This window comes from Streptomyces sp. NPDC014891 (assembly GCF_043081085.1).
Classification (GTDB): Bacteria; Actinomycetota; Actinomycetes; order Streptomycetales; family Streptomycetaceae; genus Streptomyces.
In genome coordinates this window covers 613,005-728,347 of the sequence record NZ_JBIBWF010000003.1, presented here as the reverse complement: position 1 = coordinate 728,347, position 115,343 = coordinate 613,005, and the positions used below count along the sequence as shown (strand labels likewise).

Below are 115,343 nucleotides of genomic sequence, written 5' to 3'. Positions count from 1 at the left end.
ACTCACCTTCCTGACCGGCGCCAGCCTCTTCACGGCCGGCCTCGCGACCTTCCTCCAGACGCTCGGGGTCTGGAAGATCGGCGCCCGGCTCCCCTTCGTCAACGGCGTCACCTTCGCCGGCGTCGCGCCGATGCTCGCCATCGTCGACACCACCGACGACAAGGCCGACGCGCTGCCCGTGATCTTCGGCGCGATCATCGTCGCCGGACTCCTCGGCTTCCTCGCCGCCCCCTGGTTCTCACGGCTCGTGCGGTTCTTCCCGCCGGTCGTCACCGGCACCGTCATCACCCTCATAGGCGTGTCCCTCCTCCCGGTCGCCTTCGGCTGGGCCCAGGGACCCAACCCCGCGGCCGACGACTACGGTTCGACCACGTTCCTCTCGCTCGCCGCCATCACGCTCGTCGTCGTCCTGCTGCTCCGCCGCTTCACCCGCGGCTTCGTCAAGCAGATCGCGGTCCTCCTGGGCCTCGTCATCGGCACCGTCATCGCCATCCCGTTCGGCGTCACCGACTTCTCCCCGGTCACCGAGGCCGACATCGTCGGCTTCCCGACGCCGTTCCACTTCGGCGGCCCGCAGTTCGCCCTCGCCGCGATCATCTCGATGTGCGTGGTCATGCTGGTCTCCATGACCGAGTCGACCGCCGACATGCTCGCCCTCGGCGAGATCGTCGAACGGCCCGCCGACGAGAAGACCATCGCGGCCGGACTGCGCGCCGACACCCTCGGCTCCGCGCTCAGCCCCCTCTTCAACGGCTTCATGTGCAGCGCCTTCGCGCAGAACATCGGCCTGGTCGCCATGACCCGGATCCGCAGCCGCTTCGTCGTCGCCGCCGGTGGCGGCTTCCTCGTCCTGATGGGCCTCTCGCCGGTCGCCGCCTCGCTGATCTCGGTCGTCCCCCGGCCGGTCCTCGGCGGCGCGGGCGTCGTCCTCTTCGGCTCGGTCGCCGCGAGCGGCATCCAGACCCTGGTCAAGGCGGGCCTGGAGAAGGACAACAACGTCCTGATCGTGGCCGTCTCGCTGGCCGTCGGCATCATCCCGATCACCGCGCCGGAGTTCTACCACGCCTTCCCGGAGACCGCGAAGATCATCCTGGACTCGGGCATCTCGACCGGCTGCGTCGCGGCCGTCCTGCTCAACGTGGTCTTCAACCACCTCGGCAAGGGCCGGGACGACGACGAGGTCACCGCGCCCATGGAGCCCGGCGAGGAGATCTCCGGGAGCCGCGACGCGAAGGCGGCGCACGTCCACTGAACCCGCCCGACGCCCCACCGGACGCCCCGGCCCCCGCGCACCCCGCGGGGCCCGGGGCGGCCGTGCCGTGCGCCGAGCCGGCCCGGGGCCGCCGCTCGACGCCGTCCCGCCGCACCCCGCCGGACCGGCCCGCGGCCGACGGCGGAGCCGAGCCGGGGAGCCCTCCGCGTGGCCCGGCGGGCGGCCGGATCGTCCTGATCAACCCCAACACCTCCGCCGCCACGACCGCGATGATGACCGCGATCGCCCGACGCGCCCTGGGAAGCGGACGGTCCGTCCGCGGTGTCACCGCCGACCGGGGCCCGGGCATGCTCACCGACCCCGCCGCCCTGCGGGCCGCCGCGCCCGGCGTCCTCGCCGCCGGCCTCCGCGCCGCGGCCCGCGGCGACTGCGCGGCCCTCGTCGTCGGAGCCTTCGGCGACCCCGGCCTGGCCGCACTGCGGGCGGCGACCGACCTGCCCGTGGTGGGCCTGGGCGAGGCGGCCCTCCGGGAGGCGGCGGCCGGCGGGACCCCGTTCGGCGTGGCCACCACGACTCCGCTCCTGGCCGAGGCCGTCGCGGCCCGGGTGACGGAGCTGGGACTCGCCGACCGGTACACCGGCATCCGGCTCACGACGGGCGACCCCGAGCGGCTCTCCGCCGACCCGCGGGCGCTCCTCGACGCGCTGGAACGCGCGGTGCGCGCCTGCGCCGAACGGGACGGGGCGCGCGCCGTCGTCATCGGCGGCGGCCCACTGGGCGACGCGGCGGAGGCGCTGATCGCCCGGTGCGCGGTCGACGTCGTCGCCCCGATCCCCGCGGCCTGCCGGACGCTGACACGCCTCCTCGACGGCTGACGGCGCCGCCGACCGGCCCCCGGCCGACTCCCGTCCGACCGGCACGGGGCCGTCTGGCCCCTGGCCGATAGACCTCCGCCCGACGGAAACAGGCTCGCCCTGCACCGGCTGCACGGACCCCCGTCCGACGGACCCTCGCCCGCCCGGCACCGGCCCGACGGACCCCGGTCCGACGGACATCGGCGCGCCCGGCACCCGCCCGCCCGGCACCGGCCACACCCGGCCCCGCCCGCCCGGCACCCGCCCGTCGAACCCCCGCCCGGCCGTGCCCCGCCCCCGCTCACCGCTCCACCGCGATCCTGCGCCGGCACTCCGGGGCCAGGGCCGGGTAGGCGGAGGCGATCGCCTCGTACAGGCGCCGCCGCAGGAGACGCTCGGCCTCGCCGCGCCCGGTCTCCCCGTACAGGCCGTCGAGCAGCGCCTCGTACCGTCCGAGGGCGTGCCGGAGGTAGCTCACCTGCCATCGCGCGAGCGCCCCGGCTGCCGCCCCCTCCCGGGGCGCCGTCCCGGGGCTCCGCGCCGCCAGGAGCCGCCGGTGCCGGACCGCCCGCCGCTCCAGTTCGGGGCCGGGGAGCCGGGGCACTTCGATCGGCTCCGCCCGGACCGCGGCGAGCACGGCGGCCCTGCGCCGCTCGGCGTACACCGCGGCGGCCGAGGAGCGGGCCGGTGAGAGCGCCGTGCCGGCGAACTCGGGCGTCCGCTCCACCGTCTCGACCCGGGCCAGCAGGTAGAGCCGCAGGGGCGCGGGGGACCAGCGGCGCGGGTCGCGCCCCTGTACGTCGGGCGTGCCGAGCAGGTCCCGCACCATCGTGTCGGTCCAGCCCCGTCGGCGTACCCCGGCGTGGCTCACATAGGTCGTACGGTCCGTCATGATTCCCCCAGATCTGATTACGGAGAGTGATGTTCTCAGTGAAGCGCACCCCACTGACAACGCCCCCTTGCCCTGCTCGGCCCGACTGTGCGATATAGGTCTGGACCTTTCCGACGGACGGAGGCCGGCCCGTGCAACGCCCGCTCACCGCATGCCTGTTGACTGCTCTCACGCTGACGCTCGCGCTCGCCGGCTGCTCCGGCCCGACGGCCCCCGAGGCCAAGGACACCAGAGCCCCCACCGTCCCCTCCGGCGTCACCGCGACCGCCGGCAGCGCGAGCACCGTGCACGTCATGTGGAGCGCCGCCACCGACGACCGGGCCGTCACCGGCTACGCCGTCTACCGCGAGGGCCGCAAGGTGAAGGACCTCCCCGCCACCACCCTGATGACCGACGTGGTCGGGCTCGCCCCCGCCACCCCCCACCGCTTCACCGTCCGCGCCCGGGACGCCGCCGGCAACGTCTCACCCCCCAGCCCCACCGTCACCGCCACCACCCTCCGCGCCGCCGCCGAGGACCGCACGCCCCCCACCGCGCCCGGCGCGCTCCGCGCCACCGCCGACGGCGGCCGCGCCGCCACCCTCCGCTGGTCCGCGTCCGCGGACGACACCGCGGTCACCGCGTACGACGTCTACCAGGCCGACGTCCGCATCCACACCGTGCCCGGCGACGCCACCACCGCCCGGGTCACCGGCCTGCGCCCGGGCACCGCCTACGCGTTCACCGTCCGCGCCCGCGACGCCGCCGAGAACTCCTCCCCGGACAGCGCCCCCGCCGACCTCACCACCGCCGCCGCCCCGGGCGCGCCCGCGAACACCGCGCCCACCGGGCTCACCGCGACCGCGGCGAAGGGCGAGATCACCGTCACCTGGACCCCGCCGGACACCGGCGCCCCGGTGACCCACCACGAACTCCACCTCAACGGCCGGTTCGCCACCACCATCATCTGGGGCGGTGAACCGCCCCCCGGCCGCGCCACCTACACCTTCCCCGTCCAGGACCCGCCGGGCACCCGCTACACCGTCACCCTCCGCGCCCGGCTCCCTGACGGCACCTGGGGCGACTTCTCCGCCTCCCGGACGGTCGTGGTCCGCTGACGCCCCGACGCCCGCGTCCTCCGTCCGATTCGTCCCCCGCCGAACTACCCTGGGAGGCGTGGCCGAGACCGTTCTCACCAACACCGGGCTCGACGGCTTCCTCGACGGAGCACCCGAGCGCCGCGACCCCGTCTTCGTGCGTGCCGCCGAGGCGGTGCTCGGACTCCTCGCCCTCCGCGGGGCCGACCGGGAGACGGGCGTGCCGGAGCCGACGCCCGGGCTCGTCCGCCGACTCCTCGTCGAGGACCTGCCCGCGTTCGTGTACGCGCCGCCCGGAGCGCTCGCCGCCTACCCCGCCGTGGTCGGGCGGCTCGCCGCCCGCTTCGACGGGGGCCGGGGCGAGCGGGTCGCCGAGGCCGTCCGCGAGGCCACCGGGGACTTCGAGCGGGCGATGACCGACCCCGGGAACCTGACCTGGCACCGCTGGTACGCCTCGCTCCTGCGCGCCTGCGGTGCCGACCTCGCCGACCCCGAGGACGTACGCCGCCGCCTCGCCGCCCTCGACGGGGCGCCGCTGCCCGACGGGGTGCACCGCGCCGACCTGATGGGGCGCACCGCCCTCGCCGACGTCCTGCTCGCCGAGGCCCTCACGCGCGCGTACGTCCGGGACGCCGAGGCGCCGCCCGCCGCCGGGCCCCTGCTAGTCGACCACGACGTCGCGACCGGCGTCGGGCACGTCGCCGCCGCCCTGCGGGACCGGTGGACCGCCGCCGGGCTCTCCGAGCAGCTCGCCGGGCCGTACGCGCGGTTCGCCCCCGGCCCCGACGCCTTCCCCCACCTCGTGCTGGCCGACGCCCTCCTGGACGAGCACCTCGACCACTACGGGGACATCGCCGTCCCCGTGCCCCCGCCGCCCGCGGTCGACCCGGGGCCGTTCGAGGCGGACGCGGACACCCTCATCACCGCCGTCGAGGAGCTGTCCGAGGAGGAGTTCGAGCCCTACGGGGGCGAGGCCCCGCACCTGCTGTACGTGGCCTACCGGCGCGGCTGCTCGGCCGAGTCCGTCGCCCGCAAGGCCGCCGAGTACGAGGACTGGGCCGTCGACCCGGCCGTGGAGGACCTGCCGGTGGCCGTCCCGGCGGCCCCGCCGGAGGAGGACGCGGGCGGTTCGCCCGGGCCCGCGCACGCGGTGCCGCCCGTCCCCGAACTCGCGCGGCTGCTCGGCACGGCCGACCTGACGGAGGCCGACCGGGCCCGACTGGAGGGCCCCGCCCGGGACCTCGCCACCGTCCTCGACCGGCTCGCCGCCACGGGGCTGGTCTTCCGCACCGGCGACGCCTTCGGCCTCACCCCGCGCGGCGCCGGCGTCGTCCGCTACCTCCTCGGGGTCCGCGGGATCGCCGCCCCCGACGCCGCCGAGGCCCGCGCGTGGTCCGCGCCCGAGGCGGTGGCCGCCGCGGTGGGCTGGCCCACCTGCGTGGCCGCGCGGGTGCTCGCCGACTGGCTCCACGCGCGCGGGAACTCCGCCGACGCCTGGTCCCGGCTGCTCGGCGCCCTCGGGACCGTCCACGCCGGCACGCCCGACGCCGCCGCCACCCGCGGGCTCTTCACCGTCCTCGACACCGCGGCGGCCCCCTCCGAGGCGCTGCACGGAGCCGTCCGCGACCCGGTGGTCGGCGCGTACGCCCATCAGGCGCTGCGTGCGCGGGGGGAGGCCTCCGACCTGATCCAGGTGGGCATCTCGGCACGCGCGCTGTTCGTGCTCGACGCCCTCCCCGCCAAGAAGGGCCCCCTGGAGTCCCGTCGGGCCGCGTTCGACACGGCGGCCGCCGCCTGGCCGGGCGGCTCGGCCGCCCTCGTACGGGCCATGCGGGCGGCGGACCGGCACGAGGCCGAGCGGGCGCTGGGCCCGCTGGGCCTGGCGCCGTAGGGAGTGTCCTGTCGATCAACGGGAACGGGGACAGGGCCCCGCCGCCGGTGCTGTGCGACACCGGGGCGGGGCCCTGTCCGAACGCTGTCCGACCGCTGTGCGGGCCGTCGGGGCAGCCGTACTGCTCCGAGTCAGCCGACCAGCTGCTCGTACGCGGGGAGCGTCAGGAAGTCCGCGTAGTCCGCGTCGAGGGAGACGCGGAGGAGGAGGTCGTGGGCCTGCTGCCACTTGCCGGCCGCGAAGGCCTCCTCGCCGATCTCCTCGCGGATCGCGGCCAGTTCCTCGGCGGCGACCTTGCGGGCCAGCTCCGGAGTGGCCTTCTGGCCGTCCTCGAAGACCACGCCGGCGTTGATCCACTGCCAGATCTGCGAGCGGGAGATCTCGGCGGTGGCCGCGTCCTCCATGAGGTTGAAGATGGCGACGGCGCCGAGGCCGCGCAGCCACGCCTCGATGTAGCGGGTGCCGACCTGGACGGCGCTCACGAGGCCGTCGTAGGTGGGCCTGGCGTCCAGCGAGTCGATCGCGATGAGGTCGCCGGCCGCGACGGAGACGTCCTCGCGGAGGCGGTCCTTCTGGTTCGGCTTCTCGCCGAGGACGGCGTCGAAGGAGGCCATCGCGATCGGGACCAGGTCGGGGTGGGCGACCCAGGAGCCGTCGAAGCCGTCGCCGGCCTCGCGGTCCTTGTCGGCCTTGACCTTCTCGAACGCCACCTTGTTGACCTCGGCGTCCTTGCGGGACGGGATGAAGGCCGCCATGCCGCCGATGGCGTGCGCGCCGCGCTTGTGGCAGGTCTGCACGAGGAGTTCGGTGTAGGCGCGCATGAACGGGGCCGTCATCGTGACCGCGTTGCGGTCCGGAAGGACGAACTTGGCGCCGCCGTCACGGAAGTTCTTGACGATGGAGAACAGGTAGTCCCAGCGACCCGCGTTCAACCCGGCGGCGTGGTCGCGGAGTTCGTAGAGGATCTCCTCCATCTCGTACGCGGCCGTGATGGTCTCGATGAGGACCGTGGCGCGGACGGTGCCCTGCGGGATGCCGACGTAGTCCTGGGCGAAGACGAAGATCTCGTTCCAGAGGCGGGCCTCCAGGTGCGACTCGGTCTTCGGCAGGTAGAAGTACGGGCCCTTGCCGAGGTCGATCAGGCGCTGCGCGTTGTGGAAGAAGTACAGGCCGAAGTCGACGAGCGCGCCCGGCACGGGGCGGCCGTCGAAGGCGAGGTGACGCTCCTCCAGGTGCCAGCCGCGGGGCCGCATGACGACCGTGGCCAGCTCGTCGGCCGGCTTGAGGGCGTACGACTTGCCCGAGCGCGGGTCCGTGAAGTCGATCTTCCGGCTGTACGCGTCGATCAGGTTGAGCTGGCCGAGGACCACGTTCTCCCAGGTCGGCGCGGAGGCGTCCTCGAAGTCGGCGAGCCAGACCTTCGCGCCCGAGTTCAGCGCGTTGATCGTCATCTTGCGGTCGGTCGGGCCGGTGATCTCGACACGGCGGTCGTTCAGGGCCGCCGGGGCCGGCGCGACCTTCCAGGAGTCGTCGGCGCGGACCGCCGCGGTCTCCGGCAGGAAGTCGAGGGTGGACGTGCGGGCGATCTCGGCGCGGCGCTCCGCCCGGCGGGCGAGGAGCTCGTCCCGGCGCGGGGTGAACCGCCGGTGCAGTTCGGCGACGAAGGCCAGGGCGGCCTCGGTGAGCACCTCCTCCTGACGCGGCAGGGGCTCGGCATCGACGACGGCCAGGGGGGACGGCGCTGGTGCGGACATGAACTGTCACTTCCTTCAGCGGACTTCACGGGCGGTGCCAGACGGCCGCCGGGCGTCGCGGGACGGCACGCAGTGCCGCTGGCGCCGAGATACGGCCGCAAGCGCCTTCTGAACGGACAGGCGCTTCTGAACAGTGGATACTAGTTTCCTCATGGTGGAAGTTCAATGGTTTGTTGATGTCGAGATTCTCCGGATCGACAGACCATGGCTCCGGGTGCCACGCCGTTCACTCCAAGTGCCCCAGATCCTCCTCCGTATCGATGTCGTAGGGCTCGGCCACATCCGAACAGTCCACGGAGGTGATCGCATCCCGGTGGGCCGCCAGATAGTCCCGCGCGCCCCGGTCGCCCACCGCGAGCTCGGCGATCCCCGCCCAGTGCGCGGCGCCGAAGAGCACCGGATGCCCCCGCTCCCCGTCGTACGAGGCCGCCGCCAGCGACTCCCGCCCCTCGTACGCCGCCCGGACCCGGGCCACCGCCTCCGCCCCGATCCCCGGCTGGTCCACCAGCAGGACGAGCGCCGCGTCGACCCCCCGCGGATCGGAGGCCAGCGAGGCGAGCCCCGCGCGCAGCGAGGAGCCCATGCCCTCACCCCACCCGGGGTTGTCCACGAGCACGCACCCGGGCAGCTCCGCCCGCTCCCGTACGACCCCGGCCGACGCCCCCAGTACCACGTGCACCACCTCGCACCCGGCCGCTCGCAGCACCCCCACGGCGTACTCGACCAGGGGCCGGCCCCGATGGGTGAGCAGCGCCTTGGGTCGCCCCCCGAGCCGCCGTCCGCCGCCGGCGGCGAGCAGCAGCCCGGCGACGCGGGGCGGGTGGACATCTGTTCGGACGAACGTTGTCTTCATGAGGACTGCATACCTCATCAGGCGGAATCACACGGTCGCCTGAATTACCCGGGCGAAGGGTGGCGCGGCGGGGTGGCGAAGGAGTTAACTGACCCGCAACTCACGGCGCCCGACCACCGCCCGGGGTCGGCTCCGAGCGCTGCTCGGGGTGTCCGGAGGAGGGCGTTCTGCGCACAGTGCCGTGCGAGGGGGAGAACCGTGTTGCGAAGCGTGGGGCAGAGGCGAGTGACCGGCGAGGGCGTGGACCCCAGGGTGGCCGAACTGCGGTCCGCGGTGTCCCGGCTCCGACGCGAGCTGGCCGCCCACCGGGTCGAGTTCGCCGACCGCGGCATCGCCGAGGACGAACTCGCCGCCCTCGACGCGATGGCCCTCAGCGGGGCCCCCGAATTACGCCGGCTCCGCCGCTCGCTGCTGCTCGTCGCGGGATCCGTCGGCTCCGTCAGCGCACTCGCGGACGGGCTCGCCGGGGTCCGCCGCGCGGTCGAGCTCTTCGGACCGCCCGCGCCCCCGGCACCCCGCCCTCCGCTCGACTGACCCGCCGGACCGGATCCGGCGCCGGACGCCGCCGGGGAGGCCCTGGGGGTCGTCTTGTCGATCAGCCCCCGCGAGCCCGGCCTGATCGGCAAGACACCCCCTAGCGTCTGATCAGGCGGCGGGCCGTCGCCGCCGCCACCGCCGCCGTCCGCGAGTCCACGCCCAGCTTCGCGAAGACGTGCACCAGGTGCGACTTCACCGTCGCCTGGCTGAGGAACAGCACCTTGCTGATCTGCTGGTTCGACAGGCCCTCGCCCACCAGCTGCAACACCTCCAGCTCGCGCTTGGTCAGCGCCTCCGCCGGGGTCCGCATCCGGTCCATCAGACGGTGCGCCACCGTCGGCGCCAGGGCCGACTGCCCCGCCGCCGCCGTGCGGACCGCCGCCGCCAGCTCCTCCGGCGGCGCGTCCTTCAGCAGATAGCCCGAGGCGCCCGCCTCCACCGCCGCGAGGATGTCCGCGTCCGTGTCGTACGTCGTCAGGACCAGCACCTTCGGTCCGCCGGGCGCCGCCGTGATCGCCGCCGTCGCCTCCGAGCCGTGCATCCGCGCCCCGAACTGCAGGTCCATCAGGACCACGTCCACACCCCCCGCCCCGGCCAGCTCCACCGCGCGCTCGGCCGTGGCCGCCTCCGCCACGACGGCGAAGTCCGGCTCCGTGTCCAGGACCGCGCGCAGGCCCGCCCGTACGACCGGATGGTCGTCGGCCAACAGCAGGCGGATCGTCATGCGCTTCACACTCCAGCGGGGAGGGGGAGGGAGACGGCCACGGCCGTGCCCTGACCGGGGGCGGACTCGACGGTGAACGTGCCGCCCAGCGACTCCGCGCGCGAGCGCATCGCGGGAAGTCCGAAACCGCCGTCGGAGGACGGCCGGACCGCGGCGGGGTCGAAGCCCCCGCCGTCGTCGACCACGTCCAGGGTCACCGAGGCGTCCATGAACGACAGCGTGATCTCCGCCCGCGACGCGCCCGCGTGCCGCACCGTGTTCGCGAGCGCGGACTGCGCGATGCGGAGCAGCGCCACCTCGTAGGGGGTCGGCAGCCCGGCCGGCGTACCGCTGACGGAGAAGCGCACCCGCGGCCCGGCCCCGGGCTCGCACAGCCGCTCCAGGGCCGCCGCCAGGGAGCCGTGCTCCAGGTCCGGCGGGGCCAGCGCCCGGACGAAGCGCCGGGCCTCCGCCAGATTGCCCTGGGCCTCCCGCCGGGCCCGCTCGATGTGGCCCGCGGCGGGGGAGTCCGGCGGCAGCGCCCGCTCGGCCGCCCGGAGCAGCAGCTGGATCGAGGACAGGCCCTGCGCGAGCGTGTCGTGGATCTCGCGGGCGAGCCGTTCCCGCTCCGCGAGCGTCCCCGCGTGTCGCTCCGCCGCCGCCAGCTCGGCGCGCGTCTCGATCAGCTCCTCGATCAGCCTGCGCCGCCGCTCGCTCTCCCGGTAGAGGGCCTCGTAGCCCAGGACCGTCGCCACCGCGACCGCCGCGCCGAGCAGCGGCCCGATGAAGACGCCCGGGTTGAGCGCGGCGCCGTGCCCGACGTACGAGAGGATCGCCGCCACCGCCGTCAGCGCGACCACCGGCAGCGACCAGCGGGCCGGCAGCAGGTGCAGCTGGAGGAAGTACAGCGGGAACGCCAGCCACAGGGCCTCCGGCGTCACGTACAGCATCGCGAGCCACGACGCGCCCAGCACGGCCAGCCACACCGCGGCGGCCCGCTGCGACTCCCGTACGGACGGCAGGAGGGAACCGGCCGCGTACACCGTGCCCGTCACCACCGCGAGCACCGTCCCGGCGGCCGAGTGGGCCCGTACGGCGGCGAGCGCGAGCAGGCCCGCCATCAGCAGGTGCAGACAGAGGCGGAGCGCCCGCAGGACGGGGGTGAGGGACCGCCGGGCGGGGTGGGGGGAGGAACCCAGGCCGGGGTGGGGGGAGGAACCCAGGCCGGGGTGGGGGGAGGGACGCGCATCCATGTCCCCTCCAGCGTAGACAGCGGCGGGCGATCCGGACTCAACCGAAAGTTTGATCGCGGAGCCATCTGTGGCGCGATGCCCGGGAAGCACCTCCCGCACCACTCTGGTCGGCATGTTCGTGGCATGGAGAGACCTCGGATTCGCCAAGGGGCGATTCGCCCTCATGGGCACGGTGATCGTGCTGATCACCCTGCTCGTGGGACTGCTGTCAGGGCTGACGGCCGGACTCGCGCGGGAGAACATCTCGGCGATCACCGGCCTGCCCGCCGACCGGCTGGCCTTCGCGGCGCCGCCGTCGGGCCGGTCCGCCTCCTTCACCGACTCGACGGTGGCGGAGGGGCAGTGGCGGGCCTGGGCCGGGCGGCCCGGGGTGACGGCGGCCTCGCCGCTCGGCATTCGCACGCTCAACGGCGCGGCCGGCGAGCGGACGGCGGCCGTGTCGGCCTTCGGCGCCGAGCCGGAGAGCGGGCTCGCCCCGGTGGCGCCCGCCCCGGGCAAGGCCGTGCTCTCCGAGTCGGCGGCCGAGGAGCTGGGCGTCCATGTCGGCGACACCGTCCGCCTCGGGCCTGTGGAACTGGCGGTCGAGGCAGTCGCCGGCGACGCCTCGTACAGCCACACCCCGGTGGTGTGGACGACCCTCGGCGACTGGCAGCGGCTCGGCCGGACCGGCACCGCCGACGAGGACCAGGCGACCGTCATCGCGCTCCGCGGCGGCGGGGAGACCGACTGGGCCGCCGGCGACGCGGCCGTCGGCACCGAGGCGCGGACCGTCGACGGGGCCCTCACCGCCATAGGGTCCTACCAGGCCGAGAACGGCTCCCTCCAGCTGATGCGGGGCTTCCTCTTCGCCATCTCGGCGCTCGTCATAGGAGCCTTCTTCACCGTCTGGACCATCCAGCGCAGCGGTGACATCGCCGTCCTGAAGGCGCTCGGCGCCTCCACCCCGTACCTCTTGGGGGACGCCCTCGGCCAGGCGGTGCTGATGCTCACGGCGGGCACCCTCCTCGGCACGGGCCTCGCGGTCGGCATCGGGGCGCTGGTCGGCGGCGGGACCGTGCCGTTCGTCCTCGAACCGCCGACCGTCCTCGGGCCGGCCGCCGTGATGGTGGTGCTCGGCGTGGTCGGGGCCGCCCTGTCCATCCGGCGGATCACCGCCGTCGATCCCCTCACCGCGCTCGGGAGTGCCCGATGAGTCTCGTCCTCGAAGCCGTCACCCTCACCTACCCCGACGGCGACGGGCGGCTGACCGCGCTCGACGCGGTCTCCCTCGACGTCCCCGCGGGCTCCCTCACCGCCGTCGTCGGACCCTCCGGCTCCGGCAAGTCCAGCCTGCTCGCCGTCGCGGCCACCCTGGTCACGCCGGACCGCGGGCGGGTCGTCGTCGACGGCAGGGAGACGGGGGAGCTGGACGCGGCCGGGCGGGCGGCGCTGCGGAGGGAGCGGATCGGGATCGTGTTCCAGCAGCCGAACCTGCTGCCGTCGCTCACGGCGGCGGAACAGCTCCAGGTCATGGCGCACGTCTCGGGGCGGCCGGCGCGGTCGGCCCGCGGCCGGGCCCTGGAACTCCTCGACGCGGTGGGCCTCGCGGACCTGGCCGGGCGCCGGCCGCACCAGCTGTCCGGCGGGCAGCGGCAGCGGGTCAACATCGCGCGGGCCCTGATGAACGAACCGGCCGTCCTCCTCGTCGACGAGCCGACGAGCGCGCTGGACCACGAACGGGGAGCCGCGGTGATCGAGCTGCTGGCGGGGCTGACGGTGGGGAGGGGGACGGCGACGGTGCTGGTGACGCATGACAGGGGGCATGCGGGGCGGGCGGACCGGGTGGTGGAGGCCAGGGACGGCCGGCTGTCGGCCCCGATCCCCGCCTGACCCTCCCCGTCGGCGCGAGCCGCGCCGGGTGGCGGCGTGCGCCGGGGCGTGGGGGTCCCCCGGGCGGAGTCCGGGACCCCCACGCCCCGGCGGGACGACCGCCCCCGCGGGGCTACGCTCCGCCGTTGCCCGTCGTGTTCGCCAGCGCCGACGACAGTTCCCGCGCCACCTCCTGGAGGATCGGCACGATCTTCTCCGTCGCCGCCTCCGTCACGCGGCCCGCCGGGCCCGAGATCGAGATCGCGGCCGCCGTGGGGGAGTCGGGGACCGGGACCGCGAGGCAGCGGACTCCTATCTCCTGCTCGTTGTCGTCGACCGCGTACCCCGTCTCGCGGACCGCGACGAGCGCGTCGAGGAAGCCCTCCGGGGTCGTGATCGTCTTCTCCGTGGCCGCCGGCATGCCGGTGCGGGCCAGCAGCGCGCGGACCTCCTCGGCCGGGGTGTGGGCCAGCAGTGCCTTGCCGACACCGGTCGAGTGCGGCAGCACCCGCCGGCCGACCTCGGTGAACATCCGCATCGAGTGCTTGGACGGCACCTGCGCCACGTACACGATCTCGTCGCCGTCGAGCAGCGCCATGTTCGCGGTCTCGCCGGTCTCCTCGACGAGCCGCGCCAGGTACGGGCGCGCCCAGGTGCCGAGGAGGCGGGAGGCGGACTCGCCGAGCCGGATGAGCCGGGGGCCGAGCGCGTACCGCCGGTTCGGCTGCTGGCGCACGTACCCGCAGGCGACCAGGGTGCGCATCAGGCGGTGGATGGTGGGGAGCGGGAGTCCGCTGCTGGCGGAGAGCTCGCTCAGCCCGACCTCGCCCCCGGCGTCGGCCATCCGCTCCAGGAGGTCGAAGGCACGCTCAAGGGACTGGACGCCCCCGCTCGCGGCGGGCTTGGCGGCGTCGGTGGTGCTGGCGCTGGACGTCGGCACGTCAACGGTCCTTTCGGGGCAGGCGGGCAAGGCAGCAGCCTACCGGCCCATCGGCCGGGGTACATGGTCCTGGTGTCGGCGTCCGCGCCGGTCAGGACGTGTTTGTCCGGTGTCGGAGACGGCCTGGAGCCGTCCGGGTCGCCCCCGGGCTGTACGGAGCTACGTTCTACTGTACGGAATTTGCATTTCACTTGGTGGAAACATCCAAGTGGACCACAGCGCCGCCCGGCATCCTCGCCGATGCTGGAAGTGTGCCCTTGACGACATGTCGTCCGGAAGTGAAGACTCCTTCAACAGTTCGTTGAATTTCTTCGTGAAGCACTGGAAGAGGGGTACGGGTGGACGTCAACCTGGTCCTGCGCTCGACGCGTGTCATCACCCCCGAGGGGACACGCCCGGCGTCGATCGCCGTCTCCGGAGGGACGATCGCGGCCGTGCTGCCGTACGACGCCGAGGTACCCGCCGGTGCCCGGCTCGAGGACGTCGGCGACGACGTCGTGCTGCCCGGACTCGTCGACACCCACGTGCACGTGAACGACCCCGGCCGCACCGAGTGGGAGGGCTTCTGGACCGCCACCCGCGCGGCCGCCGCCGGCGGCATCACCACCCTCCTCGACATGCCGCTCAACTCGCTGCCGCCCACCACCACCGTGGAGAACCTGCGCGTCAAGCAGGAGGTCGCCCGCGCCAAGGCCCACGTCGACGTCGGCTTCTGGGGCGGCGCCCTGCCCGACAACGTCAAGGACCTGCGCCCGCTGCACGACGCCGGCGTCTTCGGCTTCAAGTGCTTCCTGTCGCCCTCGGGAGTGGAGGAGTTCCCCGAGCTCGACCAGGAGCAGCTGGCGACCTCGCTCGCGGAGATCTCCGGCTTCGACGGCCTGATGATCGTCCACGCCGAGGACCCCCACCACCTCGCCGCCGCGCCCCAGCGCTCCGGCGGCGCGTACGCCGACTTCCTCGCCTCGCGCCCCCGCGACGCCGAGAACACGGCGATCGAGAACCTGATCAACCAGGCCCGCCGGCTCAACGCCCGCGTCCACGTCCTGCACCTCTCCTCCTCCGACGCGCTGCCGGTCCTCGCCGCCGCCAAGGCCGAGGGCGTCAAGGTCACCGTCGAGTCCTGCCCGCACTTCCTCACGCTCACCGCCGAGGAGATCCCGGACGGGGCCACCGAGTTCAAGTGCTGCCCGCCCATCCGCGAGGCGGTCAACCAGGACGCGCTCTGGCAGGGGCTCGCGGACGGCACCATCGACTGCATCGTCTCCGACCACTCCCCGTCCACCACCGACCTCAAGACGCCCGACTTCGCGTCCGCCTGGGGCGGCATCTCCTCCCTCCAGCTCGGCCTGCCCGCCATCTGGACCGAGGCCCGCCGCCGCGGCTTCGACCTCACCGACGTCGTCCGCTGGATGTCCGAGGGCCCGGCCCGCCTCGCCGGCCTCACCCGCAAGGGCGCCATCGAGGCCGGTCGCGACGCCGACTTCGCCGTGCTCGACCCCGAGGCGACCTTCACCGTCGACCCGGCCGAGCTCCAGCACCGCAACCGGATCACCGCCTACGCGGGCAAGACCCTCAACGGCGTCGTCACCTCCACCTGGCTCCGCGGCGAGCGCATCGCCGACCACGGCACCCTCGCCGAGCCCTCCGGCCGCCTCCTCGAAAGGAACAACTGACCCGTGAGCACCGGCATACCCTCCTTCACCGGCGACGCCAGCCCCTACGGCGGCGGCGACCCGTACGCCGACTACCGGACGGCCGACTTCCCCTTCACCCAGTACGCCGACCTCGCCGACCGCCGCCTCGGCGCGGGCGTCATCGCCGCCAACGACGAGTTCTTCGCCGAGCGCGAGAACCTGCTCAAGCCCGAAGCGGCCGAGTTCGACCCCGAGCACTTCGGCCACAAGGGCAAGATCATGGACGGCTGGGAGACCCGCCGCCGCCGCGGCGTCTCCGCCCTGCAGCCGCACCCCACCGAGGACGACCACGACTGGGCCCTCGTACGGCTCGGCGCGCCCGGCGTCGTCCGCGGCATCGTCCTCGACACCGCCCACTTCCGCGGCAACTACCCGCAGGCCGTCTCCGTCGAGGCCGCCTCCGTCCCCGGCTCGCCCTCGCCCGAGGAGCTCCTCGCCGACGACGTCAAGTGGACGGTGCTCGTCCCGCGCACCGCCGTCGGCGGCCACGCGGCCAACGGCTTCGCCGTCGACGTCGAGCAGCGCTTCACCCACCTCCGCGTCAACCAGCACCCCGACGGCGGCATCGCCCGCCTCCGCGTGTACGGCGAAGTGGCCCCCGACCCCCAGTGGCTCGGCGTGCTCGGCACCTTCGACCTCGCCGCCCTGGAGAACGGCGGCCAGGTCGAGGACGCCTCCGACCGCTTCTACTCCCCGGCCACCAACACCATCCAGCCCGGCCGCTCCCGCAAGATGGACGACGGCTGGGAGACCCGCCGCCGCCGCGACAAGGGCAACGACTGGATCCGCTACCAGCTCGTCGCCGAGTCCGAGATCCGCGCCGTCGAGATCGACACCGCCTACCTCAAGGGCAACAGCGCCGGCTGGGCCGCGCTCTCCGTCGCCGCCGAAGGCTCGGAGGAATGGACCGAGATCCTGCCCCGGACCCGCCTCCAGCCCGACACCAACCACCGGTTCGTGCTCGACACCCCGGCGGTCGGCTCCCGCGTCCGGATCGACATCTACCCGGACGGCGGCATCTCCCGCCTCCGCCTCTTCGGCTCCCTCACGGACGCCGGCACGGCCCGACTCACCGCCCGCCACCAGGAACTGGGCGGCTGACCGGACCCACACACGGGAAGGCCGGGGCGCGCCCCCGGCCCTCCCGCCACGAACTGGGCGGGTAACGACACCCCGCCCGGCCCGCGAGGGCGCACCGGCCCGACAGCACCGGTGCGCCCTCGCGTACCCCTTTCTTTGAGGGCTCGGTTCGCCTCCGGGCGCCCGGAGCCGGGCTCACGGCCCCGACCGTGCTCGGCCCCCTCGTTCCTCGGGGGCCTGCGCGCGCTCGGGGTCGTTCCCCCGGCGGCGCCCTTCGGCTCACTCGCCGGTCCTACAGGTGAGCCCCCCCCGCCTCCGGGCGCCCGGAGCCGGGCTCACGACCCCGACCGTGCTCGGCCCCCTCGTTACTCGGGGGCCTGCGCGCGCTCGGGGTCGTTCCCCCGGCGGCGCCCTTCGGCTCACTCGCCGGTCCTACAGGTGAGCCCCCCCGCCTCCGGGCGCCCGGAGGCGGGCTCACTCGCCGGTCCTACAGGTGAGCCCCGCGCCTCCGGGCGCCCGGTGCCGGGCTCACGGCCCGCGCGGCCGCCGTCACGCCGCGTGCCCGCCGTCCACCGTGAACTCCGCGCCCGTCACGTACCGGCCCTCCGGGCCCGCCAGGAACGCCACCGTCGCGGCCACCTCCTCCGCCGTGCCGAACCTGCCCAGGGCCGTCAGGGCCGCCTGGTCCGCCGCGTACGGGCCGTCCGCCGGGTTCATGTCCGTGTCGATGGGGCCCGGGTGCACCAGGTTCGCCGTGATGCCGCGGCCGCCGAGTTCCCGCGCCAGACCCTTCGTCAGGCCGATCAGCGCCGTCTTGCTCAGCGCGTACAGCACCCCGCCGGGGCCCGGCACCCGCTGGGCCATGCAGCTGCCGACGGTGATGATCCGGCCGCCGTCCCCAAGGTGCCCGGCCGCCGCCTGCGCGGCCAGGAACGCCGCCCGCACGTTCACGGCGAGGACCCGGTCCACGTCCGTGAGGGCCAGGGACTCCAGCGGTCCGAGGACACCGACCCCGGCGTTGTTCACCAGCACGTCGAGCCGGCCCAGGGCGTCCGCCGCCCAGCTCACCGCGCCCGCCGCGTCCCCCGGATCGGCCGCGTCCGCCCGCAGCGGCAGCGCCCTCCGCCCGGTCGCCTCGATGCGCGCGGCCACCTCCTTGGCGCGCACCTCGTCCCGGACATAGGTGAAGGCGACGTCGGCGCCCTCCTCCGCGAGCCGCACGGCCGTGGCCGCGCCGATCCCGCGGCTGCCGCCCGTCACCAGGACCGCCGTGCCGTTCATCGTGGACATCCCGATTCCTCCGTAGCAAGAAGCCATAAGTGGTTGCGGGTTCAATGAAAGTCGTCCGGGCTCCGGGAGGCTGGCGGGAATCGGACGGCGACCCCGGCGCCGGGCGCGGGCCCCGAGCCGGCCCGGAAAGGTGTAGCCACCACCGGCCCCTCCCGGTACGGTGATCGCTCCACGTGCGAGCCGTCGAAGTCTCCACCCCACCTCAAGAGTTGGAGATGCGGCCGCCATGTCAGCTTCGTCGACCGCCGCCCCGCTGTCCCTCGGCGCCCCCCGCCCGGCCTGGCTCACCGACCTGCCCGTCCTGCTCGTCGCCGTCGTCTGGGGCGCCAGCTACCTCGCGGCCAAGGGCATCACCACCACCCACACCGTGATCGCGGTCCTCGTGCTGCGGTTCGCCGTGGTGCTGCCCGTCCTCGTCGTCGCCGGCTGGACCAGGCTCCGGGCCCTGAGCGCCGCCCAGTGGCGCGGCGCCGGAGCGCTCGGACTGATCCTCGGCGGGATCTTCCTCCTGGAGACCTACGGCGTCGTCCACACCTCCGCCACCAACGCGGGCCTGATCATCAGCCTCACCATGGTCTTCACCCCGCTCGCCGAGGCCGCCGCGACCCGGGTCCGGCCGCCCCGCGCCTTCCTGGGCGCCGCCGCGCTCTCCGTCCTCGGCGTGGTCCTCCTCACCCAGGGCGGCGGCTTCACCACCCCCTCCCTCGGCGACCTGCTCATGCTGCTCGCCGCCCTCGCCCGGACGGTCCACGTCCTGGCGATGTCCCGCATCAGGGCGGTCCGTTCGGCCGACTCGCTCTCCCTGACCACCGTGCAGCTCGGCTCCGCCGTCGCCGTCTTCGCCGTCATCGCGGCCTTCCCCGGCACCGGCGCCACCCCCTGGGCGGTGGCCCTGGACTTCGGCCCGCGCGAGTGGGCCGGACTGCTCTTCCTCTCCGTCTTCTGCACGCTCTTCGCCTTCTTCGTGCAGATGTGGGCCGTCCGCCGGACCTCCCCGTCCCGGGTCAGCCTCCTCCTCGGCACGGAACCCCTCTGGGCCGCCGCCGCGGGCATCGCCCTCGCCGGCGACCGTCCCGGCCTCCTCGGCCTCGCCGGGGCGATCCTCGTGCTGGCGGGCACCGGTTGGGGCCGCCGGGCCGCCGACCGCCACGCCGGGTAGGTTGTCCGACCATGCGTTCACTGGTCTACGACAACGAGTTCCGCGCCAAGGCCCGCCGCACCCAGGGCTGGGGCCTCGGGCTCTTCACCCTCGCCGCCCTGTGCTGGGTCTGGCTCGGCGTCATGCTCCTCACCCCGTACGAGGACGCCGACGGCGGCGGCAGCCCCTGCCCCGCCCTGCTCACCAGCGAGTACGTCCACGACAAGGAGTGCGTGGAGAGCCGGGACTGGCCCGGCACCCTCGCCCTCCTCGGGATGTCCGTCCCCTTCGCCGTGGTCGGCGGAGCCCTCTACACCAGCGGCTCCGTCTCCCACCGGATGGCCGAGCACCTCGCCGAGGTGACCCGGCTCGACGCGGCGAGCACCCCGCGGGTCTGACCTCCCGGGCGTACGCCGCTCAGGACTTCGCCACCCGGTCCGACACGATCATGAGCACCAGGCCCAGCACGGCGATCACGATGTTGGCGAACAGCTCACGGCCCTCCAGGAACCACACGTTCTCCGTGAGGAACCGCGTCACGCCGAGGAGTCGGAACCAGCCGTCCGTCAGCTCGCGCACCACCCCGGCCACACCGAAGAGAGCGAGCAGGAAACCGGCGACCTCGAGAAACCTTTTCATAAGGTGATCATGGCGCTGGCGGGCGACCGGCCGCGTCCGCCTCCGGGTCACGGGCCCCACGACCGAAGTATCGACCTCCGCGACTTCGGTAGCGGCCCGGCCGCCGCTGCCCCGCCCGGCGCCTCCCGCTGCGTACATTGCCGCTATGAACCGCACGGACCGGCAGCGCTGGCTGCTCCCCTCCCACCTGGCCGGACCCGGTGGGAACGAGGAGGGCAGGCCCCGCCGTACCGTCCGCGACTGGATCGTGGACACCTCGATCTTCCTGCTCGCGGCCCTCGTCGGCCTGATCGCCGCCGACACCAGCGCGCAGTACACCAGCGGGGCCGTCACCATCGTCGACCAGCTCCTGGGCGCCGCGGGCTGCTGCGCGCTCTGGCTGCGCCGCCGCTGGCCCGCCGGGCTCGCGCTCGGCCTCTCGGTGCTCAACCTCGTGGCCCCGGTCGCGGCCGGCGCCCTCCTCGCGAGCCTCTTCAGCGTCGCCGTGCGCAGACCCTTCCGCGAGGTCGCCGCGATCGGCACGCTCGCCGTCGTCACCTCCACCGTGCAGGCCTTCATCCGGCCCGACCCCACCACCAACACCGGGCTCTCCATCGCCCTCGGCTTCACCCTCATCCTCCTCGTCACCGCCTGGGGCATGCTCGTCCGCTCCCGCCGCCAGCTCGTCGAGGCCCTCCGGGAGCGCGCCCGCCGCGCCGAGGCCGAGGCCGAGCTGCGCGCCGCCCAGGCCCAGCGGCTCGCCCGCGAGGCCATCGCCCGAGAGATGCACGACGTCCTCGCCCACCGCCTCACCCTGCTGAGCGTGCACGCCGGAGCCCTGGAGTTCCGCCCCGACGCCCCGCCCGAGCAGGTCGCCCGCGCCGCCGGCGTCATCCGCGACAGCGCCCACGAGGCCCTCCAGGACCTCCGCGAGATCATCGGCGTGCTCCGGGCCCCCGGCGAGAACGGCGACGGCGGCGACCGGCCGCAACCCACCCTCGCCACCCTCGACGCGCTGATCGACGAGTCCCGCGAGGCCGGCGCGGACGTCGTCCTCGACACCACCGTCGGCGAACCGTCCACCGTGCCCGCCGCCACCGGCCGCACGGTCTACCGCATCGCGCAGGAGGGCCTCACCAACGCCCGCAAGCACGCCCCGGGGACCACCGTCACCGTCACCGTCCGCGGCCGCCCCGGCGAGGGACTCACCGTCGACGTCCACAACCCGGCCCCCGACGGCCCCGTCCCGCCCGTCCCCGGCTCCGGCCAGGGACTGATCGGACTCACCGAACGCGCCGTGCTCGCCGGCGGCCGGATGGAGCACGGACCCGCCCCCGACGGCGGATTCTCGCTGCACGCCTGGCTACCGTGGCCCGCATGACCATCCGGCTGCTCATCGTCGACGACGACCCCCTGGTCCGCGCGGGCCTCACTCTGATGCTCGGCGGCGCCGAGGACCTCCAGATCGTCGGCGAGGGCGCCGACGGCCGCGAGGTCCCCGAACTCGTCGCCCGGTACGCCCCCGACGTCGTCCTCATGGACATCCGCATGCCGCATGTGGACGGGCTCACCGCCACCGAACGGCTCCGCGCCGAGCCCGGCGCACCCCAGGTCGTCGTCCTCACCACCTTCCACGCCGACGAGCAGGTGCTGCGCGCCCTGCGGGCCGGCGCGGCCGGGTTCGTCCTCAAGGACACGCCGCCCGCCGAGATCCTCGCCGCCGTCCGCCGGGTCGCCGCCGGGGACCCGGTGCTGTCCCCGGCGGTCACCCGCCAGCTCATGACCCATGTCGCGGGCCGGCCCGAGCGGTCCCCGCGCGAGGCGGCCGCCGGCCGACTCGCCGAACTCGCCGACCGCGAGCGGGAGGTGGCCGTCGCCGTCGGGCGCGGCCTCGCCAACGCGGAGATCGCCGCCGAGCTCTACATGAGCGTGCCCACGGTCAAGACCCACGTCTCGCGCGTCCTCGCCAAGCTGGGCCTCAACAACCGCGTCCAGATCGCGCTCCTCGTCCACGACGCCGGCCTGCTCGACGACGACGGCCGGAAGTGATCGTTTCGAGCCGGTCCCGTTCGGATACCCTGCGTCGATGTCCGTCATCGAACTGGGGGAGTACGGCGCGGACTTCACCGCGGATCCGTACCCCTTCTACGCACGACTCCGGGAAGCCGGCCCCGTCCACGAGGTCCGGATGCCCGACGGCTTCCGGTTCTGGCTGGTCGTCGGCCACGAGGAGGGGCGTGCCGCTCTCGCCGACCCCCGGCTCGCCAAGTCCCCGTCCGTGATCGGCGTACGGCCGCCTGAGGAGGACGTCATCGGCGTCCACCTCCTCGCGGCCGACGCTCCCGACCACACCCGGCTGCGCCGCCTGGTCACGGGCGAGTTCACCGGCCGCCGGGTGGAGAACCTGCGGCCCAGGATCGAGCGGCTCACCGCCGACCTGGTCGACGCGATGGAGCCGGCCGGCCGCGCCGACCTCGTCGACGCCTTCGCCTACCCGCTGCCGGTCACCGTCATCTGCGAGCTCCTCGGGGTCCCCACGAAGGACCGCGACACCTTCCGCCGCTGGTCCACTGAGCTGGTCAGCCCCACCGGCGAGGAGGACTTCTCGCGCAGCATGGTGGACTTCGGCGCCTACCTCGACGAGCTGATCGAGGACAAGCGGGCCGCCGGCCCCTCCGACGACCTGCTCTCCGGCCTGATCGCCTCCCGGGCCGAGGACGGCGACCGGCTCTCCGGACCCGAACTCCGCGCCATGGCCTACCTGCTGCTCATCGCGGGCCACGAGACGACCGTCAACCTGATCGCCAACACCGTCCGCAACCTGCTGACCCATCCCGACCAGCTCGCCGCGCTGCGCGCCGACCCGGGTCTGCTCGACGGCGCGATCGAGGAGTCCCTGCGGTACGACGGGCCGGTCGAGACCAGCACCTTCCGGTTCAGCCGGGAACCCGTCGCCCTCGGCGGCACCGAGATCCCGGCCGGCCGGCACGTGCTGGTCGCCATCGGAGCGCTCGACCGCGACCCGGCCCGCTTCCCCGCACCCGACCGCTTCGACGTCCGCCGCGACACGCGGGGCCACCTCGCCTTCGGGCACGGCGTCCACTACTGCCTCGGCGCCCCGCTCGCCCGCCTGGAGGGCCGCATCGCGCTCCGGACCCTCCTCGACCGCTTTCCGAAGCTGGAACTCGACCCCGACGGCGAGGCCTGGGAGTGGCTCCCCGGCCTCCTGATGCGCGGCACCCGTCACCTCCCGGTCCGCTGGTGACCCCCCACCTCGCCGCCCGACGCCGACCGCCGGGTCCCGGGCCCCGCCGCATGCCGCGGGGCCCGGGGGCGGCCCTCACCTCTCCCGGCCCGCACCTCCCCCCTCGGTGAGGGCCCGCCCTCCCGGCCGGGGACCCGTCAGGCGCGGGGCTCGCAGGGGGTGCAGCAGGCGGGTGCCGGTTCGACGCACACGGTGACCGCGTCGGTGTTGTCGGACGGGTCGGGGTCCTTCTCGGCGGCGGTGACGGTGGCCGTGTTGGTGACGCTGCCCGGCCGGGTGGCCTTGGCCCGCACGGTGAGGGCGGCGCGCGCGCCGGCGGCCAGCGCGCCGACGGACCACCGGCCGGTCTCCGGGTCGTAGCCGCCCGCGTCGGTGTCGGCGGACAGGAGGACGAGACCGTCGGGAAGGCGGTCGGCCACCGTGACGCCGGAGGCCGGGCTGGGACCGGAGTTGTGGACGGCCAGGCGGTACGTCACGGTCTGGCCGACCGTCACGGTGGTCGCGTCGGCCGCCTTGGTCACGGCCAGATCGGCGGCGGGCCTCACCTCGGTCACCGCCTCGTCGGAGGTCGACGTCAGCGGCTCCGGCGTGGAGCCGAGCCGGTTCTCGTACGCGGCGACGGCGGTGTTGGTCACCCGGGTGCCCGCCGTCTCCAGACCGAGGGTGACCCGGTACTCGACGGTGGTGCCCCCGGGCAGGGCGGCGGTGTTGGCCAGACTCCCGCCCTGGGTGGCGGAGGCTCCGGTGCCGAGCCGGAAGACCACCGTGTCGCTCGCGGCGTCGTACGCCGCCTCGTCGTCACCCGCCGGATCGGACTTCACGCCCGCGTTCGGGCCGTCGATGATCCGGAGCGAGCCGGGAACGTACGTCGTCCCCGGAGGCAGTACGTCGGTCAGGGTGAGCCGTTCGGCGGCTCCGCCCCCCTCGTTCCTGGCGGTGATCCGGTAGGTGACGACATCGCCGACGTCCAACGGGCCGGCCGGGACGGCGGTCTTGGTGAGCACCACGTGGGGAGCGGTGCCGAAGAACACCCCGTCGAGGAAGTTACCGACTCCCCGGTTGCCGCCGGCCGCCGAGACGGACCGGAAGGCGAACCGGGTGACGGTCTGCCCGGCCGGGACGGTGTAGGTGCCGGTGTAGTACCCCCACGCGGTGTTGCCGTCGGTGATGGAGCGCTGCTCCACCGTGTTGCCCGGAGCACCGATGTCCAGGGCCATCGTGTCCTGTCCCTGCCGGCCGCGGTGGTACAGCCGCCAGTACAGCTTGGTGCCCGGGGTGGTGGGCAGGTCCTGGTAGAGGGTGGAGACCTGGTTGGCGTTGAGTTCGGCGAACTGCTCGCCCTCCGCGGAGGGCACGCCGTTGAAGCCGGAGTGCCACAGCTCGACCATGTGGTCCGTGGCGGTGGTGAGCCAGCCCGGGACGTGCCGCGGAGCCTGGGTCTGCGAGGCGTCCGGGAGGAACGCCATGTCGGTCACGGACGGCTGCTCGAAGCTTCCGTTGACGAGGGCGACACGGAGGGGGACGGAAGGAGGTGTGCTCATGGTGACGTCTCCGATCGGTCGACGGTGCGCGGGGGCCCCTCGGCCCGGACACGGGCCGAGGGGTGGGAACGCCCCGTAGCTCACCGCCCCCGCACCGCCGGGTACAGCGGGGCCCGAGGCCTCCCGGCCAGCACCGGCGGCCGGGTTTACCCGCGGCGGACACCGCGTGTGACGGTGCTCCCGCCCGTCGCCGCCTCCCTCCGGCGATCCCACCGGCCACCCGTGGACCACGGCGCACGCGGGTATCTCCCGCGCTGACCGGATGACATGGCACTCTGGCGTTCACGCGCCACCGGAACGAGTGAACCGGTGATCGCCGAGTTGACGCTTGGCGGCAGTCGGGCCGCGTCGACCGGCGGTCCCCGGTGCCTCGCACGACCGTGGACCCGACCGCGACCGGCCGCTCGACCGCCCCGGCGGTCCGGCGGTCCGGCGACGGGAAGGGCAGCCCTAGGGGGTGTCCGCCACGCGCCCTAGCCGATGTCCGCCACCCGCACCGGGCGCCGCTCCCGCCGCGACCGCTCGCAGGCCTCCGCGATCCGGAGCGCCGCCAGGGCCTCCCGGCCGTCGCAGGGATTGGGCGCCTCGCCGCGTACCAGGCGCACGAAGGCGTCCAGCTCCGCCTCGTACGCGGGGGCGAACCGCTCCAGGAAGCCGGACCACGGCTTCCCCGGCGGAGCCGGCGCCCAGGGCTCCACCGAGGTGAGCGGGGTCCGGTCGTCCAGGCCGACCGCGATCTGGTCCAGATCGCCCGCCAGCTCCATGCGGACGTCGTACCCGGCGCCGTTGCAGCGGGTCGCCGTCGCCGTCACGAGGGCGCCGTCGTCCAGCGTGAGCAGCGCGGCGGCCGTCGACACGTCGCCGGCCTCCCGGAACATCGCGGGCCCGCCGTCCGACCCCGTCGCGTACACCTCCACGACCTCCCGCCCGGTCACCCAGCGCACGACGTCGAAGTCGTGCACCAGGCAGTCCCGGAAGAGACCGCCGGAGAGGGGCAGGTACGCGGCCGGCGGCGGCGCCGGATCGGAGGTCGCCGCCCGTACGGTGTGCAGCCGGCCGAGCCGCCCCGAGCGGACCGCCTCGCGCGCCGCCCGGTACCCGGCGTCGAAGCGCCGCATGAAGCCGATCTGGAGCTCCGTGCCCGCCGCGGACACCGCCGCCAGCGCGGTCGCCGTCCCCGGCACGTCCAGGGCGATCGGCTTCTCGCAGAAGGCCGGCAGCCCCGCGCCCGCCGCGCGGGCGATCAGCTCCGCGTGCGCGGCCGTCGCCGAGGCGATCACCACGGCGTCCAGGGCGTGGGCGAACAGCGAGGGGACGTCGGGCGCGGCCTCCGCCCCCAGCGCGCCCGCGACCCCGGCCGCCCGCGAGGCGTCCGCGTCCGCCACGACCAGCGACCCGACCTCCGGGTGGCGGGCCAGCACACCCGCGTGGAAGCTCCCGATCCGGCCCGTACCGATGAGTCCGATGCGCATGGCCCCACCGTGGAGCCGTCCGCCCCCGGTGTCAAGGATTTGTCAGGACAACCGGACGTCACGACTTCCCGTCATCCACGCACCGGGCTACGCTCCCCCCGTGTCCAAGCAGTCCGGCTCCTCCCTGCCCCCGCTCTCCGTGGACCGCAGCAGCCCGGTCCCGCTGTACTTCCAGCTGGCCCAGCAGCTGGAGAGCGCCGTGGAGAACGGCACGCTGACCCCGGGCACCCTCCTCGGCAACGAGATCGACCTCGCCACCCGCCTCGGCCTCTCCCGCCCCACCGTCCGCCAGGCCATCCAGACCCTCGTCGACAAGGGCCTCCTGGTCCGCCGCCGGGGCGTCGGCACCCAGGTCGTGCACAGCACGGTCCGCCGCCCGCTGGAGCTCAGCAGCCTCTACGACGACCTCGACGCCGCCGGGCAGCTCCCCGCCACCCGGGTCCTGGTCAACCGCGTCGAGCCCGCCACCGGCCCGGTCGCCGCCGCCCTCCGGCTCCCCGAGGGCAGCGAGGTCGTCTACCTCGAACGGCTCCGCACCGCCCACGGCGAGCCCATGGCGTACCTGCGCAACCACCTGCCCGCCGAACTCCTCGGCCCCGGCGGACCGGACACCGCGCGCTTGGAGGCCACCGGCCTCTACCGGCTGCTCCGCTCCGCCGCGCTCACCCTGCACAGCGCCCGCCAGGCCGTCGGCGCCCGCGCCGCGACCGTCGCCGAGGCCGCCCTGCTGGACGAGCGGGAGGGCGCCCCGCTGCTCACGATGGAACGCGTCACCTTCGACGACACCGGCCGCGCCGTCGAGTACGGCTCCCACCTCTACCGGGCCGACCGCTACACCTTCGAGTTCCAGCTGATGGTCCGTCCGTAGGCCGTACCCCACCGGCGGACGGGCCGGACACCCGCCCCCTGGCGAACGCCACGACCCGCATGACCGATACTGCAATGCACGCCTGCAATGCACGCAAAGGACACAAAGGAGGGCACGGCCTCGTGACCAGGCTTCGGACAGGAGGGGTACGCGCCGCAGTCGGCGCCGTGCTCGCGCTCGCGCTCACCGGGGCGCTCGCCGGGTGCAGCAGCACCGGCGGAAAGCGCGCGGAGGACGCCCGCAAGGCCGCCGAGGCCCAGGGCAGGGCGGTCGTGGACACCCCCCGCTGGACCTTCGCCATGGTGACCCACTCGGGCGACGGCGACACCTTCTGGGACATCGTCCAGAAGGGCGCCAAGCAGGCCGCCGCCAAGGACAACATCAACTTCCTGTACGCCCACAGCGACGAGGCCCAGCAGCAGGCCCAGCTGATCGACTCGTACGTCGCCAAGGGCGTCGACGGCCTGATCGTCACGCTCGCGAAGCCCGACGCCATGAAGGGCGCCGTCGAGAAGGCCGTCAAGGCGGGCATCCCGGTCATCACCGTCAACTCGGGCGCCGAGCAGTCCAAGGCCTACGGAGCCCTCACCCACATCGGCCAGGACGAGACCGTCGCCGGCGAGGCCGTCGGCGAGGAACTCGACAAGCGCGGCAGGAAGAAGGCTCTCTGCGTCCTGCACGAGCAGGGCAACGTCGGACACGAGCAGCGCTGCGCCGGAACGAAGAAGACCTTCGACGGCGAACTGGTCAACCTCTACGTCGACGGCACCAACATGCCGGACGTCAAGGCCTCCATCGAGGCCAAGCTCCAGTCGGACAAGGACGTGGACGCCGTCGTGACGCTCGGCGCCCCCTTCGCCGACGCCGCCGTCCAGGCCGCCAAGAGCGCCGGGAGCAAGGCCGAGATCGACACCTTCGACCTCAACGCCAAGGTCGCCGCCTCCCTCGAGGCCGGCACCCTCGGCTTCGCCGTCGACCAGCAGCCCTACCTCCAGGGCTACGAGGCCGTCGACCTCCTCTGGCTGTACCGCTACAACGCCAACGTCCTCGGCGGCGGCAAGCCGGTCCTCACCGGCCCGCAGGTGATCACGAAGGACGACGCGGCGAAGCTCGTCGAGTACGCCGAGCGGGGCACCCGATGAGCTCCACCGCACCACCGTCGGACGGACTCGACCACGTCGACGAGAGACTGCTGCGCACCACCCCGCTGAAGAAGCTGCTCGCCCGCCCCGAGCTCGGCTCGGTCGTCGGCGCGATCGCCGTCTTCGTCTTCTTCTCCCTCACCGCCGACAGCTTCCTGAACCCGTCCAGCCTCGGCACGGTGCTCTACGCGGCCTCCACCCTCGGCATCATGGCGGTGCCCGTCGCGCTGCTCATGATCGGCGGCGAGTTCGACCTGTCCGCCGGCGTCCTGGTGACCAGCTCGGCCCTCGTCTCGTCGATGTTCAGCTACCAGATGACGGCGAACGTCTGGGTCGGCGTCGGCGTCTCGCTGCTCGTCACCCTGGCCATCGGCGTCTTCAACGGCGTCATGCTGACCCGTACGAAGCTGCCCAGCTTCATCATCACGCTCGGCACCTTCCTCATGCTGACCGGCCTGAACCTCGGCCTCACCAAGCTCATCAGCGGCACCGTCTCCACCAAGAGCATCGCCGACATGGAGGGCTTCCCCTCCGCCCGCGCGCTCTTCGCCTCGCAGCTGACCATCGGCGGCGTCGAGTTCAAGGTCACCATCCTCTGGTGGTTCGGCCTCGTCGCGCTCGCCACCTGGATCCTGCTCCGGACCCGCTTCGGCAACTGGATCTTCGCGGTCGGCGGCAGCGCCGACGCCGCCCGCGCGGTCGGCGTCCCGGTCCACCGGACGAAGATCGGCCTCTACATGGGCGTGGCGCTCTGCGCCTGGATCTCCGGCCAGCACCTGCTCTTCTCCTTCGACGTCGTCCAGTCGGGCGAGGGCGTGGGCAACGAGCTGATCTTCATCATCGCGGCCGTCATCGGCGGCTGCCTGATCACCGGCGGCTACGGCTCCGCCATCGGCTCCGCGATCGGCGCCCTCATCTTCGGCATGACGAGCAAGGGCATCGTGTACGCCGAGTGGAACCCGGACTGGTTCAAGTTCTTCCTGGGAGCGATGCTCCTCCTGGCGACCCTGCTCAACGCCTGGATCCGCAAGCGCGTGGAGGCCACCAAGTGACGGAGACGACCGCGCCCCTCGTCGAGCTCGACGACGTCAGCAAGTACTACGGCAACATCCGCGCCCTCGAAGGGGTCTCCCTGGAGGTCCGCGCCGGCGAGATCTCCTGCGTCCTCGGCGACAACGGCGCCGGCAAGTCCACCCTCATCAAGATCGTCGCCGGCCTCCACCGGCACGACACCGGGACCTTCCGCATCGAGGGCGAGGAGGTCACCCTCGCCAACCCGCGCGACGCCCTCGACCGGGGCATCGCCACGGTCTACCAGGACCTCGCCGTCGTCCCGCTCATGCCGGTCTGGCGGAACTTCTTCCTCGGCTCCGAGCCCACGAAGGGCTCCGGCCCCTTCCGGCGGCTCGACGTCGGCCTGATGCGGACCACCACCCGCGAGGCGCTGCTCCGCATGGGCATCGACCTGCGCGACGTGGACCAGCCCATCGGCACCCTCTCCGGCGGCGAGCGGCAGTGCGTGGCCATCGCCCGGGCCGTCCACTTCGGCGCGAAGGTCCTCGTCCTCGACGAGCCGACCGCCGCCCTGGGCGTCAAGCAGTCCGGCGTCGTCCTGAAGTACGTCGCGGCCGCCCGCGACCAGGGCCTCGGCGTGGTCCTCATCACCCACAACCCGCACCACGCGTACCTCGTCGGCGACCGGTTCGTCCTGCTCAAGCGGGGCGTGATGGCCGGCAGCCACAGCAAGGGCTCCATCACGCTCGACGAGTTGACCCGCCAGATGGCCGGCGGCACCGAGCTGGAGGACCTGCGGCACGAGCTGGAGCGGCCGTCCGCGACGTGACGGACCCCCGCGGCCCGCGCCCGGGGTAACGGCCCCTTGACACCGCACCTGGCAGAATCGGAGCCGATGAGTACCTACCGTGACCTCGCCCACCGGGGATCGGCCCGGGGCACCGTGCTGCGGACCGTCGGCTCCCGGGAGCGGCGCTCCCACCTGACGGCGCCGCGGGTGCCGACCGTCGGCATCGACATCGGCGGTACGAAGGTGATGGCCGGCGTCGTCGACGCCGACGGCAACATCCTGGAGAAGCTCCGCACGGAGACCCCGGACAAGTCCAAGAGCGCCAAGGTCGTCGAGGACACCATCGTCGAGCTGGTCCTGGACCTCTCCGACCGGCACGACGTGCACGCGGTCGGCATCGGCGCGGCCGGCTGGGTCGACGCCGACCGGGCCACGGTGCTCTTCGCCCCGCACCTCGCCTGGCGCAACGAACCCCTCAGGGACGCCCTCCAGAGCCGCCTCGCCGTTCCCGTCATGGTGGACAACGACGCCAACACCGCGGCCTGGGCCGAGTGGCGCTTCGGCGCCGGACGCGGCGAGGACCACCTCGTCATGATCACCCTCGGCACCGGCATCGGCGGCGCCATCCTGGAGGACGGCCAGGTCAAGCGCGGCAGGTTCGGGGTGGCCGGCGAGTTCGGCCACATGCAGGTCGTCCCCGGCGGCCACCGCTGCCCCTGCGGCAACCGCGGCTGCTGGGAGCAGTACAGCTCCGGCAACGCGCTGGTCCGCGAGGCCCGCGAGCTGGCCGCCGCCGACTCCCCGGTGGCGTACGGGATCATCGAACGGGTCAAGGGGAACGTCCCCGAGATCACCGGACCGCTCATCACCGAGCTCGCCCGCGAGGGCGACGCCATGTGCGTGGAGCTGTTCCAGGACATCGGGCAGTGGCTCGGCGTCGGCATCGCCAACCTCGCCGCCGCCCTCGACCCCTCCTGCTTCGTCATCGGCGGCGGCGTCTCGGCCGCCGACGACCTGCTCATCGGCCCCGCCAGGGACTCCTTCCGCCGCCACCTCACCGGCCGCGGCTACCGCCCCGAGGCCCGCATCACCCGCGCCCAGCTCGGCCCCGAGGCGGGGATGGTCGGCGCCGCCGACCTCGCCCGCCTCGTCGCCCGCCGCTTCCGCCGCGCCAACCGGCGCCGGGTGGAGCGGTACGAACGGTACGAGCGCTACGCCCAGGCCCTGCGCAGCGGGACCTCGGGCCGGGCCGCCCGTACCCCCGAGGATCCGCCTTCATGACCCTGCCCCACCAGTCCACCCCGCCGCGCGACCCCGGGGGCAAGCTCCCCGAGGACCACCGGCACATGATCCGCCGCCGCTGGCTGACCGCCGTCATCATCGTCCTGCTCGTCGGCATCCCGGCCGGCTACCTCGTCATCTCCGCGGGCCAGAGCCGCGACAGCGGCCGCGACAAGGAGCGCGAGTCGTCCGCGGCGGGCCTCCAGGACAACTGGCCCTCGCTCATGAAGCGCCGGATCTTCGAGGTGCCGATCCCGGCGGGGGCGTGGGACGTCGCGTACTACGAGACGAGCAACTGGAAGACCAGCCGGCTGTACGTGCAGTTCTCGACCACCGCCGCCGGTCTGGACGCCTTCCTGGCCGAGTCCGGCACGAGCCGCGCGGCCCTCACCCCGGGCCGCATCACGGTCGGCGACCGCGACGCCGACATCGTGGGCTGGCGCTTCGCCGAGGGCATGAGCTGGGCGGGCACGACGGTACGGCGCGAGGAGCCGCGCCCGGCGACGGACCTGACGGTCGACCTGACGGAACCGGCGTTCCCCCGGGTGTACGCGGTCTCGACGACGAGTCCCTGAGCGGCGCCGGGGCCGCGGGGGAGGGCCCGCGCCGGTGCGAACGCCCGGACCGCGGGGCCGGGCGTCCGCTTCCCCCGTGCCCGTGCGGCCCGTGGGGTCAGGCGTTCTTCTCCATGCCCGGGCGCAGGCGGGCGAGCAGGTCGTAGAGGGTCGCGCTCTCGGTGGCGTCGAGGGTGTCGAGTGCGCCGCTCGTCGCCTGCATCTCCTCGCGCACGCGGCGGATGACGTCCCGGCCCTCGTCGGTCGCCACCACGTTCTTGACGCGGCGGTCGGAGGGGTCGGGCTCGCGGCGGACCAGGGCGCGGGCCTCCAGGCGGTCGACGATGCCGGTGACGTTGGAGGCGTCGCAGACCAGCAGGGTGGCCAGGGCGCGCATCGGCAGCGGGCCGTCGAGCTGCGCGAGGACCTTCGCCTGGGTGGAGGTCAGACCGTGGTGCGCCGCGGCGGACGCGAAGTCGCGCCACTGGGCCGTGCCGATGGCGGCGAGCAGCTCCATGAGCTGGAGTCTGGTGGGCCGGGAGGTCGTCGCGCTCATGGGTCGAGGGTACTCAGAACACTTGACATTATCAATTGTTTACTTGACCACCTCAAGCATTCCGGTCTACCGTCGCGAAGTACTTGACGACATCAAACATCGATGATCTGAAGCTCCCGCGCCACCGGAAAAGGCCCCTCCCTGCCATGAGCCACGCCCCCACACCGCCCGCCGCCGACCCACGGCGCGAGACGGTCGTCGTCTTCGCCCTGAGCCTCGCCGCCATGGTCGTCTCGATGATGCAGACCCTGCCGGTCCCGATCCTCGGCCTCATCCGCACCGACCTCGGCACCTCGACCGCCGACGTCAGCTGGGTCACCACCGCCACGCTGCTCTCCGCCGCGGTGTTCACCCCGCTGCTCGGCCGCTTCGGCGACCAGCACGGCAAGAAGCCCACCCTCGTCGCCGTCCTCGGCGTCATGGTCGCCGGCTCGGTCGTCGCCGCCCTCGCGACCTCGCTGCCCCTGCTGATCCTCGGCCGCGTCCTCCAGGGCGCCGCCACCGCGATCTTCCCGCTCGCCCTCTCCGTCCTGCGCGAGGAGGTCAGGCCGCAGCGGCTGCCCGGCGCCATGGCACTGGTCAGCGGCACCCTCGCCTTCGGCAGCGGCCTCGCCCTCGTCGCCACCGGCCTGCTCACCTCGGGCGCCGACGCCGACTACCGCAGCGCCTTCTGGATGGCGACCGGCTTCGCGGCACTCGCCCTCGTCGCCGTCGCCCTCCTCGTCCCCGCGACCCGCCACAAGACCGGCGGCCGGACCGACCTCCTCGGCGCCCTCACGCTCGGCATCACCCTGCTGCTGCTCCTGCTGCCCGTGTCGCAGGGCCACGAGTGGGGCTGGGCCTCGGCCCGGACGCTCGGCAGCTTCGCCGGCGCCGCCGTCATGGCCGCCGTCTGGGTCCTCGTGGAGCGCAAGGTCCGCGAACCCCTCGTCGACATGAGGATGTTCGTCCACCGCCCGGTCCTCATGGCCAACCTGGCCGGCGTCCTCGTCGGCTTCGGCATGTTCGCGAACTTCCTGGGCGTCTCGTACCTGGTCCAGATGCCCCAGGCCCTCACCGGCTACGGCTTCGACGCGTCCATCCTCCGCGCCTCCGTCCAGTTCCTGCTGCCCGGGGCGATCGTCTCGCTGCTCGCCTCCCCGATCGGCGGCCGGCTGGTCCGGCACCGCGGCCCCCGCGCCGCCCTCGCGCTGGCCGCGGGCCTCGGCGCCGTCGGCTTCGCCTGGCTCGCCCTCGACCACGGCCACACGCTCTCCGTCATCGGCGCGGGAATCGTCGTCGGGGCGGCCGTCAGCTTCGGATACGCCGCCATGCCGGCCGTCATCATGTCGAGCGTCCCGCACCACCAGAGCGGCATCGCGAACGGCATCAACTCCATCTCCCGCTCCACCGGCAGTGCCATCGGCAGCGCCGTCGTCACGACGATCCTCGCCTCGCAGACCGTCGCCCACCTCCCGGCCGGAGTCCCGCCGCTGCCCGCCGAGTCGGGCTTCACCCTGACCTTCTGGATCGGCGCCGCGGCGTTCGCCCTGGTCGCTGCGATCGCGGGCCCCGGCCTGCGCGCCCGGGCCGCCGGGCCGGCGCCCGTCTCCGCCGGGGAGGCGCGGGGTCCGGCCACCGCGGCCGCCCCCGCCGCCCCCGCCGCCCCCGAGAAGGCGGCGGCGTCCTAGCGGGCCCGAGGGCCGCCGACACCCTCCGTGTAGGCGGCCTCACCCGGAGTCGCTCCGGCGAATCTTCACAGCGTGCGAGTGGAGGGGATCCTTCCCCTTGCCTCGTCCATCGGCCTTCCGGCCCCCCGCCCGTCGATTGAAGGGCGTATGTCCCCTTGCGTTCCCGGGGGTCGCCGGAGGGCCGATTTCTGTTACTCGATCCTGCGGAGAAGCTGTGACGATCCCCGGGCGATCCGTCGCGCAGATCGAAACGCACTCCGTTCCGGTGACGAATCCGTGTGCCACGACCCGTCAACTCGGTTGGCCGGAAAACCCGTTCGCGTGCTTACATCTGCACATCGCGGCCGCCGTGTGAACGGTGCCTGATTCCGGCCGCGACAAAGAAATTCACACGAATTGAAGGGTGCGCCTCCATGCGTAACGACATCGAGACCCGTGAGATCGCCGACGCCGAGCTGGACGCCGTCTCCGGCGGCCTCGCCATCTCCGGTGGCCTCGCCGGCGCCGTGGTCGGCGACGTCAGCACCGTGCTCGGCACCGTGACCTCGCTCCAGACCGTCCAGGGCGTGCAGGCCCTGCCGGGCGTCGTCACCGGTCTCGCCGGTGTCAACGTCGGTGTCGCCGGCCTCTGAGCGACATCTTCGTGAACCCCGGAACGATTTCCCGTTCCGGGGTTCACGGCTGCCTTTCCCGACCCTCGCGGTCGGGGAATCCACCGGGAATTCGGCAGGCCCGTGAAGAATGCGTTCGGAGGAAGGTTCCGTGCAGTTCCGTCAGAAGGCGCTTTCCAAGCTGCAATCGCCCGAAGAACTCGACCTGCCGGTGCGGTTGGCCCGCCCGCAGGGGCGACTCGCCCTGGCCGTCACCGTCGTCGTCATGGCCGCCGCGACCTTCTGGGCCTTCACCGGATCCGTACACGCGAAGCTGAACGCGCCCGGCGTCCTCACCCGGGCCGAGGGCAGCTACCTCCTGCAGAGCCCCTTCGCGGGACAGATCACCGCCGTGCGCGCCGAGGAGGGCCGGACCGTCGCCGCCGGCGCGCCGCTGCTCACCGTCCGGACGCCGCAGGGCGACCGGGACGTCCGCGCGATCGACGGAGGACGGGTCACCAGCCTCCTCGTCAAGACCGGACTTGTCGTCACCACCGGCGCCGACGTCGCGACCGTGGAGCGCGTGAAGGACCCGGACGACCCGCTGGTCGCCATGCTCTACGTACCGGGCGGCAGCGGCGCGACGATCCCCGTCGGCGCCCAGGTCGACCTCGGCGTCCCCTCCGCGCCCCGGCAGCGCTACGGCGTGCTCCGCGGACGCGTCGAGGCGGTCGGCCGCGTCCCCCAGACACCCGCCCAGATCAGCGGATTCCTCGGCGACCGGTCCCTCGCCGAGGAGTTCGCCCGGGACGGCGACCCCGTCGCGGTCCTCGTCCAGCTGGAACGCTCGACCGCGACCCGCTCCGGCTACCGGTGGTCCAAGGCCGACGGCCCCCCGTACGCCGTCGACTCCACGACCCCCGTCACCGCGACCGTCCACCTCGCCGCAGAGCGGCCCGTCGATTGGCTGCTCCCGTGACCGCGCCCGCCGACACGAGCCGGACCCCGCGCCCCGGGCCCGGCGCGCGCCGGCGCCACCGCCCCGCACCCCGCGGCGGCGACCGCCGCCGCGCCGCGCCGTCCGGCCGGAGCCCCCGGCGCCGGCCCGTCCCCAAGGGCCGCACGCCCCGCCCCGTGCGCACCCCCACCGTGCTCCAGATGGAGGCGGTGGAGTGCGGCGCCGCCGCGCTCGCCATGGTGCTCGGCCACCACGGCAGGTTCGTCGCCCTGGAAGAGCTCCGCATCGCCTGCGGCGTCTCCCGCGACGGATCCCGCGCCAGCAACATCCTGAAAGCCGCCCGCGGTTACGGCCTCACGGCCAAGGGCATGCAGATGGACCTGGCGGCCCTCGCCGCAGTGGGGCCGCCGGCCGTCCTCTTCTGGGAGTTCAACCACTACGTCGTCTACGAGGGCATCGGCCGCCGCCTCGGCCGCCGCGGCGTCCACATCAACGACCCCGCCAAGGGCCGCCGCTTCGTACCCATGGACGAGTTCGACACCAGCTTCACCGGCGTCGTCCTCACCTTCGAGCCCGGCGAGGGCTTCCGCCGCACCGGCCGGAAGCCCGGCGTCATGCGCGCGATGCCGGCCCGGCTGCGCGGCACCTCGGGCACCCTGCTCGCCGCCGTGCTGGCCAGCCTCCTCCTGGTCGTCGTCGGCGCGGCGATCCCCGCGCTGAGCCGTACGTACATCGACATGTTCCTGATCGGAGAGCAGACGTCGCTCCTCGGCGTGCTCTTCGCGTCGACGGCTGCGGCCCTGCTGCTCACGGCGGTGCTCACCCACCTCCAACAGGCGAACCTGCTGCGCGGCCGCGTCATCTCCTCCACCCTCGGCAGCGCCCGCTTCCTGCGCCACCTGCTCCGCCTCCCCGTCTCCTTCTTCTCCCAGCGCAACCCGGCCGACCTGGTCCAGCGCCTCCAGTCGAACGACGCGGTCGCCGAGACCCTCGCTCGCGACCTCGCCGCCGCCGGCGTGGACGCCGTGGTCGTCGTCCTCTACGCGGTGCTGCTCTGGACGTACGACCCGCAGCTGACGCTCGTCGGCATCGGCGTCGCGCTGCTGAACGTCCTGGCCATGCGGATCGTGGTCCACGTGCGCGCCACCGACACCCAGAAGCTCCGCGCCGAGAGCGCCCGGCTGACCAACACCGCGTACAGCGGACTGCAGCTCATCGAGACGATGAAGGCCACCGGCGGCGAGGACGGCTTCTTCCGCCGCTGGGCCGGTCAGCACGCCGTCACCCTCGACGTGCAGCAGCGGCTCGGCGTCCCCAGCATGTGGCTGGCGATCGTGGCGCCGACGCTCGCCGCGCTCAACAGCGCGCTGATCCTGATGATCGGCGGCCTGCGCGCGGTGGAGGGCCACCTCTCGGTCGGCCTGCTCGTCGCCTTCCAGGCCCTCGTGACCAGCTTCACCACACCGATCACACGGCTCAACGGCGTCGCGGGCCGCATCCAGGACTTCGCCGCCGACGTCGCCCGCCTCAAGGACGTCGAGAACTTCCCCGTCGACCCGCTGTACTCGCGGCGCGAGCCGCCCGCCGCCACCCGCCGGCTGACCGGCCACGTGACGCTGGACGGCATCACCTTCGGCTACAGCCCCCTCGACGCCCCGCTCCTCAAGGACTTCTCGCTCGCCGTCGGCCCCGGCCGGCAGGTCGCGCTCGTCGGCGGCTCCGGCAGCGGCAAGTCCACGGTCTCCCGGCTGGTCTCCGGTCTGTACGCACCCTGGGAGGGCGCCATCCGCATCGACGGCATGCGACTGGAGGACATCCCCCGCGGCGCGCTCGCCGCCTCCGTCTCCTTCGTCGACCAGGACGTCTTCCTCTTCGAGGGGACCGTCCGCGACAACATCGCCCTGTGGGACCCCTCCATCCCGGACGAGGCCGTCGTCGACGCCCTCCGGGACGCCGCCGTGTACGAGGTGATCGCCCGCCGGCCAGGCGGCATCCACAGCCGGGTCGAGCAGGACGGCCGCAACTTCTCCGGCGGTCAGCGCCAACGCCTGGAGATCGCGCGGGCGCTGGTCCGGCGCCCCAGCGTCATGGTCCTCGACGAGGTGACCAGCGCCCTGGACGCGGCGACCGAGCGGCTCGTCATCGACAACCTGCGGCGCCGGGGCTGCGCCTGCGTGGTCATCGCCCACCGGCTGAGCACCGTCCGCGACAGCGACGAGATCGTCGTCCTGGAGCGGGGCACCGTCGTCGAGCGCGGCCGCCACGAGGACCTGCTCGCCGCGGGAGGCGCGTACGCCCGACTGGTCAAGGAGCACTGAGGTGACCTCCCCCCACCCCGCACCCGTCGCCGCCGACCCGGTCGTCGCCGCCCTCGGCGGGCTCGGCACCCCCGTCGACTGCGCACAGCTGCGCAGCCTCTCCCTGGAGGGGCCCCTCGTCCTCTGGCTCGTCGTCGAGGGCGGACTCGACCTGTTCGCCGTCGACGCGGCGCAGGAGGGCCACTGGCACTTCCTCGGCCGCCTGGCCCCGGGCGCGCTGCTGCTCGGCCCCGCCGAGGGCCCCGGCCACACCCTGATCGGCCGTCCGCTCCAGGGCTGCCTGCTGCGCCGCATCGAACTGCGCCGCCTGGCCCCGCACGGGCCGGGCGAGGCCGGTTACGGCGCGTACGGCCAGGACGTCCACGGCGGCGAGCCGTACGGCTACGGGCCGGACGCCTCCGCGTACGGCGGCGGGTTCGCGGGGGTGGGGTACGGGCCGGGCGCCCATGGCGTCGCCGGGGCGCCGCTGAGTCCGCTGGAGAACGCCTTCGCGCTCGGCGTCGGGCGCGGACTGCGCGTCCTCTACCAGGCGCCGCTGGAGAGCCGCGCCACCACCGGCCCGGGCACGGCCGACGACGACGTGCTGTGGATGCAGATCGCCCCCGGCAGCGTGCAGTACGGCGCCGTGTACGAGGGGTACGACACCGCGGCCGCGCTCCTCGTCGACGGGGAGATGTGGCAGGGCATGGTCGACCAGCAGTACCGCCTGCTGTACGCCCTGGACGACTGGATCGAGCAGGTCGAGCGTGCCCACGAGGACCGGACGGCGGCCGGCATCGAGGCCGGCGAGGCCGCCCGTACGCAGGCCGACCGGGCTCTGCTCGCCTCGATCGGCCGCCCCGGCGGACGGCCCCGCGGGGTCGCGGCGCGCGGTGGGGGCGACGACGCGGCCTTCGCCGTGTGCCGGCTGGTCGCGCGCGAGGCGGGCGTCTCCCTGACGGAACCGGCCGGGACCGCGGCCGGCGCGGGCCGTGGCGACCCCGTCGAGCGCCTCGCGCTCGCCTCCCGGATCCGCACCCGGACCGTCCGGCTCCAGGGCCGCTGGTGGCGCGAGGACAGCGGGCCGCTGGTGGGCCGCCGGGAGGAGGACGGCGCGCCGGTCGCGCTGCTGTGGCGGCGCGGCGGGTACGTGGCCGTCGACCCGGCGACGGGGCGGCGCGAGCGGATCGGCGCCGCCCACGAGGGCGCGTTCGAACCCGGCGCCGTCATGTTCTACCGCCCGCTGCCGGAGGGACGGCCGGGAGTGCTGCGGCTGGTCCGCTTCGGGCTGCGGGGGACCGGCCGGGACCTGCGCGGCCTGTTCCTGGGCGGTCTGGTGGCGGTCGGGCTCGGGGCGCTCGTCCCCCTGGCCACCGGCCGGGTCCTCGGCGCGTACGTCCTGCAGGCCGAGAGCGGACTCATCGTGCAGACCGCGTGCGCGCTCATCGCGACCGCCCTCGTCTCGGCCGCCTTCATGCTGCTGCAGAACATGGCGATCCTGCGGGTGGAGGGCCGGGTCGAGGCGACCCTCCAGCCGGCCGTCTGGGACCGGCTGCTGCGGCTGCCGGTGACCTTCTTCGCAGGCGGTTCCACCGGGGAGCTGGCGAGCGCGGCGATGGGCGTCAGCGCCATCCGCAGCGTGCTCTCCGGCATCGGCTCGGTCTGCCTGCAGGCGAGCACCGTGGGGGCGGTCAACCTCGTCCTGCTCCTCTTCTACAGCGTGCCCCTCGCCCTGGTCGCGCTCGCGATGCTGCTGGTCGTCGCCGGCCTCTTCCTGGGGCTCGGACTCTGGCAGCTGCGCTACCAGCGGCGGCTGCTCGCGCTCGGCAACAAGCTCAACAACCAGGCGTTCCAGACCCTGCGGGGACTGCCCAAGCTGCGCGTGGCCGCGGCCGAGAGCTTCGCCTACGCCGCCTGGGCGCGGGAGTTCGCCCGCACCCGGGAGCTCCAGCAGCGCATCGGCCGGATCAAGAACGCCGTCACCGTGCTCAACGCGGTCTGCCCGCCGCTGTGCATGCTGGTGATGTTCATGCTCCTCGCGGGACCGGCGCGGGGCAGCATGTCCGCCGCCGAGTTCCTCACCTTCAGCACCGCCGTGACGATCCTGCTGTCCTCGGTCACCCAGCTGACCGGCGCGTTGATCTCGGCCGCCGCCGTGCAGCCGATGTTCGAGCAGCTGGGCCCCGTCTTCCGGGAGCCGCCCGAGGTGCGCGGCTCCAGCACGCAGCCGGGCGAGCTGAGCGGGGCGATCGAGGCGAAGAACGTCTCCTACCGGTACACCGAGGACGGGCCGCTGGTCCTGGACGACGTGTCGGTACGGGTGCGGCCCGGTGAGTTCGTCGCCATCGTCGGGGCCAGCGGCTGCGGCAAGTCGACCCTGCTGCGCCTGCTCATCGGCTTCGACCGGCCGGTGGAGGGCGGTGTGCTCTACGACGGCCAGGACCTGGCGGCGCTCGACCGGGCGGCGGTGCGCCGCCAGTGCGGCGTCGTCCTGCAGAACGCGCAGCCGCTCTCCGGCTCGATCCTCGACTGCGTCCGGGGGGCGGAGCCGTACACCGCGGAGGAGGCCTGGGAGGCGGTCGCGATGGCGGGGCTCGCCGAGGACGTCAAGGCGATGCCGATGGGCCTGCACACCATGCTGTCCGACGGCGGGGGGACCGTGTCCGGCGGTCAGCGACAGCGGCTGATGATCGCGCAGGCCCTCATCCGCAAGCCGCGGATCCTCTTCCTGGACGAGGCCACCAGCGCCCTGGACAACGAGGCCCAGCGGGTCGTCATCGAGTCCACCCGGGCCCTGCGCGCCACCCGCGTCGTGATCGCCCACCGGCTCTCCACGGTCATGGACGCCGACCGGGTGGTGGTGATGGAGGAGGGCCGGGTGGCGCAGCAGGGCCCGCCCGCCGAACTGCTCGCCGACGCGGGCGGCGCCTTCCACGCCCTCGTACGCCGCCAGCTCGGCTGACCGGCCTCCGCCCTCGCCGGGGGCGCGCCCGGACCGGGCACGTCCCCGGAATCCGGGCCTCCCCCGGGCAAAAGCCGGAATGCCTCGACGGAAGCCCTTTCGATCGGGGAAGCTGTCTCCAACAGGCCTTCAAATAGGCGTAGTTGAGCAGTTTCCGTATCATTCCGGGGGAGAAGATGACAAGACTCGCGCAGAGATGGTTCGCCCGCACCGCAGGCGTCGCGGCCGCCACGTTACTGATGGCGGGCGGTACGGCCGGCGCCACCTTCGCGGCGGAGACCGACACCGCCACCACGTCCATCAAGGCGTACGACCCCAGCGTCAACAGCACGGCCAACTTCGCGGTGATCGCGACCACGCACCCCGACACCGTGGGCTGCAACGGCTACAACGTGACCGGGACGGGCACCGCCGCCGGCAAGCCCACCACCGGCGGGACGTGGACGCAGGACGAGGTGGTGTGTACCGCGACCATCCCCGGCAAGTACGACATCAAGGGGACGGCGACCATCACGGAGGCCGACGGGGACAAGCTCACCCTGACCTACCAGCTCACCGCGCCGCTGACCGCGGACACCCTGGTCTACCCGACCGGCACGTTCACGATCACCGGGGGGACCGGCAACTACGCCTTCGCGACCGGCAGCGGCAAGATGAACGCCCGGGTCAACCTCCTGGACCACGACCACGTCACCTCCAAGATCATGGGAGAGATCCTGTTCACGGGCTGATCCCGGCCTGATCGAGCAGCGGCGTGCGCCGGCGGGTCGCCCCGGGGCACGCCGTCGGAGCCGGTCCCGCCTCGGGGCCGGCTCCGTCCTTCTGACGGCCCGACCCCCGCTGGGAGGAACGCCCGCCGGCCTGCGTGTCGTTGGCGCCGGGCGGCGAGGTCGACGGAGCGGGACTCCGGGGGAGTCGAGGGTGTCGAGGCGGTGAACGGCGGGGCGGCTCCCGGGCGGTGAGCGGCGGGGCGGCGCCCCGGAGGGCCCGGCACCGGAACCGCGCCCGCGGGACGTCGCCCCCCGGCCCGTCGGCCTCAGGCCCCCAGCCGGTCCGCCGTCTCCGCCAGCAGCTCCCGCTGCCCGTCGGCGTCGAGACCGAGCTCCCGTACCAGCCGGAGCGTCAGCACCAGCCTGGCCTGGAGGGCCGCCTCGGGGTCCGGGAGCCCGCCGGCGGGCTCCTCGTCCCCGTCGAGGCCGGCGGCCAGCAGCGCCTCCAGGAACGCCGGGTCGAAGTCCTCCGCCCCCGCGTCCAGCGAGCCGAGGACCTCGGCGACGTACCCGTTGATCTCCCGGGGCTCCGCACCGTGCGGGAAGCGCCGCCGGGCCGCCGTCCCGAAGGCGACGCCGACGGCCCGGCCGTACGCGGGACCGGCGGGATCGAGCGCGGCCGACTTCTGGGCGAACCCGATGAAGTCGAAGGCCAGCAGCGCGCCCAGCACGTCGAGTTCGGTGGAGGTGGCACGGGTCATGAGGGCAGGCCTTCGGTCGTGGGCGGAGTGGTCGTGGCGTCCTCGCCGCGGGCGCCGGCGGTGATCGCCCCCGCGATGTGCTCGGCGTCCCGGCCGACGAAGCCGATCAGCGCCGAACCGCGGGTGCGCATCCGGTACAGCCCCAGGTAGTAGCTGCCGGGGACCGCACCCACGCCCTCGGTGTGCCGCGGCTGCCCCTCGTCGTCGAGCATGTCCGGGTCGAGCCAGCTCCAGTCGGTGCGGAAGCCGGTCGCCCAGATCACCGTCGACGGCTTGACGCGCTCGCCGTCCGCGGTCAGCAGCTCGGCGCCGTCGGCCGCGGTGATCCGCCCGACCGTACGGATCGATCCCGCCGCGACGAGCCCGGGCACCCGGTCGCCGACCACCGGGTCGGGCGCCTGCATGCTCACCGGCAGCCGCATCACCCCGAGCACGCTCATCCACCAGAACATGTCCCGGCCCACGACCGTCTGCGGCAGCGGCGGGGAGACCGCCCCGCCGCAGCTGAGCACCACCTCGTGGGTCCCGGACAGCTCCGCGGCGATCTGCCGGCCGGAGTTGCCGTCACCGACGACCACCACCGTCCCCGGCGCCAGCTGCGCGGGGCTCCGGTACTCGCTCGTGTGCAGCGCGGACACGTCCGCGCCCAGCGCCCCGGCGAACTCCGGGACGCGCGGGACGCCGAACGCCCCGGTCGCGATCACCACCCGACCGGCCCGGCACACGCCCCGCGTCGTCCGCAGCAGGAAGCCGTCCCCGTCCCGCCGCACCGACAGCACCCGGTGGTCAGGCAGCACCGGCAGGTCGAACCGTTCGGCGTAGTCCCGCAGGTACGCCACCACCTCGTCCTTGCCGGGGTAGTGGCGGCCCTCGCCCGGGAAGGGCAGGCCCGGCAGCCCGGAGAACTGCGCCGACGTGAACAGCGTCAGCGAGTCCCAGCGCCTCTCCCACGTCTCGCCGATCTCGCCACCCGCGTCCAGCAGCACGCACTCCACCCCGGCCCGCCGCAGGTGGTACCCGACGGCGAGCCCGGACTGGCCCGCGCCGACGACGGCGACCGGCACGGAGGCCGGCAGCGCCCTCATCGGCCCGCTCCGGCGCCCCTGGCGGGATCGCCGCCGCTCCGCCGCCGTATCGGGGCGGCCTGATCACTTCGCATACCGATCGTCCTCACGTCGTGGAACCGGTCCGTGGAACCCGAGGACCGGTCCGGGGCTGGTCGGCCGGGCCGCCGCGCGGGCGGCCCGGCAGGGTCGGTTCAGTGGGCGTCGAGGGCCCGGCGCAGCTCGTCCGCGAGGACGCGCAACCGCTCCCCGCGCATCACCGTGTAGTGGTCGCCGGGCACGTCGACGAGGGCGGCGTCACCGGGGAAGTACGCCATCCAGCGGGACGCCGTCTCGACGGACGCACCGCCGTCCGCCGCCCGCAGCGACAGCACCCGTCCGGCGAAGCCGCTGGGCGCGTACCGCAGCAGGGCCCGGTAGTTGCTCTGGAACCGGCCCACGATGGAGCTCAGCGTGTCGAGGTCGATGTCCTCCGACAGCGCCCCCGCCGCACGCGCCTCCGCGTGCAGCACCTCCACCGGCGGACGTCCGTCGAACGCCTCCGCCGGCAGCTCCCACGCCACCCCGGCCAGACCCGCCAGGTCCCGGGCGAACCAGGACAGCAGCACCTCGTCGGAGACCGGCGCGCCCTCGGCCGGCCCGGGCCGCTCCATCAGGTCGACCACGGCGAGCAGCTCGACCTCGGCACCCGCCGCGGTGAGCTGGGCCGCCATCTCCAGGGCGATCACCCCGCCCATGGACCAGCCGCCGAGCCGGTACGGGCCCTCGGGAAGCGCCTCACGGACGGCCGCGACGTAGTGGGCGGCCATCTCCTCGACGCTCGGCAGTTCCCGGTCCGGGAGCTGCAGCGCGTAGAACGGCTGGTCGTGGCCCAGGAGTTCGGCCAGCTCCGCGTAGCACAGCACGTCACCGCCGACCGGGTGGACGAAGACCAGCGGAGTCCGCCGGCCCGTGGTCCGCACCGGGACGAGCGCCCGCCGGCCCTCCTCGCCGCTGCCGGCCTCCCGGACCGCCTGCGCGAGCAGCTCGATCGTGGGCCGGGCGAACAGGCTGGACAGCGGCAGGCTGCGGCCCAGACCGCGGGCGATCCTGGCCATCAGCCGCACCGCGAGCAGCGAGTCCCCGCCGAGGTCGAAGAAGCTCGCGGTCACCCCTATCTCGGCCACCCCGAAGAACTCCGCCCAGATCTCGGCGAGCCGGCGCTCCACCTCGTCGCGGGGGGCGACGAAGCCGGCGCCCTCGACGGCGACCTCGTCGGGCGCGGGCAGCGCCGCCCGGTTCACCTTCCCGTTGTCGCTCAGCGGCAGCTCGTCCAGGACCAGGATCCGCTGCGGCACCAGGTGCTGCGGGACCACCTTGCGCAACGCGTCGGTGATCCGCTGCTCGGAGTCGTCCCGCCCCTCGTCGAGGACGACGTACGCGATCAGCCGCTTGGGACCGTGCTGCTCGCCCGCCGCGACCACCGCGGCCGCCCGCACGCCCTCGCACTGGGTCAGAGCGGCCTCCACCTCGCCCAGTTCGATCCGGTAGCCCTGGATCTTGACCTGGGAGTCCTGCCGGCCGAGGAACTCGATGGCGCCGTCCGGCAGGAAGCGCCCCAGGTCGCCGGTGCGGTAGAGCCGCTCACCGGTGACCGGGTGGTGCAGGAACGCGGCGGCGGTCTTCGCCTCGTCGTTCAGGTAGCCGCGGGCCAGGCCGACCCCGGCGATGTAGAGGTCGCCGGGGACCCACACCGGGCAGGGGCGCAGGGCGGCGTCCAGCACATGGAAGCGCTGGTTCCGCATGGCTTTGCCGTAGGGGATGCTCACGCAGTCCTCGGAGACCTCCCCGATCGGGTGCAGGATCGACCAGATCGATGCCTCGGTGGCGCCACCCAGGCTCCACAGCTCGGCGTCCTCCAGGAGCAGCCGGATCCGGCCCGGCAGCGTCACCGGGATCCAGTCCCCGCTCATCATGACCAGCCGCAGCGGCAGCCCGGAGAGCCGGTTCGCCAGGGCGTGCTCGGTGAACATCTCCATGAGCGCGGGCACGCTGTTCCAGATCGTCACCCCGTGCTCGGTGACGAGCTCCGCCCACCGCGCGGGCTCGCGGTGCGCGGACGGCTCCGGCAGGACGAGGGCGCCGCCCGCCGACAGCAGGCCGAAGACGTCGTAGACAGACAGGTCGAAATGCATCGCGGACAGTCCGAGGGCGCGGTCCGCCGCGGTGACCCGATAGCGCTCGTTGACGTCGACGATCGTGTTCAGGGCCGCGCCGTGCTCGATCATCACGCCCTTGGGCAGACCCGTGGATCCCGACGTGAAGATCACATAGGCGAGGTCCGTGGGCGCGGCGCCGGACGGCCCCAGCGGGTCCGCCCCACCGCCGCCGGCCGCCGCACCGGGCTCGTCGACCCGCACCACCGTCCTGGCCACGTCCCGCGGCCAGTCCGCGACCTCGTCCACCCACGGCTGGGTCACCACCTGCGCGATCCCGGCGCTGTCGAGCAGCACGTGCAGCCGCTCCGCGGGCACCCGGGCGTCGATCGGCACGTACGCCGCACCGGCCCGCAGGATGCCGAGGGCGGCCACGACCTGCTCCCAGCCCTTGTCCATGACGATCGCCACCAGGTCGCCGGGGCCGGCCCCCCGGTCCCGCAGCCGCCGTCCCACCTCGGCGGACCTGCGCTCCAGGTCCCCGTACGTCAGGGTCAGCGAGCCCGTGACGACCGCGGGCGCGTCGGGCGTCTCCGCCGCCCGGGCGAGCACCGCGTCGTGCAGCAGCCCGCCGGGCACCGGCCCGTCGGTGGCGTTGGCCTCGGCCCGTACCTCCAGGTCGGCGACCGGAGCGAGGGCCGGCCGGGGGCGCCGCCAGGCCGCCGGATCGCGGGACAGCTCGCGCAGCATCCGCTGGTACGCCGCGAACATCGCGTCGACGCAGCCCGCCGGGAACAGCTCCTCGATCACGTCCCAGTTCAGCAGCAGCTCACCGGCCTCCTCGACCGCCTGGTGGTCGAGCCACACCTGGGGGGTGCGGACCGAGCTGCTCACCTGCCGGCCGTTCTCACCGATCCCGGCGAGGTGCCGCACGACCCCGCCGCGCTCGCCGTCCTGCTGTCCCTCCATGTTCACCAGGCTGGTGAAGACGACCGGTGCGGCGGCCCGCACCGACGCGCCGCGGGCCCGGTTCAGCTCCCGGAGCACCTGCACACCGCTGACCTGGCTGTGCTCCATGTCGCTCCACAGCCGGCGCTGGACGTCCGCGGCCCGGGTGGCGAACGCGTCGGTCGCCGAGTCGCGGATCTCCAGCATCAGGGTCGTCGAGAACTGCCCGACGACGTCGCCGACCTGCGGGTGCAGCGGCAGCCGGTTGAAGTAGAGCAGGTTCAGGCAGAAGTCCGGCGTGGCACTCCACTCCGCGACGACCTGCGCGTACGCGGTGCACAGGGCCGCCGAGGGGCTGACCCCGGCCGCGGCCGCGTGCTGCTTGAACCGGTCCCAGTCCGCCCGCTCCAGCGTCGCGCCGCGGTGGGTGAACACCGGCCGCTCCAGGCTCGACGGACTCACGGCCAGCGGGAGCTGCGGAGCCGGCGGCAGCGTGTCGAGCCGGTCCCGCCAGTAGGCGAGGGCCCGGTCGTACTCGGGGCCGCTCTCCAGCGCCCGGGCCTCCCGCACGTAGTCCCGGTAGCGCAGACGCAGTTCGGGCAGCGTCTCACCGCGGTAGTGCGCGGCCCACTCCTTGAACAGGATCGACGTGCTGAACCCGTCGATGATCAGCGCGTCGAAGCCGGCGTGCAGCCGGATCACCCGCTCGTCGATCCGGGTCACCCGCACGTCGAACAGCGGCCAGCTCGCGGTGTCGAAGACCTGGTGCCGCATCTCCTCGTGGACCGCGACCAGTTCGGCCTCCCGCTCGGCCGGCTCCAGCGCGGAGGCGTCGGTCTCGCGGATCACATAGCCGGGGACCGTGCGCCGGATGCGCTGCTCGCCTTCGGCGGTGAAGACCGCCCGCAGCATGTCGTGCCGCTCGATCATCGCCCGGAAGGACGCGCCGAGCCGGTCCAGGTCCACGTTCTCCAGGTCGATCTCGATCTGGAAGTAGGTTGAGGTGTTGCCCAGTTCGAAGGCGTCGCCGCGACCCACGAGGTACGCCTGCTGGAGGTCCGTCAGGCCGAACGGCCGGTACCGCTCGGCGTCCTCGTCAGCGGGGGCGTCCGGTCCGACGGGACGCCCCGCCTCTTCCTCCGTGTCCTCCCGGACCCCGGCGTCGGCGCCGAGGGCGGTGAGGACGTCACCGGCGATGTCGTCGGTGCTGCGGCCGTCGAGGAACGCCGACATCGGCAGCAGGACCTCGAACTCCTTGTTCAGCGCGGTCCTGATCTTCATCGCGATCAGCGAGTCCAGGCCGAGCGCCTGCAGCGACTGCCGGGCGTCGAGCCGGGCCGCCGTCGTCCCGAGGGCCCGGGCGACGGTACGGACCACCAGGGCCCGCACCGCGTCGGGCGACCCCGCGGCCTCCGGCACCGGGGTGCCGACCGGCGCCGGAGCGGTGACGGTCTCGGCACGCGGCGGCGCCGCGGGCTCCGGGGCTGGTGCCCGCACGGCGGCGGGCGCCTGCCGCACCGCCGCGGCCGGGGCCGGCTCGGCCGCCGTCTCCGAACGGGCCGGCGCGGCGACGAACCGGACGCCGTCGGCCTCGGCCACCAGCCGGCCGTTCGCGGCGACGAGCCGGATGCGCGCCCGCGTACCGCCGTCGAACAGTTCGGCGTGACACCGGAGCCCGTCCTGGTGCCCGCCGCGGTCGTAGTGGACGAACCGTTCGAGGCCGGCCGGCACGAGGGCCGGGCCGTCCGCCGGGAAGCAGGCCAGGGCGGTCTGGAACATCGCGTCGACGAGCCCGGGGTGAAGTACGTACGGCTCCGTCTCGGCGGGCGATGCGGGACGGATCCCGGCGGTGGCCTCGCCCCGGCCGAGCGTGATCCGCTCCACCCAGCGCACGGCCGACCCCAGGTACAGGCCGCGCTGCCACAGCAGCCGGTACAGCTCCTCACCGGTCAGCTCGCGCCCCGACCCGCCGGCGGCGAGCGCCACCGCCGGCGCGGGGGCGGCACCCGAGCGGGCCGCGGCCCGCGCGTACAGCTGCCAGGCGCCGGACGCGTCCTGTGCGTGGTAGTCGAACCGGGTCCCGTTCACGACGAGTTGAGCCGCGCGCCCCGCACCGGCCGGCGCGAGCGCCAGATCGGCCGGGAGCTCCAGGTCCTCGACCGACACCGGGCCCGGTCCGGCGAGCTCGGTGACCGCCTCGATCAGCGACTCGACGAGCACGCCGGCACTGACCACCGGACGGCCGCCGACCACGAACTCGGCCAGGCAGGGATGCGCCGACGGGTCGAGTGCCGGGGCGAACTGCGCCTCGGCGAGCGGCGACGACGGCAGCCGCGTGCCCAGCAGGCTCCCCGCGGCGGCGTTCACCGCCGGCCCGGTAGCGGCGGTGCGCACCGAGGGGGCTTCCGGCCGGAGCCAGAAGTGCTGGTGCTGGAAGGGATACGGGGGGAGCGGCGTCGGGTGGGTGCGGTACGGGTGGAGGAGCGCGTGCCAGTCGACGGAGGCGCCGTGGGTCCATGCTTCGGCGGCGGCGTGGAGGAAGCGCTGGTGGGTGCCGTCGTTGCGGTGGAGGGTGCCGAGGGCGGTGCCCGTGCCGGTGCGGCCCTCGGCGAGGGTGTCGGCGATTCCCGAGGTGAGGACGGGGTGCGGGCTGACCTCGATGAAGAGGGTGCCGGGTGTGGTGAGCCCGTTCACCGTCTCGGAGAGGCGGACGGTGCTGCGGAGGTTCTGGAACCAGTAGTCGGCGGTGAGCCGGGTGGTGTCGAGCGCGCCCGCGGTCACCGTCGAGTGGAAGGCGACGGCGGCGGGGCGGGGGGTGATGTCCTGGAGCCGGGCGGTCAGGGTGCCCTGGATCTGGTCGACGTGGGGCGAGTGGGAGGCGTAGTCGACGGGGATGCGGCGGGCCCAGGTCCCGTCGGATTCGCAGCGCGCGAGGAGTTCGTCGAGGGCCCTGGTGCGTCCGGCGACGACGGTGGAGTGGGGGCCGTTCACGGCGGCGACGGTGAGGTCCGGCCGGTCGGTGAGGAGGTGCCGGGTCTCGTCCTCGGCGAGGTTGAGCCAGGCCATGCCGCCGTCTCCGGAGAGGGCGGTGAGGGCTTGGGAGCGGAGGGCGATGACGCGGGCGCCGTCGTCGAGGGTGAGGGCGCCGGCGACGACGGCGGCGGCGATCTCGCCCTGGGAGTGGCCGATGACGGCGGTGGGGTCGGTGCCGCAGGAGCGCCAGAGGGCGGCGAGGGCGATCATCATGGCCCAGGAGGCGGGTTGGACGACGTCGACCCGGTCGAGGCCGGGGGCGTCGGGGTGGTCGCGGAGGACGTCGGTGAGGGACCAGTCGACGTAGGGTGCGAGGGCGGTCTCGCAGTCGGCGATGGCCTGGGCGAAGACGGGTGAGGTGTCGAGGAGTCCGACCGCCATTCCGGCCCACTGCGATCCCTGCCCGGGGAACACGAACACCACGGGACCACCCGGAGTCCGGCCCGGCTTCGCACCGGTGACGGCCGCCGTGACCGGCTCGGCCTCGCCGGAGGCCAGTGCGTCGAGCCCGGCGAGGAGGCCGTCGAGGCCCTCGGCTCCCGGGACGACGGCGCGGGACTCGAAGGCGGAGCGCCGCGTGGCCAGGGAGAACGCCACATCGGCGGGCCGGATCCCGGGCCGGGCGCGTACGAACGCCGCGAGACGGCCCGCGGTCTCCGATAGCGCGTCGGCGGAGCGCGCCGACAGGACCCACGGCAGGCCGCCCTCGGGACGCTCGGTCGCCTCCTCGGCGGCCGGTTGGGTGGTGGGGGCTTCGGCGAGGATGACGTGGGCGTTGGTGCCGCTGATGCCGAAGGAGGAGACGCCGGCGCGGCGGACCCTGCCCTCGGTGGTGGGCCAGGGGCGGGGTTCGGTGAGGACCTCGACGCCGCCGGACTCCCAGTCGACGAGTTCGCTGGGCTTGCCGACGTGGAGCGAGGCCGGCACTTCGCCGTTTCGGAGGGCCATGACCATTTTGATGACGCCGCCGACGCCTGCGGCGGCTTGGGCGTGGCCGAGGTTGGATTTGAGGGAGCCGAGCATGAGGGGGTGGCTGGTGTCGCGCTGGCTGCCGTAGGTGGCGAGGAGTGCTTGGGCTTCGATGGGGTCGCCGAGGACGGTTCCGGTGCCGTGGGCTTCGACGGCGTCGACGTCGGTGAGGGTGATGCCGGCGTCGGTTGCCGCGGCGCGGATGACGCGTTCCTGTGCGGGGCCGCTGGGGGCGGTGAGTCCGTTGGAGGCGCCGTCCTGGTTGACGGCGGTCCCGGCGACGACGGCGAGGACGTCATGCCCCAGCCGACGCGCGTCGGAGAGTCGTTCGACGACGAGGACGCCGACACCCTCCGCCCACGCCGTGCCGTCGGCGTCCGCGGAGAACGACTTGCAGCGTCCGTCGGCCGCGAGGCCCCGCTGACGCGAGAACTCGATGAACGTGTGCGGCGTGGACATCACCGCGGCCCCGCCGGCGAGGGCGAGGGAGCACTCACCGGACCGCAGGGCACGCACCGCCAGGTGCAGGGCGACGAGCGACGACGAGCACGCGGTGTCCACCGTCAGGGCCTGACCCTGGAGACCCAGGGTGTAGGCCACCCGCCCCGAGGCGACACTGCCGGCCGTACCGGTCAGGAAGTGCCCCTCGGCCTCCTCGGGAAGCCGGCCGCCACCGCCGTAGTCGTGGTACATCACCCCGGCGAACACACCGGTGTCGCTGCCGTGCAGCGTGCCCGGCTCGATCCCCGCCCGCTCCAGGGCCTCCCACGACACCTCCAGGAGCAGACGCTGCTGCGGGTCCATCGCCAGCGCCTCGCGCGGCGAGATGCCGAAGAACGCCGGGTCGAACTCGCCCGCGTCATGCAGGAATCCGCCCTGCCGCACGTACGAGGTGCCCGCGTGGTCCGGGTCCGGGTGATAGAGCGCGTCGAGGTCCCAACCCCGGTCCGTCGGGAAGTCCGAGACGACGTCACGCTGCTCGGCGACGACCTGCCACAGGCCCTCCGGCGAGTCCACCCCGCCCGGGAAGCGGCAGCCCATCCCGACGATCACGATCGGATCGTCATCGGTCCGCGGGGCGGCCGCCGGTACGGGCTCCGGGGCGGCGCTCTCCGCACGCTCCCGCGCGAGGGCCAGCGTGAAGTCGACGACGGCGGACGGCGTCGGGTGGTCGAAGACGAGGGTGGCCGGAAGGCGCAGTCCCGTCGCCGAGTTGAGGCGGTTCCGCAGCTGGACGGCGAGCAGCGAGTCGACCCCGAAGCTCTTGAACGGCAGGTGGGGGTCTATCCCGTCCGCCGAGTCGCGGCCGACGACCGCGGCGAGCTGGGCGCCGACGAGGTCGAGCAGCAGACGGCGGCCCTCCTCCTCGGACAGCCGGCCGAGCTTCCGGCGCAGACCGGACTCGCCGGAGCGCCGCCGGGGGACCCGTACCAGCGCGCGCAGCACCGGGGAGAGGGTGCCGTCGAGGGCGTCGGACCGGAGGGCAGCCGGGTCCAGCCGGGCCGGCACGAGCATCGCCGAACCGTCGCCGAGCGCCCGGTCGAGGAGGGCGAGGCCCTGCTCGGTGGAGAGCGGGGCGATGCCGCGGGTCGAGAGGGTGCTCTCGTCCAGATGGCCGGTGAGTCCCGTGCGTTCGGCCCACAGGCCCCAGGCGAGCGAGGTCGCGGGGAGCCCGGCGGCCCGGCGGCGCGCGGCGAGGGCGTCGAGGAAGACGTTGCCGGCGGCGTAGTTGGCCTGGCCCGGATTCCCGAGGACGCCCGCCACCGAGGAGAAGAGGACGAACGCGGCGAGGTCCTGCTCCGCGGTGAGTTCGTCGAGGAGCGCCGCGGCGTCCACCTTGGGACGCAGCACGGCGGCGAGCCGGTCCGGGGTCAGCGACTCCACCACCCCGTCGTCGAGCAGGCCGGCGGTGTGGACGACGGCGGTGAGCCGCACGCCGTCGAGCAGCCGGGCGAGCGCCTCCCGGTCGGCGGTGTCGCAGGCGGCGAGGGTGACCTCGGCGCCCGCGGCGGTCAGTTCGGCGGCCAGTTCCGCGGCGCCCGGTGCGTCGGCGCCGCGGCGGCTGACCAGGAGGAGGCGGCGGGCACCGTGCTCGGCGACCAGATGGCGGGCGACCGAGGCGCCGAGGACGCCGGTTCCGCCGGTGACGAGCACGGAGCCGTCCGGGTCGAGCGGGACGGCGACCGGGGCGGCGGGGGCGTGACGGACGAGTCGCGGGGCGAGGAGCGTGCCGGCCCGCAGCGCGAGCTGCGGCTCGGCGAGGACCGCGCCGGGCACGTCGGCCGCGTCGTACGCGGACTCCGGGTCGGTGTCCAGCAGCGCGAAGCGGTCGGGGTGTTCGGACTGGGCCGTCCGGACCAGCCCCCATACGGTGGCCTGCGCGGGGTGCGTGACGTCGGGGCCGGCGGCGCCCTCGGTCAGCACCAGCAGCCGGGAGCCCGCGAAGCGGGCGTCGGCCAGCCAGCCCTGCACCAGGTCGAGTGCCCAGCCCGCCGCGCGGTGCGCGGCACCGGCGAGGCCGGCCCCCGTGCTGTCGGAGTCCTGCGGCGAGCCCGGACATCGTACGGCGACGATCTGCGGAACGGGATCCGGTACCTCGGCCAGCGCGGTGACCAGGCGGGCGTCGACGGGCGTCGCCGCGGCCGTCACCGGCTGCCACTCCAGGCGGAACAGCGCGTCGGCGCCGTGTCCTGCGGCCGGATCGGCGGTGAACGGCCGCATCGTGACCGACTCCGCGGAGAGCACCGGGCGGCCCGCGCCGTCGGTGACGCGCAGACTCACCCCTTCCTCGCCCCGGGGGGCGAGCCACACCCGCAGCGCGTCCGCGCCCTCGGCGAACCGGGTGACGCCGGACCAGGAGAAGGGCAGGACCGTGCCGCCGTCCTCGCGCAGCAGGCCGACGGCGTGCAGGGCCGCGTCGAGCAGGGCCGGGTGGACCCCGAAGGACGCGGCGTCGAGCTCGGCCGGCAGGGCCACCTCGGCGAAGACGTCGCGACCGGCGCGCCAGGCGGCGCGCAGGCCCTGGAAGGCGGGCCCGTAGTCGTAGCCCGCCTCCGCCAGGGTGTCGTAGCGGGTCTCGACGTCGATCTCGCGGGCGCCGGGAGGCGGCCACTCGGTGAGTTCGAACCCCGTCGCCTCGTCGTCGGTGTCGAGCAGGGCCGCGGCGTGCCGCGTCCAGGGGATCCCGGGGTCCGCGTCCTGCGCCCGGGAGTGCACGGCCAGCTCCCGCTGCCCGTCCGCGTTCGGCGGCTCGACGGTCACCCGGAGCTGCACGGCCTCGTCGGCCGCCAGCACCAGGGGTGTCTGCAGGGTCAGTTCGGAGAGCCGCCGCCATCCCATGCGGGAGCCTACGGCCATCGAGAGTTCCAGGAAGGCGGTGCCGGGCAGCAGCACCGTGCCGTGCACGGCGTGGTCGGCGAGCCACGGCTGGGTGTCGAGGCCGAGCCGCCCCGTGTACACCAGCCGGTCCTCCTCGACGAGCTCGACCACCGCGCCGAGCAGCGGGTGCCCGGCCGGGTTCAGACCGAGCCCGCGGGCGTCCGTCGCGGCCGGTTCGGGCTGGAGCCAGTAGCGCTGGTGCTGGAAGGGGTACGGGGGGAGCGCGACGGTCCGGGCCCGGTAGGGCCGCAGGAGCGAGGGCCAGTCGACGGCGGCGCCGTGGGTCCACGCCTCGGCGGCCGAGTGGACGAACCGTTCGAGACCGCCGGCGTTGCGGTGGAGCGTGCCGACGGCGGCTCCGGCGTCGCCGAGGGTCTCGGTGATGCCGGAGACGAGGACGGGGTGGGCGCTGACCTCGATGAAGACGACGTCGGGAGCGGCCATTCGGGCGACGACCTCGGCGAGGCGGACCTTGCTGCGCAGGTTGCGGAACCAGTAGGCGGCGTCGAGTCCGGCGGTGTCGAGGACACCGCCGGTCACGGTGGAGTGGAAGGCCACGGAGCCCGATCGCGGGGCGACGCCCTTGAGTTCGTCGGCGAGGACGTCCCGGATCTCGTCGACGTGGGGCGAGTGGGAGGCGTAGTCGACGGGGATGCGGCGGGCCCAGGTCCCGTCGGATTCGCAGCGCGCGAGGAGTTCGTCGAGGGCTTCCGGCCGGCCGGCGACGACGGTGGAGGAGGGGCCGTTGACGGCGGCGACGGAGAGCTGTCCCTGCCAGGCGGTGAGGATGTCCTCGGCCTGGGCCTCGGGGACGCCCAGCCAGGCCATGCCGCCGCCTCCGGAGAGGGCGGTGAGGGCTTGGGAGCGGAGGGCGATGACGCGGGCGCCGTCGTCGAGGGTGAGGGCGCCGGCGACGACGGCGGCGGCGATCTCGCCCTGGGAGTGGCCGATGACGGCGGTGGGGTCGGTGCCGCAGGAGCGCCAGAGGGCGGCGAGGGCGATCATCATGGCCCAGGAGGCGGGTTGGACGACGTCGACCCGGTCGAGGCCGGGGGCGTCGGGGTGGTCGCGGAGGACGTCGGTGAGGGACCAGTCGACGTAGGGTGCGAGGGCGGTCTCGCAGTCGGCGATGGCCTGGGCGAAGACGGGTGAGGTGTCGAGGAGTCCGACCGCCATGCCGGCCCACTGCGATCCCTGCCCGGGGAACACGAACACGGCTCGCGACGCGGACACGCCGTTCTCGCCGTCGACCTCGCGCGAGGCGAGCGCGTCGAGACCGGCGAGGAGCCCGTCCCTGCCCTCGGCTCCGGGGATCACGGCCCGGGACTCGAAGGCGGACCGCTTGGCGGCCAGCGAGAACGCCACATCGGCCGGGCTGAGCCCGGGCCGTGCCCGGACGTACGCGGCCAGCCGGCCCGCGGCCTCGGCCAGCGCCTCACCCGAGCGCGCCGACAACGTCCACGGCAGGGTCGAGCCCTCCAGCCCGTCCAGCCCGCCCTCGGGACGCTCGGTCGCCTCCTCGGCTGCCGGTTGGGTGGTGGGGGCTTCGGCGAGGATGACGTGGGCGTTGGTGCCGCTGATGCCGAAGGAGGAGACGCCGGCGCGGCGGACCTTGTCTTGGGTGGTGGGCCAGGGTCGGGGTTCGGTGAGGACCTCGACGCCGCCGGTTTCCCAGTCGACGAGTTCGCTGGGCTTGCTGACGTTGAGGGTGGCGGGGAGTTGGCCGTGTTGGAGGGCCATGACCATTTTGATGACGCCGCCGACGCCTGCGGCGGCTTGGGCGTGGCCGAGGTTGGATTTGAGGGAGCCGAGCATGAGGGGTCGGCCGTCTGCGCGGGTGCTGCCGTAGGTGGCGAGGAGTGCTTGGGCTTCGATGGGGTCGCCGAGGACGGTTCCGGTGCCGTGGGCTTCGACGGCGTCGACGTCGGTGAGGGTGATGCCGGCGTCGGTTGCTGCGGCGCGGATGACGCGTTCTTGGGCGGGGCCGCTGGGGGCGGTGAGTCCGTTGGAGGCGCCGTCCTGGTTGACGGCGGTCCCGGCGACGACGGCGAGGACGTCGTGTCCGAGTCGACGGGCGTCGGAGAGTCGTTCGACGACGAGGACGCCGACACCCTCCGCCCACGCCGTGCCGTCGGCGTCCGCGGAGAAGGATTTGCAGCGTCCGTCGGTGGCGAGGCCGCGTTGGCGGGAGAACTCGATGAAGATGCCGGGGGTGGACATGATGGTGACGCCGCCGGCGAGGGCGAGGGTGCATTCGCCGGAGCGGAGGGCTTGGACGGCGAGGTGGAGGGCGACGAGTGAGGAGGAGCAGGCGGTGTCGACGGTGAGGGCGGGGCCTTGGAGGCCGAGGGTGTAGGCGACGCGGCCGGAGGCGACACTCGATGTGGTGCCGGTCAGTCCGAATCCGGCCGCACCCGCCGCCGCCTCACCCAACCGCGGACCGTACTCCTGGGCGATCGCACCCAGGAACACCCCCGTGTCGCTGCCGTGGAGCGTGCCGGGCGCGATCCCCGCCCGCTCCAGGGCCTCCCACGACACCTCCAGGAGCAGGCGCTGCTGCGGGTCCATCGCCAGCGCCTCACGCGGGGCGATCCCGAAGAACGCCGGATCGAACTCCGCGGCCCCGCTCAGGAACCCGCCGTCGCGCACGTAGGACGTACCGGAGTGGTCCGGGTCCGGGTGGTAGAGCGCGTCCAGGTCCCAGCCCCGGTCCGTCGGCAGCCCGGAGATCACGTCGCGCTGCTCGGCGACGACCTGCCACAGGCCCTCGGGCGAGTCCACCCCGCCCGGGAAGCGGCAGCCCATACCGACGATCACGATCGGGTCGTTGGCGCCGGCCTCCAGCTCGCGGACCCGCTGACGGGACTGGTGGAGGTCGACGGTGAGGCGCTTGAGGTACTCGACGAGTTTGTCGTTGTCCGTGGTTGTCATGGCGAAGATGCCCCCGTAGGCGTCGTGAAGCTGTGCGTGTGCGCGGTCCGGGCGCGGCAGGCCCCGGGACGTGCCGGGGCGTGCCGCGCGCGGCGGACAGGAAGGGCGGACCGGGGTCCGGTCCGTGCGGAGCGCAGATGGAGTCGTGGTGGGAGGGGGAGTGGCGGTCAGAGTTCGGAGTCGATGAACGCGAGGAGCTCGTCGACCGAGGCCGACTCGACCCGCGCGGCCAGATCCTGTTCGGCGGACCGGGTCCGCTGGGCCGGGACGCGGGCGACCAGGGCCTGGAGCCGCTGGACGATCTCGTCCCGGACGTCGTCCCGGGTGTCCACCGGCAGATCGGCCAGGGCCGCTTCGAGACCGTCGAGTGCGACCAGACCCGGCACGGCGTCCGGATCGGCCGAGCTGACGGGGTCCGGTTCGGCCGGGGCGAGTTCGGTGAGCAGCCGGGCCACGACGGCCGTCGGCGTGGGGTGGTTGAAGAGGAAGGTGGCGGGCAGCCGCAGATCGGCGCTGGTCTGCAGCCTGTTGCGCAGCTCCACGAGCGTCAGCGAGTCGCAGCCCAGGTCCTTGAAGGACCGGTCGGCGGGAATGCCGGACGCGGAGGAGCGGCCGAGCACCGCGGCGGTCTGCGCCCGGACGAGGTCCAGGAGCAGTTCCTCCCGCTCGGCCCGCCCCAGGGGGGAGAGCCGGTCGCGGAGGGTCGCGGTCGTGGGGGCCGGGGCGGCGGCCGCCGCCCCGGAGGGGCGCGGCGCGGTCGGCGCCAGGTCCCGCAGCACGGCCGGCAGCCGGTCGCCCAGCGTGCCGAGGGCGGCCCGGTCGAGCGGAGCGGGTACGAGCACGGCGGCGTCCAGGCGCAGTGCCGCGTCCAGCAGGGCCAGACCCTCGGTCCGGTCGATGGGAGCGAGCCCCGTGCGGGCGAGCCGGCGCCGGTCGGCCTCGGACAGCGAGCCCGCCATGCCGGCGGCTCCCGGTCGTCCCGCGGTGTCCGCCCACATGCCCCAGGCCAGGGACAGTGCGGGAAGGCGCCGGGCCCTGCGGTACTGGGCCAGGGCGTCGAGGTAGGTGTTGGCCGCGGCGTAGTTGCCCTGGCCGGCGCCTCCGAGGACCCCCATGACGGAGGAGAAGAGGACGAAGGCCGCGAGGTCCTGGTCCGCGGTCAGCTCGTGCAGGTTCCGGGCCGCGGTCGCCTTCGCCGCGAGGACGGTGTCCAGACGGTCCGGGGTGAGTGCGGTGATCACCCCGTCGTCGAGCACGCCCGCCGCGTGGACGACGGCGGTGAGCCGCACGCCGTCGAGGAGGCGCGCGAGCGCCTCGCGGTCGGCGGTGTCGCAGGCGGCGAGGGTGACGTCGGCACCCGCGGCGGTGAGCTCGGCGGCCAGCTCCAGGGCGTCCGGCGCGTCGGGCCCGCGGCGGCTGACCAGGAGCAGGCGTCGGGCACCGTGCTCGGCGACCAGGTGCCGGGCGACGAGCCCGCCCAGCGCGCCGGTGGCGCCGGTGACGAGGACGGTGCCGTCCGGGTCGAGGGCCGGGGGCAGGGTGAGGACCACCTTGCCGATGTGCCGTGCCTGGCTGACGTGGCGGAACGCCTCCGGGGCCCGGCGGACGTCCCAGGTGCTCAGCGGAAGCGGCGTGAGCGCGCCCGACGACAGCAGCGCGAGGACGTCCGTGAGGAGGGCGGCGATGCGGTCGGTCGTCTCCTGCAGCAGGTCGAAGAAGCCGTAGGCCACGCCCGGGTGATCGGCGGCGACTCGCGCCGGATCGCGCAGGTCGGTCTTGCCCATCTCCACGAAGCGGCCGCCGCCGGGCAGCAGCCGCAGGGAGGCGTCGACGAACTCGCCGGCGAGCGAGTTCAGTACGACGTCCATGCCGCGGCCCCCGGTGGCCGCGGCGAACGCGGGCTCGAAGTCCAGGGTGCGGGACGACGCCAGGTGGGCGCCCTCCAGGCCCAGCGGCCGCAGGGCGTCCCACTTGCCGGGCCCCGCCGTGCCGTACACCTCCGCCCCGAGGTGCCGGGCGAGCTGGACGGCGGCCATCCCGACGCCGCCCGCGGCGGCGTGGATCAGGACGCGCTCGCCCGCGGACAGCCCGGCGAGGTCCACCAGGGCGTGGTAGGCGGTGAGGAACACGATGGGCGCGGACGCCGCCTGCGCGAACGTCCAGTCGGCGGGCATGGCGGCGACCCGCCGGTGGTCGGCGACGGCGACCGGGCCGAACGCCCCGGAGAACAGGCCCATGACCCGGTCGCCGACGCCGAGGGCGGTGACACCGGGGCCGACCTCGGTGACCACGCCGGCCCCTTCGAGGCCGAGCAGACCGGGGTCGCCGGGGTAGAGGCCGAGCGTGTTCAGGACGTCGCGGAAGTTGACGCCGGCGGCGCGCACGGCGATGCGCACCTCGCCGTCGGCCAGCGGGGCCCGCGCCTCCGGGCAGGGTTCGAGCGCCAGGTGGTCCAGGGTCCCGCGCTCACGGACCCCGAGCCGCCAGGCGGTGCCCCCGGCCGGGGGCACCAGCGCGCCGCCCGCCGTCGCCCGGCCCAGCATCGGCACCAGCGACTCGCCCTCGCGCACGGCGAGTTGCGGCTCGCCCGCCACGAGCGGCAGTGCGGTACGGCAGTCCGCGAGCGACTCCACGTCGAGGAGTCCGACGCGTCCGGGGTTCTCGGTCTGCGCCGAGCGGGCCAGACCCCACACGGAGGCGGCGTCGGGGTCCACGTCGGCGTCCGCCGTCGTGGCCACGGCGGACCGGGTGACGAGCACCAGCCGGGAGTCCCCGAGGCGGTCGTCGGACAGCCACTCCCGGAGCAGGGCCAGTGCCCGGTGCACGACGGTCGGCGGGCCGAGGGGGGCGTCTCCGGCGCCCGCGTCGTCACCGCGGGCGCCGAGGCCGGTGAGCGGCGCGAGGACCACCGCGGGAGCGGGAAGCCCCTCGTCGATGGCCCGGCCGAGGGCCGCGAGATCGGCGTACGGCGCGCCGGCGCCCAGGTCCGCGGAGCCGAGGGCGACGGCCGACGGGACCGCTCCGGGGTCCGCCGCGGCCGGGACCCAGTCCAGCCGGAGCAGGGACCGCGGTACGGCCACCTCGTCGCCGACCGGGCGCAGCACGAGCTCCCCCACCTCGGCGACCACCGCGCGGGACTCGTCGAACAGGGTCAGCGACACCGCGTCCGGTCCGGTGGCGGTGATCACGGCGCGGGCGGCGCGGACGCCGGGCCGGCGCACGGTCACGCCGTGCCAGGAGAACGGCAGCAGACGGCGGTTGCCGTCGTCGAGGGCCGTCATGACGATCGGGTGCAGGGCCGCGTCGAGCAGTGCCGGGTGCAGTCCGTACGACGCGGCGTCGGTCACCGACGGCGGCAGCGCGACCTCGGCGACGAGGTCCTCGCCCTGCCGCCACGCGGCGCGCAGGCCCTGGAAGACCGGCCCGTAGGCGTACCCGGCGGCGGCCAGCTCGTCGTAGCACCCGTCGACGGCCGGAGGCTCGCCCTCGCCGGGGTACGGGACCGCCGCGGTCGCGTCGGCGGGGTCGTGCGGGGCGAGCACGCCGGTGGCGTGCAGGGCCCACGGCTCGACCGCGCCGTCCGGCGTCTCGGCGCGGGCGTGCACGGTGACCGCCCGCTGCCCGTCCGCGTCGGGCGCGGCCACGACGACCTGCGCCTCGATGCGGCCCTCCTCGGGCACGACCAGCGGGGCCAGCAGGGTCAGTTCGGCGACCCGTGGCGTCCCGGTGGCCGAGCCCGCGCGGCCGGCGAGTTCGAGGAACGCGGTGCCGGGCAGCAGGACCGCACCGAGGACCGCGTGGTCGGCGAGCCAGGGGTGGGTGCGGCGGCCCAGCCGGGCGGTCAGCACGACCTGCCCGGACGCGGCGAGTTCGACGGCGGGGCCGAGCAGCGGGTGACCGGCCGCCCCCTCGGCGCCGCCCGCGGTCAGCCAGTACCGCTCCCGCTGGAAGGCGTACGTGGGCAGGCCGGGCGTGGGCCCCGGGCCGAACACGGCGTTCCAGTCCGGGCCGCGCCCGCGGACGTGCAGGGTGCCGAGCGCGGCCGCCAGGGTGCGGTCCTCGGCCCGGCCGCGGCGCAGCACGGGCACGAACGCGAGCGCGTCGTCGTCCAGGCAGTCCCCGCCCAGGCCCGACAGCACGCCGTCCGGGCCGAGTTCGAGGAAGGTCCGCATCCCGAGGCCGTGCAGCGCCGCGAGCCCGTCTGACATCCGCACTTCCCGGCGGACCTGCCGCACCCAGTAGTCGGCGGTGACCTCGACGGGGGCGCCGGTGACGGTGGACACCATGGTGATGCGGGGCTCCGCGTAGGCGACGCCGGCGGTGACGGCCGCGAACGCGTCGAGCATCCCGTCCATGCGGTGCGAGTGGAAGGCGTGGCTGACGACGAGCCGGCGCGTCTTGCGGCCCGCCGCGGCGAACGCCTCGGCGACCTGCTCGACCGCCTCGACGTCACCGGAGACGACGACGGCCAGGGGGCCGTTGACGGCGGCGACGCTCAGCTCGTGCCCGCGGCCTTCGAGCAGCGGGAGCACCTCCTCCTGCGAGGCCTGCACGGCCAGCATGGCGCCGCCGGCCGGCAGCGCCTGCATGAGACGACCGCGCGCGGCGACGAGGGTGCAGGCGTCCGGCAGGGTGAGGATCCCGGCGACGTGGGCGGCGGCGAACTCGCCGATGGAGTGGCCCAGGACGGCGTCCGGGGCCAGGCCACGGTGTTCGAGCAGCCGGAACAGCGCCACCTGGAGGGCGAAGAGCGCGCACTGCGTGTTCTCGGTCCGGTTCAGCGCCTCGGCGTCGCCGAACATCACGTCGCGGATCGGCGATGTCCCGGGCAACGCGTCGCGGCGCGCGTCGAGTTCCGCGCACACCTCGTCGAGGGCTGCGGCGAAGACCGGCTCGCTCGCGTACAACTCGCTTCCCATGCCGACGCGCTGGCTGCCCTGACCGGTGAACAGGTAGGCGAGCCCGTCGTCGGGGCGGGCCGTGCCGAGGGCCAGGGCGGAGTGCGTCCCGCCGCGGCCGAGCGCGGCTAGCGCCTCGACGGCCTCGGAACGGTCCTCGGCGGTGACGGCCGCCCGGTGCTCAAGCGCCGTACGGGTGGTGGCCAGGGAGCGGCCCAGGTCGCGGACCGCCACCTCGTCGCGGGCGCCCAGCGCGTCGGCGAGCGCGGTGGCCTGGGCGCGCAGCGCCGCCTCGGTCCGGCCGGACAGGACCCACAGGGGCGAGCCGTCGTTCCCGGACTCGACTCCGGACACAGCGGCCGGTTGGGTGGTGGGGGCTTCGGCGAGGATGACGTGGGCGTTGGTGCCGCTGATGCCGAAGGAGGAGATGCCGGCGCGGCGGACCTTGTCTTGGGTGGTGGGCCAGGGTCGGGGTGTGGTGAGGACTTCGACGCCGCCGGTTTCCCAGTCGACGAGTTCGCTGGGCTTGCTGACGTTGAGGGTGGCGGGGAGTTGGCCGTGTTGGAGGGCCATGACCATTTTGATGACGCCGCCGACGCCTGCGGCGGCTTGGGCGTGGCCGAGGTTGGATTTGAGGGAGCCGAGCATGAGGGGTCGGCCGTTTTCGCGGGTGCTGCCGTAGGTGGCGAGGAGTGCTTGGGCTTCGATGGGGTCGCCGAGGACGGTTCCGGTGCCGTGGGCTTCGACGGCGTCGACGTCGGTGAGGGTGATGCCGGCGTCGGTTGCTGCGGCGCGGATGACGCGTTCTTGGGCGGGGCCGCTGGGGGCGGTGAGTCCGTTGGAGGCGCCGTCCTGGTTGACGGCGGTCCCGGCGACGACGGCGAGGACGTCGTGTCCGAGTCGGCGGGCGTCGGAGAGTCGTTCGACGACGAGGACGCCGACGCCTTCGGCCCAGGCGGTGCCGTCGGCGTCCGCGGAGAAGGACTTGCAGCGTCCGTCGGTGGCGAGGCCGCGTTGGCGGGAGAACTCGATGAAGATGCCGGGGGTGGACATGATGGTGACGCCGCCGGCGAGGGCGAGGGTGCATTCGCCGGAGCGGAGGGCTTGGACGGCGAGGTGGAGGGCGACGAGGGAGGAGGAGCAGGCGGTGTCGACGGTGAGTGCGGGGCCTTGGAGGCCGAGGGTGTAGGCGACGCGGCCGGAGGCGACGCTCGATGTGGTGCCGGTCAGTCCGAATCCGGCCGTACCCGCCGCCGCCTCACCCAACCGCGGACCGTACTCCTGCGCCATGACACCGGCGAACACGCCCGCCTGTGTGCCGCGCAGGGAGTCCGGGGCGATTCCCGCCCGCTCCAGGGCCTCCCAGCAGGTCTCCAGGAAGGCGCGCTGCTGCGGGTCCATCGCCAGCGCCTCACGAGGGGAGATCCCGAACAGCTCGGCGTCGAACTCCGCCGCCCCCGCCAGGAACCCGCCGTCGCGGACATACGTGGTGCCCACATGCGCCGGGTCGGGATGGTAGAGCCCGTCGAGGTCCCAGCCCCGGTCCGTCGGGAAGCCCGAGACGACGTCGCGCTGCTCGGCGACGACCTGCCACAGGCCCTCGGGCGAGTCCACCCCACCGGGGAAGCGGCAGCCCATCCCGACGATCACGATCGGATCGTCGTCCCGGCCCGCGCGGTCCTCGGGGGCCGCGGTGTCGTGCCCGCCCCCGGCCAGCAGGGCGGCCAGGGCGGCGGGGCTGGGGTGGTCGTAGACCACGGTGGCGGGGAGTCTGCGGCCGGTGGCGGCGACGAGGCGGTTGCGCAGCTCGACGACGGTCACCGAGTCGATGCCCAGTTCCTTGAACGTCCGCCGCGGTTCGATCTCGGCGGGCGAGTCGTAGCGGAGCACGGCGGCGGTGTGCGCCCGGACCAGCTCCAGGGCGGCGGGCCCGGTCAGCGTGCGGGCCGGTTCGCCGTCGGAGGCGTCCGGCGTCTCCCCGGCGGCCTCCGGCAGGGGCACGCCCGCCGAGTGTGCCGGCGCGGTGCCCGCCGACGGCGGACCGAGCGGATCGGACTCGGCCGTGATCCAGTGGCGCCGCCGCTGGAAGGCGTACGTCGGCAGCTCGGCACGGGTGGCGCCGGCGGGCAGGACGGCGGACCAGTCCACGTCCGCGCCGTGGCAGAACGCCTCGCCGAACGCCGACAGGAGCCGCTGCCGGCCGCCCTCGTCGCGGCGCAGGGTGCCGAGCGCGGCGACCGGCAGGTCGGCGGCCTCCGCCGTCTGCTGGACGGCGAGTGCGAGCACGGGGTGCGGGCTCATCTCGATGAACAGCTCGTGCCCCGCGGCGAGCAGTCCCCGCACGGCGGGCTCGAACCGCACGGTCTCCCGCAGGTTCCGGTACCAGTAGTCGACGTCCAGCTCGGACCCGTCGAGGACCGTGGCGGTCACCGTCGAGTGCAGCGGTACGACTCCGGTACGCGGTGCGATGCCGGCCAGCTCGGCCGGCAGGGTGTCGCGCACGGCGTCGACGTGCGGGCTGTGCGAGGCGTAGGCGACCGGGACGCGCCGGGTACGGACGTCCTCGCCGTACCGGGCGGCCAGGGAGTCCAGGTCGGCACCGTCGCCGGCGACCACGGTCATGCCGGGGGAGTTGACGGCGGCGACGCTCAACCCCGGATGTGACACGAGGTCTTCGCGCACCCGGTCGGCGGGCAGCGAGACGGTCAGCATGCCGCCGCCGCGTCCGGCCAGCGCGCCGAGCGCCGCGCTCCGCACGGCGACCAGGCGGGCCGCGTCGTCGAGGGTGAGGGCGCCGCTGACGGTGGCCGCCGCGATCTCGCCCTGCGAGTGGCCGACGACCGCGGCCGGTTCGACCCCCGCCGCCCGCCACAGCGCGGCCAGCGCGACCATCACCGCCCAGAGGGCCGGCTGGACGACGTCGTCGCGGTCGAGTGCGGGTGCGCCGGGGCGTCCGCGCAGCACATCGGTGAGCGACCAGTCGCGGTACGGGCTCAGCGCCCGCTCGCAGTCCTCGACGACCCGGGCGAAGACGGGTGCGGTGTCGAGGAGTTCGGCGGCCATGCCCGCCCACTGCGAGCCCTGGCCGGGGAAGACGAACACGGCCCGGCGGACGGCCTCGTGGCTGCTTCCGGCCACCGCCCCGCGGTGCACACCCGCGTCGGCGACCGCGTCCACGGCGGCCAGGAGTTCGTCGCGGCCGGATCCGACCAGGACGGCCCGGTGGCCGAAGACGGTGCGGTGGTGCGCGAGGGAACGGGCGATATCGGCCGCGCCGAGATCGGGGTGTCCGGCGAGAAAGACGCGTAAGCGGTCCGCCTGTGCCCGGAGGGCCTTGTCGGTACGTCCGGAAAGGACCCAGGCGAGCGGCTGTGAAGGCCCGGAAGAATCGGAACCGGCCGGGGAGTTCGGCTGTTGTGGCGCGATACCGACGGTTGCCGCGTCGTTCTCCGGCCGCGATCCGAGCACCAGGTGGCAGTTGGTCCCGCCCATTCCGATGGAGGTCACACCGGCGATCAGAGGTCCGTCGGGATGCGGCCAGGGGCCGGTTTCCGTCGCGGCGGCGATCCGGAGATCGGCGAAAGGGATCTGCGGGTGGGGCGTCTCGAAGTTGAGGGTCGGGACGAGCTCCCGCGCGGAGAGGCAGAGAATCGTCTTGACGAGGCCCGCGATACCCGATGCGCCTTCGAGGTGACCGATATTGGTCTTGACGGACCCGAGCCTGAGAGGATTCTCCGGAGAGCGGGAGGAGGCGAAAACGGCGCCCAGAGCAGCTGCTTCGATGGGGTCGCCGACCCGTGTGCCCGATCCGTGTATTTCTACGTACTGTGCTTGTTCCAAGGGTATTCGCGCATTGTCCCAGGCATCGCGTATCACGCTTTCCTGGGCTTTTCCGTTGGGAGTGGGGAGAGTGTCGCTCGCGCCGTCGCTGCCGACGGCGCCGCCGTGCAGCACGCAGTGGATGCGATCCCCGTCGGCCAGGGCCCGGCTGAGGAGTTTCAGTGCCACCACCCCGCCGCCCTCGCCCCGCACGTACCCGTTCGCCCGGGCGTCCAAGGTGTGACATCGCCCGTCGGGCGAGAGGCTGCCGAAGGCGGCCAGGGCGTGGGTGCTCTCCGGTGCGAGGTTGAGGTTGACGCCGCCGGCGAGTGCCACGACGGACTCGCCGCGGCGCAGACTCTCGCAGGCCAGATGCACTGCGACCAGCGCGGACGACTGCGCGGTGTCGACGACCATGCTCGGTCCGCGGAGCCCCAGGACGTACGAGACCCGGTTGGCGATGATGCCCCGGTGGAGTCCCGTCACGGTGTGCGCCGAGGTGGCGGAGGGGCCGGCGGCGTGGGTCACGGCCGTGTAGTCGTCGGCGATCGCGCCCATGAAGACGCCGGTGGCGGTGTCGGCGAGATCGGCCGGGACGATGCCGGAGTCCTCCAGGGCCTCCCAGGCCAGTTCGAGGACGAGGCGCTGCTGCGGGTCCATCGCGGCCGCTTCACGCGGAGAAATACCGAAGAAATCCGCATCGAACGCATCCACCCGGGGCAGAAATCCACCGGGGCGCGGGGACCCGTCGCCGAGGGAGGCGAGATGTGCGCGATCGGCGGGCGGCGCGGCAATGGCATCGCGGCCGTTCCTGAGGAGGTCCCAGAATTCGGCGGGGTTCGCCCCGCCGGGAAAGCGGCAGGAAAGTCCGACGACGGCGACCGTCCGGTCGTCGCTCCCGCCCGGCACCTGCTGCGACGGTCTTTCCTGGACCGTCGGCTCCTGGTTCTCCGCCGCACCGCCGGAAGATCCTCGTGCCGCGCTGTGTGATGGCGTTGCTGCCGCCTGAATTTGGGCATGGCGGATCATGATGTTGTTGCTCCCCCCGTGAAGCACGATCAACGGCACGGCCGACTCGGCGGCCCAGCCTGACTCAATCTCAATTCGGACCCTAGCATCGAGTCGGCGCTCCGTAAACCAATGGCCAGGGCGCGGGAGTTGGTTCAGGAATCAATATGCCGGTAATCGGGGGGAGCGGCATCGGGGGCCTGTGTCGCGTACCTGCCGGGTTAACCGATGGGAAACATCCCGTACGAGCGCAGCACGGTGCTTTCCCTCCCCGGAAGAAGTGTGCCGACGGGGAACGGCGGGCATTCCGGCGCCCTGTGACGCCCCGGCCCGGCGCTCTCGCCCCGGTCATTCGGCAAGGGCGAGAATCAGCCGGACCCGGCGTCCGGAAGACCTGGCTCCCCGACCGCGGGGAAGCCGTCGGGTGGCGGCGCGCGCCACCCGTCCACCGGTCCTCGGGCCTGCCGTGGACCGCTCACCGGGAAGCGGCCGGGACGCTTCCTTCGGCCGCCGGCTCGCCCGCGGCCTTCGCCGCCGGGTCCGCCTTGGTGAGGGTGCAGACCCCGTCCACGCACTGCCGCTCCAGCCGGCCGCGCGAGATCGTCTGCGCCAGACCGACCATCCAGCAGGTGGGGCAGCCGCGGAAGGCGATGAGCGCCAGCGGGGCCGCGAGCAGGGTGGCCGGTCCGGCGACGGGCACCATGGCGATCGAGCCGATGATCAGCCCGAAGCCGATGGCACCGCGCGCCAGGTGGCGCGGGACGGACTTGCTGGCGAAGTTCAGGTCGTTCGCCGGGGCCTTCTTGCTGACCCGGATCTGGTCGCCCTGGGCGGGCTTCACGATGTTCACGGTCGTGACTCTCCTCCGACGAGGTGGTCGTTGGCTCGATCAGGCCGCCTTGTCGGTGGCCTCATCGGGTGCTTGGTCGATCGTTTCCAGTGACTGACGGACCGCCGCGCGCGCCCGGTGCAGCCGGGACTTCATCGCGGCGTTGCTCAGACCGAGGGAATGAGCCACGGTCCGGCCGGGCAGGCCCTGCACGTCCCGCATGATCAGGACCTGCCGCTGGTCGCGGGGCAGGGCGCCGACCGCGGCCGCGATCCGCTCCACCTCCAGCCTGTGCAGCACCGCCTCCTCGGCGGAGGGCTCCGCGGAGCCCTCCGGCCCGGGCGACGGTTCGTCGGTGCGACGGACGAGCAGCCGCACCTGCCGGAGGCATTCGTTGCGCACGATCCGGAACATCCATGAGGCGAGCGCGCCGGTGGCGCGCAGGCTGCCGATCTTCCGGTAGAGGATGATCAGCGCCTCCTGCGCCGCGTCCTCGGCGTCCTGGGGTGAGGCGCACAGCGAGTTGGCGAACTTGCGCACATGGGGCTGCGATTCCATGACGACGGTGGTGAGCGACGTGACGTCGCCGTCCTGAGCGGCCTTGATCAGCCGCTCGTCCGGCCAGGAGAAACGTGGGTTCATGTGGCTACTCATACCCGGCGGGCGCCTCGCGCGCAGGCACTCGTCAGCTTCGGCTCTTGAAGCGCCGCATGAGGTGCCAGCTGCACGCGCCCACGAGCAGGACTCCGATGACTACGAGGGCCGTGACCATTGTGTTCCTCCTGTTGCCTCGCCGGCCCGTTCGGCCGGTACACACATAAGAGACGGCGGGGTCCCCAGAGGATTCAGCTCCGGCGAAAGTTTTTTCCGTGGATCGCGCGGAGGGCCGCACCGCCCCGCTCCCCGCGAGGCGGACGGCCCTCCTCCGGCGGTGCTACCAGGAGGACTTGGTCACTCCGGGCAGCAGTCCCGCGTGCGCCAGCCGGCGGGTGTCGATCCGGGAGAGGCCGAACCTCCGCAGGTGGCCGCGGGGCCGGCCGTCGACGGCGTCGCGGTTGCGGACCCGGGTGGCGCTGGCGTCGCGCGGCTGCCGGTCCAGCTCCTCCCGGGCGGCCCGGCGCTGTTCGGGCGTCGACGAGGGGCGCCGGAGGGCCTCCTTGAGCTCCGCCCGCCGCGCGGCGTGGCGCGCGACGACCTCCCTGCGCCGCTCGTTCCTCACGATCTTGCTGCGCTTCGCCATCAGACCTTCCCTCCCCGTGCCCTGATCCGGGCGACGGCCGCCTCGATCCCGATCCGGTCCACGGTCCGGACGGCCCGCGCGCTGAGGGTCAGGCGGACGGTCCGGCCCTCGCCGGGCAGCCGGTAGCGCTTGTGCTGGATGTTCGGGTCGAAGCGGCGCGGGGTGCGCCGGTGCGAGTGGGAGACGCGGTGGCCGAAGCCGGGCTCGGCGCCGGTCAGCTGGCAGTGGGCGGACACGGGGGGCTCCTGTTCTCTCGTGGCGGCCGGCGTGGCCACCACTTGTTGGAAATGAAAATCGTTGTCGTATACTAGCGCCATGGCACGCAACGAAATCCGCCCCGTCATCAAGCTGCGCTCCACCGCGGGCACCGGCTTCACCTACGTCACCCGCAAGAACCGGCGCAACGACCCCGACCGGATGGTGCTCCGCAAGTACGACCCGACGGTCCGCCGTCACGTCGACTTCCGGGAAGAGCGCTGACCGCGGCCGCCCCACGGCGATCCGCACGGGCGGCCGTGGGGCGGTCCCCCGAACCGGCGCCCGCCCGAACCGGCGCCCGCCCGGAACGCCGCCCACCCCGCCACCACCGCCCGCCCCGGCCACCACGGAGACACCCCGGACGGGACAGCCGCCGCTCCGGCGGCGGCACGAGAAGAAAGGCCCTGCCATGAAGCCCGGCATCCACCCCGCCTACGGCCCCGTCGTCTTCCGCGACACCGCCTCCGGCTTCGCGTTCCTCACCCGCTCCACGCTGACCGGCGGCAAGGAGATCGAGTGGGAGGACGGACGGACCTACCCGGTCGTCGACGTCGAGATCTCCTCGGCCAGTCACCCCTTCTACACGGGCACCGCCCGGGTCATGGACACCGCCGGACGCGTCGAGCGCTTCGAGCGCCGCTACGGGGCCCGCTGATGGCACCCGACACCCGGCTGCCCGTCGTCATCGTCGCCGGAATCCACGCCGACGCCCGCAAGGAGGTCGTCGAGCGCCTGCTGCGCACCGTCCCCGGCAGCGTCGCCCTCCACCACGACCTCGCCGGCGCCCCCGACGGCACGGTGCGCCGGCTGGTCCGCGACGCCGGCGGAGTCCTCTCCGAGGGCGGGACACCGCTGGTCGACGGCTGTGCCTGCTGCGCCCTGCGCGAGGACCTCGTACCGGAGCTGCTGCGGCTGGCCCACGGCCCGACGCGGCTCGCCGTCGTCGAACTGTGGGACTCGGTCGAACCTAAGACGATGGCCGAGGTCGTCGCGGCGCACTCCGGAGACCTCCTCGTGCTCACGAACGTCGTCACCGCGGTGGACCCGGCCCTCGTCCTGCCCTGCCTCGCCAACGGCGACGACCTCGCCGACGCGGGCCTCGCCGCCGCACCCACCGACCGGCGCACCGTCGGCGACACCTGGGCCCGTCAGCTGGAGTACGCGCCCGTCCTCGCCCTCGTCGACCACGGGCAGGCCGACGACGAGGACCGCGCCCTGCTCGCCCAGCTGCACCCGACCGCCCGGCGGATGGCGGCCGACTCGGCCGAGCTCGCCGCGGCCGCCTTCGCCGGCTTCGACGTCGAGGCGGCGGCCGCGGCGCAGCACCCCGCCTGCGCGCTGCTGCCCCACGACGCCGACGACGCCGGCGTCGCGACCCTCGTCTGGCACCGCCGACGCCCCTTCCACCCCGAGCGCCTCTACGCCGCGCTGGAGGACCTCTGCTGCGCGGCCGCCCGCAGCCGGGGCCGGTTCTGGCTCGCGGACCGGCCGGACACCCTGCTGGCCTGGGACGCCGCCGGCGGCGCCCTGTGCGTGGAGAGCGCCGGCCCCTGGCTCGCCTCCCTGCCGGACGCCGCCTGGGAGCTGGTCCCGCCGATGCGCCGGGCCGCCGCCGCCCTGGACTGGCATCCCGAGCACGGCGACTGCTGCCAGCACCTCGTCTTCACCTCGCCCGGCCTGGACCGCGAAGGACTGGAGCGGCTCCTCGAGTCCTGCCTCCTCACCGACGAGGAGTACGCGGCGGGACCGGACGGCTGGAAGGACCTCCCCGCCGCCTTCGCCCCGCTGCTCGACGCCGCCTGACCCCTACCGCCCGCCCCCGACGACCCCGCAGCCCCGAGGAGCCCCATGACCCGCCGCCCCGAACGCCGCACGCCCGTGAAGAGCCGCCCCAACCCGCTCGACACCGCCGGAATCACGTACATCGACTACAAGGACACCGACCTGTTGCGCACATTCGTCTCGGACCGCGGCAAGATCCGCAGCCGCCGCGTCACCCGCGTCACCGCCCAGCAGCAGCGCCTGCTCGCCGCCGCCGTCAAGAACGCCCGGGAGATGGCCCTCCTGCCGTACGCCGGCCGGTGAGCACCGGGCCGGGGGAGGGGCGCCGCCGACCGGCCGCCGGCGGGCCCACGCGCCGGCGGCCGGCGGCCCACCCGCCCGCCACGGGCAGACCGCAGCTGACGCACGTCCCCCGTCGCCCCGGGTGGCGGCCCTTCGCCGGGACCCCCGTCCTCCTGCTCCATCTGGCAGGCGCCGTTCATGCCAAACAGTGATCGCCGCCCCCGACCGGATCAACGCCGGGCCCCGCGCGTGGTGCCCCGACCAGCGGGAACACAGACTCCCGGCATGACATCCGACTCCCACCGCCGCCCGGCGCGCCCCCGGAGGCGCGCCGGCACCGCCGGGCTCGCGTATGCCGTGTCCCTCGTCGCGGTCCCCGCGCTCATGCTCGGTCCCACCGCGTCCACCGCGCTCGCGGCTCCCCTCCCCGGCGGCCTCGGCCCCTGCGTCCCCGGGGACTGCCCCGACCCGTTCCCCGGGATCGACAACGGCCCCATCGCCGGACGCGACGGCGCGATCAACATCTTCGTCGGCGACGACTTCCTCGTCCGCGGCCGGGCGGCCGAGGCCGAGGGGCGGGTCGTGGTCCTCGACGACTTCGACCAGAACAAGGACGCGGCCGCCGGCGGCACGTACAACCTCGGCATCGTCGGGGTGGGCTCCCGGGTCCCCCCGCCCGACGGATCGGACTTCCTCACCACCGGCGGGGGCGTCACCGTCGCCGCCGGCCAGACGCTCGACACCAAGGGAGGCATCGTCGAGGAGCAGGGCATCGTGCGCCACGCGGGCGCGGTGTCCGGCACGGTGACCGGCACCCTGGTGCAGGACGCGAACGCCGTCGCGCCGTACGCCGGTCTGCGCGACCAGCTCACCGCCGCCAGCAGCTGCTACGCCCGGGTCGACGGCAGCCCCAGGACGCCCACCGGAACGGCGGTGAACCAGGGCGGCCAGACGCTCTTCACCGGCGACGGGACCTCGCAGCTCCAGGTCTTCAACGTCGACTTCGACCTGGAGGGCCCGAACGGCCAGCAGGGCATCGTCTTCGCGAACATCCCCGACACCGCGACGATCCTCGTCAACGTCCTCGGCGAGACGCGCCGGCTGACCACGTACAGCGGCGGCATCGACGACGACACCGACCCGCTCAACGCCTACCGCGAGCGCCTGCTGTGGAACTTCCCCGACGCCACCTCGGTCGACCTGGCCGGGACCGGGCAGTTCCAGGGCAGCTTCCTCATCGGGAACCAGACGTCGAGCACGACCGTCACCCTGCCCGGCATCAACGGCCGCTTCTTCACCACGGGCTCCCTCACCCACACCAGCGCCGCGACGGGCGGCGGCGGCCAGGAGTTCCACGCCTACCCCTTCAACGGCGACCTCCCGAACTGCGACGGGACCAACACGGTCACCGGCGAGGTGCGGGTGCTGAAGACGGACGCGTCGTCGGGTGCGGCGCTGCCGGGGGCGACCTTCCAGTTGTGGAAGGAGTCGAACGGTACGGCGGGACTGCAGACGTCGGGGACGGATGCGGACGCGCAGGTGGGTGAGGCGTGCACGACGGGCGCCGACGGTGTGTGCGAGCGGACGGTGGAGACGGGGACGTACTACTGGCAGGAGACGGCGGCGCCGGACGGCTACGACCTGCCGTCGCCCGCGGTCTTCGGCCCGCTGGTCCTGACCGAGGCGAACGCCGAGGCGGGCGTCTCGGTCACCGCGGCCAACAGCCGGACCCCCGTTCCGCCCGGCACCGGCTCCGTCAGGCTGCTGAAGAGCGACGCGGACAGCGGCCTGCCGCTGCCGGGCGCGACGTTCGAGCTGTGGGAGGAGACCAACGGCCGCACCGGTCTGCAGACGGACGGCACCTCGCCCGACACCCGCGTCGGGACGTCCTGCACCACCGACCGGGCGGGGCTCTGCTCCTTCGGTGAGCTGGACTACGGCACCTACTACCTGAAGGAGACCGCCGTCCCGGACGGCTACGTCCTGCCGGCCGACCCGGTCACCGGTCCCTACACCCTCGATGCCGACCAGCGGCTCGTGGTGGCCCGGCTGGACAACAGCCGCGGCGAGGACCCGTGCGAGGACGGCGGCTACGGGGACGAGGGCTACGGCGACCCCGGTTACGGAGACCAGGGCTACGGTTCCTGCCTCCGCGCGAAGGCCCGCGCCGCCACCGCCTGAGCAGGCCGACGGCCCCGCCTGAGCAGGCCGACGGCACTCCCCGAGCAGGCCGACGGCCCCGCCCTAAGGGCGTTGACGAAGCCGCGCCCACCGCCCCTCCCAGGGGGCGGTGGGCGCGGCCCGTTCGCGTCCTGAGGCCCCAGCCCCCTCGCCCGGCGACGCCCGTGCCGACCGTCCGCGCCCCGCCGTCTCACCCGTTCGATCCGCCCCGTCTGGCCGGAGCCGCGCAGTCGGGATTGGCTGGGTCCACACCGTGAGGAGGCACCCGTGGCCGCTGACGACAACGCCGGGAACGACGAGCACACGGACGAACTGTCCGCGCTGCGCGCACGGGTCGCCGCCCTGGAGGGCGAAGCGGCCGCCCGCCCCGCTCCCCGGCACCGCGGACGCTCCTTCCTGGCCGCCGTGCTCATCGTGATCGGATGCGTCCTCGCCCCGCTCGGCATCGTCGCCGCCTGGACGTCCGACATCGTCGGCGACACCGACCGGTACGTCGCCACCGTCGCCCCGCTCGCCTCCGACGCCGACGTGCAGGCCGCGGTCGCGAACCGGGTGACCGCCGCGGTCATGGACCACATCGACCTCCAGGACCTCCTGGAGCAGGCCGCCCCCGAGGAACGCCCGCTGCTCGCCAAGGGACTCGACAAGCTCGGCGGGTCCCTGGAGAGCGCCCTCGCCGGCTTCGTCCACGACAAGGCGCAGGAGGTCGTCGCCTCCGACGCCTTCGAGACGGTCTGGACCGATGCCAACCGGGCCGTCCACACCTCCGTGGTCCGCGCCCTGACGGGAAGCGGCGACGGAGCCGTACAGATCAAGAACGACACCGTGACCGTCGACCTGGCCCCCGTGATCGAACGGGTCAAGCAGCGCCTGATCGACTCCGGGCTGACCGTGGCCGCCAAGATCCCCGAGGTCCACACCGACTTCACCGTCGTCAAGTCCGAGGACATCGGCAAGGTCAAGACCTGGTTCCGGCTGCTCCAGGTCATGGGCCTCTGGCTGCCCGTGCTCGCGCTGCTGCTGGTGGCCGGGGGAGTCCTGCTCTCCACCCACCGCCGGCGCACCCTCATCGCCTCCTCGATCGGTCTCGCGGCCGCCGCCCTGGTCCTCGGCATCGCGCTGACCGTCTTCCGCACGGTCTACCTCAACGCCCTGCCCGACAACGTCTCGCAGGCCGCCGCCTCGTCCGTCTACGACGCACTGATCCACTTCCTGCGCACCACGGTCCGCATGGTGGTGGTCCTCGGCCTGGTGGTCGCCCTCGCCGCCTGGCTCACCGGCCCCAGCCGGCCCGCCGTCGTCACCCGCGGCATGTGGAACTCCGGCATCGACGCGACCCGCGCCGCGGCGGACCGGGCCGGACTGCGGACGGGCCCCGTCGGCCCCTTCGTACGCCGCCACCGCACGTGGATCACCTGGATCCTGGTCCTGCTGGCGGTCCTCGTGTACGTCCTCTGGGACCACCCGACCGCCTGGGTGGTCGTGGGCCTCGCGCTGGTCCTCCTTTTCGCCTTCGCCGTGGTCCGGTTCCTCGCGGCGGAGCCTGCCGACGCCGACGGGGAAGCGCAGCTCCGGACGTAGCGCCCGGTGCCCGGGAAGCGGACGGCGGCGGCCCTGGCGGCCCGCTGGCGGCACCTGCGGGCGAGAGCGGAGCACCGGCTGCCCGTCCTGACCGAGATCGCGAGCCGGCTGCTGGGCGGGAACCTGCTGGACGCGGGCACCAGACTCGCGGCCCAGGCCTTCCTGGCCGCCGTCCCCCTGCTGTTCGCGGTGGCGGCGTTCGCCCCGGCCGCCGTACGGGACCAGTTGTGCGACTCCCTGCGGGCCATGTTCGGACTGAGCGGCGAGTCCGACGCCGAACTGCAGAAGGTCCTGAACGGCTCCGGCGACGAGGAACTGCGGGAGACGACCGGAGCGGTCGGACTGGTCGTCGCGCTGGTCTCCGCCACCAGCTTCAGCCGGGCCATGGCGCGGGTCTGCGAGCGCGCGTGGGCCCTGCCCAAGGCGAAGACCCGGGTCGCGGTCTGGCGCTGGGTGGTGTGGCTGCTCGCCCTGCTCCTGGTGGTGCTCGTCCAGGGACCGCTGCGGGACGGCTTCGGGGCGGGCCTCTGGCTCGGCGTCCCGGTCTTCTTCCTCGTGAGCGTCGGCATCTGGATGTGGACGCAGCACCTGCTGCTGGTCAAGCGCGTCCCCTGGCTGCCGCTGCTCCCCGGCGCGGTCCTGGCGGCGGTGGCCACGAGCGCCCTCTCGCTGACGGCCCGGCTCTACATGCCCGCCGCACTCGACAAGGCGCTCGCGGAGTACGGCTCCCTCGGACTCGTCCTCACCATGCTGTCCTGGCTGATCGTCGTGTGCGCGGCGATCACCTTCGCGTTCACCATCGGCGCGGTCCTCGCCCAGGAGCCGCCCCTGCGCCGTCACCTGGGACTGGACGAGGTCGCCACGGAGGAAGAGGCGGAGTGATCACAGGGGCTGGTCCGGCCAGCCCAGGAGCCGGGCTCCGACGACGGCGGTCTGCAGGGTGTAGCGCTGCACCGGGTCGCCGGGATCGGCACCGGTCAGCCGGTGGATGCGGTCGAGCCGGTACGTCATCGCCCGCACGCTCAGACCGAGACGGCGGGCCGCCTGGGCGGTGGTGCAGCCGGTGTCGAAGTACGCCGTGAGGGTGTCGAGCAGCGGCCCCGCCCCGCCGCGGGCCTCCTGGAGCGGGCCGAGGACGGTGCGCACGAGGTCGGCCATGGCCTGCCGGTCCCGGGTGAGGACCGGATACACGAGCAGGTCGGCGGCGCGCAGGACCGGATCGTCGAGATCCATCCGCGCGGCGAGGTCGAGCGCGTTGAGGGCCTCCTCGTAGGAGTGGACGACGCCGCCGGGGCCCGGGTGCGCGCGGCCGATCGCGACCTGTCCGCCGTCGGTCGCCGCGTACGCCTGCTTGGCGAAGTGGGCGAGCACATCGGGCTCGTCGGCGGGCGCGACGCAGATCAGCCGCCCGTCCTTGGTGGTGAGCAGGATGCGCCGGTTGCCGAAGCGGGCGATGAGCGAGGCCTCGACGGTACGGGTGACCGCGAAGCCGTCCTCGTACGGCTCCCGCCCCTGGGCGACGGCCACGGCGTGCGCGTGGGAGAGGAGCAGGCCGAAGCGTTCGGCCCGCTCGGCCAGGCGGCCGAGGTCGCTCCGTCCGTAGAGCAGGTCGTCGATGAACTCGCGTCGTGCGGCCTCCTCCTGACGGACCGCCAGACGCTGGGCTCGTTCGTGGCCCTCCGCGAAGGCGTCGACGGCCTGTTCCACGGCGCTCAGGAGGTGCTCGGCGGAGGCCCGCGGCAGTGCGGGACGCAGCCGCTCGGCGGCGGCGAGATGGGCGCGGACGAGGACGCGCAGGCCGATGCCCGCCTCCGCGGCGCGCTCCCCCCACGAGCGCAGCGCCTCGCGCTCCTCCCGGAGGAGGCCCCGGCCGGTCGTGCACATCAGGCCCAGTATCCCGGCGTACTCCTCCAGGTGCTCCTCGCCCCGTTCCCGCTCCGTCACGACCCCTCCAGGATTCCCCTCGCCGCCGTCCCGCATTCCGGACGCGCGGTGTCCCAGACTGGCACGGCGGCCTCCGGGGTCCGCCACCGGCATCAAGAACGCGTCAAGATTGCCGGGTTGCGGCAATGCGCGGCGGGAGGCGCCTGGGCCAGGATGGGTCGCGGAAGGGCACGGGCGCGAGCTCGATGCCGGGAGAGGGAAACGGCGACGTGTCAGGGGGAGGGGCCATGGGGGAGTACTCGTACGGCGCCCTCGGCGTCCCCGCGCCGCCGACCGGCGCCGCCCTCGCCGCCGCCGAGTCGGCCTCCCGGGCGTCGGCCAAGCTCTTCCCCGACGAACCCGGGGCCTTCCGCCAGGACGCCGCCGGTCTGCCCGGGGCCTTCTAGCCGGGACCGAGCCGCCGCCCCCGGGTGGCGCCGTCCCTCCGCACCCTCGGTGGCGCGGGGAGCCGCACCCGCACGGGAGCGCCCCCGCCGTCCGGTGCCCGGCCCGCCGCCCGAGCCCGCGGCCTCCCCTTTCCCTTCCTCCATCGACACGGGGTCTTTCATGGATGCCATCACCGTGGGCATCGGCGTGTTCGTCGCCGCTGCCCTGCTCATCACCCTCCTGCTGGTCCTCGTCGTCAGCCGGCTCTTCCGCAAGGTGGAGCAGGGCAAGGCGCTGATCGTCTCCAGGATGCGGAAGGTCGACGTGACCTTCACCGGGCAGGTCGTCCTGCCCGTGCTGCACAAGGCCGAGGTCATGGACATCTCGGTCAAGACCATCGAGATCTCCCGGACCGGCCGCGACGGCCTGATCTGCCGCGACAACATCCGGGCCGACATCCGCATCTCGTTCTTCGTCCGGGTCAACAAGTCCGTAGAGGACGTCATCAAGGTCGCCCAGGCGATCGGCACCGCCCGTGCCAGCGACAAGGAGACGCTGCAGGAGCTGTTCAACGCGAAGTTCTCCGAGGCGCTCAAGACCGTCGGCAAGCAGCTCGACTTCACCGACCTCTACACCAAGCGCGAGGAACTCCGCTTCCGGATCATCGAGATCATCGGCATCGACCTCAACGGCTACAGCCTGGAGGACGCCGCCATCGACTACCTGGAGCAGACCCCGCTCGCCCAGCTCGACCCGGGCAACATCCTCGACGCCCAGGGCATCCGCAAGATCACCGAACTGACGGCCGTGGAGAACGTCCGGACGAACGAGTACCGGCAGCACGAGCAGAAGGAGATCACCCGGCAGAACGTCGACGCCCGCGAGGCCATCCTGGAGCTGGAACGGCGCCAGGCCGACGCCGAGATCAAGCAGAAGCGCGAGATCGACACCGCGCGGGCCCGCGAGGAGGCGGAGACCGCCCGCGTGGTCGAGGAGGAGAGGCTGCGGGCGCAGAGCGCGTTCCTCAAGACCGAGGAGCAGCTCGGGATCCAGCGGGAGAACCAGGCGCGCGAGGTGGCCGTGGCCCAGAAGAACCGCGAGCGGGTCATCGCCGTCGAGAACGAGCGGATCGAGAAGGACCGGCTCCTGGAGGTCATCGCACGGGACCGGGAGACCGAACTGACCCGCATCTCGGCCGAGAAGGAGGTCGAGGCGGAGCGCCGCGAGATCGCCGAGGTGATCCGCGAGCGGGTCGCCGTGGACCGTACGGTCGCCGAGCAGGAGGAGTCCATCAAGCGGCTGCGGGCGGTCGAGGAGGCCGAGCGGACCCGCCAGGCGATCGTCATCGCCGCGGAGGCCGAGGCGCAGGAGAAGCTGGTCAAGGACATCAAGGCGGCGGAGGCGGCCGAGCAGGCCGCCGTGCACCGGGCCGCCGAGGAACTCACCCTCGCCGAGGCCCGCAACAAGGCCGCCGACATGGAGGCGCGGGCCAAGATCCGCCTCGCCGAGGGAGTCCAGGCGGAGGCCGCCGCCGAGGGCCTGGCCGCCGCGCAGGTCCGTGAGCGGGAGGCCGACGCGATCGAGCGGACCGGACGTGCCGAGGCCGAGGCCACCGAGGCGCGGCTGCGTGCCGAGGCGGAGGGCCTGCGGGCCAGGGCGCTCGCCGAGTCCACCGCGATCGGCGAGAAGCTCAAGGCCGAGGCGGAGGGACTCCAGCAGAAGGCCGTCGCCGTCGCCGCGTTCGACGAGGCGTCCCGCACGCACGAGGAGTACCGCCTCCGGCTGGAGGCCGAGAAGGACATCCGGCTCGCCGGACTCGACGTGCAGCGGCAGGTCGCCGAGGCGCAGGCCACCGTCCTCGCGACGGGCCTGGAGCACGCCGACATCAACATCGTCGGAGGGGAGTCGGTCTTCCTCGACCGTCTCGTGCAGTCGGTCTCCCTCGGCAAGTCCGTCGACGGCTTCGTCGAGCACTCCCGGACCGCGCGGACGCTGGCCGGCCCGTGGCTGAACGGAGAGGGCTCCTTCACCGAGGACCTCGGCAAGGTGCTCGGTTCGCTGTCCACGGCCGACGTGCAGAACCTCAGCGTCTCGGCACTGCTCGCGAAGGTCATGGGGTCCGGTGTGCTCGACGCCCCCGCCGCCGGCCCCGCCGCGACGGGCGCCCCGGACACCGCGGTCCCGGCCGCGACGGCCCCGGCCACCGGGACGGCGGCACTGAACGGCGCCGCCACGAGCTGACCGCCACGGGGGTGCGGTCACCAGGGGGCCGGTGCCGGCGAACGGGGGAGTCGACGGCACCGGACCCCCACCCACCACGGACAAGGAGCGGAACGAGATGAGCGCCCGAATCGACCGGGACACCTACACGGTGCTGCGCGACCGGCTCGCCGCGCACGCCGGCGAACTGGCCGGACGGGCGGAACGGCTCAACGAGGCCCGCACCGCGGTCTTCGGCTCGGGCGAACTGGGCCTCACCGGCACGGTCCACGTCCGCACCGGACGCGCCGGCACACCCCGGGACGTCGTCGCCGTCGGCGACGACCTGCTGCTCCTCGGCTTCCACCCGTCGGCCGCGGAACCGTCCGGGACCTCCGTCGGCGACGTGTTCACCCTCTGCGACCGCGAACTGAACCCGCTGCCCGCGACCGCGGTGCCGGGCCTCCTCGACGACCCGGCCTTCGTCCGGGAGTTCGCCGCCCTGCACCGCTACTTCCGGGGCGCCCGCCTGCTGCGGCTGCGCCGGACGGACGGCCGGCTGCTCGCCGTCTTCCGCACCGGGGAGCAGGCCGACGACCTCCGCGTCCTGCGCTGGGCCGTCGGACCGTACGGCGAGACGCGGTTCCTCGACGCGCGGGGCGAGCGCGACCACGTCGTCCCGCCCTCCCAGGACGTCGCATGGACCGAGACGAGCCGCGAGGACCACGTGCCGGGCCGCCACCCGCACATCTCGCTCGGCGGCCGCCTCCACGTCTCCACGGCCGGCGGCGCCCTGACGCTCAAGACGGAGAACGACACCGAGACGGCCGAGGGCGTCCACACGGAGCCGGTCGACGAGCCGCTGCAGTCCCCGGCCGACGCCGAGGTGGCCTACGCGGTCGTCGGCGCCCTGATCCTCGTGCGGGTCCGCCCGTACAAGGAGGAGGTCCGCCGCCACCTCGTCTACAACACCCTGACCGGCGGCGTGGTGAGGCTGGACGCCCTCGGACAGGCGTGCCTGCGGCTGCCCGACGACGAGGGGATCGTGTTCCCCGGCGGCTACTGCCTGGCCTCCGGGGCCGTACGGACCTTCGACACCGACACCGCGGGGCTGGCCTACGACCGGACCGTCCGGTCCCCCGACGGTGAGGACCTCCTCTTCGTCTTCCGTGCCCGGGCGGAGGGCCGCACCCTCCTCCTTCCGTACCACCTGATCCGCAAGGAGATCGCGACCCCGGTCGCCTGCACCGGCTACGCGCTCCTCGACGACGGCACCATGGCCGTGCTGCGCGGCGGAGCGGGCGAACCGGGACGGGTCCACCCGGTGCAGCTCTGGCGCACGCCGTACGTCTCCGACACCCACGTGACCACCGCGGACGACGGGCCCCTGGCCCGCGTCGGCAACGCCGACCTCGTCCGCGGCATCGCGGACTGCCTGTCGATCGCCCGGCAGGCCGCCGAACTCACCCCCGCCGGCGAGGTGTACGAGGCCCTCGTCGCCGCCTGCGTGCGCGCGGGCGACGTCCACCACTGGCTGGGCGACCCCGACCTCGGGGACCTCGGCTCCCCCCTGAACGAGCTCCGCTCCACCGCCGCGCAGGTCCTCGCCGAGTTCGAGACCGTGAGCACGCTCACCCGGCAGGCCGCCGAGGCGCTGGACGAATCCACCCGAAGGATCGGCGCACTGGTCCGCCGGGTCCGGGGGGAAGCCCCCGCCACGGCCGCCGAGTGGATCTCCAGGATCACCGAACTCCGCGGGGAACAGGGCCGCCTGGCCACCCTCGGGGAGATGCGGTACGCCGACACGGACGCTGTCGGCGCCCTCTCCCGGAGCGTCGGCACCGACATCGACGCGACCGCCCGGCGGGCCGTCGCCTTCCTCCGCCGCGAGGACGCCTTCACCGCCCACGGCACCGAGGCGCGGCGACTGGCGGCCGAGGCCGGGGCGGTCACCACCGTCGCCGGGACGGCCCCGCTCGCGGAGCGGCTCGACGCGGACACCGCGGGCCTGCGGACGCTCAGCGAGACCGTCGCCGGGCTCGACATCGGCGACGCCACCGTCAGGACCTCCATCCTCGCCCGCATCGCCGAGGTCCTGGGCGAACTGAACGGCGCCCGCGCCGTCCTCGCCGCCCGCCGAGCCGAACTCCTCGACCGCGAGGGCCGGGACGAGTTCGCCGCCGAGACGGCCCTGCTCGGCCAGGCCGTCACCGGGGCGCTGGCCGCCGCGGACACCCCCGACGCCTGCGACGAACAGCTCGGCAGACTCCTGCTCCACCTGGAGGACCTGGAGTCCCGCTTCGCCGAACACGACGGCTTCGTCGCCGACATCGCCGAGCGGCGCGGCTCGATCCACGACGCCTTCACCGCCCGCAGGCAGTCCCTCCAGGACGCCCGCGCCCGCCGCACCGAGCAACTCGCGCTCTCCGCGGGCCGGGTGCTGGAGACGATCGCCCGCCGGGCCGCGACCCTGGGCGACCGGGACGCGGTGCACACCTACTTCGCCTCCGACCCCATGGTCGCCAAGGTCCGGCGCACCGCCGACACCCTGCGCGAACTCGGCGACCAGGTACGCGCCGAGGAACTGGAGGGCCGACTCGGCGCCGCCCGCCAGGAGGCGGCACGGGCGCTCCGCGACCGCGTCGAGCTCTTCGCGGACGGCGGCGACACCCTCAGGCTCGGGCGGCACCGCTTCGCCGTCAACCGCCAGGCCCCCGAACTGACCCTCGTCCCGCACGGGGACACCCTCGTCCTCGCCCTGACCGGAACCGACTACCGGGCACCCGTCACCGACCCGGCCCTCGCCGGGACGCGCCCCCTCTGGCAGCGGACCCTGCCCTCGGAGTCGCCCGAGGTCTACCGGGCCGAGCACCTGGCCGCCCGACTGCTGTCCGCGCACGGACCGGCCGAGCTGGCGGACGCGGACCTGCCCGCCCTCGCCCGACGCGCCGCCGAGGCCGCCTACGACGAGGGGTACGAGCGCGGCGTCCACGACCACGACGCCGCGGCGATCCTGGAAGCGGTACTCGCCCTGGGCGACGGGGCGGGACTCCTCCGCCACCCCGGAGCCGCCCGCGCAGCGGCCCAGGACTTCTGGGCCCACGCCACCACCCCCGAGACCCGGGACCAGTGGACCCGCCGCGCGGCCTCCCTGACCCGGGCCCGCGACCTCTTCGGCACGGAGACCGCCCTCGACGGCCTGCGACGGGAACTGGCCGAGGAGACCGGCGACGCCACGGCGGCCGCCTACCTGGTCGCCGAACTCGCTGCCGCGCCCCAGGGATTCGCCCTCTCCGGCGCGGCGCGGACCCTGCTCGACTCCTTCCGCCGCGCCGTCGGCACCTCCGGGTACGACGAGGCCCTCGCCGCCGTCACGGAGCCCGGAGCCCGCCGCGGACTCGTCGAGGCCTGGCTCGGCTCGTACGCGGCGGCGCGGGGCGGGCCGGCCGACGCGGGCGTCCTCGCCGAGGCCGTCGCCGTCGAACTCTGCCCGGACCTCGACCGGTACGAGGCCGACGCCCCGACCACGGCCACGGTCACCGGACTGCTCGGCAGCCACCCCCGCGTGCAGGGGGGCGCGCTGGAGATCCGCCTCGACGAGTTCCTCGCCCGCACCGGGGCGTTCGCCGCCGACGAGGTGCCCGCCTTTCGCGCCTACCAGGAGCACCGCGCCCGGCTCGTCGCCGCCGAGCGCACCCGGCTCCGCCTGGACGACCACCGGCCCCGCGTCATGGCGTCCTTCGTCCGCAACCGGCTCGTCGACGAGGTCTACCTCCCGCTCGTCGGCGACGGCCTCGCCAGACAGCTCGGCGCGGCCGGGGACGCAGGGCGCACCGGCTCCCACGGCCTGCTCCTCCTCCTCTCGCCGCCCGGCTACGGCAAGACCACGCTGATCGAGTACGTCGCCGAACGCCTCGGACTGCTCCTCGTGAAGGTCGACGGCCCCGCGCTGGGACAGCGCACGACCTCGCTCGACCCCGCCGAGGCCCCCGACGCGACCGCCCGCCGGGAACTGGAGAAGATCGCCTTCGCCCTGGCGGCGGGCAGCAACGTCCTGCTGTACCTCGACGACATCCAGCACACCTCGCCGGAGTTCCTGCAGAAGTTCATCCCCCTCTGCGACGCCACCCGCACGCTGAACGGCCACGACCTGCGCGGGAAGCGCTTCGCCGTGTGCATGGCCGGAAACCCGTACACCGAGTCCGGACGCGCCTTCCGCGTCCCGGACATGCTGGCCAACCGGGCCGACGTGTGGAACCTCGGAGACGTGCTGACCGGGAAGGAGGAGGCCTTCGCCCTCAGCTTCGTCGAGAACGCCCTCACCTCCCACCCGGTCCTCGCCCCGCTCGCCGGGCGGGACCGCGCCGACCTGGAACTCCTGACCCGGCTGGCGGCGGACGACCCGACGGCGCGCCGCGACCGGCTCGCCCACCCCTACGCCCCCGCCGAACTCGACCAGGTCCTCGCCGTGCTCCGCCACGTCCTGACCGCGCGCGCGACCGTGCTCGCGGTCAACGCGGAGTACATCGCCTCGGCCGCCGTCGCCGACGAGGCCCGCACCGAGCCGCCGTTCCGGCTCCAGGGCTCGTACCGCACCATGAACAGGATCGCCGCCCGGATCTCGCCCGCCATGAACGCCGCCGAGCTGGACGCCCTCGTCGACGACCACTACACGGCCGAGGCCCAGACCCTCACCACCGAGGCAGAGGCCAACCTGCTCAAGCTCGCCGCGCTCCGCGGCACGCTCACCCCCGCGCAGGCGGACCGCTGGACGGAGATCCTCGCCGCCCACGCGCGGACCCGGGCGCTCGGCGGGTCCGAGGGCGACCCTCTCGCCCGCGCGGTCGCCGCCCTGGGCCTGCTCGCCGACCGCCTCACGGCCGTCGAGACCGCGATCACCCGCGCGGCGGACCCCCGGCTGGTCTGACCTGCGACGGAGTCCACTTCCCCAGCCCATCGTCACGCCCCGGAAAGGGAGGTGTCCATCCGTGCCGACACCCATATTTCAGCCACGCGGAAAGTGGCACGATGGCCCCCGCCGTGCGGCGTCCTCCTGCCCCGGAGCCGGCTGCCGCCGCGCCGGCGCCACGTACCAGACGAACACGAGGGGGACGACCGTGCCTGCTCCACGCATGAGCACCACACCACTGCCCGGCATCGGGGTCCAGTACGACCTCACCACCCGCGAGCACCGCCACCTCTCCGTGGTCGCGCACCGCGACGGCACCCGGACGGTGAGCCTCTACCGGGCGGACGACCCCGACGCCTGCGCGCAGTCCCTGCACCTGACGGGCGCCGAGACGGCCTCGCTCATCGACGCGCTGATGCCGGCCCACCACAGCCCCAACGTCCTGCACACCACCGATCTCGGGCTGGTGGCCGAACGGATCGAGCTCTCCGCCCACTCCTACTGGAACGGCAAGGTGCTGGGGGAGACGCGGATGCGGACCGAGACCGGCGCGTCGATCGTGGCCGTGCTGCGGCGCGCGGAGGCCCGGCCCTCGCCCGCGCCGGACTTCCGCCTCGCCGGCGGGGACACCCTCATCGTGATCGGCACCCGCGAAGGCGTCGACGCCGCGGCCTCCGTACTCGGACGGGAGTGACGCCTGTGCACTCCGCCCTCTTCCTCATCGAGTTCGGCGCGATCATCCTCGGCCTCGGCCTGCTGGGCCGGGTCGCCGGACGCCTCAAGTTCTCGCCCATCCCCCTCTACCTCCTGGCCGGCCTCGCCTTCGGCACCGGCGGGCTGCTGCCCATGGGGGCCAGCGAGGAGTTCGTCGCGATCGGCGCCGAGATAGGCGTGATCCTCCTGCTGCTGATGCTCGGCCTGGAGTACACGGCGTCCGACCTGGTCTCCAACCTCAAGACGCAGTACCCGGCCGGACTCGTCGACTTCGGCCTCAACGCCGTGCCCGGCGCCGTCGCCGCCCTGCTGATGGGCTGGGGGCCGGTCGCCGCCGTCGTCCTGGCAGGCGTCACCTGGATCTCCTCCTCCGGGGTCATCGCCAAGGTCATGGGCGACCTGGGCCGGGTCGGCAACCGCGAGACCCCGGTCATCCTCTCCGTCCTGGTCCTCGAGGACCTCGCGATGGCGGTCTACCTGCCGATCATCACCGCCCTCCTCGCCGGGGTCAGCTTCGCCGCCGGCAGCGCGACCCTGGCCATCGCCCTCGGCGTCGCCGGAGCGGTCCTGTTCGTCGCGGTCCGCTTCGGGCGCCACATCTCCCGCTTCGTCTCCAGCGACGACCCCGAGAAGCTCCTCCTCGTCGTCCTCGGCCTGACCCTGCTCGTCGCGGGCATCGCCCAGCAGCTCCAGGTCTCCGCGGCCGTCGGCGCCTTCCTCGTCGGCATCGCCCTCTCCGGCGAGGTCGCCGAGGGCACCCACGCCCTGCTCAGTCCGCTCCGGGACCTGTTCGCCGCGGTCTTCTTCGTCTTCTTCGGCCTGCACACCGATCCCGCGAGCATCCCGCCCGTGCTGCTGCCCGCACTGGCCCTCGCCGCGGTGACGGCGGGCACGAAGATCGCCACCGGCTACTGGGCGGCCAAGCGCGCCGGGATCGGCGTCAAGGGCCGCTGGCGGGCCGGCGGCACGCTCGTGGCGCGCGGCGAGTTCTCCATCGTCATCGCCGGCCTCGCCGTCACGGCCGGAATCGAACCGGCGATGGGCCCGCTCGCCACCGCGTACGTCCTGATCCTCGTGGTCATCGGGCCCCTGACCGCCCGCTTCACCGAACCCGTCGCCGCCTGGGTCGCCGGCCGCCGCGGCCGGCCCGACACGGCCGCCCCGCCCGTCGTCCCGCCGCGCCCCGCCGCTCCGGAGGGCCTCGGCGGACCGGACGAGGACCACGGAAGGCAGCAGGACCAGGCCCACGACCCGGCGCGCCGCGCCTGAGCGAGGCCCCCGAGCGGGGGAGCCCGGGGCGGCCGGGCCGAGGGGCGCGGGGTGCGGGGCGCCGGCCGCGGCGGCCCGATCCCGCCCCCGGTCGCCCCGGCGGCGGTGAAAGATGAGAGGGTCTTGCGGTGAGTGAGACACCGACGAACACCCTGCAATACCGCGTCGACGGGCGAGAGGACGCCCCGGTCCTGGTCATCGGGCCCTCCCTGGGCACCACGTGGCACATGTGGGACCGGCAGATACCGGACCTCACCCGCGACTGGCGGGTCGTCCGCTTCGACCTGCCCGGGCACGGCGGCGCGCCCGCCGAACCCTTCAGCTCCGTCGCCGAGCTCGGCGACCGGCTGCTCGCCACCCTCGACACGATCGGCGTCCAGCGCTTCGGGTACGCGGGCTGCTCCCTCGGCGGCGCCGTCGGCCTCGACCTGGCCCTGCGCGCCCCCCACCGGGTCGCCTCCCTCGCCCTGGTCGCCACCTCGCCCCGGTTCGGCAGCGCCGACGAGTTCCGCCAGCGCGGTGTCATCGTCCGCGCCAACGGCCTGGAGCCGATGGCCCGCACCGCGCCCGAGCGGTGGTTCACCGCGCTGTTCGCCGGTGCGCAGCCCGCGATCGTGGACTGGGCCGTGCAGATGGTCCGGACGACCGACCCCGCCTGCTACATCGCCGCCTGCGAGGCCCTCGCCGTCTTCGACGTCCGGGAGGCTCTCGAACGGATCGCCGTCCCCGCCCTCGTCCTCGTCGGATCGGAGGACCAGGTCACCGGCCCCGCCGAGGCCCGCACCCTGGTGGCGGGCATCCCCGACGCCCGCCTCGCCGTCGTCCCCGGGGCCTCGCACCTGGCGCCCGTCGAGCAGCCCGCCGCCGTCACCGACCTGCTCATCGAGCACTTCGCCGGCACCGCCCCCGACACCAGCGGCACCCTGACCGTTCCGCCGCAGCCGGCGGCCCCGGCGCCCCCGGCCGAGCCCGCCCCGGACGCCGAGCCCGTCGGGGCCGGCCGCCCCGACCCGTACCCGACGGGGCTCGCGCTGCGCCGCGAGGTCCTCGGCGACGCCCACGTGGACCGGGCGCTCGCCGACGGCGCCGACGGCGCCGGCGGGGCCTTCCAGGAGCTCGTCACCCGGTACGCCTGGGGCGAGGTGTGGAGCCGTGACGGCCTGGACCGGCGCACCCGGAGCGTCGTGACCCTGACGGCCCTCATCGCCGGCGGCCACCGGGACGCCCTCGCCGACCACACCCGCGCGGCCCTCCGCAACGGACTGTCCGCCGAGGAGCTCCGCGAGATCGTGCTCCACGCGGGCGTGTACTGCGGCTTCCCCGCCGCCGAGACCGCGCTGCGGGTGGTCGCCCGCGTCGTCGAGGAGGAGACGACGCCCCCGGCGTAGCCTGGGCCCCGTGAAGCTGACGAAGAAGTCCCACGCGTGCGTGCGGCTGGAGAAGGACGGCCGGACGCTCGTCCTCGACCCCGGCGTGTTCACCGAGGAGGACGCGGTCCTCGGGGCCGACGCCCTGCTGGTGACGCACGAGCACCCCGACCACTTCGACGAGGGGCGCCTGCGGGCCGCCCTGGAGGCGAACCCGGCCGCCGAGATCTGGACGCTGCGGAGCGTCGCCGACCAGCTGTCGGCGGCGTTCCCCGGCCGCGTGCACACCGTCGGTCACGGTGACGCGTTCACCGCGGCGGGCTTCGACGTCCAGGTGCACGGCGAGCTGCACGCGGTGATCCACCCGGACATGCCCCGCATCACCAACGTGGGGTACCTGGTCGACGGCGGCGCCGTCTTCCACCCCGGAGACGCGCTCACCGTGCCCGACCACCCCGTGGAGACGCTGCTGCTCCCCGTCATGGCCCCGTGGAACAAGATCTCGGAGGTCATCGACTACGTCCGGGAGGTGCGCCCGCGCCGGGCGTACGACATCCACGACGCGCTGCTCACCGACCTGGCGCGGCCGATCTACGACCGTCAGATCGGCGCGCTCGGGGGCACCGACCACCAGCGCCTCGCACCGGGCGGCTCCGCCGAGGTCTGAGCCCGCCGCCGGGCGCGGGACCCGCTCCCCGCCCGGCACGGCGCCGATTGTCGGACCCCGCACGTAGGCTTGCGCCCATGCGCATCGCCACCTGGAACGTCAATTCGATCACCGCCCGACTGCCCCGGCTCCTCGCCTGGCTGGAGAGCAGCGGCACGGACGTGCTGTGCATCCAGGAGACCAAGTGCACCGCCGAGCAGTTCCCCACCGAGGAGCTGCGCGCCCTCGGGTACGAGTCCGTGGTCCACGCCACGGGCCGGTGGAACGGCGTGGCGCTGGTCTCCCGGGTCGGACTCGCCGACGTGGTCACGGGCCTGCCCGGCGGCCCGGAGTACGACGCCGCCGACGAGCCCCGTGCGATCTCCGCGACCTGCGGCCCGGTCCGCGTCTGGTCGGTCTACGTGCCCAACGGCCGCGAGGTCGAGCACGAGCACTACGCGTACAAGCTGCGCTGGCTCGACGCACTGAAGGCGGCCGTCGCGGACGACGCGGCGGGGGACCGGCCCTTCGCGGTCCTCGGCGACTACAACATCGCGCCGACCGACGACGACGTCTGGGACCGGTCGGCCTTCGAGGGGCTGACGCACGTGACGGAGCCGGAGCGGGCCGCCCTCGCGGGCCTCCGCGAGACCGGTCTGTCCGACGTGGTCCCGCGCCCCCTCAAGTACGACCACCCCTACACGTACTGGGACTACCGGCAGCTCGCCTTCCCCAAGAACCGGGGCATGCGCATCGACCTCGTCTACGGCAACAAGGCCTTCGCCGAGGCCGTCACCGACAGCTACGTCGACCGCGAGGAGCGCAAGGGCAAGGGCGCCTCGGACCACGCGCCCGTCGTGGTCGACCTCGGCGTGTAGCGGACCGGGAACCACCCGGCGGCGGGAACGGACTCCGCGCGCCGGGTGGTCGACCGGGAGGTGACGGTGCGAGGCTGTTCGGATGAACATTCCATTCCTGGACAACTGGCTCAAGCGCCACACGGCCGAGCCGGCCGAGTCGCCGCTGGCCGAGGCCTTCGACCGCGACCCCGACGGGGTGGCCGAGCTGCTCGCCGAGTGCGAGCTGCTGCGCGCCCGGGTGGCACAGTCCGGAGTGGCGCTCGACGACACCCCGCGCTCCCTCCAGGAGCTCGACCAGCTGCCGCCCCGCTGGCGTGACGATCCGGAGGAGCTGCCCTGGATCGGGAACGACGCCGGGCTCTACCTCGGCACCGTGATCGTGCGGAACGTGCCCGGCGCGCGCTGGCAGGTGTGGCCCGGCGGCGGCCCCGTGGTGCGACTCGCCTCCGGCCGCGAGATCCAGGTCGTCGAGGCCGGTCTGGACTGGGCGATGACGGGCTCGCCGGAGCTCTCCCAGACCTACGCCGAAGCCGCCGAATACTGATCCCGGCACCCCGCCCGGGCCCGCTCGCCCCCGCCTCGCACCACCCTCTTGCAGTAAATACGGCTTATTGAGGTTTCATGCGTGTCGGGCGTGAAGTCCCTTTTCTGGTGGATAGCTTGCGCTGACTCGACACCGCTGAGAAATGGGGCAGGGCAGCGTATGGCCGTCGTCGATCCGCTGATCGAACTGCGTGGCGTGAACAAGCACTACGGCACGTTGCACGTCCTCCAGTCCATCGATCTGACCGTCGGCCGGGGGGAGGTGGTCGTCGTCATCGGTCCCTCGGGATCCGGCAAGTCCACCCTCTGCCGGGCGATGAACCGCCTGGAGAGCGTGGAGTCGGGCGAGATCGTCATCGACGGGACGCCGATCCCCGAGGAGGGCAGGGCCCTCGCCCGCCTCCGCGCCGAGGTCGGCATGGTGTTCCAGTCGTTCAACCTCTTCCAGCACAAGACCGTCCTGGCCAACGTGTCCCTCGCCCAGATCAAGGTCCGGAAGCGCAAGAAAGAGGAGGCGGACCGGCGTTCGCGCGAACTCCTCGAACGGGTCGGACTCGCCGCACACGCCGACAAGTACCCCGCCCAGCTCTCCGGCGGCCAGCAGCAGCGCGTGGCCATCGCCCGCGCCCTCGCCATGGACCCCAAGGCGCTCCTCTTCGACGAGCCGACCTCGGCCCTCGACCCGGAGATGATCAACGAGGTGCTCGACGTCATGCAGCAACTCGCCCACGAGGGGATGACGATGGTGGTCGTCACCCACGAGATGGGCTTCGCCCGCTCGGCGGCCGACCGGGTCGTCTTCATGGCCGACGGGAGGATCGTCGAGGACCGCGTCCCGGAGGAGTTCTTCACCGCCCCGCGCAGCGAGCGGGCCAAGGACTTCCTCTCCAAGATCCTCAAGCACTGAGCGGGTGGGGATCATGCAGCGTACGTACCGCGCCCCGGCCGTCCTCGCCCTGCTGCTCGCCCTGACGGCGGCGCTCGCCGGCTGCGGCCGGGACGGCAGCCCGCCCGTCAAGGGCCCGCAGCCCGACGAACTCCCGGTCTACCAGGTCCAGTCGGACTTCACGCTGCCGGAGTCCAGCACCTGGACCCGGGCGAAGAAGCGCGGCCGGCTCGTCGTCGGCGTCAAGGAGGACCAGCCGTACATGGGGGAGAGGGACCCGGCCACCGGCCGGTACTCCGGCTTCGACATCGAGATCGCCAAGATGATGGCGGCCTCCCTCGGCTTCGAGCCGGACCAGATCGACTTCCGCACCATCGCTTCGGCCAACCGCGAGACCGCCCTGCAGAACGGCCAGATCGACTACTACGTCGGCACCTACACCATCAACGACAACCGCAAGAAGCTCGTCGGCTTCGCCGGGCCCTACTACCTGGCCGGCCAGTCCCTCCTCGTCCGCTCCGACGAGAACGACATCCACGGCCCGCAGGACCTGGCCGGGAAGCGGGTCTGCTCGGCCGCCGGCTCGACCCCGTACCAGCGCATCGAGAAGGAGTTCCCGCAGGCCGAACTCGTCGCCTACGACACGTACTCCGCCTGCGTGGACAACCTGCTGACCTACCAGGTCGACGCGGTCACCACCGACGACACGATCCTGCTGGGCTACGCAGCCAAGGTCCCCGACGAACTCAAGGTGGTCGGCAAGCCGTTCTCCGAGGAGCCGTACGGCATCGGCGTCCCCCGCAACGACAACGCCCTGCGGTTCGCCCTCGACGACGCCCTCACCTTCCACGAGAAGAACGGCGACTGGAAGAAGGCCTACGACGCCACCCTCGGCCTCTCCGGGGTGCCCGCCCCGACCCCGCCCCCCATCGACCGCTACCCGGCGAACTGACGAGAGGAGACTCCCGACATGGACGTCCTGACGGACAACTTCTCGCTGTACGCCGAGGGATTCCTCGGCACCGTCGAACTCACCGTCTACGCCTCTGCCCTGGCCCTGGTACTGGGCTTCCTCATGGCCTCGTTCCGGGTCGCCCCCGTGGGCTCCTTCCGCGTCTTCGGCACGGTCTGGGTCACCGTCCTGCGCAACACCCCGCTGACCCTGCTGTTCTTCGCCGTCATGCTGGGCCTGCCCCGCTTCGGGCTCGTGCTGCCCTTCAAGCTCTTCGCGGTCCTCGCGCTCGGCTGCTACACCTCGGCCTTCATCTGCGAGGTCCTGCGCTCCGGCATCAACACGGTGCCGCGGGGACAGGGCGAGGCCGCCCGCAGCCTGGGGATGAGCTTCACCCAGTCCCTCGGCTCGGTCGTCCTGCCGCAGGCCTTCCGCACCGTCATCCCGCCGATCGGCTCGACACTGATCGCCCTCGCCAAGAACTCGGCCATCGCCGGCGCGTTCAGCGTCACCGAACTCCTCGGCACCTACAAGACCCTGAGCGAACTCGGTTACAACATCGTCTGGACCTTCGTCTGGATCGCCGTCGGATACCTCATCATCACCCTCACCATCAGCGCCCTCTTCAACGTCCTCGAGAAGCGCTGGGGAGTCGCCCGATGACCGATTCCACCGCCCTCTACGACATCCCCGGCCCGCACGCCCGGCGCCGCCACCTGCTCTACGGCATCGCCTCCACCGTGGTGATCCTCGCGCTCGCCGCCTGGATCCTCTATCTCCTCTTCGACAACGACCAGTTCACCTCCACCAAGTGGTCGCCCTTCCTCTACGAGGGCATCCAGCGGCTGCTGCTCGAAGGCCTCGGCAACACCCTGAAGGCCTTCGCCTACGCCGCCGTGCTGTCCCTGGTCCTGGGCGCGGTCCTGGCCACCGGACGCCTCTCCGAGCACCGGGTGATCCGCTGGACCTCGACCGTGCTCGTCGAGTTCTTCCGCGCCATGCCCGTCCTCGTGATGATCTTCTTCATCTTCGTGGCGCTCCAGGTGCAGGCGCTCCCGGCGCTCGTCGCCGGACTGACCCTCTACAACGGCTCGGTGCTCGCGGAGGTCTTCCGCACCGGCATCCACGCCGTCGCCCGCGGCCAGGGCGAGGCCGCGTACGCCCTCGGCATGCGCAAGACCCAGGTCATGACCTACGTCCTGGTGCCGCAGGCCGTCCGCGCGATGCTCCCCGCCATCATCAGCCAGCTGGTGGTCGCCCTCAAGGACACCTCGCTCGGATTCCTCATCACCTACGAGGAGTTCCTGCACGCGGGCAAACTGATCGCCTCCAACCTGGACTACGACCTGCCGTTCATCCCGGTCGTCCTGGTGATCTCACCGATCTACATCGGGATGTGCATGCTGCTCTCCTGGTTCGCCACCTGGGTGGCCCGCAGAGAACGCCGCAACCCGAAGACGAAGGCCGTGGACACCGCTCCGGCCGGACCAGAGACGCTGCTGCCGGGACCGCAGTAGCGAGCGAGGGCCGCACCCGCCCGGCAGCAGCCGGTGATCACTCCTTCCGCAGCGGTACCGACACGTACGACGGGTCGGCCGAGGGGGAGGAGAAGGTCAGCTGCGCGCCGGTCGGGTTGTGCTCGATGTAGAGCGGGTCGACGGTGTCGACGACCAGCGCGAGGCGATGCCCCGCGGGGACGTCGTACGCCGTGGAGAACAGCTCCAGATCGACGCCGAACGCCTTGCCCGGGGTCCGGTCGTGGAAGGTGTACGGGGCGTTGCTGACGAGCTTCCCGACGCCGAGCGGGCCGACGTCGTAGAGGTAGGCGACCAGGGTGCCGCTCGACTCGGTGGAGGTCACGGTGGTGTGCACCTTCACCGTGCCGCGCACCCGCTGCGGGGCGTCGTACCGCTCCGACTGCCAGACGCCGGCGAACGGGCGGGGGAGGAGGGGGACGGAGACCATCGGCGGGGTGCGGAGGAACTGGTCGAGGGCGTTGGTCAGAAGGGTGATGCCGCCGTTGGCCCCGGAGTCGACGTTCGCCCGGATCCGCTGGGTGCCGCCGAGGTCGAACTTCCGCTGGTCCGCGTGCACGGACTTCCAGTCGGGATAGCCCTCGTACCCGCCGGCGGAACGGGACTTGAGCTGGACGGGCTGCTCCTGGTCGATGCCGTTGTCGACGCCCTTCAGATAGTGGTCGAACCAGCGGTGGGCGCTGGTCCAGGTGTCGTTGGGCAGCCCGAACAGACCGGTGGCCTCGGCCGTGGCGTGGTCGCCGGGGCGGAACTCCAGCCGCTTGGGGCCGGTGAGCTTCTCGAAGAAGCTCGCGTACTGGTTGGGCGGGAAGATGGTGTCGCCCCAGGCGTTGCCCAGCATGATCGCGGCGCCGTTGGCGTTGATCCGGTCCAGCTGCTCGACGGGGGAGCGCTTGCGGCCCCAGGCGATCATGTCCTCCTCCTTGTCCAGGTTGGAGGAGAGGAAGTCGCCCAGGATCTGCTTGAGTTCGGGTCCCGGACGGCCGGTGAGGTACCCGGCCCCGCCGAGCAGCGCCGCGGCCTGGACGTGCTGGGTGCGGCCGCTGTAGATGGACTCGATGAGGTCGGCCCAGCCGCTGAGCGCGGCGACGGCCTTGATCCGCGGGTCGTGGGCGGCGGCGAGCAGGCTGATCCCGGCGCCGTACGAGACGCCCGCCATCCCGACGCGTGCGGGGTCGGCGCCGGTGTGCGCGAGGGCCCAGTCGATCACCTTGGAGGCGTCGGCGATGTCCTCGGGGCCCGCGGTCTCGATCTCTCCGCCGGACTGCCAGAAGCCGCGGGAGTTGTAACTGACGACGATGTAGCCGGAGTTCGCCAGCAGCTTGGCCTGGACGAGGTATTCGACCTGCGGCATGGCCCAGCTGGTCGGCAGCACGATCAACGGGTGACGGGTGGTCGTGCCGGACGCGTCGGGCGTGACGACGTTCGCCTTGAGGACGGTGCCGCCCTCCCCGACGATGTCGACGAAGCGGATGGTGCCGGCCGATTCGCCGGCCTGGGCGGCGGGTGCGAGCCCGAGGGCCGCCCCGGCCACGAGGGCTGCCGTGGTGGCGAGGGCCAGGGGTGTGCGTCGCACGGGTCACTCCTCACTGGGGTACTGCTGGGGAGGCAGTACGGGGCGCTGATGGGGGGCAGTGAAAGTGACCCGACGGTAACCGCGAGTCCTTACCCGTGGTAACCGGTCGGTAAGTTACGTGCGGGTAACGATTGTGGGGCGCTGTCGGCCCCGCCCCCTCGGTGGGCGTCCGCGAACCGGGAGGTGCCGGACAGGACGCCCGAACGGTGCGGGCGGTCCTGCGGGACGCGCCGCCGCGCTGCCATGATGGCTCCGTCTTCCCACCCGGCAGGAGGTGCGGTGCAGGAACCGGACGGCGTCCCCGACGTCTTCGACCCGCGGATCTACGCGAACGGGATCCCGCACGACCGCTTCCGCGCGCTGCGCGACCGCGCGCCCGTGGCGCGGCAGGAGGAGCCCGAGGTCCTGGGCTGGCCGGCCGGACCCGGGTTCTGGGCCGTCACGCGGCACGCCGACGTCGTCCGCGTACTGAAGGACTCCCGCACCTACTCCTCCCGCCTCGGCGCCACCCAGATCCGCGACCCCGACCCGGCCGACCTGCCCTTCATCCGCCGGATGATGCTCAACCAGGACCCGTCCCCGAGCCCCCGGCCGCGCTCGGGCGGGGGAGACCCCGGCGACCACGGACGGCTGCGGCGCCTCGTCAGCAGGGCCTTCACGCCGCGGCGGATCGACCGCTTCGCGGCCACCGCCCGGGAGCGGGCCCGGCGTCTCCTCGCCGGGGCCGTCGAGGCCGGCGGCGAGGTGGACGCCGTCCGGGCCGTCACCGACGACTACGCCCTGCTCAACCTGACCGACCTGCTCGGAGTGCCCCCGGGCGACCGGGGTCTGCTGCACACCTGGACCGAGCGGGTCATCGCATACCAGGACCCCGACGAACCGCCCCTCCTCGACGCCGGGGGACGCCCGGTCAACCCGCGCTCCCCCGCCATGCTCGCCGAGATGTTCGCCTACGCCCAGTCGCTCGCCGCATACAAGCGCGAGCATCCCGCCGACGACGTCATGAGCGTGCTCGCCGCCTCCGCACTCGGCGACGCCGAACTGGAGATGTTCTTCTTCCTGCTGACCGTCGCCGGGAACGACACGGTCCGCAGTGCCGCCCCCGGCGGCCTCCTCGCCCTCGCCGAGCACCCCGACGAGCAGCGGAGGCTCTGGAACGGCGAGGTCGGCACCGACACGGCCGTGGACGAACTGCTGCGCGTGCACCCGCCCGTGCTCTCCTTCCGGCGCACGGCCGCCACCGACACCGAGCTCGCCGGACAGCCGATCCGCCGCGGCGACAAGGTCGTCGTCTTCCACGCCTCCGCCAACCACGACGAGCGCGTCTTCGCCGCACCGCACCGCCTGGACCTCGGCCGCGACCCGAACCCGCACGTCTCCTTCGGCGACGGCCCGCACGTCTGCCTCGGCGCCCACTTCGCCCGGCTTCAGCTCCGGATCCTCCACGAGGAGCTGCGCCGGGCCTGCGGCGGCGTCGAACTCGCCGGAGAGCCCCGGCGCCTCGTCTCGAACTTCATCAACGGCGTCAAGTCGCTGCCGGTGCGGCTGCGGGAGCCGTCCGCGCCGCCTCCGTGACATCGGCCACCAGCTCCACCACGTCCGGCCCGTACGCCTGGGAGTTGACCACCTTCAGCAGCAGGACGAACGAGCGGTGACGATGGCGGCGCCTCAACTCGTCGAAGTGCTTGGCCAGATAGCGGGTCGCCGCCTGGTTGGTGATGGCCCGCTGACCGCAGAAGAGGAACACGGGACGCCGGTCCTCGCCCGCCATGAGCCGGGCCAGGAGGACGTACTCCTCGACGCCCGCCTCCATGCGGTAGCACTCCCCGCCGATCCGGAACGCCCCCTGGTCGGGGCCCCGTTCCGCGTCCGTGTTCACCGTCAGACCGGGCAGCAGCGTGGTCAGATGCGCGGCGGTCCGCCGGTTCGACCCCGGGCCGCCGACGCAGAACTCCGTGCGGTCGCCGAAACCCTGGTGCGCCTGGTCGTGCGGAAGGATCCGGGCGTGCGCCCCGCACTCCTTGATGAGCGTGGAGAGTTCGAGGAGCGCGAACACGTCGAAGCGGTGCACGGCGCCGTTCCCGCCGGCCTCCTTGTTGACCACCAGCAGGCACTCGGAACTCCCCGGCAGGCCGAAGAACTCCTGCTTGCGGCGGAGGGCCCGCCGCCAGAGGTAGGTGCGCCCGAGCCAGCCCAGCGACGCGCTGACCCCCGTGGCGAGGACCCCGAGCACGATGTTGCGCAGGTCTTCGTTCATGGGCGCGCATGCTAGCGGGGAAGCGGTCCTCTGTTCGAGGCGGTCCTGACGGAGGGCTCCGGGGGAAGTTACGCTGCGCGGACGGTCGTTGACTGGAGGTAGGGAATGCGTCGCTCCACCGCTGGGAAGGTCTCCGTTCTCGCCGTCGCGGCGACGGTGCTCTCGATGGGAGCGGCGGCCCCGCCGCCCGCCCCGGCGGCCGCCCCGCCACCCCCGGTCAAGGAGCCCGTCGCCGTCGGCTACGGCGGCGCCGTGGCCAGTGTCGACGCCGACGCCTCCGCGGCCGGCGTGGAGATCCTCCGCAAGGGGGGCAACGCGGTGGACGCCGCCGTCGCCGTCGCCGCCGCTCTCGGGGTCACCGAGCCCTACTCGGCCGGCATCGGCGGTGGCGGCTACCTCGTGTACTACGACGCGAAGAGCCGCAGGGTCCACACCGTCGACGGGCGCGAGACCGCCCCGCGGTCCGCCGACGCGAACCTCTTCGTGGAGAACGGCGCCCCGATCCCCTTCGAGGAGGGGATGACCAGCGGCCGGGGCGTCGGCACGCCCGGCACCCCCGCGACCTGGCGGACCGCCCTCGACGCCTGGGGCAGCAAGCGGCTGGGGACCCTGCTCGAACCCGCCGAGCGGCTGGCCCGCGAGGGCTTCACCGTCGACGCCACCTTCCGCTCCCAGACCGCGGGCAACGAGGCGCGGTTCCGCGACTTCCCCGCCAGTTCCGCGCTCTTCCTGCCGGGCGGGGAACTGCCCGTCGTCGGCTCGGTCTTCAAGAACCCCGATCTGGCCCGCACCTACGAGAAGCTCGGCCGGGAGGGCGTCGGCGCGCTCTACCGGGGGCCGCTCGCCCGGGACATCGTGAACACCGTCCGGACACCCCCGGTCCGGGAGGGCGCCACCCGCAAGGTCCGGTCCGGCGACCTCACCGAACGTGACCTCGCCGCCTACCGGACGGAGACCCGCACACCGACGCGGATCGGCTACCGGGGACTCGACGTCTACGGCATGGCCCCCTCCTCCTCCGGCGGCACCAGCGTCGGCGAGGCGCTCAACATCCTGGAGGGCACCGACCTCCGGCGCGCCTCGCAGGCCCGCTACCTGCACCGCTTCATCGAGTCGAGCCGGATCGCCTTCGCGGACCGGGGCCGCTGGGTCGGCGACCCCGCCTTCGAGTCCGTGCCGACGCGCGGGCTGCTCTCCCAGCGGTTCGCCGACTCGCGCGCCTGCCTGATCCGCGACGACGCGGTCCTGACGAGCCCCCTCGCACCCGGCGACCCGAACAGCCCGGTGCCCTGCGCGGCCGGCGGCACGGCGGCCCCGACCACGTACGAGGGGGAGAACACGACGCACCTCACGGTGGCCGACAGGTGGGGCAACGTCGTCGCGTACACCCTGACCATCGAGTCCACCGGCGGCAGCGGGATCACCGTGCCCGGCCGCGGCTTCCTGCTCAACAACGAGCTGACGGACTTCTCCTTCGTCCCGGCGAACCCGGCCGTGCACGACCCGAACCTGCCCGGGCCGGGCAAGCGCCCGCGCTCCTCCATCTCGCCGACGATCGTCCTCGACCGGCACGACCGGCCGGTCCTCGCGCTCGGCTCGCCGGGCGGCGCGACCATCATCACGACGGTCCTCCAGACCCTCACCGGGGTCGTGGACCGGGGCCTGCCGCTCGTCGACGCCATCGCCGCGCCCCGGGCCAGCCAGCGCAACCAGACCACCACCGAACTCGAACCGGGTCTGTGGAACAGCCCGGTCAGGGCGGAACTCGAAGCGATCGGCCACGGCTTCCGGCAGAACCCGGAGATCGGCGCGGCGACGGGGGTGCAGCGACTCCCGGACGGCCGGTGGGTGGCCGCCGCCGAGACCGTCCGCCGCGGCGGCGGGTCGGCGATGGTGGTCCGGCCGGCGGGCAGGTAGCCCCGGGGGAGGGGCGGCGCCAGCGGCTGCGGTGTCCGCCCCCTCGGTGCTCACCGGCTGCGGTGGCGCCGCCCGGTGCTCACCGGCCGCGGTGTCCGCCGCCCCTTCGGCGCCGCACAACCCCCGAGAGGGGCGTCTCGTCTAGAGGGCCGTCAGCACCCGCGGGCCCTCGTCGGTGATCGCCACCGTGTGCTCGGCGTGCGACGCGCGCGAACCGTCCACCGTGCGGACGGTCCAGCCGTCGCGCGCCGTGTAGTGGTCGTCCGTGCCGCCTCCGATGAGCATCGGCTCGATGGCGAGCACCATGCCGTGACGCAGCCTCATGCCCCGGCCCGGCCGTCCCTCGTTGGGGACGCCCGGGTCCTCGTGCATGGCGCGCCCGATGCCGTGGCCGCCGAAGCCGTCCGGGATGCCGTACCCGGCGGCGCGGCACACCCGGCCGATCGCGTGCGCGACGTCGCCGATCCTGTTGCCGACGACGGCGGCCGCGATGCCGGCTTCCAGGGCCTCCTCCGCGGCCGCGATCAGCCGGGTGTCCTCGGGCCGCGCCGGGCCGACGGTGAAGCTGATCGCCGAGTCGCCCGCCCAGCCGCCCAGCAGCGCCCCGCAGTCCGCGGAGACGAGATCGCCCGGCGCGAGCCGGGTGCCGTCCGGGATGCCGTGGACGATCGCGTCGTTGACCGAGACGCACACCACCGCGGGGAACGGCACCGGTGCCCAGTCGGGGCGGTAGCCGAGGAACGGCGAGCCGGCGCCCGCGTCGGCGAGGACCTCCCGTGCGGCCCGGTCGAGCTCGGTCAGCGGCACGCCGGGCGCCGCCGTCTCCCGTACGGCCGCGAGGGCGCGGGCCACCACCCGCCCCGCCTCACGCATCGCGGCCAGGTTCTCGTTCGTCTTGATCTCCACCATGCCAATTACTATACCGGTATTAGTATGGCCTCATGGTGCGCACACCCCTGACCCCCGAAGAGCGCGAGCGCGGCGAGCGGCTCGGCCTGTTCCTGCGTGAGGCGCGCGGCGAGCGGTCCATGGTCGAGATCGCCGCGGCCGCCGGCCTGTCCGCCGAGACCCTCCGCAAGATCGAGACCGGCCGGGCCCCGACCCCGGCGTTCTTCACCGTCGCGGCCCTCGCCCGGGTCCTCGGGCTCTCCATGGACGAACTCGTCCTCCGCTGCGCGCTCGCGCCCGTCTGACGGTCCGGGCGGGGGTCCGCGCCCGGACCGGGCGATCGGGAATTCGCTGGCGCCCGGGTCCGGCCTGGACGATCATGCGGTCCATGAGCGACCAGCCCGCACGATGGACCACCGCGACCGTGTACCCCGACATGTGGGCGGACCCGGACGACGACCCCCGCAACAACAACGGAGGCCCCGGGGCGGAGGGCGAGCTCGCCACCCTCCAGGACGGCCTGCGCGACTTCCGGCTCACCCTCCGGATGAAGTGCGAGGGGCTGGACGCCGAACAGCTCGCCCGCCGCTCCGTGCCCCCGTCCACCATGTCGCTCCTCGGCCTGGTCCGGCACCTCGCCGAGGTGGAGCGGGACTGGCGCAACTGGATCGGCGAGGGCGAACGCCTGCCGAGGCTGTACGGAGCGAAGGACGCTGACTTCCACGGGGCCGTGGCCGAACAGGCCGTGGTCGACGGGGCGTTCGCCGACCTGGAGCGGGAGCAGGCGGCGCTCGACGCCGAACTGGCGGAGTACCAGGACCTCGGGGCGCGGGTGGGACGGGAGCGGATCGCCGTCCGCGAGCTGATGGTGCACCGGATCGACGAGTACGCCCGCCACTGCGGCCACGCCGACCTGCTCCGCGAGTGCGTGGACGGCCGGGTGGGCCAGTAGGGCGAGGGCCCGCCGGGGCCGGGCGGGCGCCCTCCGCGCGCCGGTGCGGCGCGCCCCGGCATAGGCTCCCGGGCATGATGCCCGAAGAGCTGCGGCGCGGCCGCTACGTCAGCCTGACCACCTACCGCAGGAACGGCACGGGGGTCGAGACACCCGTCTGGTACGCCGTGGAGGGCGACGAGCTGTACGTCTGGACCCGCTCGGACTCCTGGAAGGTCAAGCGGCTGCGGAACGACCCCCGGGTCGAGGTCGCCCTCTGCGACCTGCGCGGCAACATCGCCGAGGGCGCCACGCGCTACCCCGGGGAGGGCCGGCTGGTGACGGGAGAGGAGCTGCGCCGGATCCGCGGCCTGCTCTCGCGCAAGTACACCTGGCAGTACTGGCTGACCGACGTGCCCGCCATGATCGCCCGGCGCGGCAAGCGCCCGCACACCGGGATCGTCGTGCGCTTCGGGTGAGGGGCACCGCCGGACACGCGCAGGAGAACGGACCGTAGTCGTCCCGTAACACGACTGCGGTCCAATACCCGCGGACCGTAAGGTTCCAGTCGACGGCGGGGCAGGTGCGTAGCGTATGACGGTGTATCAACTTCCGGTGCAGGTTGCCACGTTCCGGCACTGGCTGACGGAACTCGTGCGACGCGTGCCGTCGGGCGGCGGCTGGTACGGAGTCTTCGCCGAACGCGACCCGGAGGGGCTCCGGGCCTGCTTCGACGGGACGGAGATCCTGCCCTGGGACATCGTGGAGTCCCTGCTCCAGGACGCCGGGGAACCCGGCGGAGGGCCGCTCGCCGTCCGGGGCAGGGCGCTCTACGCGGCGGCCACCGGCGCCCACGACCGGCGCCCGGGCGGGGCCCAGGCCCTCGCCGAGCGCCGGGAGCTCATGGAACGGGAGCGCCGGTACGCCGAGTCCCGGGCCCGCGCGCTGGGCGACCGGCTCCGCGCGACCCCGGCGCCCGGCCCGGACGACACGGCCCGCCTGGAGCACGACCTCGCCTGGACGCGCGACGACCACGCGAGGGCGACGGCCCGGGTCACGGACCTCACGGCGCGGCTCGCCCGGCTCGACGGCGACCCGCCCGCCCCGGCCCCCGGCCTGGGCGCCGCCCCGGCCGCAGGCCCGGCTCTCGCGTCTCCCACCCCGGCCGCAGGCCCGGCCGCCGCGCCTTCCGCCCCGGCCCCCGGCCTGGCCGCCGCGCCTCCCGCCGTCCCGGCCGCAGGCCTGGCCCCCGGCCTGGGCGCCGTGCCTCCCTCCACGCCTGCCGCACCCCCCAGCCCGCCCGCCGAGCCGGCTCCGACCCGCGGCGAATCGCCCGCCCGATCCGCCCGGGCCGGGCGCCGTCCGCGCGGTGCGCGCTACGCCTGGCTCGACGACACGGCCGAGGACCAGGGTCCGGTGGCCGCCCCGACGCCCGTCCCCGCACTTCCCGCGCTCCCCACCGGCGGAGCGACGCCACGAGGGGCCCGGTTCGGCGGCGCCCAGGCCGCGGCGTCCGCCGGGCGCGGCGGCCCCGGGAGCGCCGCCGGCGCCGAGGGTGCCGTCCCCTCCGGGGCCGACTCCGCCGAAGCGGCCCGCGCCGCCGCCAACGCCGTCTACGCCCTCCAGCGGCTCCGCGCCCAGGGACGCAGCGGCGAGGCCCACGCGCTGCTCTGCGAGGCGCTCGGCGGCCCGCTGTCCCGGCTGCCCGCCCTCGCCGGCGAGCTGCGGCGGGCCGGGCTCGGCGCCGACTGGTCCGTCCTGCTCTGGGAGGCGGCCTCGCTGCCGCCCGCCCGGCTCGCGGCCGTCGCCGGGGTGCTCGCCGACGCCGGGCGGGCCGCCGACTGCGAGCAGCTGCTCCGCCAGGGCGTGGCCCGCCCCGTCGAGGAGCTCGCCGGGGCCTGCGCCGCACTGCGTGCCGAGGGCCACCACGGCGAGGCCCGCGCCCTGCTCACCGCCTTCGTCCGGGTCCGTACCCCCGAGGACGCGGCCCGCCTCGCGGCGGAGGATCCCCGCGGGCTCGTCCCCCAACTCGTGGAAGCCGCCCGAGCGGTGTCGGCGAGCCGCGAGGGCGACCTGCTGCACGCCCTGCGCGTGGCCGGACTCGCGGGAGCCTGACCGCCGGTCCGCGCCGTGCGCCTGCCCGGGACCCGTACGTCTCCGTCATGCCCGGACGTGCCGGTACGTGTCGGTACGTGTCCGACGTGGACCACTCGGGTATGAAACATGATCGACCCCGCCGCTTCCCGGCGGCGGTCTTGCTCCGGGGTGTGACGGGGCTTACGTTCTCCTCCTACGCATCGCGTCTACGTGCGTAGAGGCTCTCTGACGCCGTGCCGAAGGAGCAGATCATGACCGACGTCGTACGCGCCGCACTCGTCCAGGCGACCTGGACCGGCGACACCGAATCCATGATCGCCAAACACGAGGAGTACGCCCGGGAGGCCGCCCGGCAGGGTGCCAAGGTGATCGGCTTCCAGGAGGTGTTCAACGCCCCCTACTTCTGCCAGGTCCAGGAGCCGGAGCACTACCGGTGGGCCGAACCCGTCCCCGACGGCCCCACCGTCAGCCGGATGCGGGATCTCGCCCGGGAGACCGGAATGGTGATCGTGGTGCCCGTCTTCGAGAGCGAGGGCGAGGGCTTCTACTACAACACCGCCGCCGTGATCGACGCCGACGGCAGCTACCTCGGCAAGTACCGCAAGCACCACATCCCGCAGGTCAAGGGCTTCTGGGAGAAGTACTACTTCCGGCCGGGGAACGCCGGCTGGCCGGTCTTCGACACGGCCGTGGGACGCGTCGGCGTCTACATCTGCTACGACCGGCACTTCCCCGAGGGCTGGCGCCAACTCGGCCTCAACGGGGCCCAGCTGGTCTACAACCCCTCGGCCACCCACCGCGGGCTCTCCTCCCACCTCTGGCAGCTGGAACAGCCCGCCGCGGCCGTCGCCAACGAGTACTTCGTCGCCGCGATCAACCGCGTCGGCGTCGAGGAGTACGGCGACAACGACTTCTACGGCACCAGCTACTTCGTCGACCCGCGCGGCCGGTTCGTCGGCGACGTCGCCTCCGACAAGGAAGAGGAACTGCTCGTTCGCGACCTCGACTTCGGACTGATCGAGGAGGTGCGCCGGCAGTGGGCCTTCTACCGCGACCGGCGCCCCGACGCGTACGACGGGCTGGTGCAGCCGTGAGCAGCCTCTTCGACCGGCACAAGGCCGTCATCCCCGACTGGGTCGCCCTCTACTACAAGGACCCCCTGGAGATCACCCACGGCGAGGGGCGCCACGTCTGGGACGCCGAGGGACGCCGCTACCTCGACTTCTTCGGCGGCATCCTCACCACCATGACCGCCCACGCCCTGCCCGAGGTCACCAAGGCCGTCGCCGAGCAGGCCGGACGGATCATCCACTCCTCGACGCTCTACCTCAACCGGCCGATGGTCGAGCTCGCCGAACGGATCGCGGGACTCTCCGGCATTCCGGACGCCCGCGTCTTCTTCACCACCTCCGGCACCGAGGCCAACGACACGGCGCTGCTCCTCGCGACCGCGTACCGCCGGTCGAACCAGATCCTCGCCATGCGGAACAGCTATCACGGCCGCTCCTTCTCCACCGTCGGCATCACCGGCAACCGCGCCTGGTCGCCCACCGGTCTCTCGCCGCTGCAGACGCTGTACGTCCACGGCGCCGTCCGCACCCGCGGTCCGTTCGCCGATCTCACCGACGAGCAGTACATCGACGCCTGCGTCGCCGACCTCGAGGACCTCCTCGGTCACACCCGGGACGTCGCCGCCCTCATCGCCGAACCCGTCCAGGGCGTCGGAGGCTTCACCGCCCCGCCGGACGGCCTGTACGCCGCCTTCCGCCGGGTCCTCGACCGGCACGGCATCCTGTGGATCTCCGACGAGGTGCAGACCGGCTGGGGCCGCACCGGCGAGCACTTCTGGGGCTGGCAGGCGCACGGCCAGGCCGGGCCGCCCGACATCCTCACCTTCGCCAAGGGCATCGGCAACGGCATGTCCGTCGGCGGGGTCGTCGCCCGCGCCGACATCATGAACAGCATCGACGCCAACTCCATCTCCACCTTCGGCGGTTCGCCCGTCACGATGGCGGCCGGCCTCGCCAACCTCTCGTACCTCCTGGAACACGACCTCCAGGGCAACGCGCGCCGGGTCGGCGGGATGCTCATCGAGCGGATCAGGGCGGCCTGCGCCGGAGTCGACGCGGTACGGGAGGTCCGCGGCCGCGGTCTCATGATCGGCATCGAGCTCACCGAGCCGGGCTCCGACCGCGCGAACCCGGACGCGGCCGCCACGGTCCTGGAGGCCGCCCGCGAGCACGGCCTGCTGATCGGCAAGGGCGGGGGCCACAACACCAGCACCCTGCGCATCGCCCCGCCGCTCTCGCTCACGGTCGCCGAGGCCGAGGAGGGCGCGGCCCTGCTCGAAGCGGCGCTGCGCGAGCTGTAGCCACCCCGTCCCTCCGTACCGAGATCGGCCCGCCGCATCGAGCAGGGAGAGTCCCGTGAGCATCCGAACCGTCATCCGGGGCGGCCTCGTCGTCACCGCCGCCGACGAACTCCACGCCGACGTGCTGATCGAGGACGGCCGCGTGGTCGCCCTCGCGGCCCACGGCTCCGACGCGGCGGCCGCCTGGACCGCCGACCGGACGATCGACGCCACCGACCGCTACGTGCTGCCCGGTGGCGTCGACGCCCACACCCACATGGAGCTGCCCTTCGGCGGCACCTCCGCCTCCGACACCTTCGAGACCGGCACCCGCGCCGCCGCCTGGGGCGGCACCACCACCATCGTCGACTTCGCCGTCCAGAGCGTCGGCCACAGCCTGCGCGAGGGACTCGACACCTGGTACGCCAAGGCCGACGGGAACTGCGCGATCGACTACGCGTTCCACATGATCCTCTCCGACGTCAACGAGCACACGCTCAAGGAGATGGACCGGCTCGTCCAGGAGGGCATCACCTCCTTCAAGCTGTTCATGGCCTACCCGGGCGTCTTCTACAGCGACGACGGCAAGATCCTGCGCGCCATGCAGCGCTCCGCCGACAACGGCGGGCTGATCATGATGCACGCGGAGAACGGCATCGCCATCGACGTCCTCGTCGAGCAGGCCCTGGCGCGCGGCGAGACCGACCCCCGCTACCACGGGGAGGTCCGCAAGGCCCTCCTGGAGGCGGAGGCCACCCACCGGGCCGTCCAGCTCGCCCGGGTCGCGGGAGCACCGCTGTACGTGGTGCACGTCTCGGCCGAGGAGGCGGTCGCCGAGATCGCCACCGCCCGCGACAAGGGCCTGCCGGTCTTCGGCGAGACCTGTCCCCAGTACCTGTTCCTCTCCACCGACAACCTCGCGGAGCCGGGCTTCGAGGGCGCCAAGTACGTCTGCAGCACCCCGCTCCGGCCGAAGGAGCACCAGGCGGCGCTCTGGCGCGGACTGCGGACGAACGATCTCCAGGTGGTCTCCACCGACCACTGCCCGTTCTGCTTCGTCGGGCAGAAGGACCTCGGCCGCGGCGACTTCTCGAAGATCCCCAACGGCCTGCCCGGGGTCGAGAACCGCATGGACCTGCTGCACCAGGCCGTCGTCGACGGCCACATCTCGCGGCGCCGCTGGATCGAGATCGCCTGCGCGACACCCGCCCGAATGTTCGGCCTCTACCCGCAGAAGGGCACGATCGCCCCCGGAGCCGACGCCGACGTCGTCATCTACGACCCGCACACCGTCCAGACACTGTCCGCGGAGACCCACCACATGAACGTCGACTACTCGGCGTACGAGGGCAGGACGGTCACCGGCCAGGTCGAGACCGTCCTCTCGCGGGGCGAGGTCGTGATCGACCAGCGCAAGTACGTAGGCCATGCCGGCCACGGCACCTTCGTACCGCGTTCCACCTGCCAGTACCTGAACTAGGAGAGCGACGTTGGATTTTGGACTCGTCCTGCAGACCGACCCGCCGGCGTCGCAGGTCGTCGGACTGATGCGCCGGGCGGAGCGCAACGGCTTCCGCTACGGCTGGACCTTCGACTCCGCCGTCCTGTGGCAGGAACCCTTCGTCATCTACAGCCAGATCCTCGAACACACCACGAGGCTCCACGTGGGCCCGATGGTCACCAACCCGGGGACCCGCACGTGGGAGGTGACCGCCTCCACCTTCGCCACCCTCAACGACATGTTCGGCAACCGGACCGTCTGCGGCATCGGCCGCGGCGACTCGGCCATGCGCGTCGCGGGACGCAGGCCGAACACCCTGGCCCGGCTGGGCGAGGCCATCGACGTCATCCGCGACCTCGCCGAGGGCCGCGAGGCCCTGGTGGACGGCAACCCCGTCCGCATCCCGTGGATCAAGGAGGGCCGCCTGCCGGTCTGGATGGCGGCGTACGGGCCCAAGGCCCTCGCGCTGGCCGGTCAGAAGGCCGACGGCTTCATCCTCCAGCTCGCCGACCCCTTCCTCACCGAATGGATGGTCAAGGCGGTCCGCCAGGCCGCGGCGGACGCCGGCCGCGACCCCGACGCGCTCACCGTCTGCGTCGCCGCCCCCGCCTACGTGACGGCCGACGACTCGCCCGAGGCCCTCGCCCACGCCCGCGAGCAGTGCCGCTGGTTCGGCGGCATGGTCGGCAACCACGTCGCCGACCTCGTCGCCAAGTACGGCGAGCACTCCGACATGGTCCCGGAGGAACTCACCGCCTACATCAAGGACCGGCACGGCTACGACTACTCCCACCACGGCCGCGCCGGGAACCCCGACACCGCCTTCGTCCCCGACGAGATCGTCGACCGCTTCTGCCTCCTCGGGCCGGCCGGCACCCACGTCGAGAAGCTGCGCGACCTCAAGGAGCTGGGCGTCGACCAGTTCGCCGTCTACAACATGCACGACGCGAGGGAGACGACGATCGACGCCTACGGCGCCGAGATCATCCCCGCCCTCCGCTGACGCGCGCCGCCGAGCCCCGCCGCCCTGCCGCCGACCGCCGGGCGGGCCGCCGGGCCCTCGACGCCACCGCCGTCCGCGGCCCCTCCCCGGGGCCGCCGGTCGCTGGCTACGATCCATCGATGACCACCACCGACCGGCTCACGGCCCCCGCGACACCGACCGCGCCCGCCCTCCGACTCCGCCCCTGGCACGCCGACGACCTGGCGGAGCTGGTGGCCGCCCACCGCGATCCCGCCCTGCGCCGCTGGGCGACCGCGCCGTTGGAGACCGAGCACGACGGGAAGGCGTGGCTGCGGGCCCAGGAGGAGGCGCGCGCGGCGGGCACCCGGTTCGCGTTCGCCGTCGTCGAGGCCCCGCTCGGCACGGAGCCGCGGAGCCTGGCGGGCGGGGTCGTGCTCAAGCGGGCCGAGCCCGGCGGGCCGGCGGCCGAGGTCGGCTACTGGACGGCGGCAACGGCCCGCGGGCGGGGCGTGGCCCCCCGGGCGCTGGAGGCCCTCACCGCCTGGGCGTTCGACACCTTCCGGACCGAGGGCCTGGAGCGCCTGGAACTCCTGCACCAGGTCGACAACACCGCCTCCTGCCGCGTCGCGGAGAAGAGCGGATACACGTTCGCCCGGATCCTGCCGGCCTCGCCCCCGGCCTTCCCGCTCGACGGCCACCTGCACACGCGCGGCCGGCCGTAGGGGCCGTCCCGCCGATCAGGCCGGGCGGGCGGAGCCCGAGCGGCAGGCGGCCCCCGGGGTCCCGCGGGGCCCGTGTGCGACGCGGGGTCTACCCGCGTCGCACCACGAATGGAACAATCGGGCCCCCGGCCCCGAAGCGGCGAGCGGTCCCCGACGGAGTCGCTCCGGCACGGCAGCCCACGCCCGCCCCCGGGCCACACCTCGTTCCGTCCTCCCCGCCGAACGAAGGGTTCCCCCGTATGACCGCGACCGTCCCCCCGGGAAGACCCGCGGGACCCACGCCCCCCGGCCCCGCCGCCCCCGGCGAGCGCGTCGAGCTCGCCCCCGGCGCCGCACCCGACGACCCCCGCTTCGTCAACGAGGACCTCCTCCCCGTCCCCGTCGCCCAACGCCGCTGGACCACCTACAACTTCGCCGCCCTCTGGGTCGGCATGGCCCACAACATCCCGTCCTGGATGCTCGCCTCCGGCCTCGTCGCCCTCGGCATGGACTGGAAGCAGGCGGTGCTCACCATCGCCCTCGCCAACGTCGTCGTCCTGCTGCCGATGCTGCTCACCGGGCACGCCGGACCCAAGTACGGCATCCCCTTCCCCGTCCTCGCCCGCGCCTCCTTCGGCCTGCGCGGGGCGAACCTGCCCGCCCTGGTCCGCGCCGCGGTCGCCTGCGCCTGGTTCGGCATCCAGACCTGGATCGGCGGTCAGGGCATCTTCGTCCTCCTCGACAGGGCCTTCGGCGGAGGCTGGGCGGACGTCTCGCGGATCGGCGGCCAGCCCTGGACCCTCTGGCTCTGCTTCGTCCTCTTCTGGGCCCTCGAACTCGCCCTCATCTACCGGGGGATGGAGGCGCTGCGCCGCTTCGAGAACTGGGCCGCGCCGTTCGTCATCGTCGGTGCGCTCGTCCTCCTCGGCTGGATCGCGTACAAGGCCGGCGGCCTGGGACCGCTGCTCGACCAGCCGTCGAAGCTGGGCTGGGGCGCCGACTTCTGGCCCGTCTTCTTCCCCGCCCTCATGGGCATGATCGCCTTCTGGGCGACCCTCAGCCTGAACATCCCCGACTTCACCCGCTTCGGCGCGGGCCAGCGCTCCCAGGTCCTCGGCCAGTCCCTCGGACTGCCCACCACCATGACCCTGTTCGCGCTGCTCTCGGTGCTCGTCACCTCGGGCTCCCAGGCCGTGTACGGGGCTCCCGTCTGGGACCCGGTCGCCCTCGCGGCGAAGACCGACAACGTCTTCGGACTGCTCTTCGCGCTGGTGACGGTGCTGGTGGCGACGCTCTCCGTGAACATCGCGGCGAACGTCGTCTCCCCGGCGTACGACCTGGCCAACCTCGCCCCGAAGCACATCGACTTCCGCAGGGGCGCGCTGATCACCGGCGTCGTCGGCGTGGTCATCATGCCGTGGAAGCTCACCGCCACCCCCGAGCTCTACATCTTCACCTGGCTCGGCCTGGTCGGCGGCCTCCTCGGCACGGTCGCGGGCATCCTGATCGCCGACTACTGGCTCGTCCGCCGCACCGTCCTCGACCTCGCCGGCCTCTACCGGGACGACGGACCCTACTGGTACCGCGGCGGCTGGAACCCCGCGGCGGTGCTCGCCTTCGCGGTCGGCGGCGTCCTGGCCGTCGGCGGCTCCCACTCCGCCCCGGGCGCCGGACCCTTCCCCGAGGACGGCCTGATCCCCTTCCTGAGACCGCTGTCCGACTACGGCTGGGCCGTCGGCCTCGCCGCCTCCCTGCTCCTCTACACCGCCCTCATGCGGCGCCGGCCGGCCGGCCGGTCACCTGCCCGATCCAGCTGAGGTAGGACCGCACCCGGGTGTTCACGGCAGGCGTGTCGGTGGCGCACTCCCTGCCGTAGGACACCAGGCCGACGACGTACGGCCGCCCCCGGACCAGCCGGACCAGGGGGCCGCCGGAGTCGTACTGGCAGGTGTCCCGCCCCGGCGCGTACGTGCAGAGCTGGGTGGGGGCCACCTGGGCCATGCCCCGGCTCGCGCAGGCCTCGTTGCTCAGCGCCGTGAGGGACACGGTCCGCAGCACGTCGGAGGTGCGGCCGCCGAAGGAGGTGGTGCCCCAGCCCGGCGCCTCGACCCGCGCGCCGTCGGTCCCGCCGGGCGCGGACGGCGCGGGCAGCTCGATCGGGTGGACGTCGCGGTTGAGGGCGAGCGGCCGGGCGAACTCGACCAGGGCGAGGTCGTTCCGCTGGGTGCCCGGATCGTAGTCCGGGTGCGGGACGAAGCGGGCGGGCCGGGCGAGGACCGCATGGGGGCTGTCCGCGTCGGTCGTCAGGTCGTGGTCGCCGAGCAGCACCCCCACCCGCGCGGGATCGCCGTACGAGCCCGTCAGGCAGTGGGCGGCGGTGAGGACGTACCGGTCGCCGATCAGCGCCCCGCCGCACATGACGCGCCGCTCCAGGACGTCCACCAGCCCCGCCATGAAGGGGTACTGGTGGGGCCGCGCCTCCTGCCCGCCGACCACCGCCCCCGCCGGCGGCGCCACCCCGAGCGGCCCCACCGAGAGCAGCACGCCCGCCACCGCCGCCAGCAACCTCTTCGCCCGTGCCACCTGATCTCCGTACGCTCGACGACGCGTTCCCGGGCCGGGGGAGTGAGGAGACGTTTCCGCACGCCCGCCGCACGGCGTTCCGGCCCGCACGGACTCAACGACGTGAGCCGGACGGGGTCACCCGGGGCCGGGGGCGGACCGGTGACGGCGCGTCACCCGGCCGCGACCGTCCCGCCCACACCGGCTACGGCACCCGGGCGGTCCACTCCTCGGTGGTGAACTTCGTCCGCACCAGTTCCTCCGCCCGGACCAGTTCCTCCTCGGTGACCTCCCCTGCGGTCAGCCCGTAGCGGTCACGGAAGGAGGTGATCATGTTCTCGATCACCTGCTCCCGGGCGAGGCCGGTCTGCCGACGCAGCGGGTCGACGCGCTTCTCGGCACTCCTGGTGCCCTTGTCGGACATCTTCTCCCTGCCGATGCGCAGGACCTCCAGCATCTTGTCGGCGTCGATGTCGTACGACATGGTCACGTGGTGCAGGACGGCCCCGGGCCGGCCGTCCGGACCGACCACCCGCTTCTGCGCGGCGCCCGCGATCTTGCCCGCGTCCGTGGCGATGTCGTTGAGCGGCTGGTACCAGGCCTTGATCCCCATGTCGCCGAGGGCGCCCAGGACCCAGTCGTCGAGGTAGGCGTAGCTGTCGGCGAAGGAGAGGCCCGACACCAGGGACTCCGGCACGGACAGGGAGTAGGTGATCGTGCTCATGGGTTCCACGAACATGGCGCCGCCACCGGAGATGCGACGTACCACGGTCATCCCGTGCTTCGCCGCCCCGTCGGGATCCACCTCGTTCCGCAGCGACTGGAAGCTGCCGATCACGACGGCGGGCGAGGCCCACTCCCAGACCCGCAAGGTGGGCGCCCGCCGCCCGGCGGCGACCTCGGTGGTCAGCACCTCGTCCAGCGCCATGTGCAGGGCGGGGGCCTGAGGCCCGGTGTGCACCAGCTGCCAGTCGTAGTCGGTCCAGTCCGTCGCGTGGGCCAGCGCCCGGCGGACAGCGACCCCCACGCCCTCCGCGGTCAGTCCGAACATCTGCGTCCCCGGCGGCAGTGCCGCCTCGATCCGGGCTGCGAGCCCGGGCGCGTCGGTGTCGGCCGGGGCACCCTCCAGGGCGCGGTCGATCGCCAGGATCGCCTCGTCCGGTTCGAGGAAGAAGTCACCCGCGACCCGCACGTTCCGCAGGACCCCGTCCTCGACGTCGAGGTCGACGACCACGAGTTTCCCGCCCGGGACCTTGTACTCACCGTGGTACGCGCCGTGCACGGAACCCTCCCTGCGTGTAAGGGGTGAACTCGGCCAAAGAGTACCCCCGGGGGAAACGGAGGGTGACGAATCGTACGGCCCGGTTGTCAGCGCCCCGTGCTTAGCTGGAGCCATGAGCGAAGAGTTCCTTGACCTCGTCCTGGCCGGCCGTACGACCGACGTGGAGGAGGCCGTCCGCAAGGCCGCCGCCGCCGAGATCATGCCGCGCTTCCGGCAGCTCGCCGCCGACGACATCGTCGAGAAGAACGGCCCGCACGACCTGGTCACCGTCGCCGACCGGGCCGCCGAGGCCCACCTCACGGAGTCCCTGACCGCCCTGCTCCCCGGCTCGGTGGTGGTCGGCGAGGAGGCGGTCCACGCCGACCCCGCCGTCTACGACGCCCTGCGGGGCGACGCCCCCGTCTGGATCGTCGACCCCGTCGACGGCACCCGCCAGTTCGTCCACGGCGACCCCGCGTTCTGCACCCTCGTCGCCCTCGCCCGGCACGGCGAGGTGCTCGCCTCCTGGACGTACGCACCCGCCCTCGACCAGTTCGCCGTGGCCGTGCGCGGCCGCGGCGCCACGCTCGACGGGCAGCCGCTGCGCTCCGGTTCGCCCCGGCCGGGCGAGGTCCTGGAGGTCGCCACCTCGCACCCGGACTACACCACGCCGGAGCAGAAGCGAGCCCTCCTCGGCCTGGTCGCCGAGGGTGTCGCGCCCCGGCCGTGCGGCTCCGCGGGACTGGAGTACCTGGCCGTCGCACGCGGGGCGCTGGCCGGCACCGCCTTCGGCTGGGAGTACGCCTGGGACCACGCGGCCGGACTGCTCCTGGTGACCGAGGCGGGCGGGGCGCACACCACCCTGGCCGGTGAACCCTTCCGCATCACCGGAGGCAACGCGCTGCCGTTCACCGCGGCCCGCGACGCGGCGACCGCCGAGCGGATCCGCGGCCTCCTCGGGGGGCGGTGAGGTCCGCGGGACCACCGTCCTATCCTGGGAGCCCTGGCCATCGGCTGACGAAGGAGTCCGAAGGTGCCTAAGGTGACGTCGATGCTCGATGTTGTCGTCGTGGGGGCGGGGCCCAACGGACTCACCGCCGCCGTCGAGTTGGCCCGCCGCGGCTTCTCCGTGGCCGTCTTCGAGGCGAAGCCCACCGTCGGCGGGGGAGCCAGGACCGAGGAACTCACCCTCCCCGGCTTCCGCCACGACCCCTGCTCCGCGGTGCACCCCCTGGGGGCCGGCTCCCCGGTCTTCAAGACGATGCCCCTCAAGCGGTACGGACTCGAGTGGCTCCACCCCGAACTGCCCATGGCCCACCCGTGGGACGACGGCACCGCCGCCGTGCTCGCCCGCTCGGTCGCCGAGACCGCGGCCTCCCTCGGACCGCGCGACGCGGGCGCGTACCGCAGGCTCGTCGCTCCCTACGTCGGCAAGTGGGACACCCTCGCACGGGACTTCATGCAGCTGCCGCTCACCGCGCTGCCCCGCGACCCGGTCACGCTGGCCCGCTTCGGCCTGACCGGGCTGCCGCCGGCCTCCTGGCTGATGCGCCGGTTCCAGGACGAGAAGGCGAAGGCGCTGTTCGCCGGGCTCGTCGCCCATGTCATCGCCCCGCTCGGCGGCTTCGCCACCGGCGCCGTCGGTCTGGTCTTCGCGCTCGCCGCCCACGCCGGCGGCTGGCCCGTGCCCCGGGGCGGCTCGCAGTCCCTCTCCGACGCCCTCACCGCCTACCTCCGGGATCTCGGGGGCGCCGTGCACACCGACTTCGAGGTCAAGCGGCTCGACGACCTGCCGCCGGCCCGCGCCTACGTCTTCGACACCTCGCCCACGGCCCTCGCCCGGATCGCCGGCTTCGGCAACCACTTCGACCACTACCGGTACGGCGCCGCGGCCTTCAAGATCGACTACGCCCTCGACGGACCCGTCCCGTGGACCGCCGAGGCGGCCCGACGCGCCGGTACCGTCCAGATCGGCCCCACCGCGGGGGAGATCGACACCGCCCTGCGCCAGGCCTCCGGCGGCACCGCGCCCGAGACCCCGTTCCTCATCACCGCCCAGCCCGGCGTCGTCGACCCCGGCCGCGCCCCCGCGGGCAAGCAGGTCTTCTGGGCCTACGGCCACGTGCCCCACGGCTGGCAGGGCGACCTCACCGACGCGATCGAGCGCCAGATCGAGCGCTTCGCCCCCGGCTTCCGCGACCTCGTCCTGGCCCGCGCCACCGCCGGACCGCCCCAACTCGCCGAGCGCAACGCCAACTACATCGGCGGGGACATCGCCTGCGGCGCCGCCCGCGGACTCCAACTCCTGCTCCGCCCCACGCTCTCCCTCCGCCCCTACGCCACCCCGCACCCGGCGGTCTTCCTCTGCTCCTCCGCCACCCCGCCCGGACCCGGCGTCCACGGCATGTCCGGCCACAACGCGGCGAAGGCCGTCTGGCGCCTGCTGCGCGCCTCCGCCCGGGAAAATTAGACTGCCCGCATGGCGAAGTACTTCGACGTGCACCCCGACAACCCCCAGCCGCGCACCATCGGCACGGTGGCCGACAGCATCCGGAACGGTGCGCTCGTCGCGTACCCGACCGACTCCTGCTACGCGCTGGGAACCCGACTCGGAAGCCGGGACGGCATCAGCCGCATCCGGACGATCCGCGACCTCGACGACCGGCACCACTTCACGCTCATGTGCCAGAACTTCGCCCAGCTGGGCCAGCTCGTGCACATCGACAACGACGTCTTCCGCGCGGTCAAGGCGGCCACCCCCGGCCCCTACACCTTCATCATGCCCGCGACGAAGGAGGTCCCCCGCGCCCTGCTCCACCCCAAGAAGAAGACGGTCGGCGTCCGCATCCCCGACCACGTCGTCACCCAGGCCCTCCTCGCCGAGCTCGGCGAACCGCTGCTCTCCAGCACCCTGCTGCTCCCCGACGAGGCGGAGCCGCTGACCCAGGGCTGGGAGATCAAGGAGCGGCTCGACCACCTGGTCGACGCGGTCCTGGACTCCGGCGACTGCGGCACCGAGCCCACCACCGTCATCGACTTCTCCGGCGGGGAGCCCGAGATCCTGCGCCGCGGCGCCGGCGACACCTCGCGCTTCGAGTAGGTTCGACCAGGTTCGACCAGGTTCGAGCAGGTTCGCGCGGGAACGGAGGGTCCGCCGCCGTCCCGGGGGGAGACGGCGGACCCACCACCAGCGACCGGTCGGCGCCCCGGCCCGGAGACCCGCCGCCGAGGCACGGGCCACCCCGGAGCGGCCGGCGACCGACCCGACGGGCCGGAGTCCGGGCGCCGTGACGTCCATGTCGTTTTCTCGCCAGCCCGGGCGGCCCCCGTCACGGATCCTGGACCCATGCACACCGACACCGAGCGCTGCGTCCGGGCCGTCCAGTCGAAGGACGCCCGCTTCGACGGCGTGTTCTTCACCGCCGTCCGCACCACCCGGATCTACTGCCGGCCCAGCTGCCCGGTCGTCCCGCCCAAGCCCGAGAACATGGAGTTCCACGCCAGCGCCGCCTCCTGCCAGCGCGCCGGGTTCCGGGCCTGCAAGCGCTGCCGGCCCGACACCAGCCCCGGCTCGCCCGAGTGGAACGTCCGCGCCGACGCCGTCGCCCGCGCCGTGCGCCTCATCCAGGACGGCGTCGTCGACCGCGAGGGCGTCCCCGGCCTCGCCCGCCGCCTCGGCTGGTCCACCCGCCAGATCGAGCGCCAGCTCCTCGCCGAGCTCGGCGCGGGACCGCTCGCCCTGGCCCG

Annotated in this window: 87 protein-coding genes (2 of these 87 cut by a window edge); 62 read left to right on the top strand and 25 right to left on the bottom strand. The window is 73.8% G+C overall.

The genetic code is table 11. The annotated features are described in order from the left end of the window. A protein-coding gene (locus ACF09E_RS11510; RefSeq protein WP_361863593.1) for a nucleobase:cation symporter-2 family protein crosses the window boundary here: on the top strand, window positions 1–1,252 show its 3' portion. Its footprint begins 98 nt before the window's first position; only the last 1,252 of its 1,350 coding nucleotides appear in the window; its start codon lies beyond the left edge, outside the window; the stop codon is at window positions 1,250–1,252. Between the two features lie 62 nt (window positions 1,253–1,314). Further along, entirely contained in the window at window positions 1,315–2,088 is a 774-nt protein-coding gene (locus ACF09E_RS11505) for an aspartate/glutamate racemase family protein (RefSeq protein ID WP_392204944.1), read from the top strand. 280 nt (window positions 2,089–2,368) lie between these two features. On the opposite strand, the gene ACF09E_RS11500 is transcribed toward ACF09E_RS11505, so the two are convergent. Next, complete coding sequence (locus tag ACF09E_RS11500; protein ID WP_392204943.1) at window positions 2,369–2,959, bottom strand: hypothetical protein; 591 nt, start codon at window positions 2,957–2,959, stop codon at window positions 2,369–2,371. Window positions 2,960–3,090: 131 nt separating this feature from the next. Here ACF09E_RS11500 and ACF09E_RS11495 point away from each other — a divergent pair, with 131 nt between their 5' ends. Beyond that, on the top strand, window positions 3,091–4,056 hold the full coding sequence (locus ACF09E_RS11495) for a fibronectin type III domain-containing protein (RefSeq protein WP_392204942.1): 966 nt from the start codon (window positions 3,091–3,093) through the stop codon (window positions 4,054–4,056). Window positions 4,057–4,114: 58 nt separating this feature from the next. After that, window positions 4,115–5,926 (top strand): hypothetical protein, encoded by a 1,812-nt coding sequence (locus tag ACF09E_RS11490; protein ID WP_392204941.1) that lies wholly within the window; start codon window positions 4,115–4,117, stop codon window positions 5,924–5,926. 131 nt (window positions 5,927–6,057) lie between these two features. On the opposite strand, the gene aceB is transcribed toward ACF09E_RS11490, so the two are convergent. Together aceB and ACF09E_RS11480 are read right to left on the bottom strand one after the other, a co-directional pair. Beyond that, window positions 6,058–7,680, bottom strand: a complete 1,623-nt coding sequence (gene aceB, locus ACF09E_RS11485) for a malate synthase A (RefSeq protein WP_392204940.1) — start codon at window positions 7,678–7,680, stop codon at window positions 6,058–6,060. Between the two features lie 226 nt (window positions 7,681–7,906). Beyond that, on the bottom strand, window positions 7,907–8,533 hold the full coding sequence (locus tag ACF09E_RS11480; protein WP_392204939.1) for an NTP transferase domain-containing protein: 627 nt from the start codon (window positions 8,531–8,533) through the stop codon (window positions 7,907–7,909). 198 nt (window positions 8,534–8,731) lie between these two features. Here ACF09E_RS11480 and ACF09E_RS11475 point away from each other — a divergent pair, with 198 nt between their 5' ends. After that, complete coding sequence (locus tag ACF09E_RS11475; RefSeq protein ID WP_361849963.1) at window positions 8,732–9,067, top strand: DUF5955 family protein; 336 nt, start codon at window positions 8,732–8,734, stop codon at window positions 9,065–9,067. 100 nt (window positions 9,068–9,167) lie between these two features. Here the strand turns inward: ACF09E_RS11475 and ACF09E_RS11470 are convergent, their stop codons facing one another. Next, the gene (locus ACF09E_RS11470) at window positions 9,168–9,794 is read right to left on the bottom strand and encodes a response regulator (RefSeq protein ID WP_392204938.1); all 627 of its coding nucleotides are present in this window, start codon (window positions 9,792–9,794) and stop codon (window positions 9,168–9,170) included. A 5-nt stretch (window positions 9,795–9,799) separates the two neighbouring features. Beyond that, on the bottom strand, window positions 9,800–10,894 hold the full coding sequence (locus ACF09E_RS11465; RefSeq protein WP_392205025.1) for a sensor histidine kinase: 1,095 nt from the start codon (window positions 10,892–10,894) through the stop codon (window positions 9,800–9,802). Window positions 10,895–11,138: 244 nt separating this feature from the next. On the opposite strand from ACF09E_RS11465, the gene ACF09E_RS11460 reads away from it, so the two are divergent. Together ACF09E_RS11460 and ACF09E_RS11455 are read left to right on the top strand one after the other, a co-directional pair. Continuing rightward, the gene (locus ACF09E_RS11460; RefSeq protein WP_392204937.1) at window positions 11,139–12,218 is read left to right on the top strand and encodes an ABC transporter permease; all 1,080 of its coding nucleotides are present in this window, start codon (window positions 11,139–11,141) and stop codon (window positions 12,216–12,218) included. Beyond that, a complete protein-coding gene (locus tag ACF09E_RS11455; protein WP_392204936.1) occupies window positions 12,215–12,895 on the top strand; it encodes an ABC transporter ATP-binding protein in 681 nt (226 codons plus the stop codon). Before ACF09E_RS11460 ends, ACF09E_RS11455 begins: the two co-directional genes overlap by 4 nt. Before the next feature lie 112 nt (window positions 12,896–13,007). Here ACF09E_RS11455 and ACF09E_RS11450 read toward each other — a convergent pair whose 3' ends face one another. After that, window positions 13,008–13,814 (bottom strand): IclR family transcriptional regulator, encoded by an 807-nt coding sequence (locus ACF09E_RS11450; protein WP_392204935.1) that lies wholly within the window; start codon window positions 13,812–13,814, stop codon window positions 13,008–13,010. Window positions 13,815–14,152: 338 nt separating this feature from the next. Between ACF09E_RS11450 and allB the strand changes: the two genes are divergently transcribed. Beyond that, entirely contained in the window at window positions 14,153–15,487 is a 1,335-nt protein-coding gene (allB, locus tag ACF09E_RS11445) for an allantoinase AllB (RefSeq protein WP_361404993.1), read from the top strand. A gap of 3 nt (window positions 15,488–15,490) precedes the next feature. Further along, complete coding sequence (gene alc, locus ACF09E_RS11440; protein ID WP_392204934.1) at window positions 15,491–16,609, top strand: allantoicase; 1,119 nt, start codon at window positions 15,491–15,493, stop codon at window positions 16,607–16,609. A 528-nt stretch (window positions 16,610–17,137) separates the two neighbouring features. On the opposite strand, the gene ACF09E_RS11435 is transcribed toward alc, so the two are convergent. Beyond that, a complete protein-coding gene (locus ACF09E_RS11435) occupies window positions 17,138–17,878 on the bottom strand; it encodes an SDR family NAD(P)-dependent oxidoreductase (protein WP_392204933.1) in 741 nt (246 codons plus the stop codon). A 226-nt stretch (window positions 17,879–18,104) separates the two neighbouring features. Between ACF09E_RS11435 and ACF09E_RS11430 the strand changes: the two genes are divergently transcribed. Next, window positions 18,105–19,037 carry a DMT family transporter gene (locus ACF09E_RS11430; protein ID WP_392037589.1) on the top strand — a complete coding sequence of 311 codons (933 nt, stop codon included), beginning with the start codon at window positions 18,105–18,107 and terminating at the stop codon, window positions 19,035–19,037. Between the two features lie 11 nt (window positions 19,038–19,048). Continuing rightward, entirely contained in the window at window positions 19,049–19,414 is a 366-nt protein-coding gene (locus ACF09E_RS11425; RefSeq protein WP_392204932.1) for a hypothetical protein, read from the top strand. A gap of 19 nt (window positions 19,415–19,433) precedes the next feature. On the opposite strand, the gene ACF09E_RS11420 is transcribed toward ACF09E_RS11425, so the two are convergent. Then, window positions 19,434–19,655: a hypothetical protein gene (locus ACF09E_RS11420; protein WP_392204931.1), complete on the bottom strand. Its 222-nt coding sequence runs from the start codon at window positions 19,653–19,655 to the stop codon at window positions 19,434–19,436. A 145-nt stretch (window positions 19,656–19,800) separates the two neighbouring features. On the opposite strand from ACF09E_RS11420, the gene ACF09E_RS11415 reads away from it, so the two are divergent. Genes ACF09E_RS11415 through ACF09E_RS11405 form a run of 3 tightly spaced genes read left to right on the top strand, consistent with a single transcriptional unit; the run spans window position 19,801 to window position 22,899 of the window. Beyond that, window positions 19,801–21,015 carry a sensor histidine kinase gene (locus tag ACF09E_RS11415; RefSeq protein WP_392204930.1) on the top strand — a complete coding sequence of 405 codons (1,215 nt, stop codon included), beginning with the start codon at window positions 19,801–19,803 and terminating at the stop codon, window positions 21,013–21,015. Next, window positions 21,012–21,683: a response regulator gene (locus ACF09E_RS11410; RefSeq protein WP_392204929.1), complete on the top strand. Its 672-nt coding sequence runs from the start codon at window positions 21,012–21,014 to the stop codon at window positions 21,681–21,683. The genes ACF09E_RS11415 and ACF09E_RS11410 overlap by 4 nt, the downstream gene beginning before the upstream one ends. Before the next feature lie 37 nt (window positions 21,684–21,720). Further along, on the top strand, window positions 21,721–22,899 hold the full coding sequence (locus ACF09E_RS11405; RefSeq protein WP_392204928.1) for a cytochrome P450: 1,179 nt from the start codon (window positions 21,721–21,723) through the stop codon (window positions 22,897–22,899). Window positions 22,900–23,036: 137 nt separating this feature from the next. Here the strand turns inward: ACF09E_RS11405 and ACF09E_RS11400 are convergent, their stop codons facing one another. Further along, window positions 23,037–24,440: a hypothetical protein gene (locus tag ACF09E_RS11400; protein ID WP_392204927.1), complete on the bottom strand. Its 1,404-nt coding sequence runs from the start codon at window positions 24,438–24,440 to the stop codon at window positions 23,037–23,039. A gap of 473 nt (window positions 24,441–24,913) precedes the next feature. Beyond that, window positions 24,914–25,912, bottom strand: coding sequence for a Gfo/Idh/MocA family oxidoreductase (locus tag ACF09E_RS11395; RefSeq protein WP_392204926.1), 999 nt, complete (start codon window positions 25,910–25,912; stop codon window positions 24,914–24,916). A 100-nt stretch (window positions 25,913–26,012) separates the two neighbouring features. Here ACF09E_RS11395 and ACF09E_RS11390 point away from each other — a divergent pair, with 100 nt between their 5' ends. The 6 genes from ACF09E_RS11390 to ACF09E_RS11365 all read left to right on the top strand — a co-directional run bounded on the left by ACF09E_RS11390 (window position 26,013) and on the right by ACF09E_RS11365 (window position 31,582). Further along, entirely contained in the window at window positions 26,013–26,780 is a 768-nt protein-coding gene (locus tag ACF09E_RS11390) for a GntR family transcriptional regulator (protein ID WP_392204925.1), read from the top strand. Window positions 26,781–26,902: 122 nt separating this feature from the next. Beyond that, a complete protein-coding gene (locus ACF09E_RS11385) occupies window positions 26,903–27,922 on the top strand; it encodes a sugar ABC transporter substrate-binding protein (RefSeq protein ID WP_392204924.1) in 1,020 nt (339 codons plus the stop codon). Beyond that, a complete protein-coding gene (locus ACF09E_RS11380; RefSeq protein WP_388807116.1) occupies window positions 27,919–28,974 on the top strand; it encodes an ABC transporter permease in 1,056 nt (351 codons plus the stop codon). The genes ACF09E_RS11385 and ACF09E_RS11380 overlap by 4 nt, the downstream gene beginning before the upstream one ends. Continuing rightward, window positions 28,971–29,765, top strand: a complete 795-nt coding sequence (locus ACF09E_RS11375; RefSeq protein WP_392204923.1) for an ATP-binding cassette domain-containing protein — start codon at window positions 28,971–28,973, stop codon at window positions 29,763–29,765. Before ACF09E_RS11380 ends, ACF09E_RS11375 begins: the two co-directional genes overlap by 4 nt. 66 nt (window positions 29,766–29,831) lie before the next feature. Then, window positions 29,832–31,007, top strand: coding sequence for an ROK family glucokinase (locus tag ACF09E_RS11370; protein WP_388807118.1), 1,176 nt, complete (start codon window positions 29,832–29,834; stop codon window positions 31,005–31,007). Next, window positions 31,004–31,582 (top strand): hypothetical protein, encoded by a 579-nt coding sequence (locus ACF09E_RS11365; protein WP_392204922.1) that lies wholly within the window; start codon window positions 31,004–31,006, stop codon window positions 31,580–31,582. The genes ACF09E_RS11370 and ACF09E_RS11365 overlap by 4 nt, the downstream gene beginning before the upstream one ends. A 97-nt stretch (window positions 31,583–31,679) precedes the next feature. Here the strand turns inward: ACF09E_RS11365 and ACF09E_RS11360 are convergent, their stop codons facing one another. Continuing rightward, the gene (locus tag ACF09E_RS11360; RefSeq protein WP_392204921.1) at window positions 31,680–32,117 is read right to left on the bottom strand and encodes a MarR family winged helix-turn-helix transcriptional regulator; all 438 of its coding nucleotides are present in this window, start codon (window positions 32,115–32,117) and stop codon (window positions 31,680–31,682) included. A 146-nt stretch (window positions 32,118–32,263) separates the two neighbouring features. On the opposite strand from ACF09E_RS11360, the gene ACF09E_RS11355 reads away from it, so the two are divergent. The 6 genes from ACF09E_RS11355 to ACF09E_RS11330 all read left to right on the top strand — a co-directional run bounded on the left by ACF09E_RS11355 (window position 32,264) and on the right by ACF09E_RS11330 (window position 41,325). Beyond that, the gene (locus ACF09E_RS11355) at window positions 32,264–33,787 is read left to right on the top strand and encodes an MFS transporter (protein WP_392204920.1); all 1,524 of its coding nucleotides are present in this window, start codon (window positions 32,264–32,266) and stop codon (window positions 33,785–33,787) included. A gap of 413 nt (window positions 33,788–34,200) precedes the next feature. Further along, window positions 34,201–34,419, top strand: a complete 219-nt coding sequence (locus ACF09E_RS11350) for a hypothetical protein (protein ID WP_055600716.1) — start codon at window positions 34,201–34,203, stop codon at window positions 34,417–34,419. A 130-nt stretch (window positions 34,420–34,549) separates the two neighbouring features. Further along, on the top strand, window positions 34,550–35,356 hold the full coding sequence (locus ACF09E_RS11345) for a hypothetical protein (protein WP_392204919.1): 807 nt from the start codon (window positions 34,550–34,552) through the stop codon (window positions 35,354–35,356). Then, complete coding sequence (locus ACF09E_RS11340) at window positions 35,341–37,653, top strand: NHLP family bacteriocin export ABC transporter peptidase/permease/ATPase subunit (protein WP_392204918.1); 2,313 nt, start codon at window positions 35,341–35,343, stop codon at window positions 37,651–37,653. Before ACF09E_RS11345 ends, ACF09E_RS11340 begins: the two co-directional genes overlap by 16 nt. Window position 37,654: 1 nt before the next feature. Then, on the top strand, window positions 37,655–40,594 hold the full coding sequence (locus ACF09E_RS11335; protein ID WP_392204917.1) for an NHLP bacteriocin export ABC transporter permease/ATPase subunit: 2,940 nt from the start codon (window positions 37,655–37,657) through the stop codon (window positions 40,592–40,594). A gap of 176 nt (window positions 40,595–40,770) precedes the next feature. Next, a complete protein-coding gene (locus ACF09E_RS11330) occupies window positions 40,771–41,325 on the top strand; it encodes a hypothetical protein (protein WP_392204915.1) in 555 nt (184 codons plus the stop codon). Between the two features lie 305 nt (window positions 41,326–41,630). Here the strand turns inward: ACF09E_RS11330 and ACF09E_RS11325 are convergent, their stop codons facing one another. From ACF09E_RS11325 to rpmB, 8 genes are all read right to left on the bottom strand, one after another. Then, on the bottom strand, window positions 41,631–42,065 hold the full coding sequence (locus tag ACF09E_RS11325) for a hypothetical protein (protein ID WP_392204914.1): 435 nt from the start codon (window positions 42,063–42,065) through the stop codon (window positions 41,631–41,633). Beyond that, on the bottom strand, window positions 42,062–43,150 hold the full coding sequence (locus ACF09E_RS11320; protein WP_392204913.1) for a flavin-containing monooxygenase: 1,089 nt from the start codon (window positions 43,148–43,150) through the stop codon (window positions 42,062–42,064). Before ACF09E_RS11320 ends, ACF09E_RS11325 begins: the two co-directional genes overlap by 4 nt. A gap of 173 nt (window positions 43,151–43,323) precedes the next feature. After that, window positions 43,324–56,532 carry an amino acid adenylation domain-containing protein gene (locus ACF09E_RS11315; protein WP_392205024.1) on the bottom strand — a complete coding sequence of 4,403 codons (13,209 nt, stop codon included), beginning with the start codon at window positions 56,530–56,532 and terminating at the stop codon, window positions 43,324–43,326. A 158-nt stretch (window positions 56,533–56,690) separates the two neighbouring features. After that, complete coding sequence (locus tag ACF09E_RS11310; protein WP_392205023.1) at window positions 56,691–66,269, bottom strand: type I polyketide synthase; 9,579 nt, start codon at window positions 66,267–66,269, stop codon at window positions 56,691–56,693. Between the two features lie 454 nt (window positions 66,270–66,723). Further along, on the bottom strand, window positions 66,724–67,089 hold the full coding sequence (locus tag ACF09E_RS11305) for a hypothetical protein (protein WP_392205022.1): 366 nt from the start codon (window positions 67,087–67,089) through the stop codon (window positions 66,724–66,726). Window positions 67,090–67,137: 48 nt separating this feature from the next. Beyond that, on the bottom strand, window positions 67,138–67,719 hold the full coding sequence (locus ACF09E_RS11300; RefSeq protein WP_392204912.1) for an RNA polymerase sigma factor: 582 nt from the start codon (window positions 67,717–67,719) through the stop codon (window positions 67,138–67,140). A gap of 292 nt (window positions 67,720–68,011) precedes the next feature. After that, window positions 68,012–68,317 carry a 30S ribosomal protein S14 gene (rpsN, locus tag ACF09E_RS11295; protein ID WP_392204911.1) on the bottom strand — a complete coding sequence of 102 codons (306 nt, stop codon included), beginning with the start codon at window positions 68,315–68,317 and terminating at the stop codon, window positions 68,012–68,014. After that, window positions 68,317–68,553 carry a 50S ribosomal protein L28 gene (gene rpmB, locus ACF09E_RS11290; protein WP_392204910.1) on the bottom strand — a complete coding sequence of 79 codons (237 nt, stop codon included), beginning with the start codon at window positions 68,551–68,553 and terminating at the stop codon, window positions 68,317–68,319. Before rpmB ends, rpsN begins: the two co-directional genes overlap by 1 nt. Window positions 68,554–68,632: 79 nt before the next feature. On the opposite strand from rpmB, the gene rpmG reads away from it, so the two are divergent. The 7 genes from rpmG to ACF09E_RS11255 all read left to right on the top strand — a co-directional run bounded on the left by rpmG (window position 68,633) and on the right by ACF09E_RS11255 (window position 75,283). Beyond that, window positions 68,633–68,797 (top strand): 50S ribosomal protein L33, encoded by a 165-nt coding sequence (gene rpmG / locus ACF09E_RS11285; RefSeq protein ID WP_392204909.1) that lies wholly within the window; start codon window positions 68,633–68,635, stop codon window positions 68,795–68,797. Window positions 68,798–68,984: 187 nt separating this feature from the next. After that, window positions 68,985–69,230, top strand: a complete 246-nt coding sequence (locus tag ACF09E_RS11280; RefSeq protein WP_392204908.1) for a type B 50S ribosomal protein L31 — start codon at window positions 68,985–68,987, stop codon at window positions 69,228–69,230. Then, window positions 69,230–70,378, top strand: a complete 1,149-nt coding sequence (locus ACF09E_RS11275) for a CobW family GTP-binding protein (protein ID WP_392204907.1) — start codon at window positions 69,230–69,232, stop codon at window positions 70,376–70,378. The genes ACF09E_RS11280 and ACF09E_RS11275 overlap by 1 nt, the downstream gene beginning before the upstream one ends. A gap of 45 nt (window positions 70,379–70,423) precedes the next feature. Beyond that, window positions 70,424–70,660, top strand: coding sequence for a 30S ribosomal protein S18 (rpsR, locus tag ACF09E_RS11270; RefSeq protein ID WP_392204906.1), 237 nt, complete (start codon window positions 70,424–70,426; stop codon window positions 70,658–70,660). 264 nt (window positions 70,661–70,924) lie between these two features. Next, the gene (locus tag ACF09E_RS11265; protein ID WP_392204904.1) at window positions 70,925–72,820 is read left to right on the top strand and encodes a choice-of-anchor A family protein; all 1,896 of its coding nucleotides are present in this window, start codon (window positions 70,925–70,927) and stop codon (window positions 72,818–72,820) included. Between the two features lie 267 nt (window positions 72,821–73,087). After that, window positions 73,088–74,401 carry a hypothetical protein gene (locus ACF09E_RS11260; protein WP_392204903.1) on the top strand — a complete coding sequence of 438 codons (1,314 nt, stop codon included), beginning with the start codon at window positions 73,088–73,090 and terminating at the stop codon, window positions 74,399–74,401. 6 nt (window positions 74,402–74,407) lie between these two features. Continuing rightward, a complete protein-coding gene (locus ACF09E_RS11255) occupies window positions 74,408–75,283 on the top strand; it encodes a YhjD/YihY/BrkB family envelope integrity protein (protein WP_392204901.1) in 876 nt (291 codons plus the stop codon). Here the strand turns inward: ACF09E_RS11255 and ACF09E_RS11250 are convergent, their stop codons facing one another. Then, the gene (locus ACF09E_RS11250; protein WP_392205021.1) at window positions 75,284–76,285 is read right to left on the bottom strand and encodes a PucR family transcriptional regulator; all 1,002 of its coding nucleotides are present in this window, start codon (window positions 76,283–76,285) and stop codon (window positions 75,284–75,286) included. A gap of 287 nt (window positions 76,286–76,572) precedes the next feature. Between ACF09E_RS11250 and ACF09E_RS11245 the strand changes: the two genes are divergently transcribed. From ACF09E_RS11245 to ACF09E_RS11185, 13 genes are all read left to right on the top strand, one after another. After that, a complete protein-coding gene (locus tag ACF09E_RS11245; protein WP_392204900.1) occupies window positions 76,573–76,731 on the top strand; it encodes a hypothetical protein in 159 nt (52 codons plus the stop codon). A gap of 160 nt (window positions 76,732–76,891) precedes the next feature. Continuing rightward, window positions 76,892–78,952 (top strand): flotillin family protein, encoded by a 2,061-nt coding sequence (locus ACF09E_RS11240; protein WP_392204899.1) that lies wholly within the window; start codon window positions 76,892–76,894, stop codon window positions 78,950–78,952. Between the two features lie 97 nt (window positions 78,953–79,049). Beyond that, a complete protein-coding gene (locus ACF09E_RS11235; protein ID WP_392204898.1) occupies window positions 79,050–83,837 on the top strand; it encodes a DNA repair ATPase in 4,788 nt (1,595 codons plus the stop codon). 190 nt (window positions 83,838–84,027) lie between these two features. Then, complete coding sequence (locus tag ACF09E_RS11230; protein WP_361857178.1) at window positions 84,028–84,513, top strand: TrkA C-terminal domain-containing protein; 486 nt, start codon at window positions 84,028–84,030, stop codon at window positions 84,511–84,513. Window positions 84,514–84,518: 5 nt separating this feature from the next. After that, window positions 84,519–85,802, top strand: a complete 1,284-nt coding sequence (locus tag ACF09E_RS11225; protein WP_392205020.1) for a cation:proton antiporter — start codon at window positions 84,519–84,521, stop codon at window positions 85,800–85,802. Between the two features lie 128 nt (window positions 85,803–85,930). Further along, window positions 85,931–87,190, top strand: coding sequence for an alpha/beta fold hydrolase (locus ACF09E_RS11220; protein ID WP_392204897.1), 1,260 nt, complete (start codon window positions 85,931–85,933; stop codon window positions 87,188–87,190). Between the two features lie 10 nt (window positions 87,191–87,200). Continuing rightward, window positions 87,201–87,836: an MBL fold metallo-hydrolase gene (locus tag ACF09E_RS11215; RefSeq protein ID WP_361856145.1), complete on the top strand. Its 636-nt coding sequence runs from the start codon at window positions 87,201–87,203 to the stop codon at window positions 87,834–87,836. A gap of 77 nt (window positions 87,837–87,913) precedes the next feature. Then, on the top strand, window positions 87,914–88,693 hold the full coding sequence (locus ACF09E_RS11210) for an exodeoxyribonuclease III (protein ID WP_392204896.1): 780 nt from the start codon (window positions 87,914–87,916) through the stop codon (window positions 88,691–88,693). An 82-nt stretch (window positions 88,694–88,775) separates the two neighbouring features. Continuing rightward, window positions 88,776–89,219: a DUF6278 family protein gene (locus ACF09E_RS11205; RefSeq protein WP_392204895.1), complete on the top strand. Its 444-nt coding sequence runs from the start codon at window positions 88,776–88,778 to the stop codon at window positions 89,217–89,219. Window positions 89,220–89,378: 159 nt separating this feature from the next. Further along, window positions 89,379–90,125 carry an amino acid ABC transporter ATP-binding protein gene (locus ACF09E_RS11200; RefSeq protein ID WP_392204894.1) on the top strand — a complete coding sequence of 249 codons (747 nt, stop codon included), beginning with the start codon at window positions 89,379–89,381 and terminating at the stop codon, window positions 90,123–90,125. Window positions 90,126–90,138: 13 nt separating this feature from the next. Beyond that, the gene (locus ACF09E_RS11195; protein ID WP_392204893.1) at window positions 90,139–91,056 is read left to right on the top strand and encodes a glutamate ABC transporter substrate-binding protein; all 918 of its coding nucleotides are present in this window, start codon (window positions 90,139–90,141) and stop codon (window positions 91,054–91,056) included. Window positions 91,057–91,074: 18 nt separating this feature from the next. Then, window positions 91,075–91,719: an amino acid ABC transporter permease gene (locus tag ACF09E_RS11190; protein WP_361856160.1), complete on the top strand. Its 645-nt coding sequence runs from the start codon at window positions 91,075–91,077 to the stop codon at window positions 91,717–91,719. Beyond that, window positions 91,716–92,573, top strand: a complete 858-nt coding sequence (locus tag ACF09E_RS11185; RefSeq protein WP_392204892.1) for an amino acid ABC transporter permease — start codon at window positions 91,716–91,718, stop codon at window positions 92,571–92,573. The genes ACF09E_RS11190 and ACF09E_RS11185 overlap by 4 nt, the downstream gene beginning before the upstream one ends. A gap of 37 nt (window positions 92,574–92,610) precedes the next feature. On the opposite strand, the gene ACF09E_RS11180 is transcribed toward ACF09E_RS11185, so the two are convergent. Next, the gene (locus ACF09E_RS11180; protein ID WP_392204891.1) at window positions 92,611–94,167 is read right to left on the bottom strand and encodes an alpha/beta fold hydrolase; all 1,557 of its coding nucleotides are present in this window, start codon (window positions 94,165–94,167) and stop codon (window positions 92,611–92,613) included. A 246-nt stretch (window positions 94,168–94,413) separates the two neighbouring features. On the opposite strand from ACF09E_RS11180, the gene ACF09E_RS11175 reads away from it, so the two are divergent. Then, complete coding sequence (locus tag ACF09E_RS11175; protein WP_392204890.1) at window positions 94,414–95,742, top strand: cytochrome P450; 1,329 nt, start codon at window positions 94,414–94,416, stop codon at window positions 95,740–95,742. On the opposite strand, the gene ACF09E_RS11170 is transcribed toward ACF09E_RS11175, so the two are convergent. Next, window positions 95,693–96,424, bottom strand: coding sequence for a hypothetical protein (locus ACF09E_RS11170; RefSeq protein WP_392204889.1), 732 nt, complete (start codon window positions 96,422–96,424; stop codon window positions 95,693–95,695). The two genes, ACF09E_RS11175 and ACF09E_RS11170, sit on opposite strands and share 50 nt — an antisense overlap. 105 nt (window positions 96,425–96,529) lie before the next feature. On the opposite strand from ACF09E_RS11170, the gene ggt reads away from it, so the two are divergent. After that, window positions 96,530–98,341, top strand: a complete 1,812-nt coding sequence (gene ggt, locus ACF09E_RS11165; protein ID WP_392204888.1) for a gamma-glutamyltransferase — start codon at window positions 96,530–96,532, stop codon at window positions 98,339–98,341. A gap of 141 nt (window positions 98,342–98,482) precedes the next feature. Here ggt and map read toward each other — a convergent pair whose 3' ends face one another. After that, window positions 98,483–99,250, bottom strand: a complete 768-nt coding sequence (gene map / locus ACF09E_RS11160) for a type I methionyl aminopeptidase (RefSeq protein WP_392204887.1) — start codon at window positions 99,248–99,250, stop codon at window positions 98,483–98,485. Between the two features lie 32 nt (window positions 99,251–99,282). Between map and ACF09E_RS11155 the strand changes: the two genes are divergently transcribed. From ACF09E_RS11155 to ACF09E_RS11110, 10 genes are all read left to right on the top strand, one after another. Then, complete coding sequence (locus tag ACF09E_RS11155) at window positions 99,283–99,534, top strand: helix-turn-helix transcriptional regulator (RefSeq protein WP_361856176.1); 252 nt, start codon at window positions 99,283–99,285, stop codon at window positions 99,532–99,534. Window positions 99,535–99,617: 83 nt separating this feature from the next. Further along, window positions 99,618–100,181, top strand: a complete 564-nt coding sequence (locus ACF09E_RS11150; RefSeq protein ID WP_392204886.1) for a DinB family protein — start codon at window positions 99,618–99,620, stop codon at window positions 100,179–100,181. Window positions 100,182–100,255: 74 nt separating this feature from the next. Continuing rightward, window positions 100,256–100,639 (top strand): PPOX class F420-dependent oxidoreductase, encoded by a 384-nt coding sequence (locus tag ACF09E_RS11145; RefSeq protein ID WP_392204885.1) that lies wholly within the window; start codon window positions 100,256–100,258, stop codon window positions 100,637–100,639. A 136-nt stretch (window positions 100,640–100,775) separates the two neighbouring features. After that, window positions 100,776–102,275, top strand: coding sequence for a UL36 very large tegument protein (locus ACF09E_RS11140; RefSeq protein ID WP_392204884.1), 1,500 nt, complete (start codon window positions 100,776–100,778; stop codon window positions 102,273–102,275). A gap of 233 nt (window positions 102,276–102,508) precedes the next feature. Next, a complete protein-coding gene (locus tag ACF09E_RS11135; protein ID WP_392037682.1) occupies window positions 102,509–103,351 on the top strand; it encodes a nitrilase-related carbon-nitrogen hydrolase in 843 nt (280 codons plus the stop codon). Continuing rightward, window positions 103,348–104,628 carry an aspartate aminotransferase family protein gene (locus tag ACF09E_RS11130; protein ID WP_388796082.1) on the top strand — a complete coding sequence of 427 codons (1,281 nt, stop codon included), beginning with the start codon at window positions 103,348–103,350 and terminating at the stop codon, window positions 104,626–104,628. The genes ACF09E_RS11135 and ACF09E_RS11130 overlap by 4 nt, the downstream gene beginning before the upstream one ends. Window positions 104,629–104,683: 55 nt before the next feature. Further along, a complete protein-coding gene (hydA, locus tag ACF09E_RS11125) occupies window positions 104,684–106,087 on the top strand; it encodes a dihydropyrimidinase (protein WP_361857774.1) in 1,404 nt (467 codons plus the stop codon). A 10-nt stretch (window positions 106,088–106,097) separates the two neighbouring features. Next, complete coding sequence (locus ACF09E_RS11120; RefSeq protein WP_392204883.1) at window positions 106,098–107,111, top strand: TIGR03842 family LLM class F420-dependent oxidoreductase; 1,014 nt, start codon at window positions 106,098–106,100, stop codon at window positions 107,109–107,111. Between the two features lie 119 nt (window positions 107,112–107,230). Then, entirely contained in the window at window positions 107,231–107,794 is a 564-nt protein-coding gene (locus tag ACF09E_RS11115) for a GNAT family N-acetyltransferase (RefSeq protein ID WP_392204882.1), read from the top strand. Between the two features lie 239 nt (window positions 107,795–108,033). Next, on the top strand, window positions 108,034–109,590 hold the full coding sequence (locus ACF09E_RS11110; protein ID WP_392204881.1) for an NCS1 family nucleobase:cation symporter-1: 1,557 nt from the start codon (window positions 108,034–108,036) through the stop codon (window positions 109,588–109,590). On the opposite strand, the gene ACF09E_RS11105 is transcribed toward ACF09E_RS11110, so the two are convergent. Beyond that, a complete protein-coding gene (locus ACF09E_RS11105; RefSeq protein WP_392204880.1) occupies window positions 109,544–110,356 on the bottom strand; it encodes a serine protease in 813 nt (270 codons plus the stop codon). The two genes, ACF09E_RS11110 and ACF09E_RS11105, sit on opposite strands and share 47 nt — an antisense overlap. Window positions 110,357–110,540: 184 nt before the next feature. Continuing rightward, window positions 110,541–111,617 carry a lipoate--protein ligase family protein gene (locus ACF09E_RS11100; RefSeq protein ID WP_392204879.1) on the bottom strand — a complete coding sequence of 359 codons (1,077 nt, stop codon included), beginning with the start codon at window positions 111,615–111,617 and terminating at the stop codon, window positions 110,541–110,543. 112 nt (window positions 111,618–111,729) lie between these two features. Between ACF09E_RS11100 and ACF09E_RS11095 the strand changes: the two genes are divergently transcribed. From ACF09E_RS11095 to ACF09E_RS11080, 4 genes are all read left to right on the top strand, one after another. Beyond that, entirely contained in the window at window positions 111,730–112,566 is an 837-nt protein-coding gene (locus tag ACF09E_RS11095; protein WP_392204878.1) for an inositol monophosphatase family protein, read from the top strand. 72 nt (window positions 112,567–112,638) lie between these two features. Next, on the top strand, window positions 112,639–114,066 hold the full coding sequence (locus ACF09E_RS11090; RefSeq protein ID WP_392205019.1) for a phytoene desaturase family protein: 1,428 nt from the start codon (window positions 112,639–112,641) through the stop codon (window positions 114,064–114,066). A 9-nt stretch (window positions 114,067–114,075) separates the two neighbouring features. Next, on the top strand, window positions 114,076–114,696 hold the full coding sequence (locus tag ACF09E_RS11085) for an L-threonylcarbamoyladenylate synthase (RefSeq protein ID WP_361857791.1): 621 nt from the start codon (window positions 114,076–114,078) through the stop codon (window positions 114,694–114,696). Between the two features lie 246 nt (window positions 114,697–114,942). Next, window positions 114,943–115,343, top strand: the 5' portion of a protein-coding gene (locus ACF09E_RS11080; protein WP_392204877.1) for an AlkA N-terminal domain-containing protein. Its footprint extends 1,084 nt past the window's final position; 401 of the gene's 1,485 nt are visible here — the first part of the coding sequence; its start codon is at window positions 114,943–114,945; the stop codon falls past the right edge of the window.

Bases quoted from the DNA above. Each gene is read 5' to 3' on its own strand.
- ACF09E_RS11200 (WP_392204894.1), top strand. From the start codon at position 89,379: ATGGCCGTCGTCGATCCGCTGATCGAACTGCGTGGCGTGAACAAGCAC.
- ACF09E_RS11235 (WP_392204898.1), top strand. From the start codon at position 79,050: ATGAGCGCCCGAATCGACCGGGACACCTACACGGTGCTGCGCGACCGG.
- ACF09E_RS11170 (WP_392204889.1), bottom strand. From the start codon at position 96,424: ATGAACGAAGACCTGCGCAACATCGTGCTCGGGGTCCTCGCCACGGGG.
- ACF09E_RS11265 (WP_392204904.1), top strand. From the start codon at position 70,925: ATGACATCCGACTCCCACCGCCGCCCGGCGCGCCCCCGGAGGCGCGCC.
- ACF09E_RS11195 (WP_392204893.1), top strand. From the start codon at position 90,139: ATGCAGCGTACGTACCGCGCCCCGGCCGTCCTCGCCCTGCTGCTCGCC.
- ACF09E_RS11360 (WP_392204921.1), bottom strand. From the start codon at position 32,117: ATGAGCGCGACGACCTCCCGGCCCACCAGACTCCAGCTCATGGAGCTG.
- rpsN (WP_392204911.1), bottom strand. From the start codon at position 68,317: ATGGCGAAGCGCAGCAAGATCGTGAGGAACGAGCGGCGCAGGGAGGTC.
- ACF09E_RS11185 (WP_392204892.1), top strand. From the start codon at position 91,716: ATGACCGATTCCACCGCCCTCTACGACATCCCCGGCCCGCACGCCCGG.
- ACF09E_RS11435 (WP_392204933.1), bottom strand. From the start codon at position 17,878: ATGTCCACGATGAACGGCACGGCGGTCCTGGTGACGGGCGGCAGCCGC.
- ACF09E_RS11365 (WP_392204922.1), top strand. From the start codon at position 31,004: ATGACCCTGCCCCACCAGTCCACCCCGCCGCGCGACCCCGGGGGCAAG.
- rpmG (WP_392204909.1), top strand. From the start codon at position 68,633: ATGGCACGCAACGAAATCCGCCCCGTCATCAAGCTGCGCTCCACCGCG.
- ACF09E_RS11280 (WP_392204908.1), top strand. From the start codon at position 68,985: ATGAAGCCCGGCATCCACCCCGCCTACGGCCCCGTCGTCTTCCGCGAC.
- ACF09E_RS11115 (WP_392204882.1), top strand. From the start codon at position 107,231: ATGACCACCACCGACCGGCTCACGGCCCCCGCGACACCGACCGCGCCC.
- ggt (WP_392204888.1), top strand. From the start codon at position 96,530: ATGCGTCGCTCCACCGCTGGGAAGGTCTCCGTTCTCGCCGTCGCGGCG.
- ACF09E_RS11155 (WP_361856176.1), top strand. From the start codon at position 99,283: ATGGTGCGCACACCCCTGACCCCCGAAGAGCGCGAGCGCGGCGAGCGG.
- ACF09E_RS11205 (WP_392204895.1), top strand. From the start codon at position 88,776: ATGAACATTCCATTCCTGGACAACTGGCTCAAGCGCCACACGGCCGAG.
- ACF09E_RS11430 (WP_392037589.1), top strand. From the start codon at position 18,105: ATGTCAGCTTCGTCGACCGCCGCCCCGCTGTCCCTCGGCGCCCCCCGC.
- ACF09E_RS11460 (WP_392204937.1), top strand. From the start codon at position 11,139: ATGTTCGTGGCATGGAGAGACCTCGGATTCGCCAAGGGGCGATTCGCC.
- ACF09E_RS11300 (WP_392204912.1), bottom strand. From the start codon at position 67,719: ATGAACCCACGTTTCTCCTGGCCGGACGAGCGGCTGATCAAGGCCGCT.
- ACF09E_RS11085 (WP_361857791.1), top strand. From the start codon at position 114,076: ATGGCGAAGTACTTCGACGTGCACCCCGACAACCCCCAGCCGCGCACC.
- ACF09E_RS11310 (WP_392205023.1), bottom strand. From the start codon at position 66,269: ATGATCCGCCATGCCCAAATTCAGGCGGCAGCAACGCCATCACACAGC.
- ACF09E_RS11420 (WP_392204931.1), bottom strand. From the start codon at position 19,655: ATGAAAAGGTTTCTCGAGGTCGCCGGTTTCCTGCTCGCTCTCTTCGGT.
- map (WP_392204887.1), bottom strand. From the start codon at position 99,250: ATGGTGGAGATCAAGACGAACGAGAACCTGGCCGCGATGCGTGAGGCG.
- ACF09E_RS11405 (WP_392204928.1), top strand. From the start codon at position 21,721: ATGTCCGTCATCGAACTGGGGGAGTACGGCGCGGACTTCACCGCGGAT.
- ACF09E_RS11135 (WP_392037682.1), top strand. From the start codon at position 102,509: ATGACCGACGTCGTACGCGCCGCACTCGTCCAGGCGACCTGGACCGGC.
- ACF09E_RS11415 (WP_392204930.1), top strand. From the start codon at position 19,801: ATGAACCGCACGGACCGGCAGCGCTGGCTGCTCCCCTCCCACCTGGCC.
- ACF09E_RS11465 (WP_392205025.1), bottom strand. From the start codon at position 10,894: ATGGCGGGCCTGCTCGCGCTCGCCGCCGTACGGGCCCACTCGGCCGCC.
- ACF09E_RS11380 (WP_388807116.1), top strand. From the start codon at position 27,919: ATGAGCTCCACCGCACCACCGTCGGACGGACTCGACCACGTCGACGAG.
- ACF09E_RS11095 (WP_392204878.1), top strand. From the start codon at position 111,730: ATGAGCGAAGAGTTCCTTGACCTCGTCCTGGCCGGCCGTACGACCGAC.
- ACF09E_RS11190 (WP_361856160.1), top strand. From the start codon at position 91,075: ATGGACGTCCTGACGGACAACTTCTCGCTGTACGCCGAGGGATTCCTC.
- ACF09E_RS11350 (WP_055600716.1), top strand. From the start codon at position 34,201: ATGCGTAACGACATCGAGACCCGTGAGATCGCCGACGCCGAGCTGGAC.
- ACF09E_RS11500 (WP_392204943.1), bottom strand. From the start codon at position 2,959: ATGACGGACCGTACGACCTATGTGAGCCACGCCGGGGTACGCCGACGG.
- ACF09E_RS11210 (WP_392204896.1), top strand. From the start codon at position 87,914: ATGCGCATCGCCACCTGGAACGTCAATTCGATCACCGCCCGACTGCCC.
- ACF09E_RS11330 (WP_392204915.1), top strand. From the start codon at position 40,771: ATGACAAGACTCGCGCAGAGATGGTTCGCCCGCACCGCAGGCGTCGCG.
- ACF09E_RS11150 (WP_392204886.1), top strand. From the start codon at position 99,618: ATGAGCGACCAGCCCGCACGATGGACCACCGCGACCGTGTACCCCGAC.
- rpsR (WP_392204906.1), top strand. From the start codon at position 70,424: ATGACCCGCCGCCCCGAACGCCGCACGCCCGTGAAGAGCCGCCCCAAC.
- ACF09E_RS11240 (WP_392204899.1), top strand. From the start codon at position 76,892: ATGGATGCCATCACCGTGGGCATCGGCGTGTTCGTCGCCGCTGCCCTG.
- ACF09E_RS11275 (WP_392204907.1), top strand. From the start codon at position 69,230: ATGGCACCCGACACCCGGCTGCCCGTCGTCATCGTCGCCGGAATCCAC.
- ACF09E_RS11250 (WP_392205021.1), bottom strand. From the start codon at position 76,285: ATGTGCACGACCGGCCGGGGCCTCCTCCGGGAGGAGCGCGAGGCGCTG.
- ACF09E_RS11370 (WP_388807118.1), top strand. From the start codon at position 29,832: ATGAGTACCTACCGTGACCTCGCCCACCGGGGATCGGCCCGGGGCACC.
- ACF09E_RS11410 (WP_392204929.1), top strand. From the start codon at position 21,012: ATGACCATCCGGCTGCTCATCGTCGACGACGACCCCCTGGTCCGCGCG.
- ACF09E_RS11325 (WP_392204914.1), bottom strand. From the start codon at position 42,065: ATGACCCGTGCCACCTCCACCGAACTCGACGTGCTGGGCGCGCTGCTG.
- ACF09E_RS11400 (WP_392204927.1), bottom strand. From the start codon at position 24,440: ATGAGCACACCTCCTTCCGTCCCCCTCCGTGTCGCCCTCGTCAACGGA.
- ACF09E_RS11145 (WP_392204885.1), top strand. From the start codon at position 100,256: ATGATGCCCGAAGAGCTGCGGCGCGGCCGCTACGTCAGCCTGACCACC.
- ACF09E_RS11425 (WP_392204932.1), top strand. From the start codon at position 19,049: ATGCGTTCACTGGTCTACGACAACGAGTTCCGCGCCAAGGCCCGCCGC.
- ACF09E_RS11110 (WP_392204881.1), top strand. From the start codon at position 108,034: ATGACCGCGACCGTCCCCCCGGGAAGACCCGCGGGACCCACGCCCCCC.
- ACF09E_RS11175 (WP_392204890.1), top strand. From the start codon at position 94,414: ATGGCTCCGTCTTCCCACCCGGCAGGAGGTGCGGTGCAGGAACCGGAC.
- ACF09E_RS11480 (WP_392204939.1), bottom strand. From the start codon at position 8,533: ATGAAGACAACGTTCGTCCGAACAGATGTCCACCCGCCCCGCGTCGCC.
- ACF09E_RS11355 (WP_392204920.1), top strand. From the start codon at position 32,264: ATGAGCCACGCCCCCACACCGCCCGCCGCCGACCCACGGCGCGAGACG.
- aceB (WP_392204940.1), bottom strand. From the start codon at position 7,680: ATGTCCGCACCAGCGCCGTCCCCCCTGGCCGTCGTCGATGCCGAGCCC.
- ACF09E_RS11395 (WP_392204926.1), bottom strand. From the start codon at position 25,912: ATGCGCATCGGACTCATCGGTACGGGCCGGATCGGGAGCTTCCACGCG.
- ACF09E_RS11320 (WP_392204913.1), bottom strand. From the start codon at position 43,150: ATGAGGGCGCTGCCGGCCTCCGTGCCGGTCGCCGTCGTCGGCGCGGGC.
- ACF09E_RS11470 (WP_392204938.1), bottom strand. From the start codon at position 9,794: ATGACGATCCGCCTGCTGTTGGCCGACGACCATCCGGTCGTACGGGCG.
- ACF09E_RS11245 (WP_392204900.1), top strand. From the start codon at position 76,573: ATGGGGGAGTACTCGTACGGCGCCCTCGGCGTCCCCGCGCCGCCGACC.
- ACF09E_RS11455 (WP_392204936.1), top strand. From the start codon at position 12,215: ATGAGTCTCGTCCTCGAAGCCGTCACCCTCACCTACCCCGACGGCGAC.